General features: G+C 38.6%; 109 protein-coding genes, 2 pseudogenes, 2 riboswitches and 1 other annotated feature (1 of these 114 running past the window's edge). Of the genes and pseudogenes, 20 read left to right on the plus strand and 91 right to left on the minus strand.

Going from position 1 to position 115,343, the window contains the following annotated elements; genetic code table 11:
• Positions 1 to 674: 674 nt before the first annotated feature.
• The 7 genes from abc-f to CWS20_RS15980 form a co-directional block, all read right to left on the minus strand.
• A complete protein-coding gene (gene abc-f, locus CWS20_RS15955) occupies positions 675 to 2,549 on the minus strand; it encodes a ribosomal protection-like ABC-F family protein (RefSeq protein WP_066195187.1) in 1,875 nt (624 codons plus the stop codon).
• Between the two features lie 196 nt (positions 2,550 to 2,745).
• Entirely contained in the window at positions 2,746 to 2,880 is a 135-nt protein-coding gene (locus CWS20_RS29025) for an RAxF-45 family protein (protein WP_276328315.1), read from the minus strand.
• A 116-nt stretch (positions 2,881 to 2,996) separates the two neighbouring features.
• Positions 2,997 to 3,629 (minus strand): response regulator transcription factor, encoded by a 633-nt coding sequence (locus CWS20_RS15960; RefSeq protein WP_066195185.1) that lies wholly within the window; start codon positions 3,627 to 3,629, stop codon positions 2,997 to 2,999.
• Between the two features lie 28 nt (positions 3,630 to 3,657).
• Positions 3,658 to 4,677 carry a sensor histidine kinase gene (locus CWS20_RS15965; protein ID WP_066195184.1) on the minus strand — a complete coding sequence of 340 codons (1,020 nt, stop codon included), beginning with the start codon at positions 4,675 to 4,677 and terminating at the stop codon, positions 3,658 to 3,660.
• Positions 4,674 to 5,408 (minus strand): cell wall-active antibiotics response protein LiaF, encoded by a 735-nt coding sequence (gene liaF / locus CWS20_RS15970; protein WP_066195181.1) that lies wholly within the window; start codon positions 5,406 to 5,408, stop codon positions 4,674 to 4,676. The genes CWS20_RS15965 and liaF overlap by 4 nt, the downstream gene beginning before the upstream one ends.
• A 124-nt stretch (positions 5,409 to 5,532) precedes the next feature.
• Positions 5,533 to 6,177, minus strand: coding sequence for a PspA/IM30 family protein (locus tag CWS20_RS15975; protein ID WP_066195179.1), 645 nt, complete (start codon positions 6,175 to 6,177; stop codon positions 5,533 to 5,535).
• Positions 6,178 to 6,195: 18 nt separating this feature from the next.
• Positions 6,196 to 6,540: a lmo0954 family membrane protein gene (locus CWS20_RS15980; protein ID WP_066195176.1), complete on the minus strand. Its 345-nt coding sequence runs from the start codon at positions 6,538 to 6,540 to the stop codon at positions 6,196 to 6,198.
• A 167-nt stretch (positions 6,541 to 6,707) separates the two neighbouring features.
• Between CWS20_RS15980 and CWS20_RS15985 the strand changes: the two genes are divergently transcribed.
• Positions 6,708 to 7,640: a VanW family protein gene (locus tag CWS20_RS15985; RefSeq protein WP_241504207.1), complete on the plus strand. Its 933-nt coding sequence runs from the start codon at positions 6,708 to 6,710 to the stop codon at positions 7,638 to 7,640.
• A gap of 24 nt (positions 7,641 to 7,664) precedes the next feature.
• Here the strand turns inward: CWS20_RS15985 and rraA are convergent, their stop codons facing one another.
• Positions 7,665 to 8,147: a ribonuclease E activity regulator RraA gene (rraA, locus tag CWS20_RS15990; protein WP_066195172.1), complete on the minus strand. Its 483-nt coding sequence runs from the start codon at positions 8,145 to 8,147 to the stop codon at positions 7,665 to 7,667.
• Positions 8,148 to 8,281: 134 nt separating this feature from the next.
• Between rraA and CWS20_RS28075 the strand changes: the two genes are divergently transcribed.
• The gene (locus CWS20_RS28075) at positions 8,282 to 8,431 is read left to right on the plus strand and encodes a hypothetical protein (RefSeq protein WP_157090521.1); all 150 of its coding nucleotides are present in this window, start codon (positions 8,282 to 8,284) and stop codon (positions 8,429 to 8,431) included.
• Positions 8,432 to 8,548: 117 nt separating this feature from the next.
• Here CWS20_RS28075 and CWS20_RS15995 read toward each other — a convergent pair whose 3' ends face one another.
• A complete protein-coding gene (locus tag CWS20_RS15995; protein ID WP_066195171.1) occupies positions 8,549 to 9,682 on the minus strand; it encodes a trans-sulfuration enzyme family protein in 1,134 nt (377 codons plus the stop codon).
• 189 nt (positions 9,683 to 9,871) lie between these two features.
• On the opposite strand from CWS20_RS15995, the gene CWS20_RS16000 reads away from it, so the two are divergent.
• On the plus strand, positions 9,872 to 11,395 hold the full coding sequence (locus tag CWS20_RS16000) for an FAD-dependent oxidoreductase (protein ID WP_066195169.1): 1,524 nt from the start codon (positions 9,872 to 9,874) through the stop codon (positions 11,393 to 11,395).
• Positions 11,396 to 11,442: 47 nt separating this feature from the next.
• Here the strand turns inward: CWS20_RS16000 and CWS20_RS16005 are convergent, their stop codons facing one another.
• Entirely contained in the window at positions 11,443 to 12,588 is a 1,146-nt protein-coding gene (locus CWS20_RS16005; protein WP_066195166.1) for a DEAD/DEAH box helicase, read from the minus strand.
• Positions 12,589 to 12,712: 124 nt separating this feature from the next.
• Positions 12,713 to 14,179 carry an alanine/glycine:cation symporter family protein gene (locus tag CWS20_RS16010; protein ID WP_066195163.1) on the minus strand — a complete coding sequence of 489 codons (1,467 nt, stop codon included), beginning with the start codon at positions 14,177 to 14,179 and terminating at the stop codon, positions 12,713 to 12,715.
• Positions 14,180 to 14,419: 240 nt separating this feature from the next.
• Between CWS20_RS16010 and CWS20_RS16015 the strand changes: the two genes are divergently transcribed.
• On the plus strand, positions 14,420 to 15,634 hold the full coding sequence (locus CWS20_RS16015) for an MFS transporter (RefSeq protein ID WP_066195161.1): 1,215 nt from the start codon (positions 14,420 to 14,422) through the stop codon (positions 15,632 to 15,634).
• A 44-nt stretch (positions 15,635 to 15,678) separates the two neighbouring features.
• On the opposite strand, the gene CWS20_RS16020 is transcribed toward CWS20_RS16015, so the two are convergent.
• Positions 15,679 to 16,947, minus strand: coding sequence for a S8 family peptidase (locus tag CWS20_RS16020; protein WP_066195158.1), 1,269 nt, complete (start codon positions 16,945 to 16,947; stop codon positions 15,679 to 15,681).
• 307 nt (positions 16,948 to 17,254) lie between these two features.
• Here CWS20_RS16020 and CWS20_RS16025 point away from each other — a divergent pair, with 307 nt between their 5' ends.
• Positions 17,255 to 17,794: a GNAT family N-acetyltransferase gene (locus CWS20_RS16025; RefSeq protein ID WP_083957316.1), complete on the plus strand. Its 540-nt coding sequence runs from the start codon at positions 17,255 to 17,257 to the stop codon at positions 17,792 to 17,794.
• A gap of 417 nt (positions 17,795 to 18,211) precedes the next feature.
• On the opposite strand, the gene CWS20_RS16035 is transcribed toward CWS20_RS16025, so the two are convergent.
• The 3 genes from CWS20_RS16035 to CWS20_RS16045 all read right to left on the minus strand — a co-directional run bounded on the left by CWS20_RS16035 (position 18,212) and on the right by CWS20_RS16045 (position 20,685).
• Positions 18,212 to 19,201 (minus strand): zinc-binding dehydrogenase, encoded by a 990-nt coding sequence (locus tag CWS20_RS16035; protein ID WP_066195152.1) that lies wholly within the window; start codon positions 19,199 to 19,201, stop codon positions 18,212 to 18,214.
• Positions 19,202 to 19,335: 134 nt separating this feature from the next.
• A complete protein-coding gene (gene map, locus CWS20_RS16040; RefSeq protein WP_066195150.1) occupies positions 19,336 to 20,079 on the minus strand; it encodes a type I methionyl aminopeptidase in 744 nt (247 codons plus the stop codon).
• 129 nt (positions 20,080 to 20,208) lie between these two features.
• Complete coding sequence (locus tag CWS20_RS16045) at positions 20,209 to 20,685, minus strand: GNAT family N-acetyltransferase (RefSeq protein WP_241198810.1); 477 nt, start codon at positions 20,683 to 20,685, stop codon at positions 20,209 to 20,211.
• 25 nt (positions 20,686 to 20,710) lie between these two features.
• Here CWS20_RS16045 and CWS20_RS16050 point away from each other — a divergent pair.
• A pseudogene (locus CWS20_RS16050) lies at positions 20,711 to 21,085 on the plus strand (DMT family transporter); the annotation flags it as partial.
• A gap of 63 nt (positions 21,086 to 21,148) precedes the next feature.
• On the opposite strand, the gene CWS20_RS16055 reads toward CWS20_RS16050, so the two are convergent.
• Positions 21,149 to 21,349, minus strand: a complete 201-nt coding sequence (locus CWS20_RS16055; RefSeq protein WP_066195147.1) for a cold-shock protein — start codon at positions 21,347 to 21,349, stop codon at positions 21,149 to 21,151.
• Positions 21,350 to 21,666: 317 nt separating this feature from the next.
• Between CWS20_RS16055 and CWS20_RS16060 the strand changes: the two genes are divergently transcribed.
• The 3 genes from CWS20_RS16060 (at position 21,667) to CWS20_RS16070 (ending at position 25,763) form a co-directional block, all read left to right on the plus strand.
• A complete protein-coding gene (locus CWS20_RS16060) occupies positions 21,667 to 23,415 on the plus strand; it encodes a sensor histidine kinase (RefSeq protein WP_066195145.1) in 1,749 nt (582 codons plus the stop codon).
• Entirely contained in the window at positions 23,408 to 24,139 is a 732-nt protein-coding gene (locus tag CWS20_RS16065) for a LytR/AlgR family response regulator transcription factor (protein WP_066195142.1), read from the plus strand. Before CWS20_RS16060 ends, CWS20_RS16065 begins: the two co-directional genes overlap by 8 nt.
• Positions 24,140 to 24,308: 169 nt before the next feature.
• A complete protein-coding gene (locus CWS20_RS16070) occupies positions 24,309 to 25,763 on the plus strand; it encodes a carbon starvation CstA family protein (RefSeq protein WP_066195140.1) in 1,455 nt (484 codons plus the stop codon).
• A gap of 147 nt (positions 25,764 to 25,910) precedes the next feature.
• Here CWS20_RS16070 and CWS20_RS16075 read toward each other — a convergent pair whose 3' ends face one another.
• Positions 25,911 to 26,522: an exonuclease domain-containing protein gene (locus CWS20_RS16075; protein ID WP_241198809.1), complete on the minus strand. Its 612-nt coding sequence runs from the start codon at positions 26,520 to 26,522 to the stop codon at positions 25,911 to 25,913.
• Between the two features lie 71 nt (positions 26,523 to 26,593).
• Between CWS20_RS16075 and CWS20_RS16080 the strand changes: the two genes are divergently transcribed.
• Complete coding sequence (locus CWS20_RS16080; RefSeq protein ID WP_066195134.1) at positions 26,594 to 27,316, plus strand: DUF3784 domain-containing protein; 723 nt, start codon at positions 26,594 to 26,596, stop codon at positions 27,314 to 27,316.
• Positions 27,317 to 27,362: 46 nt separating this feature from the next.
• Here the strand turns inward: CWS20_RS16080 and CWS20_RS16085 are convergent, their stop codons facing one another.
• From CWS20_RS16085 to CWS20_RS16140, 12 genes are all read right to left on the minus strand, one after another.
• Entirely contained in the window at positions 27,363 to 28,652 is a 1,290-nt protein-coding gene (locus tag CWS20_RS16085; protein ID WP_066195131.1) for an MFS transporter, read from the minus strand.
• Positions 28,652 to 29,131 carry an ArsR/SmtB family transcription factor gene (locus CWS20_RS16090; protein WP_241198808.1) on the minus strand — a complete coding sequence of 160 codons (480 nt, stop codon included), beginning with the start codon at positions 29,129 to 29,131 and terminating at the stop codon, positions 28,652 to 28,654. The genes CWS20_RS16085 and CWS20_RS16090 overlap by 1 nt, the downstream gene beginning before the upstream one ends.
• Positions 29,132 to 29,586: 455 nt before the next feature.
• Positions 29,587 to 31,665 carry a catalase gene (locus tag CWS20_RS16095; protein WP_411814271.1) on the minus strand — a complete coding sequence of 693 codons (2,079 nt, stop codon included), beginning with the start codon at positions 31,663 to 31,665 and terminating at the stop codon, positions 29,587 to 29,589.
• Between the two features lie 334 nt (positions 31,666 to 31,999).
• On the minus strand, positions 32,000 to 33,145 hold the full coding sequence (locus CWS20_RS16100) for an ABC transporter permease (RefSeq protein WP_066195125.1): 1,146 nt from the start codon (positions 33,143 to 33,145) through the stop codon (positions 32,000 to 32,002).
• The gene (locus CWS20_RS16105; RefSeq protein WP_083957314.1) at positions 33,145 to 34,251 is read right to left on the minus strand and encodes an ABC transporter permease; all 1,107 of its coding nucleotides are present in this window, start codon (positions 34,249 to 34,251) and stop codon (positions 33,145 to 33,147) included. The genes CWS20_RS16100 and CWS20_RS16105 overlap by 1 nt, the downstream gene beginning before the upstream one ends.
• 22 nt (positions 34,252 to 34,273) lie before the next feature.
• On the minus strand, positions 34,274 to 35,209 hold the full coding sequence (locus CWS20_RS16110) for an ABC transporter ATP-binding protein (RefSeq protein WP_066195121.1): 936 nt from the start codon (positions 35,207 to 35,209) through the stop codon (positions 34,274 to 34,276).
• Between the two features lie 106 nt (positions 35,210 to 35,315).
• Positions 35,316 to 36,413, minus strand: a complete 1,098-nt coding sequence (locus tag CWS20_RS16115; protein ID WP_066195118.1) for a sensor histidine kinase — start codon at positions 36,411 to 36,413, stop codon at positions 35,316 to 35,318.
• A gap of 1 nt (position 36,414) precedes the next feature.
• Entirely contained in the window at positions 36,415 to 37,053 is a 639-nt protein-coding gene (locus CWS20_RS16120; protein WP_066195113.1) for a response regulator transcription factor, read from the minus strand.
• 18 nt (positions 37,054 to 37,071) lie between these two features.
• Entirely contained in the window at positions 37,072 to 37,884 is an 813-nt protein-coding gene (locus tag CWS20_RS16125) for a GNAT family N-acetyltransferase (protein WP_066195110.1), read from the minus strand.
• Between the two features lie 109 nt (positions 37,885 to 37,993).
• Positions 37,994 to 38,917 carry a hypothetical protein gene (locus CWS20_RS16130; RefSeq protein ID WP_066195108.1) on the minus strand — a complete coding sequence of 308 codons (924 nt, stop codon included), beginning with the start codon at positions 38,915 to 38,917 and terminating at the stop codon, positions 37,994 to 37,996.
• Positions 38,898 to 39,434, minus strand: coding sequence for an RNA polymerase sigma factor (locus CWS20_RS16135; protein ID WP_241198807.1), 537 nt, complete (start codon positions 39,432 to 39,434; stop codon positions 38,898 to 38,900). The genes CWS20_RS16130 and CWS20_RS16135 overlap by 20 nt, the downstream gene beginning before the upstream one ends.
• A gap of 99 nt (positions 39,435 to 39,533) precedes the next feature.
• Complete coding sequence (locus CWS20_RS16140; protein ID WP_066195107.1) at positions 39,534 to 40,010, minus strand: hypothetical protein; 477 nt, start codon at positions 40,008 to 40,010, stop codon at positions 39,534 to 39,536.
• A 276-nt stretch (positions 40,011 to 40,286) separates the two neighbouring features.
• On the opposite strand from CWS20_RS16140, the gene CWS20_RS16145 reads away from it, so the two are divergent.
• Positions 40,287 to 41,540, plus strand: coding sequence for a sensor histidine kinase (locus CWS20_RS16145; RefSeq protein WP_066195105.1), 1,254 nt, complete (start codon positions 40,287 to 40,289; stop codon positions 41,538 to 41,540).
• A gap of 546 nt (positions 41,541 to 42,086) precedes the next feature.
• Here the strand turns inward: CWS20_RS16145 and CWS20_RS16155 are convergent.
• The 9 genes from CWS20_RS16155 to CWS20_RS16200 all read right to left on the minus strand — a co-directional run bounded on the left by CWS20_RS16155 (position 42,087) and on the right by CWS20_RS16200 (position 52,036).
• Complete coding sequence (locus CWS20_RS16155) at positions 42,087 to 42,560, minus strand: DUF4188 domain-containing protein (protein ID WP_066195102.1); 474 nt, start codon at positions 42,558 to 42,560, stop codon at positions 42,087 to 42,089.
• Between the two features lie 85 nt (positions 42,561 to 42,645).
• Positions 42,646 to 43,215 carry a TetR/AcrR family transcriptional regulator gene (locus CWS20_RS16160; protein WP_066195099.1) on the minus strand — a complete coding sequence of 190 codons (570 nt, stop codon included), beginning with the start codon at positions 43,213 to 43,215 and terminating at the stop codon, positions 42,646 to 42,648.
• A 76-nt stretch (positions 43,216 to 43,291) separates the two neighbouring features.
• Positions 43,292 to 44,026 carry a DUF3888 domain-containing protein gene (locus CWS20_RS16165; protein ID WP_066195096.1) on the minus strand — a complete coding sequence of 245 codons (735 nt, stop codon included), beginning with the start codon at positions 44,024 to 44,026 and terminating at the stop codon, positions 43,292 to 43,294.
• 410 nt (positions 44,027 to 44,436) lie between these two features.
• A complete protein-coding gene (lhgO, locus tag CWS20_RS16175; protein WP_066195085.1) occupies positions 44,437 to 45,624 on the minus strand; it encodes an L-2-hydroxyglutarate oxidase in 1,188 nt (395 codons plus the stop codon).
• Positions 45,625 to 45,640: 16 nt separating this feature from the next.
• Positions 45,641 to 46,900: a (Fe-S)-binding protein gene (locus CWS20_RS16180; RefSeq protein WP_066195077.1), complete on the minus strand. Its 1,260-nt coding sequence runs from the start codon at positions 46,898 to 46,900 to the stop codon at positions 45,641 to 45,643.
• Complete coding sequence (locus CWS20_RS16185) at positions 46,893 to 48,308, minus strand: FAD-binding oxidoreductase (RefSeq protein WP_066195072.1); 1,416 nt, start codon at positions 48,306 to 48,308, stop codon at positions 46,893 to 46,895. The genes CWS20_RS16180 and CWS20_RS16185 overlap by 8 nt, the downstream gene beginning before the upstream one ends.
• Positions 48,309 to 48,329: 21 nt before the next feature.
• On the minus strand, positions 48,330 to 49,025 hold the full coding sequence (locus tag CWS20_RS16190) for a FadR/GntR family transcriptional regulator (protein ID WP_066195070.1): 696 nt from the start codon (positions 49,023 to 49,025) through the stop codon (positions 48,330 to 48,332).
• Positions 49,026 to 49,030: 5 nt separating this feature from the next.
• Positions 49,031 to 51,007 (minus strand): TRAP transporter permease, encoded by a 1,977-nt coding sequence (locus CWS20_RS16195; RefSeq protein WP_066195066.1) that lies wholly within the window; start codon positions 51,005 to 51,007, stop codon positions 49,031 to 49,033.
• 12 nt (positions 51,008 to 51,019) lie between these two features.
• Positions 51,020 to 52,036, minus strand: coding sequence for a TAXI family TRAP transporter solute-binding subunit (locus tag CWS20_RS16200; RefSeq protein ID WP_066195063.1), 1,017 nt, complete (start codon positions 52,034 to 52,036; stop codon positions 51,020 to 51,022).
• A gap of 257 nt (positions 52,037 to 52,293) precedes the next feature.
• Between CWS20_RS16200 and CWS20_RS16205 the strand changes: the two genes are divergently transcribed.
• Entirely contained in the window at positions 52,294 to 53,970 is a 1,677-nt protein-coding gene (locus CWS20_RS16205; RefSeq protein WP_066195059.1) for an MraY family glycosyltransferase, read from the plus strand.
• 89 nt (positions 53,971 to 54,059) lie between these two features.
• Here CWS20_RS16205 and CWS20_RS16210 read toward each other — a convergent pair whose 3' ends face one another.
• The 4 genes from CWS20_RS16210 to CWS20_RS16225 form a co-directional block, all read right to left on the minus strand.
• Positions 54,060 to 55,247 carry a class I SAM-dependent rRNA methyltransferase gene (locus CWS20_RS16210; protein WP_101226350.1) on the minus strand — a complete coding sequence of 396 codons (1,188 nt, stop codon included), beginning with the start codon at positions 55,245 to 55,247 and terminating at the stop codon, positions 54,060 to 54,062.
• Between the two features lie 141 nt (positions 55,248 to 55,388).
• Entirely contained in the window at positions 55,389 to 56,666 is a 1,278-nt protein-coding gene (dctP, locus tag CWS20_RS16215) for a C4-dicarboxylate transporter DctP (RefSeq protein ID WP_162299516.1), read from the minus strand.
• Between the two features lie 232 nt (positions 56,667 to 56,898).
• The gene (locus CWS20_RS16220) at positions 56,899 to 57,579 is read right to left on the minus strand and encodes a response regulator (protein WP_066195049.1); all 681 of its coding nucleotides are present in this window, start codon (positions 57,577 to 57,579) and stop codon (positions 56,899 to 56,901) included.
• A complete protein-coding gene (locus CWS20_RS16225; protein WP_157090520.1) occupies positions 57,579 to 59,180 on the minus strand; it encodes an ATP-binding protein in 1,602 nt (533 codons plus the stop codon). Before CWS20_RS16225 ends, CWS20_RS16220 begins: the two co-directional genes overlap by 1 nt.
• A gap of 80 nt (positions 59,181 to 59,260) precedes the next feature.
• Between CWS20_RS16225 and CWS20_RS16230 the strand changes: the two genes are divergently transcribed.
• Positions 59,261 to 60,328 carry a DctP family TRAP transporter solute-binding subunit gene (locus CWS20_RS16230; protein ID WP_066195041.1) on the plus strand — a complete coding sequence of 356 codons (1,068 nt, stop codon included), beginning with the start codon at positions 59,261 to 59,263 and terminating at the stop codon, positions 60,326 to 60,328.
• A 38-nt stretch (positions 60,329 to 60,366) separates the two neighbouring features.
• On the opposite strand, the gene scpC is transcribed toward CWS20_RS16230, so the two are convergent.
• The 16 genes from scpC to CWS20_RS16310 form a co-directional block, all read right to left on the minus strand.
• The gene (scpC, locus tag CWS20_RS16235; RefSeq protein ID WP_066195038.1) at positions 60,367 to 61,881 is read right to left on the minus strand and encodes a succinyl-CoA:acetate CoA-transferase ScpC; all 1,515 of its coding nucleotides are present in this window, start codon (positions 61,879 to 61,881) and stop codon (positions 60,367 to 60,369) included.
• A 184-nt stretch (positions 61,882 to 62,065) separates the two neighbouring features.
• Positions 62,066 to 62,710 carry a LytTR family DNA-binding domain-containing protein gene (locus tag CWS20_RS16240; protein WP_066195035.1) on the minus strand — a complete coding sequence of 215 codons (645 nt, stop codon included), beginning with the start codon at positions 62,708 to 62,710 and terminating at the stop codon, positions 62,066 to 62,068.
• Between the two features lie 74 nt (positions 62,711 to 62,784).
• Entirely contained in the window at positions 62,785 to 64,164 is a 1,380-nt protein-coding gene (locus tag CWS20_RS16245; protein ID WP_101226348.1) for an LLM class flavin-dependent oxidoreductase, read from the minus strand.
• A gap of 109 nt (positions 64,165 to 64,273) precedes the next feature.
• A riboswitch (SAM riboswitch) is annotated at positions 64,274 to 64,376 on the minus strand.
• 89 nt (positions 64,377 to 64,465) lie between these two features.
• Positions 64,466 to 65,776 (minus strand): uracil/xanthine transporter, encoded by a 1,311-nt coding sequence (locus tag CWS20_RS16250; protein ID WP_066195029.1) that lies wholly within the window; start codon positions 65,774 to 65,776, stop codon positions 64,466 to 64,468.
• A 437-nt stretch (positions 65,777 to 66,213) separates the two neighbouring features.
• Complete coding sequence (locus CWS20_RS16255) at positions 66,214 to 67,023, minus strand: MetQ/NlpA family ABC transporter substrate-binding protein (protein ID WP_066195026.1); 810 nt, start codon at positions 67,021 to 67,023, stop codon at positions 66,214 to 66,216.
• 28 nt (positions 67,024 to 67,051) lie between these two features.
• Positions 67,052 to 68,263 (minus strand): acyl-CoA dehydrogenase family protein, encoded by a 1,212-nt coding sequence (locus CWS20_RS16260; protein WP_066195024.1) that lies wholly within the window; start codon positions 68,261 to 68,263, stop codon positions 67,052 to 67,054.
• Positions 68,260 to 70,230 (minus strand): AMP-binding protein, encoded by a 1,971-nt coding sequence (locus CWS20_RS16265; protein ID WP_083957313.1) that lies wholly within the window; start codon positions 70,228 to 70,230, stop codon positions 68,260 to 68,262. Before CWS20_RS16265 ends, CWS20_RS16260 begins: the two co-directional genes overlap by 4 nt.
• 5 nt (positions 70,231 to 70,235) lie before the next feature.
• A complete protein-coding gene (locus CWS20_RS16270) occupies positions 70,236 to 71,396 on the minus strand; it encodes an acetyl-CoA C-acyltransferase (RefSeq protein ID WP_066195020.1) in 1,161 nt (386 codons plus the stop codon).
• A gap of 13 nt (positions 71,397 to 71,409) precedes the next feature.
• The gene (locus CWS20_RS16275) at positions 71,410 to 72,075 is read right to left on the minus strand and encodes a methionine ABC transporter permease (protein WP_066195017.1); all 666 of its coding nucleotides are present in this window, start codon (positions 72,073 to 72,075) and stop codon (positions 71,410 to 71,412) included.
• Positions 72,065 to 73,078, minus strand: coding sequence for a methionine ABC transporter ATP-binding protein (locus CWS20_RS16280; protein WP_066195014.1), 1,014 nt, complete (start codon positions 73,076 to 73,078; stop codon positions 72,065 to 72,067). The genes CWS20_RS16275 and CWS20_RS16280 overlap by 11 nt, the downstream gene beginning before the upstream one ends.
• A gap of 241 nt (positions 73,079 to 73,319) precedes the next feature.
• A riboswitch (SAM riboswitch) is annotated at positions 73,320 to 73,425 on the minus strand.
• A gap of 171 nt (positions 73,426 to 73,596) precedes the next feature.
• Positions 73,597 to 74,463 (minus strand): peptidylprolyl isomerase, encoded by an 867-nt coding sequence (locus CWS20_RS16285; RefSeq protein WP_180321512.1) that lies wholly within the window; start codon positions 74,461 to 74,463, stop codon positions 73,597 to 73,599.
• Positions 74,464 to 74,471: 8 nt separating this feature from the next.
• Positions 74,472 to 75,686 (minus strand): S1C family serine protease, encoded by a 1,215-nt coding sequence (locus tag CWS20_RS16290; RefSeq protein ID WP_326134777.1) that lies wholly within the window; start codon positions 75,684 to 75,686, stop codon positions 74,472 to 74,474.
• A gap of 145 nt (positions 75,687 to 75,831) precedes the next feature.
• The gene (locus CWS20_RS16295; RefSeq protein WP_066195010.1) at positions 75,832 to 76,125 is read right to left on the minus strand and encodes a spore coat protein; all 294 of its coding nucleotides are present in this window, start codon (positions 76,123 to 76,125) and stop codon (positions 75,832 to 75,834) included.
• A 15-nt stretch (positions 76,126 to 76,140) separates the two neighbouring features.
• The gene (locus CWS20_RS16300) at positions 76,141 to 76,344 is read right to left on the minus strand and encodes a hypothetical protein (RefSeq protein ID WP_066195007.1); all 204 of its coding nucleotides are present in this window, start codon (positions 76,342 to 76,344) and stop codon (positions 76,141 to 76,143) included.
• A 325-nt stretch (positions 76,345 to 76,669) separates the two neighbouring features.
• Positions 76,670 to 78,091, minus strand: a complete 1,422-nt coding sequence (locus CWS20_RS16305) for a HAMP domain-containing sensor histidine kinase (RefSeq protein ID WP_241504208.1) — start codon at positions 78,089 to 78,091, stop codon at positions 76,670 to 76,672.
• The gene (locus CWS20_RS16310) at positions 78,075 to 78,755 is read right to left on the minus strand and encodes a response regulator transcription factor (RefSeq protein ID WP_066195005.1); all 681 of its coding nucleotides are present in this window, start codon (positions 78,753 to 78,755) and stop codon (positions 78,075 to 78,077) included. The genes CWS20_RS16305 and CWS20_RS16310 overlap by 17 nt, the downstream gene beginning before the upstream one ends.
• Before the next feature lie 179 nt (positions 78,756 to 78,934).
• Here CWS20_RS16310 and CWS20_RS16315 point away from each other — a divergent pair, with 179 nt between their 5' ends.
• Positions 78,935 to 79,864, plus strand: coding sequence for an aldo/keto reductase (locus CWS20_RS16315; RefSeq protein WP_066195002.1), 930 nt, complete (start codon positions 78,935 to 78,937; stop codon positions 79,862 to 79,864).
• 55 nt (positions 79,865 to 79,919) lie between these two features.
• Here the strand turns inward: CWS20_RS16315 and CWS20_RS16320 are convergent, their stop codons facing one another.
• The 7 genes from CWS20_RS16320 to CWS20_RS16350 form a co-directional block, all read right to left on the minus strand.
• Entirely contained in the window at positions 79,920 to 80,291 is a 372-nt protein-coding gene (locus CWS20_RS16320) for a hypothetical protein (RefSeq protein WP_066194999.1), read from the minus strand.
• Between the two features lie 124 nt (positions 80,292 to 80,415).
• Positions 80,416 to 80,601 (minus strand): hypothetical protein, encoded by a 186-nt coding sequence (locus CWS20_RS16325; RefSeq protein ID WP_066194997.1) that lies wholly within the window; start codon positions 80,599 to 80,601, stop codon positions 80,416 to 80,418.
• Positions 80,602 to 80,646: 45 nt separating this feature from the next.
• Entirely contained in the window at positions 80,647 to 81,813 is a 1,167-nt protein-coding gene (locus CWS20_RS16330) for a TraB/GumN family protein (RefSeq protein ID WP_066194995.1), read from the minus strand.
• Between the two features lie 218 nt (positions 81,814 to 82,031).
• Positions 82,032 to 83,009 (minus strand): ring-cleaving dioxygenase, encoded by a 978-nt coding sequence (locus CWS20_RS16335; protein WP_066194992.1) that lies wholly within the window; start codon positions 83,007 to 83,009, stop codon positions 82,032 to 82,034.
• A 207-nt stretch (positions 83,010 to 83,216) separates the two neighbouring features.
• Entirely contained in the window at positions 83,217 to 83,549 is a 333-nt protein-coding gene (locus CWS20_RS29330; protein WP_083957312.1) for a nuclease-related domain-containing protein, read from the minus strand.
• Positions 83,550 to 83,730: 181 nt separating this feature from the next.
• Positions 83,731 to 84,123 (minus strand): DUF4181 domain-containing protein, encoded by a 393-nt coding sequence (locus CWS20_RS16345; RefSeq protein WP_083957311.1) that lies wholly within the window; start codon positions 84,121 to 84,123, stop codon positions 83,731 to 83,733.
• 8 nt (positions 84,124 to 84,131) lie between these two features.
• The gene (locus tag CWS20_RS16350; RefSeq protein WP_066194983.1) at positions 84,132 to 84,722 is read right to left on the minus strand and encodes a lysophospholipid acyltransferase family protein; all 591 of its coding nucleotides are present in this window, start codon (positions 84,720 to 84,722) and stop codon (positions 84,132 to 84,134) included.
• Between the two features lie 119 nt (positions 84,723 to 84,841).
• Here CWS20_RS16350 and CWS20_RS16355 point away from each other — a divergent pair, with 119 nt between their 5' ends.
• The gene (locus tag CWS20_RS16355; RefSeq protein ID WP_066194981.1) at positions 84,842 to 86,065 is read left to right on the plus strand and encodes an MFS transporter; all 1,224 of its coding nucleotides are present in this window, start codon (positions 84,842 to 84,844) and stop codon (positions 86,063 to 86,065) included.
• A 298-nt stretch (positions 86,066 to 86,363) separates the two neighbouring features.
• Here the strand turns inward: CWS20_RS16355 and CWS20_RS27760 are convergent.
• Both CWS20_RS27760 and CWS20_RS16360 read right to left on the minus strand, forming a co-directional pair.
• Positions 86,364 to 86,498: pseudogene (locus CWS20_RS27760) on the minus strand (transposase); the annotation flags it as partial.
• Between the two features lie 61 nt (positions 86,499 to 86,559).
• Positions 86,560 to 87,465 carry an AraC family transcriptional regulator gene (locus CWS20_RS16360; RefSeq protein ID WP_066194978.1) on the minus strand — a complete coding sequence of 302 codons (906 nt, stop codon included), beginning with the start codon at positions 87,463 to 87,465 and terminating at the stop codon, positions 86,560 to 86,562.
• A 336-nt stretch (positions 87,466 to 87,801) separates the two neighbouring features.
• On the opposite strand from CWS20_RS16360, the gene CWS20_RS16365 reads away from it, so the two are divergent.
• On the plus strand, positions 87,802 to 88,089 hold the full coding sequence (locus CWS20_RS16365; protein ID WP_066194975.1) for an AbrB/MazE/SpoVT family DNA-binding domain-containing protein: 288 nt from the start codon (positions 87,802 to 87,804) through the stop codon (positions 88,087 to 88,089).
• 28 nt (positions 88,090 to 88,117) lie between these two features.
• On the opposite strand, the gene CWS20_RS16370 is transcribed toward CWS20_RS16365, so the two are convergent.
• The 6 genes from CWS20_RS16370 to hutG all read right to left on the minus strand — a co-directional run bounded on the left by CWS20_RS16370 (position 88,118) and on the right by hutG (position 94,977).
• Complete coding sequence (locus CWS20_RS16370) at positions 88,118 to 88,570, minus strand: NUDIX hydrolase (RefSeq protein ID WP_066194972.1); 453 nt, start codon at positions 88,568 to 88,570, stop codon at positions 88,118 to 88,120.
• A 70-nt stretch (positions 88,571 to 88,640) separates the two neighbouring features.
• Positions 88,641 to 89,789, minus strand: a complete 1,149-nt coding sequence (locus tag CWS20_RS16375; protein WP_066194969.1) for a Ger(x)C family spore germination protein — start codon at positions 89,787 to 89,789, stop codon at positions 88,641 to 88,643.
• Complete coding sequence (locus tag CWS20_RS16380) at positions 89,786 to 91,285, minus strand: spore germination protein (protein ID WP_066194966.1); 1,500 nt, start codon at positions 91,283 to 91,285, stop codon at positions 89,786 to 89,788. The genes CWS20_RS16375 and CWS20_RS16380 overlap by 4 nt, the downstream gene beginning before the upstream one ends.
• The gene (locus tag CWS20_RS16385) at positions 91,257 to 92,360 is read right to left on the minus strand and encodes an endospore germination permease (RefSeq protein WP_158237012.1); all 1,104 of its coding nucleotides are present in this window, start codon (positions 92,358 to 92,360) and stop codon (positions 91,257 to 91,259) included. Before CWS20_RS16385 ends, CWS20_RS16380 begins: the two co-directional genes overlap by 29 nt.
• Positions 92,361 to 92,799: 439 nt before the next feature.
• Complete coding sequence (gene gltS / locus CWS20_RS16390; protein ID WP_066194954.1) at positions 92,800 to 94,002, minus strand: sodium/glutamate symporter; 1,203 nt, start codon at positions 94,000 to 94,002, stop codon at positions 92,800 to 92,802.
• 21 nt (positions 94,003 to 94,023) lie between these two features.
• Positions 94,024 to 94,977 carry a formimidoylglutamase gene (gene hutG / locus CWS20_RS16395; protein WP_066194950.1) on the minus strand — a complete coding sequence of 318 codons (954 nt, stop codon included), beginning with the start codon at positions 94,975 to 94,977 and terminating at the stop codon, positions 94,024 to 94,026.
• 120 nt (positions 94,978 to 95,097) lie between these two features.
• Between hutG and CWS20_RS16400 the strand changes: the two genes are divergently transcribed.
• Positions 95,098 to 96,003: a LysR family transcriptional regulator gene (locus CWS20_RS16400; protein ID WP_066194948.1), complete on the plus strand. Its 906-nt coding sequence runs from the start codon at positions 95,098 to 95,100 to the stop codon at positions 96,001 to 96,003.
• Between the two features lie 13 nt (positions 96,004 to 96,016).
• On the opposite strand, the gene CWS20_RS16405 is transcribed toward CWS20_RS16400, so the two are convergent.
• The 14 genes from CWS20_RS16405 to CWS20_RS16470 all read right to left on the minus strand — a co-directional run bounded on the left by CWS20_RS16405 (position 96,017) and on the right by CWS20_RS16470 (position 107,189).
• Positions 96,017 to 96,817, minus strand: coding sequence for an alpha/beta hydrolase (locus CWS20_RS16405; RefSeq protein WP_066194946.1), 801 nt, complete (start codon positions 96,815 to 96,817; stop codon positions 96,017 to 96,019).
• A 19-nt stretch (positions 96,818 to 96,836) separates the two neighbouring features.
• A complete protein-coding gene (locus tag CWS20_RS16410) occupies positions 96,837 to 97,655 on the minus strand; it encodes an ABC transporter ATP-binding protein (RefSeq protein WP_066194943.1) in 819 nt (272 codons plus the stop codon).
• 10 nt (positions 97,656 to 97,665) lie between these two features.
• Positions 97,666 to 98,685 (minus strand): FecCD family ABC transporter permease, encoded by a 1,020-nt coding sequence (locus CWS20_RS16415; protein WP_066194940.1) that lies wholly within the window; start codon positions 98,683 to 98,685, stop codon positions 97,666 to 97,668.
• Positions 98,678 to 99,685, minus strand: a complete 1,008-nt coding sequence (locus CWS20_RS16420; protein WP_066194937.1) for a FecCD family ABC transporter permease — start codon at positions 99,683 to 99,685, stop codon at positions 98,678 to 98,680. Before CWS20_RS16420 ends, CWS20_RS16415 begins: the two co-directional genes overlap by 8 nt.
• 20 nt (positions 99,686 to 99,705) lie before the next feature.
• On the minus strand, positions 99,706 to 100,689 hold the full coding sequence (locus tag CWS20_RS16425; RefSeq protein ID WP_066194934.1) for an iron-hydroxamate ABC transporter substrate-binding protein: 984 nt from the start codon (positions 100,687 to 100,689) through the stop codon (positions 99,706 to 99,708).
• A gap of 171 nt (positions 100,690 to 100,860) precedes the next feature.
• Positions 100,861 to 101,646, minus strand: a complete 786-nt coding sequence (locus tag CWS20_RS16430; protein ID WP_066194929.1) for a class I SAM-dependent methyltransferase — start codon at positions 101,644 to 101,646, stop codon at positions 100,861 to 100,863.
• An 84-nt stretch (positions 101,647 to 101,730) separates the two neighbouring features.
• Positions 101,731 to 102,438, minus strand: coding sequence for a class I SAM-dependent methyltransferase (locus CWS20_RS16435; protein WP_066194926.1), 708 nt, complete (start codon positions 102,436 to 102,438; stop codon positions 101,731 to 101,733).
• A 134-nt stretch (positions 102,439 to 102,572) separates the two neighbouring features.
• Positions 102,573 to 103,214, minus strand: a complete 642-nt coding sequence (locus tag CWS20_RS16440) for a FusB/FusC family EF-G-binding protein (RefSeq protein WP_066194924.1) — start codon at positions 103,212 to 103,214, stop codon at positions 102,573 to 102,575.
• A 106-nt stretch (positions 103,215 to 103,320) separates the two neighbouring features.
• The gene (locus tag CWS20_RS16445; RefSeq protein ID WP_066194921.1) at positions 103,321 to 103,584 is read right to left on the minus strand and encodes a CD3324 family protein; all 264 of its coding nucleotides are present in this window, start codon (positions 103,582 to 103,584) and stop codon (positions 103,321 to 103,323) included.
• Positions 103,585 to 103,898: 314 nt separating this feature from the next.
• Positions 103,899 to 104,618, minus strand: coding sequence for a YebC/PmpR family DNA-binding transcriptional regulator (locus tag CWS20_RS16450; protein ID WP_066194918.1), 720 nt, complete (start codon positions 104,616 to 104,618; stop codon positions 103,899 to 103,901).
• Between the two features lie 109 nt (positions 104,619 to 104,727).
• Positions 104,728 to 105,072 carry a DUF3147 family protein gene (locus CWS20_RS16455; protein WP_066194916.1) on the minus strand — a complete coding sequence of 115 codons (345 nt, stop codon included), beginning with the start codon at positions 105,070 to 105,072 and terminating at the stop codon, positions 104,728 to 104,730.
• Positions 105,069 to 105,479, minus strand: coding sequence for a MarR family winged helix-turn-helix transcriptional regulator (locus CWS20_RS16460; protein ID WP_066194913.1), 411 nt, complete (start codon positions 105,477 to 105,479; stop codon positions 105,069 to 105,071). Before CWS20_RS16460 ends, CWS20_RS16455 begins: the two co-directional genes overlap by 4 nt.
• Positions 105,480 to 105,593: 114 nt before the next feature.
• Positions 105,594 to 106,067: a DinB family protein gene (locus tag CWS20_RS16465; RefSeq protein WP_066194911.1), complete on the minus strand. Its 474-nt coding sequence runs from the start codon at positions 106,065 to 106,067 to the stop codon at positions 105,594 to 105,596.
• Between the two features lie 27 nt (positions 106,068 to 106,094).
• Positions 106,095 to 107,189, minus strand: a complete 1,095-nt coding sequence (locus CWS20_RS16470) for a citrate synthase/methylcitrate synthase (RefSeq protein WP_066194909.1) — start codon at positions 107,187 to 107,189, stop codon at positions 106,095 to 106,097.
• A 116-nt stretch (positions 107,190 to 107,305) separates the two neighbouring features.
• On the opposite strand from CWS20_RS16470, the gene CWS20_RS16475 reads away from it, so the two are divergent.
• The 3 genes from CWS20_RS16475 to CWS20_RS16485 all read left to right on the plus strand — a co-directional run bounded on the left by CWS20_RS16475 (position 107,306) and on the right by CWS20_RS16485 (position 110,670).
• Positions 107,306 to 108,181: a LysR family transcriptional regulator gene (locus tag CWS20_RS16475; protein WP_066194908.1), complete on the plus strand. Its 876-nt coding sequence runs from the start codon at positions 107,306 to 107,308 to the stop codon at positions 108,179 to 108,181.
• A gap of 155 nt (positions 108,182 to 108,336) precedes the next feature.
• Positions 108,337 to 109,797 (plus strand): benzaldehyde dehydrogenase, encoded by a 1,461-nt coding sequence (gene yfmT, locus CWS20_RS16480; protein WP_066194906.1) that lies wholly within the window; start codon positions 108,337 to 108,339, stop codon positions 109,795 to 109,797.
• Positions 109,798 to 109,818: 21 nt separating this feature from the next.
• A complete protein-coding gene (locus CWS20_RS16485) occupies positions 109,819 to 110,670 on the plus strand; it encodes a methyl-accepting chemotaxis protein (RefSeq protein WP_066194904.1) in 852 nt (283 codons plus the stop codon).
• An 89-nt stretch (positions 110,671 to 110,759) separates the two neighbouring features.
• Here the strand turns inward: CWS20_RS16485 and aspS are convergent, their stop codons facing one another.
• The 4 genes from aspS to nhaC form a co-directional block, all read right to left on the minus strand.
• The gene (gene aspS / locus CWS20_RS16490) at positions 110,760 to 112,073 is read right to left on the minus strand and encodes an aspartate--tRNA(Asn) ligase (RefSeq protein WP_066194902.1); all 1,314 of its coding nucleotides are present in this window, start codon (positions 112,071 to 112,073) and stop codon (positions 110,760 to 110,762) included.
• Between the two features lie 158 nt (positions 112,074 to 112,231).
• Positions 112,232 to 112,464: a binding site (T-box leader), on the minus strand.
• Between the two features lie 59 nt (positions 112,465 to 112,523).
• On the minus strand, positions 112,524 to 113,213 hold the full coding sequence (locus CWS20_RS16495; RefSeq protein WP_066194900.1) for a benzoate transporter: 690 nt from the start codon (positions 113,211 to 113,213) through the stop codon (positions 112,524 to 112,526).
• 11 nt (positions 113,214 to 113,224) lie between these two features.
• Positions 113,225 to 114,334: a mandelate racemase/muconate lactonizing enzyme family protein gene (locus tag CWS20_RS16500; RefSeq protein WP_066194898.1), complete on the minus strand. Its 1,110-nt coding sequence runs from the start codon at positions 114,332 to 114,334 to the stop codon at positions 113,225 to 113,227.
• Positions 114,335 to 114,398: 64 nt separating this feature from the next.
• A protein-coding gene (gene nhaC, locus CWS20_RS16505) for a Na+/H+ antiporter NhaC (protein WP_066194896.1) crosses the window boundary here: on the minus strand, positions 114,399 to 115,343 show its 3' portion. It continues 486 nt past the right edge of the window; 945 of the gene's 1,431 nt are visible here — the last part of the coding sequence; its start codon lies beyond the right edge, outside the window; it ends in the stop codon at positions 114,399 to 114,401.

Raw genomic sequence — 115,343 nt, forward strand, 5'->3', positions numbered from 1 at the left:
TTCACCTGAAGAGGATGAGAATATGTGCACTCCGGTGAATAATTGGGCTTTTTTCACCTGAAGAGGATGAAAACATGAGCGCTCCGGTGAATAATTGGGCTTTATTCACCGGAAGAGGATGAAAACATGAGCACTCAGGTGAATAATTGGGCTTTATTCACCGGAAGAGGATGAGAATATGTGCACTCCGGTGAATAATTGGGTTTTATTCACCTGAAGAGGATGTAAATATGAGCACTCAGGTAAATAATTGGACTTTATTCACCTGAAGAGGATGAAAACATGAGCACTCCGGTGAATAATTGGGCTTTTTTCACCTGAAGAGGATGAGAATATGTGCACTCCGGTGAATAAATTTGCTTTGGCAGATATAAATGTTAAGCTTTTTAGCTCACCTGCTCAAAAGTGGTATTCCTCCAAATAAGAAAAAAGCTATTAACCCTTTAGGTTAATAGCTTCAGCCTGTAGAGAAACTGATTACAAAAATAAAAATGAATGGTTTGGAATTTTCCAAGGCTTTCCGCAGGGCGAGAGTCGAGCCGCATCAGCGCTAGCGCCTTTAGTTTCTCGACTATCTCGCTACTCTCCTGCAGTAGTCAAGCGGACACCTCTTCTTATTTTCACTTTCGCAGGCACACTTGAGCTATTCCCCTTTAGGATAGTAGCTCCTTTCATCATAAGAGCGATTCCCATTTTTCATATAGTTTATGCCTCTGTTGTTCTAGTTCTTCTTTTTCATTATAAAGGTGCTGAAGCTTATTTAATTCTTTCACTTTTCCAAGTTCTTCATTCATTTTATTTAGCTGGTTCTCAATTTCAACAATTTCATTTTCAATTTTCCCCGAATCATCTGTACGAGGAATGGTTTTCTCCTGTTTTTTTTCAATTTCAATAGTTGGAGGCTGTTGTTTTTTCTGCTTTCTCTCTATTAGTTTTTTGCGCGCCCATTCAAAATCTCCATCAAAAAAGTGTACTTTTCCGTCGTCAATGATATATACCTTGTTGAATAAAAGTTTAATAAAATACCGATCATGGGAGACTGCCAGTATCGTTCCTTCATAATTTTTCAATGTGTCTTCAAGCACCTCCCTTGATTCAATATCTAAGTGATTGGTTGGTTCGTCTAATATGAGAAAGTTAATATCCTCATGCATAAGCTGAGCAAGCCTGAGCCTCATTCTTTCTCCTCCGCTTAAGCTTTTCACCTTTCTGAAAACGGCATGGCCGTAGAATAGAAATTTTGCCAATATATGCCTTGCCTCTCCTTCTGTTACTGAGACATTTTCCCGAAAGGCTTCAATCACTGTTAAGTGTTCGTTGGCTATGTTGGAAAATACATGCTGTGATAAATACCCTACCTTCCGATTGCTACCTACCTTTACCTCTCCTGAATCAGGTACTAATTCCTCTAGTATGATTTTTAGCAGTGTTGATTTTCCCGTTCCGTTATCTCCTACTATCACTGTACGTTCTTGATACCGGATATGCATATTAACGGAATTAAATAGCTCAATATTGTTAAACGATTTGGATACATCTGTTAGAATGACGGCATCTTTTCCGCTCCGTTCTGTAGTTTCAAGCGTCATGTTCATTTTCTTATGGTGAATTGGCCGATCAAGCTTTTCCATCCTTTCAAGTGCTTTTTCCATACTGGCAGCCCTTTTATGAAGGCCTGCATTTGGCGGGTTTGCCTGGTTTGCCCATTCTTTCAGCCTTTTAATCGTTTCTTTCATTTTTTTAATTTTCTTCTGCTGCTCCTCATATTGCTGGAACTCCCTTAACAACCTCTCTTCTTTTTCTTTCACAAACCCTGTGTAGTTCGTATTGTAATTTGTCAGTTCTCCATCCTCTAAATTTATTATGCGATTGACTGTTTCATCTAGAAAATAACGATCATGAGAAATGATAACAACTGCACCAGCATATTCGTGCAAGTATTTTGATAGCCAATCAACAGCTGACATATCTAAATGATTGGTTGGTTCATCTAAAAGAAGCAAATCGGGTGTTTTTAATAATTGCTGTCCAAGGCAAACCTTTGTTTTCTCTCCGCCGCTTAAGGACTCGAACGCTTTATCCAATAGATGTGAAATATTAAGGCCGTTTGCAACCCTATCTATATTTGCATCCATCTCATATCCACCTTCAATCGAGAACACTTCTTGAAGCTCGCCATATTCTTTTAGGTGCTGTTCAAAGGTATTACCCACTGTTTCATCACTTATAGCAAGTTCGCAAAGCTTCATTCTATTTTCGATTTCGATTAAGTGAGAAAATGCTTCTTTCAGTACATCGTTAGCACTCCTCCCATTAGGGTAATAAGGAATTTGGGCAAGGTATCCGATTTCACATCCTTTTTTCCAATGAATGGCTCCTGTATCAGGTGTTTCTTGCTTCGCTAACAGCCTAAATAGAGTTGTTTTTCCACTTCCATTTCTTCCGACCAGACCTACTCTTGCTTTTTCATGTATTTCGAATTGAATATCTTCAAATATTAAATTTCCGCCGTACATTTTTGCTAATTGCTGACCACTGCATATAATCATTATGATTTCCCTCCAAATAATTCACTTCAATTTAAGTTAAACTTTCCTATTCGCAAAAAAAAGACCATAGGAAAAAGTATTCTCCCATGGTCCTAAAAAATGGTGCATCATTTTTTTGAAAAATAAAAAGAAGAGCAATAGAGCCCTCCTTTTACCGTCCGTTAACTGTCATAAATTTAGGTATAAAGAGATGTTCTTACTGTTTTGTTTTTGCTATTAAATTGCTAAAAAAGGGCATACTTATCCCGTTAAAAGCAAAAACAGCAAAAATTGCACGGAAAATCGTTAAATGTTCAATCCATTTCCCACGCATCAAAACAGCTTCATTCATCTCATTTACACCTCCTGACATTAATAAGTTATGTATAGTTTAATCTTTTTGATTAAATATTGCAAATATATTTACAAGCCAGCAAAAAAAGAGCCCTTATTCCAAAGCTCTTTTTTTCATTTAACTAATGAATTTTTAAAAGCGTATATGACTGCCTGTGTACGATCCTGAACTTCGAGTTTACTCAATATATTACTGACATGTGTTTTAACCGTTTTTAAAGCGATAAACAACTCATCAGCAATTTCTTGGTTCGTCTTTCCTTGTGTCATTAAAAGGAGTATTTCCATTTCTCGTCCAGTTAAATCTTCATGACGCGGATGTACTTGTTTTTGCCTCATTTTCACCATCATTTTCCCAGTAACCTCAGGCTCGAGGACAGATTGGCCATGATACGTATTACGCACCGCATCCGCAATTTCACTTGCCTTTGAAGTTTTTAACATATAGCTTGTCGCACCAGCCTCAAGCGCAGGATATACCTTTTCATCGTCCAAAAAGCTTGTCACAATAATAATTTTAGCTTCTGGCCATTTTTCGATTATGTTTCTTGTCGCTTCAATTCCATCCATTTCCTTCATAACTAAATCCATTAATATTATATCCGGGCGTAATTCAAGCGCCATATCTATCGCTGTACGTCCGTTGTCCGCTTCCCCAATGACCTCAATATCAGTCTGTGCAGATAAATAGGAAGACACACCGATTCTTACCATTTCATGATCATCAACAAATAATACTTTAATCATCCCTTTACCTCCTATCTGCATCTTTTATCTATATTAAAGGTATCTTCACTTCAAGCCGTGTACCGTTATTAGCTAAGCTGATTATTTTTAAAGAGCCGCCTATTTCCATTGCTCGTTCGTACATGTTTTGCAGTCCATAGGAGCCTGCTTTTGCTTCCTCTACATCAAAACCGATTCCGTCATCAACCACTCTAAGGATCGCATATCCATCACGTTCGATTAACAAGACTTCAAGGGAATTTGCTTTTGCATGGCGCAATGTATTAGATACAGATTCCTGCAGTATCCGGAACAAATGGTCCTCGACACCCTTATCTAATGGAAAATCTTCCACCTTCCACTTAATATCCATTGTCACCTTCTGCAATAATTCTACTAACAGCTCTTCAATTCCTTCTGTTAATGTTTTTCCTTTCAAAGCAACAGGACGCAAATGTAAAAGGAGTGCGCGCATTTCTAATTGGGATTGGTGTATCATACTTTCGACAAGTTTCAACTTTTTAGTGTAACCATCTTCATACTTCTCTGTTCTTTCCATTATAGCTGACATGAGCATGGATGCAGCAAATAGCTGCTGGCTGACAGAATCATGTAGCTCTCTGGCAAGCCGGTTCCTTTCCTGAAAAATAATCTCTTGCATGCGATTATCAAACTCCTCCGCTTTTTCATTAGCAAGTTTTTGTGATAGCTTCGCCTGTTCTGCAATTTGTTTCTGAATTTTTTTTGCTCTTTCTGAAAGTATCCTTGCATCACTGCCGATCTCATCTTCATCAATTTGCAATTGTCTGCCTTCCTCTATTTCATGCAGCCAACCATCGACCTGCTTTAATTGCTTTTGCCAGCTGTAACCTGAAAAAATGCCAAACAATATCCCGATTGCAATGCTTACACTAGGGACAAATAATATAAACGGTATATCCATTACTTTTGTTTTCCACAGATCAGCTAAGCTCACTGGAAATAAAAGTGAAAAGGATAAAATAAAGCATAGTAGAAGGAGTAGAGACATACCCGCTCCAATTAATACTTGGCGTTGTATTGTTTTCATACTCGCTTCACCTCAAGATCACCTACAACTAAGGAAGACAATATTTTAATTCTTTGTGTTGCTTGCTCAAATCCGGCTGTTTGTATTTGATAATTTTTATTAAATGTGCGCTTTTCATTCATTTCAAAAACCTGAGTGGAACCAGCAATGACCGAATGATTGACACTTACATCCACATCATAAGGCACAAGAACTTGAATATTGCCAATAAAATTCCTTAAAACAATCACCGTTTCTCCTTTAGGCAAAACCGTATAGCTCAAATCTATGACAGTATCGCCCAAGCCGCACTGTATATTGATATCTTTCCATTCATAAACTGATTCTGGTGTCTTTTGATGACCAAAAAACACATTTGATAACAGCGGTTGCTTTTTAATCACTGTTTCTTTGCTTAAGTTTACAGATGGCTCTTTAATTAGTGGCTTCACATACTTTGGATTCTTTTTAGATTGCGAAAATTGAATGATAAAATGTACAAGAATGGCTAATAGAAGAAACTTAAATGTCATCATACTCAAAATATTAATAATCAGAAAAATAATACCAAGCCAAAATAAAATCTTCCCGCTCATTTTTGGCATCCATTTTCTGCCGAAATAAATCATCCCAGCTGGTACGAGAAGAGAAAATATAAGCCCATGATTAAAGAAGACAAACTCTAAAAACAACAGACCTAAGCCTATTATTACAATCCAACCCATATAATCTTCTTTAAATTTTTCAAACATGGTACTCCCCTCCTCTAATAGATGTAGTTAGATGGAAAATTTCGTCCATTCATATTCAATACATTAATAGCTATAAAAGGCGCAGGTTCTTTCTACGCCTTTTTAGCATACCATGTTTTTATTCTTAATTTGAAACTGAGTCATCTTTTTTTAAAGATTTTTCAAGTTGGGCAACTTTTGCATCAATATTGCTGCGATAATATGCGTTCTCTACTTTTTTCTCCAAGTTGTCAATATAAGTTTCGATTTCTTGAAACTTAGAATAAGATTGATATGAATATTCTTCATTATGAAGAACTTTGCTCATTTGTGTTTGAGCACGAGTCACATTTTCACGACCCATTAATTCCATTCTACGAATTTGCATGTCCTTTAGCTTATGCTTCATTTCTTCGTATTTTCTTTCTAGCTCTGTCAATTGTTTCTCAGCCTCAAAAACAATTGTTTGCAGCTTGCCTGATCTTTCTTCATACTGTGCATACTCTGCAAGTGCAAATTCATGAAGCTCTGTATCACCGGCTTCTGCTGCGATCTCTGCCTGACGTTTACGCTTGCTTGCTAATTCCACCGCTTGTTTATGCTCAAGACGAAATTCCTCTGTCAATTTATATTGGCGCTCAATTAATTTGCGCACCTTCTCAGTTTCTTGTTCGCTTTCACGCAAATATTGATTCAGCATCGCGATTGGATTCTTTTTTTCTTTTCTATCTAAAGCATCATTGATATCTGCTGCAATTGTATTTTTTAATCGTGTTAAAATGTTTGTCATGTAAAATCTCTCCTCATATTAATTTTTTGTAATATCAGACCATTGCTTTTCAAAGTTAGCAAATGGATCTTGTTTTTCATCGATAATGTTTGATTTTGATTTATTCCAATTTTTATAGACCAGATAAAGAACATACGCAGCTGCAACAGCGATAATGGCCGGTATATTTCCGATGGAGATGATGAGCAGAACCGCTCCAACAATTCCCCAGGCTGCCTTCTCCCATCCACCTGACTTAATAAACTGTTTAAATACTAAGTAAAGAATTGCCACACTGATTGCCAACGCAAGCAATGAACCTAAGTTAGCTAAAATAATGATGGCTGCAATTCCTCCTGCTAATATCAATCCAAATTTTTTCATTTCGTCTTCCTCCTTTCTTACACTTATCTTACCTTTTACAAAAAAAACTCATAACGAGCTTGAGCTTGATTTTACTCTAGGACTTGAGGCTGACGGACTGTCCGCCCCAATCTTTATACATGAAAACAAATAAGGATGTTCATAATAATTGCGGGAGGTGTATACTTTTGAACGCTGGATGGCTTGTTGGACTTTTTCTTATTCTCCCTACGGTAAACGGCGGCGATGATAGCCTAGTGATCGAGAAGGAGAAAAATAATATTGCACAAATGAACAGACAGGAATATGCAATACCCTTTTCTGGTGTGCCCTTTGTTGATACAGATAAACTACAACTGTTTATGGAGAAGTTAGATGAAGAGACTTATGTCCCTCCCATTGATGCTTATATCGAGCGCTCGGGCAGAATCGTACCGGCACAAATGGGGAGCAGACTTCACCGTAAAGTACTAGCAGAACAATTCTATGCTTATTTTTATGAAAAAGGCTCATCAAACATCGAGTTGCCGATGTTATCAGTTCCGCCCCGAGTGGACGAAAATTTATTAAGCCAAATAAATGTAAAGACAATTGGCCAGTATGTTACCTACTTTAATAACAGAAATAATAACCGCTCTCATAATATTTCCCTTGCTGCTGAAGCAATCAATAATTATGTTGTTTTTCCCGGGGAAACGTTCTCTTTTAATAAAGTCGTGGGCAAACGAACGAAACATCGGGGATATATGCGGGCACCGGTGATTGTACGCGGAGAAATGTCTGAAGATATCGGAGGAGGAATCTGCCAGGTATCCTCTACACTCTTTAATGCTGTTGATCGTGCAGGATTAAAAATTGGTGAAAGATACTCTCACAGCAAGCGGGTTCCATATGTGCCAAAAGGCCGTGATGCAACGGTCAGCTGGTATGGACCAGACTTTACCTTTATCAATTATTATGACTTTCCCATTCTGATTCGGGCTAACGTATACGGTGGACAGATGGTTGTTGTCATACGCTCTTCCGATGAAATTAATTTTGAGCCTCGAACGATTCCTAAAGCATCTAAAATGCTGCCGCAGGAAATGACCGTTCAGGGAGAACAAGAAAACGGCTGGTAGGATTCCAGCCGTTTTTATTAAGGACTATTTGATTAAGTTTCTTTCTGCTACAATTACACCATCTTCATCAGCATAGACATATTCACCAGATGACCAATCAATACCGCCGAATGTAACAACCCTACCTCTTTCACCTTTCCCGATTTTGCTGCTTTTTAGCGGACAGCTGCCAATTGCTAATATACCTGTATCCATATTGGCAAGCTCTGATGTATCCCTTACACAGCCGTAAATAATTACGCCGGCTAACCCACGATCCTGTGCAATTTTTCCTAATCTGTCGCCCATAAGCGCACACCTTCTAGATCCACCGCCATCGACAACCAGTACATTTCCAGCCGGAATAGATTCCAATGCTTCTAAAACAAGTACATTATCCTCAAATACTTTAACAGTTGAAATCGGTCCAGAAAACTGCCGTCTGCCGCCATACGATTTAAAAGCCTCCTGACAAATCTTCAACTCGCTACTGTACTCATCACATAAATCTGCCGTCTTAAATGACATATCCATACCTCCTTTAAGAGACATATTCGGCATGCTTTGCAATCTTTCCTTTTCAAATGTCAAGAAAATGATTGATGCTGCATATAAGTTAAGTAAGTATATACTTTTGTGTCAGATGAAAGGGGAGGTTTCAATTGGCTATGCTATGGATTACGACTATAGGCTTTTTACTAGTTATTGGATTAGCAGCAGTTATTTTTATTTTTGCGGTAAAATCTAGCCTGCACTCTCAAGACGCGATAGACGTAGATGAAATGAATGATGAGGAAAGCTTACGCTCATAAAAAATCCGTGCCAGCTTATTTTTCCATTGAGCTGGCACGGATTTTTTAAAAAGTTTATTGGAAACGCGAGCCCTCTTATTGTTGGAGGTATTACCTCACTTTCAATAGTCAAAACATTTACCTAGCTTGTTCAATTGCATGTACAAGCTGTGCAATTATATCGTCTGCATGCTCAATGCCTACGGAAATTCTGATTACATGATTTGTAATACCGAGTTCAGCACATTTTTCTGCAGGTAAGGCTCGGTGGGAAGTCGTAAGCGGATGTGAGACAGAGGTTTCCACTCCAGCAAGGGTAGGAACAATCTTAACCCATCCTAGAGATTGAAAAAATGAGCTGACATTTACTTTTTCCGCTAAAGTGATTGTCACCATTGCTCCGTAGCCTTCTTCACCGTGTGAGAATGGATAATATACCTTCTCTACAGCACCGTGGTTGTGCAGTGCTTCTGCTACTTTTTTAGCATTAAGTGATTGTGCTTTCATTCTTAAAGCTAAAGTTTTCGCCCCTCTTGCTGTTAGCCACGCTTCAAATGGGCTTAAATTTGCTCCTAAATTCACCACTTTCGCAGACGCCTTTGCCATCAGGGCTACCTCACCAACAATGACACCAGCAGTCACATCGCTATGGCCGCCGATATACTTAGTAGCGCTATGGACAACCATATCAATGCCCAATGTGTAGGGCTTGCAATGATACGGAGTAGCAAATGTATTGTCAACAAGCGTTTTTAGGTTGTATTTTTTCGCAAGACTGACGACTTGCTCCAAATCCTCCACCCTTAAAAGCGGGTTGGTAATTGATTCAGTATACAGAAGCTTTGTGTTTTCTTGAATAGCCTGTTCTACTTTCTCTATATCGTTAAAAGGAACAACCGTTACCTGGATGCCAAGCTCTGATAGCTCTTCAGAAATGAGATGAAAACTGCCTCCATATAAATCATCTGTTGCTACAATATGATCGCCGCTTTTTGCGACAGCAAGGACACCTACCATGATTGCTGCCAGACCTGATGAGGCAACAACGCCTGCCGGTGCTTCCTCAAGGCGAGAAACAATTTGACCTAGTTCATCCGTATTTGGATTCCCAGTTCGTGTGTATAAGTATTGGCCATTTCCGTTATAAAAACCTTCAAGCTCCTCTAAATTACTAAAAGTAAACGCGGATGTTTGATAAATTGGTGTAGCCTTGCTCTTAATTTTTCTCTCATCTTTATGCTTGCTATGTAATAAAGCTGTTTCGAATTTCATCTCTGGCTATCCCCTTTTAAAGAAATAAAGGGCTGAAAAATTTCAGCTCCTTACTTAGTTTTGAAAAATTCATAAATTCTGTGACTTCATTATAGCTCCGTAACTTTTTTACGTCAATTGGCGAAAGTTGTATACATTTTTTTCAATAAGGAAAAGTTATCCTTAGAAGCACTTTGAGGAGGTTAGAAAATGGAAGCATCAAATATGAATATGCCGCAATACCCGGAATCGTATTGGCTAAATGAAAAAGGAAACGGATTCGGACAATTAACGGAAGATACACAAACCGATATCGTGATCGTTGGTGGGGGAATTACTGGAATTACAGCAGCCTATCTTCTCGTAAAAGAAGGTTTCAAAGTCATATTGCTTGAGACAGGAAAAGTAATGGATGGTACAACTGGACATACAACTGCAAAGGTTACGGCGCAGCATGGACTAATTTATGATGAATTAATCACAAATCTAGGCATTGAAAAAGCAAGGCTTTATTACGAAGCACAGGATGATGCTATTAAATTCATTCAGAACCTTGCTAAAAACAACCATTGTGATATAAGCCAGGAGGATTCTTTCATTTATGCCACAACGGATGAATATAGTGAGAAACTGACAAATGAATATGATGCCTACCAGAAACTCGGCATTACCGGCAGCCTAGTAGATGGAATTCCATTTGACATTCCTACTACTGGTGTCCTCTCCATGAATAATCAGGCACAATTTCATCCAGTAAAATACCTAAATGGTTTGCTAAAGGACTTTACTAATCAAGGCGGCACTGTCTATGAAAATACAACAGCAATCGATGTAGAGGAGGGAACAGAGCCTGTTGTTATCACCAAAAAAGGGCAGCGCATTACTTGTAAATATGTTATTTCAGCTAGCCATTTTCCATTTATTGATATGAGAGGCTTCTATTTTGCCAGGCTCCTGCCCGAGCGCTCCTATGTACTTGGCATGAAAGTTTCAAAAGAATATCCAGGCGGCATGTATTACAGTGCAGATGACCCAAAAAGATCCTTAAGGTATACACCATATAACGGAGAGAAACTCATTTTAGTCAGTGGTGAAGGTCATAAAACAGGAAAAGGTATAGATACTTTAAAGCATTACAAAGCACTTGAAGATTTTGCAGCAAACGTATTGGGCATTTCTGAGTATCCTTACCGCTGGTCAGCACAAGATTTAACGACTTTAGATAAAGTGCCCTATATCGGGCCCATCACATCAAACCAAAATAATATCTTCGTCGCAACTGGCTTTAGAAAATGGGGAATGACGAATGGAACTACAGCCGCCCTTTTATTGAAAGATTTAATTTTGGAAAAAAGCAACCCGTATCAACAATTATTTTCACCGTCCCGTTTCAATCCGACGCCTAGTATAAAGAATTTCATATCATATAATACGGATGTTGCCGGACAGTTAATAAAAGGAAAGCTTGAATATGTGCCAATGCACCCTGAAGACTTAAAAAATGATGAAGGCGCAGTTGTAAAAGTGAATGGAAAACGAAGAGGAGCTTACCGGGATAAGGATGGACAGCTGCATATAGTCGACACGACATGTACACACCTAGGCTGTGAGACCGCGTGGAATCATGGCGATCGAACGTGGGATTGTCCTTGTCACGGCTCCAGGTTTTCATATAATGGTAAAGTCCTTGAAGGCCCTGCTGAGAAACCTTTGAAAAAGATTGAGGAACAATAAAAAAAGGAAGCTGCTCAATAGCAGCTTCCTTTTTTAATGAATTGATTTTAACGGCGTGGCTGCGGGTCGATTATTTGGCCGCCACGCATAATTTTTAATCCTGGCTGTATGCCCAGTTCTTTTGTAAAGCGCTTTAAATCTCTTTCTTCATTATTTGTCACTAATGAAATTACCGTACCGCTTGCACCAAAACGGCCGGTTCTTCCTGAGCGGTGAACATATTGATTTACATCTCTAGGAAAATCAAAGTGAATCACATGCGTAATCCCTTTTATGTCCAACCCTCTCGCAGCAACATCTGTTGAAAGCAGCAGGTTCGTTTGATTCGATCGAAAATTTTTCATGCTTGTTTGTCGATCAAGCTTATTCAACTCACCGTGAAGAGCACTTGCCTGGATACCATTAAAATGCAATTTTTCATTGATAATCGTTAAATTAGGGATGTCCTTTACAAAAACAAGGCCTTTTAAGCCATCCATTCTGGACAGCTTCTCAAGAAGCTTGATTTTATCCCTCATCTCAGCTACAAAGTAGATATGATTCACATCAGCTGCCTCAATGGTTTCATCTTTCTTTACTTTTATTATTGCTGGGTCTTTCATTAAATCTTTTGCAACTTTTTCAACATGAGCTGGCATTGTCGCTGAGAATAAAACTACTTGTCTTTCGCTTAAAGTTGCTTTCACAATATTTTTTACTGTTTCTTCATGTTCTCTGACGAGTAGCTGATCACCTTCATCAAGCACAACCGTTTTAACTTCATGCATTTTCAATTTCTTTTGCTTAATTAATTCAAGCATTCTTCCAGGTGTGCCAATCGCTATATGTGGATGCTTCTTCAACTTCTCCAGCTGTCTTTTTACATTTGCGCCGCCAATAAAAGAAGCTGCTCTAATGCCGCTGCTCGCCCCCCATTGTTGCACCTCTTGTAATATTTGCATGACAAGCTCCTGGGAAGAAGCTAATATGACTGTTTGAACTGCTTTTTTTTCCACATCTATTTTTGCTAGCACGGGCAATAAGTAGGCAAGCGTTTTTCCCGTACCTGTTGGAGATTCTGCGATGAGATCCTTACCTTCCATCACTGCCGGGATTGTCTTCTCTTGAATAGTCGTGGGCTTCTGAAAGCCTGACTGATTCCATGCTTCCTGGATAAAGGAATTTAAGTTCTTAATTAAATCGTTTTCTGTCATTTTGTACTCCTTTAGGTTCATATAACTTATAAACTATATTATACCTAAATCCTTCATGTAAATGTACTAATGCATATAATTAAAAAGGTGCCTTGCTATATCCGCAAGGCACCTTTCTCTCATCTTATGAAACCTTTTCCTTCTCAGGCTCTTCCTTGTATCCATTTTCCCAATAATCCGCATTTTTAATTCCGAGCTCTGTAGAATTAAATACCGGATCGAGCCCCTGTTTCTTTTGTGCTTCGTAATCCTTTAGCGCTATGATTGCCTTTTTGCTTAACAAGAGAATCGCAATCAGATTCAGCCAGACCATAATTCCGAGCCCAACATCTCCGAATGCCCAGGCAAGATCGGCAGTCCTTAATGCTCCATAGAAAGTCGAGACAAGCAGCACAATCTTTAATATAAACATCGCTGGTTTTCTAAACCTTTCATTCACTAGATAAGCGACATTCGTTTCTGACATATAATAATAAGCCATTATCGTCGTAAAGCAGAAAAAGAATAAAGATACAGCGACAAACCCAGCACCAAACCCAGGCAATACCGTTTCAACAGCAGACTGTGTATAGCCTGCCCCTGCTTCAACTCCTGGAATATTTTCCACAACTGGTGTAGTTCCATCTGCTTCATAAGTATTGAATGCACCTGTAAATAAAATCATAAATGCTGTGGCGGTACATACAAATAATGTATCGATATAGATAGAAAAAGATTGAACAAGACCTTGTTTAACAGGATGCGAAACCTCTGCAGCTGCAGCAGCATGTGCTCCAGTTCCTTGTCCAGCCTCATTTGAATAAACGCCGCGTTTTACTCCCCAAGCGATTGCACTTCCAATTAATCCGCCAAAGACTGAATCAGCAGCAAAGGCGCTTTTAAAAATAAGTGCTATGACACTTGGAATTTCCGTAAAATTCATTACAATAATAAACAGAGAGACGAGTATATACGCAGCAGCCATAAAAGGAACAATAAATTGGGCAACTTTCGCAATCCTTTTGACACCGCCAAATATAATCAGCGCTAATAATACAATGACAATACCTCCAGTTAATGATGGAGCAATGCCAAACGCATTTTCAGCACTTACAGATATGGAGTTTGATTGAATACCAGGCATTAATATAGCGAGAGCCAGGATGGCTGCAAAAGCAAATAGCACAGCAAACCATTTAATGCCTAATCCTTTTTCAATATAGAAGGCAGGTCCCCCGCGATAAACACCATCCTTCTTCACTTTATAAATTTGTGCCAATGTCGACTCAACAAAAGCAGTGCCTGCACCTAAAAAGGCCATGAACCACATCCAAAAGACTGCACCTGGTCCACCCATAGCTATCGCAGTTGCTACACCAGCAATGTTTCCTGTACCGATTCGTCCTGACAAGGCGATAGATAAAGCCTGAAAGGACGAAACACCTGCTTCAGATGATTTGCCTTTAAACATGAGTGTCCACATATCTTTAATATGCCGAACCTGCAGAAATCTCGTAATAATAGAAAAGAAAAGACCAATTGCTAAAATAATATAAATAACTGGGTTACTCCATAAAACGCTACTATTAAGCCAATCTACAAAAGCCTCCATATAACATCTCCTTTATCTGATTTTTCTATATATTAGGAATTATAGATTATTTTTATGTATAAAACAATTACTTTTTAACGAACTGTTATATAAAAGTTTCTGGAAAACAGTTCATTAAGCCCAGAATGTGATTCTGTAAGTCCGTTCAATAAGAGTGTCTTTCCTTGTAATTTTCGAAAGTTCGGTTATTATATATTTAGGGAAACGAAATTTGTTGACCGGAAAGAAGTGTTATATACTATGAATCAACAAGTGAATAGAAATATCAGAGTTATGTGGTTTGCCAATTTCTTTGTCTCTGCGAGCATGACAATGGTACTTCCTTTTATCTCCTTATATATAGATACCTTCGGAGAGTTCTCAACCTCTTATGTTCAGAAATGGTCCGGCTGGATTTTCGCAATTACCTTTGTTGCTGCCTTTATCGTCTCACCAATTTGGGGAAGAATTGGAGATTTATATGGCAGAAAAAGAGTCCTGATTATTTCAGCTACAGGAATGGGATTGTGCATCTTTCTCATGGGGTTTGCCACCAGTGTATGGCATTTATTTTTCCTTCGCTTATTCATGGGCGTATTTACAGGGTTCATTCCCCTGTCTCAAGCTTTTATTGCTACCCAAACTCCAAAAAGCATTGCCGGCAGAGTGCTTGGCACCTTGCAAACAGGAAGCATCACCGGGTCTTTATTAGGTCCATTAATTGGCGGAGTTCTAGCTGATATGATTGGTTTTTCCTCTACGTTTAGCTGGACATCAATTGCCATCTTCTTATCTGCTTTTCTTGTTTTATTCACAAAAGAATACAAGATTACGGAAAGGGTGAAAACCGGAAAAGAAAGATATTCGAGCAAAGAAGTGATTCAGCATATTTTTGCAAATCCAGTCTTGCTTACCATTCTGCTGCTTTCTGCCCTTATTCAAATTGCTCACTTCAGCATTCAGCCAATATTGTCGCTCTATGTGAGTGAAATTCACGGACCTGAAAATCTTGCATTCTTTGCAGGCATTGCCTTTTCGGCAGCTGGCGCCGGCAACCTGCTCATGTCTAAACGATGGGGGAGGCTTGGAGATGACCATGGACATGCAAAAATATTAATTATCCTCTTATTTTTAGCAGGCATCGTTTATTTCCCTGGAGGCTTTGTCACTGAAATGTGGCAGCTGGTGATCATCCGCTTTGCGCTTGGTGTAACGATTGGCGGAATAATCCCTGTAAGAATTGCTTATATTCGTCAGGAGGCGCCGATTGCAATGCAAGGCGAAGTGCTGGGCTATAATACAAGTTTGCGCTTTTTGGGTAATGTAATTGGTCCAGTGATGGGAGGAATCATTGCAGGTTATTTCGGATTTACTGCCGTATTCGTCATTACAAGCCTATTGCTCATTTTAAGTGGAGCAATTCTCCTTGTTACAGTAAATCGCAATCCTAAATATGTGAAAAGCTCCTCCTCATAACTAAACAATCCGCTTACCATAATCGGCAAGCGGATTGTTTTTTTTTATTTTACTCTTGGATAGCCGAACCCTGATGCATAATCGTCACCTGTTCCGGCTCCGATACCACCTTTAATATCATATACTTTAGCGCGGTTTTGCAATTCAGTGCGCAGTTGGCTATGACTTAATGAAGAATTCGAAGACCAGATTTTAGCTGCTAATCCGGCCACATGTGGAGTTGCCATTGACGTACCGCTGATTGTATTATAACCGCCATTGTACCATGTTGACTCTACGCTTGCACCTGGTGCTGAAACTTCGACATCACGCTCTTGAATTCTAAAATCTCCAGCTGTTGCCGGATTTCCTCTTGAAGAGAAATTTGCTACTCGATAAGTACCATTTTGCTGAACATTCTCCAGCGCTGCTACTGCCACTGCATTTACAAGGGCAGCAGGATAGCCGATTGTATTGCTTCCTGATCCGCTATTGCCAGCCGCTGCAACAATTAAGACACCTTTTCCATATGCATAATCTACTGCACTAGCAATCAATGAATCTTTACCAGATGAGCCGAGCGACATATTAATTACCACTTTGGAACCTGTACGAGATGCTTCATCGGCTACATGTCTGATAGCCGCTGCAATATCATCAGAGTATCCGCTGCCGTTATCACCTAATACTTTATAAGCCCATAGTTTTGCTTGCGGAGCCACTCCATAAACGCCTTGTCCATCACTGCCCCCATGTGCCAATACAGTCCCGGCAACATGTGTACCATGCCCTTGGCGATCCGTACATGAACCATTTACTAAAGGATTAGATTGTGTAAAATCCTTACATTGCTCAGAAGAACCGGCTAAATCTATATGGCCCGTATGAACCCCTGTATCTAAGACAGCTACCTTGATTCCGCTGCCTCCAGTTGTTTTTGTAATTGATTGATCATTATAAATTGATTTTATGCCCCAAGGAGTTTGTGTACTTGGCGTCGCCGTCACTTCCGCTTTTGTACTTTTTGCATCTGTTGTAGCAGTCTCTACTGTAATTTCATTTACCTTTTGAATTTGAATGTCTTTGTTGCTTTGAAGAGTTTGGAGCTGTTTGGCATCAACATCTGTTGTAAATCCCTCTTTGCCAAAATCCCAACGGACATCGTATTTTGATTGGAAAGTACTTATGGATGTTGTTGGTGCTTTGATTAGCACACGATATGAATCTTGTTCCTTTGCCTCAACTTTATCTTTTGCAAGTGCTCCTGTTGAAAATACGGATAATCCCATCGTGATACTTAATAGTGTTGCTGCAAATGCTCTTCTTTTCTTCATTCCATTTCTCCTCTCAAATTGTAATCTTTTTCTTACTCCAACATTATATTTTAAAAATTCAGACAGTAACAATATGTTAAATTCTTTATTTTCCATTTGTAAAAATAGGTAAAAATTTCATAAATATAAAAATGTAACAGGTCTAAAGACATTTTTGTTAAAATAATCCTATCCTTTATATTCCAATTAAACTATATATATGTTAATTCCCCTATATATTACTCGGAATTAAAAGTAATAATAGGTCTGCGGAATTGCTTAATAGTGTAAAATTACAATTGAATTTTGATTGAAAGGGGTTACATTTATGATGTTATTTCAGAATAATCAACTAACTGTACGAAAATTAATGTTAAATGACAATTTATTACTTTCAAAATGGCTGTCAAACCCAGCCGTACTGGAGTTTTACGATGGACGTGACAATCCATCTGATTTAGAGAGAGTTAACCGCAAATTCTTTAATCGAAACGATGGTGTAAATGGCTGCATAATAGAATATGAGAAAAAGAGCATCGGCTTTATACAGTACTATCGAATAGATAAAGAAGAAAGACTCCTCTACGGATATGAGCATTCAAATGATTTAATTTATGGAATCGATCAATTTATTGGAGACACTCGATATTGGGGAAAAGGTATTGGCACGCTGCTTGTTTCATCCATGGTAAATTTTTTAATCGCAGATAAACAAGCGGACCGAGTCGTCTTGGATCCGCAGGCTTCAAATATACGAGCACTCCGCTGCTATGAAAAATGCGGGTTTAAAAAAGTGAAGCTGCTTGAGAAGCATGAGCTGCACGAAGGGGAGCATCGCGATTGCTGGGTGATGGAATACAGCAGATAATTTGAAATTGAGGTTGACTTAGGGCGAACCTTTCATACTGATGGTTTTGGTTTACAGTGTTAAATTAGTTTTAGAATGTGGGACTGTGTTTCGAAAATTCCATTTGTTTTTGCTTCCAATTTAGAAGACCGGGACTCTTTTTCAGTGTTCTCACTTGATTTTGGTTTCAGTTTGAAGAACTGAGACCCTTTTTCTGTGTTCACACTTGATTTTGGTTCCAGTTTGGAGAACTGAGACCCTTTTTCTGTGTTCACACTTGATTTTGGTTCTAGTTTGGAGAACTGAGACCATTTTTCAGTGTTCTCACTTGATTTTAGTTCCAGTTTGAATATCTTTGACCGGGTTACACCTCTTTTTAAAATTGAATGATTAATAAAAAGAAACCCAAGCATGGACAGCCTTGGGTTTCCTTGTGGTTTAGTTAATGCGAAATGCAATTTTTCCTAACTGCTCTGCCTTTTCTAATCTTTCGAAAGCTTCTTTATATTGATCCAAAGTATATGTTTCATCCATTACTGGTTTAATTTTATGTTTTTTAACAAGTGCAATCATTTCGTTATACTCCTCGGCACTGCCCATTGTGCTGCCGAGAATATTATGCTGACCATAAAAGAAATTACGCAGGTTAATTTTTACTTCATCGCCTGTAGACGATCCAAATATAACAAGTGTTCCACCAGGACGAAGCGTTTCCAACGATTGATTAAAGGTTGCGGCGCCAACTGATTCAATAACTAAATCTATTTTTCCTCCGATTGCTTCCCGCCAATTTCCGTTGCTGTCCAGCGCCTGCTTCGCTCCTAATTGTAAAGCTTTCTCCCGCTTTTCTTTAGAACGTGAGCTTACATACACTTCTGCCCCAGCGGCAAGTGCAAATTGCAGTAAGAAAGTTGCTACTCCCCCACCAACACCTGGAATAAACACTTTCATTCCTTCCTGCACTTTCCCTCTTGTGAACAATGCACGATAGGCCGTCAATCCAGCTAACGACAGGACACCTGCCTCTTCCCATGATAAAAACTCAGGCTTGCTGACAGCATTTTTTGCTGGAATGACAATGGATTCCGCAAATGTACCGTTGTACGGAAAACCGACAATTTCAAAGCCTGCTGGAGGGGCATCAGAAATTTCATTCCAGCCAAGGCCAGGGTTAATCATTACTTCATCTCCGACTTTATGGCCTGATACGTCTTCTCCGATTTCTTCAATGATGCCCGCTCCATCAGAACCAATAATTAATGCTGGTTCTTCGGGTTTATGGCGATGCAGGACAAATAGATCCCTATGATTCATTCCTGCAGCTTTCAACTTGACTCTTACTTCGTCACTTTTCACTTGTATCGGTGTGACTTCACCATATGAAGTGCCTGACAATCCTGCCTCGCCTTTATGTATAATCGCTTTCATGCTTCCCATCCCCTTTCCAATCTTACTTCTATCATAAAGGTAAATGGGCATAAAGTTAAATAAGAAAGCCATTTCAGTTTATAAAGATATATATATTTCGATAAAAAAGAACAGGTTTTCACCTGTTCCTTAGTTTATTGTGTAATAATCATTGGGCCTTGTTTAGTAACGATTATTGTATGTTCGCATTGAGCAACAAAGCTTTTGTTAGGCGTAATAAATGTCCAGCCGTCGCTTTGTTCACGAACCTCTTCATCTCCGGTAGAGATAAACGGTTCGAAGGCAATGACCATTCCTTCTTTTAGAAGCTGATTATCCCATGAATCAAAGTAATTCAGAATATGATCCGGCTTTTCGTGCAAAGAGCGGCCAATACCATGTCCAGTCAAGTTCATGATTACATTGTAACCATGATTGCGCGCTGTTTGATGAACCGTTTTTCCGATTCTGTTTAATTTGGCACCAGGCTTAATTTTTTTAATTCCTTCATCAAAAGCTTTTTTCGCTGTCTCACATAAATCAATCAGCTTTTCGTCTTTTCCACCAACAACGAAGGAGAGGCCTGTATCAGCGAAATAGCCATTTTTAGAACCTGACACGTCAATATTAACAAGATCACCCTCATTGATGACCCGTGCTCCTGGAATTCCATGGGCGACTTCTTCATTCACACTGATACATGTATAGCCTGGGAAGTCATACTCTCCCTTAGGACCAGATAATGCGCCATGCTCTTCAAAGAGCTTGCCTGCTATTTCATCTAGTTCTTTCGTTGTCACGCCTGGTTTTGTACTTGCTATCATTTCGTCACGAATCAACGCGACAATTTTGCCGATTTCCTTTAAACCGGCTAATTCTTCTTCTGTTTTTACTATCATAATTATTCCTACCTTTTTTTGATGTCTTCTTTTATTATAGTCTATTTTACATGAACATAGTAAGGCGGTGCTCAAGGTTCATAATTATAAGTCTTTTTCTAAAAGATGGCGAACCTTAACTAACTGACATCATATCCCTTTTACCAAGATAATCTCATCTATAATCGGTATGCCGTTTTCGGCAACATAAGGAATCGTTGGCTTCAGCTTTCTAGCCTTTTCTACTGCATGAGGAATAATCCTTGCTAATCTGTAGCCCCTTTTTTGATAAAAAGAAAGAGCGTATACATTATCATTTGTTGTGACTAGCTTTATGCTGCTACAGCCCTCAGCCTTTGCTTTCTCCTCTACTTTTACCATCAGCTTACTACCTATCCCTTTTCCTTCCACAACACTATCCAAAGAAATGATTTCACATTCTCCATCAGTTACGCAATAGGTAATTAATCCAATGATCTCTTGCCCTTTCATCACGCAAAAACCAGGCAGTTGATCACAATCGAACACTCCGCTCGAAATAACCATTTGCGGACATCCCCAATGCTTTGTAAAAAAATCATTTACTGCCTTTTTATCAATTGTTGACAAAGATAGGATATTCATCATCGATCCTTCCCCCTTGAAAAAGACTTGGGCGTTAGTCATCGCGGCACCATTTTTTATTATTCCTGTTTATTTGAACTTTTCTAATGAAATGCTTCATGCACCGATAGAGGCTTGGGCTAGCTTTATTTACTTAGCTGTAGTTAGCCAATTTTTAGCATATGTTGCATGGTATAACGGACTTGCAAAGGGAGGAATTTCAAGGGTCAGTCAGATTCAATATTTACAGCCATTTTTAATGATACTTTTTGCCGCATTATTTTTGAACGAATCAATCACAATTTTCACAATGGCAACAGCTGTGATTGTCGTATTTTCCGTTGTAATCGGTAAGAATACTGTCGTAGCTAATCAATCAGCTTCTGATTCGTCAAATAAACTATTTAATTCAGACTCAATGTAGTTGCTCATTTTGTATCTACAAAAAAAACAGGCTCTCTAAGAGAGCCTGTCCGCACATTGTTAATTATAGTTTAACAACGTTAGATGCTTGAGGTCCGCGTTGGCCTTCTTCAACATCAAAAGATACATCTTGACCTTCGTCAAGCGTTTTGAATCCTTCGCTTTGAATAGCTGAGAAATGAACGAATACATCTTGTCCTTCTGAAGTTTCGATGAATCCAAAACCTTTTTCTGCGTTAAACCATTTTACTTTTCCTTGTGCCATTATAATAGCCTCCTCGTGTATCCTTACACAATGTATTACTATTCTTGTCCAACATATTCAGGCGATCGTTTCAAAACGTATCTTTCCTTTCATTACGAACAAAAATAATCTCTTATATAATAACAGAAAGTGGAAAAATAAGCAAATGGGCAGAATGTTACTTTTTAAAAAATTCAAAATTTTTATATTATGGTCCTTTTTCCTTATATACTTATATCAAATTGATTTTATTTATAAGTGATAAGTTATAATGAGTGTAATACTAAACCTATTTCAGTGCAGATGAATTAAGGCATTCTATTAAAGGAGAACCTGTTATGTTTGAACTTTTAATTACAATGCTTGAGCGCCTTGGAATCATAGTTATGATTGCCTTTATTCTTACAAGATTTCAATTTTTTCGAGATATGATTTATCAAGAAAGAGTCAATAAACAGCAGCAATATAAAGCCATTTTGTTTTTTGGATTTTTTGGAATTATAGGAACATATTCTGGACTTTCATTAAACGCTGATACACAGCAGTTTAACCGCTGGGCATCCGATTTAGCTTTTGAAGAGGCCATTGCTAACTCAAGAGTAATCGGCATTGTGCTTGCTGGATTATTTGGTGGGTATAAAGTCGGGATTGGAGCAGGGCTGATTGCCGGCATCCACCGTTTTACTTTAGGAGGATTCACAGCTATAGCATGTGGCTTTGCAACGATTATATCTGGTGTATTGGCAGGTTATTTTCATAAAAAAGGGAGTCCAGTAAGGCTTTCTACTGCATTTTTAATCGGTTCTTCTGCAGAAGCCCTTCAAATGTTTATTATCATCCTCACTGCAAAACCGATGGAAAAAGCAGTTTCCCTTGTAGAAATTATCGGGGTGCCTATGATTCTTGCCAACGGCCTTGGTTCAGCATTATTTCTATTAATTATAAAGAATGTTGTAAATGAAGAAAAAAAAGAAGGAGCACTACAAACGCAAAAAGCACTAAGAATTGCTGATCAAACCTTAGTTTTCTTAAGAAATGGGATAAATTCCAGCTCAGCATCTGAAGTATGTAAAATATTGCATAAAGAAATTAAAGCAAAAGCTGTCGCCATAACAAATACTACGGAAATTCTAGCTCATGTCGGTATGGGTAACGACCATCATAAGCCAACACATCCGATACAAACTCAAATTACGAAAGATGTAATCAAAAATGGAAGGCTCGTAGTTGCAAATGACCAAACGATTCTTTGCAGTGTAGCGAATTGCCCTCTTGGCGCAGCAGTTATAGCCCCTTTAAAACAGCGCGATGCCATCATTGGGACGTTAAAAGTATACTTTCGTTCTGAAAAAGAAATAACCAACCTTGAAGTCGAAATGATATCGGGATTAAGCGTTCTATTAAGCAATCAATTGGAGATTGCAGAGGCGGAAAAATCATATCAACTGGCTAAAGAAGCAGAAATCAAAGTATTACAGGCGCAAATAAGCCCTCATTTTTTATTTAATACACTTAATACTGTAGTCTCTTTAATAAGAGTAAATCCAAATAAAGCACGAAAATTGTTAATTACTTTATCAAAGTTTCTAAGGCAAAATCTCTCATCAACTACAGTAAATATGACCTCTTTAGAACAGGAACTAATCCATACTAAAGCGTATTTAGTAATTGAGGAAACACGCTTTTCCGATAAATTAAAAGTTATTTACGATATTGATAAAAGAGCGCTGGCTTATAAAATTCCGCCTTTAACACTGCAGCCTATTGTAGAAAACACAGTTAAACATGCCTTTAAGGATATGGAGCACAATTGCATAATTAACGTTTCCATTTGTATTAAAAAAGGTTCTGCTCATATATCAGTCTCCGATAATGGAAGCGGCATGAATGAGGAGAGAATCAATCAAATCGGAAACGAGCAGATTGATTCAGAATATGGAACAGGACTAGCCCTGTATAATGTAAACAGAAGATTGGTTATGAACTTTGGGGATGAATCGAAATTAAAAATTACAAGTTCATTAAATAAAGGTACAGAAATAAATTTTGCAATACCTTTGCCTAAGGAGGAGAATACTCGTGGATAAAAAAATAAAAATATTAATCGTAGATGACGAACCATATAGCAGAGATGAATTAAAACATTTATTAAAATCATACTCCTGCCTTGACGTGATAGATGAAGCAGAATCTGGTGAATCCGGTATCTTAAAAGCACTTCAATATCAGCCAGATGTTGTCTTTTTAGATGTTGAAATGCCGAAAATGAACGGGATGCAAGCGGCCAAAAGTTTAACAGAATTAAAAAAGCCGCCAATCATTGTATTTGCTACTGCCTATCCTCAGTTTGCTGCTGAAGCCTTTCGGTACGAAGCAATGGATTATTTATTAAAGCCGTATGATGAAGATCAACTCGTACAAACAATTGAACGTATCGTTAAAAAGCTTTCAAATCCCGCTGGCTCTAAGGTTAAAAAAGTGGAAGGCAAACTGGCAATCGAGGAAAAGGGAGAAATACTTTATATTGAGCCAAAAGATATAATTTATGTCTATAAAGATGAAAAAATTTCAAAAATAAAATCCACTCACAAAAGCTATGAAACAAAAACATCACTAAAAGATTTGGAAAATCGATTGCTCACCTTTTCTTTTTGCCGTATTCATAAAAGCTACTTAGTGAATTTAAATTATATAAATCGGCTTACCCCTTGGTTTAATGGTGCCTTTCAGTTAGAGTTGGATGGCTGTGAAGAGAAACTATCAGTGAGCAGAAATTATATAAAAGATTTGCGGTCCCGTATTGAAATATAAATGTTAACTTGGGAATAATCAGACTTTTAAAATAAAATCTTGCATGTTAATCGAGTTTTTCTACTTTTTAGAATACGATTCCTGCATGTTGTTCATAAAATGGTCATATTTATCTACTTCTCTTTTATAATGAATGTAAACGTATACATTTGAAAGCGAGGGACTTATATTGATTACATTTATTTCATGTATTGTGCTGCTAGTCATTGGCTACTTCACATATGGAAAGTATGTTGAGAAAGTATTTGGTGTAAATGAAGCACGAGCAACTCCAGCATTTACTCATAAAGATGGCGTTGATTATTTGCCAATGAGTACACCTAAAAACTCATTGATCCAGCTATTGAATATTGCTGGTACAGGTCCTATTTTCGGTCCAATTATGGGAGCTTTATACGGCCCAGTCGCATTTGTATGGATTGTAATCGGCTGTATTTTTGCCGGGGCTGTACATGATTATTTAACCGGGATGATTTCGATTAGAAACCGTGGTGCTCACCTGCCTGAACTTGCTAGCAAATTTTTAGGAAAAGTAATGAAACATGTTGTAAATGCTTTTGCTATATTACTTCTTTTACTAGTAGGGACTGTATTCGTATCGACTCCAGCAAGCTTGTTACACTTACTTATGGATGGGAAGGTAGCATTAAGCTTACTAATTGGATTTATTTTCCTATATTATATTTTAGCAACGCTTTTACCAGTTGATAAAATTATCGGACGCTTATATCCTTATTTTGGTGCATTATTAGTTGTGAGTGCACTTGGGGTCGGAATCGGCTTATTAGTTACTGGTGCACCAATTCCTGAGCTGTCATTTACGAACTTCCATCCTGACAATGCACCAATTTTGCCTTTATTATTCTTTACGATTTCTTGTGGTGCATTAAGTGGTTTTCATGCAACTCAAACGCCAATTATTTCTAGGACGACACAAAAAGAGAAACAAGGTCGTAAAATTTTCTATGGGATGATGATTGCAGAAGGGATTATTGCAATGATTTGGGCAGCAGCTGCAATGAGCCTATTTAATGGATATGGCGGATTAAATGAAATGCTTGCTGCTGGCGGTCCGGGCGCAATAGTTAGTGAAGTTTCTACTACACTGCTTGGTGCAATTGGAGGGACATTGGCTGTGCTTGGCGTAGTTGTGCTTCCCATTACTTCCGGTGATACAGCATTTAGAAGTGCTCGAATGATTATTGCAGATTATATTAAATTCCCGCAAGTTAAATTTTCAAGTCGGTTATGGATTGCCATGCCATTATTTGCTATCTCGATGGTTCTTACTCAAATAGATTTTAATATTCTATGGAGATACTTTAACTGGGCCAACCAGTCAACAGCTGTTATTGCGTTATTTGTAGGTGCCATGTATCTCTATGTAGCAAAGAAAAATTACTTTATTGCACTTGTGCCTGGAAGCTTTATGCTCGTTATGGTTATTACCTATATCCTTAATGCCCAAATCGGATTTGGCTTGTCAATGTCAACTTCGTGGATTGGCGGGGTAATTGGAGCAATCGCTCTAATTACAATCTTCTTTGTTGCAGCTCGAAAAGCGAGGGCGAATCAAATTCCGCTTGAAGAGGATATCTCCGGTTGGAATAATCATGTTGCTTAAAATAATGTAAGCAACAACAATAAAAAGTACTCGCCTCGGCGTGTACTTTTTATTTTCTTAATATAGAGATTTTTTTAATATCTAATCTAGAAGCAGCTTTTTTACGAAAATAGACTCAGTTATTTAGCTATAGCAAGCTCCTTCATATTAACCATACCTTCTTTTAACTACAGGCTGATATTTTTTCATCGGTCCTTTTGTCAGTACATCTTTCATATACAGATCGCCGTTAGGACTATTCTTTTTCATCAGTTCCATTAAATATGTAATATCATCCATAGCTCTATGTGTTTGATGATTGCTGATATTGTGCGATTGCAGTAACGTTAATAGCTTACTATTTGGGAAACCATAGTTTTTCCACGGAATGCCTCTCATTGTACAATACCACTTAAGATCATTAATGTCTTCCGGATATAAGCGGTAGAGAAAACTGCGGTCAAAAGATGCATTATGAGCAAACACAGCATCGGCATGGAAGAAAAATTTCTTTATTAGCCTTTCATCAAAGCTTTTCCCAGCGACGGCATCAAATGGGATTCCATGTACTTTGTATGCTTGATTATAATTTTTTTTTGCCGACATCGACAATGGCTCCCTTAGAAAGGAACCTTCTTCTTTAATATCCAAAATCTCACCAGTATTTTCATGAAAAGAGAACAGCTTCATTGCTAATTCAATTACTTCATCTGAATCAGGACCTAAACCTGTTGTTTCTACGTCGAGTACGAGTCCAAGTTTCTCACTTTTTTGCACCATAATCCTCCTCTTCTCTTTTTTTTAAGCATATAATAGAATAAAGAGAATTTCCAGCAGAGAGGAGTGATAATATGGCGGCAGTTATTGTCATTCAACTAGTTATTGCTATACTTTTCATTATTTTGGGCTGGGTCATCCGTTTCAAAGGTATTTACGGTTTAATTTCTGGATTTAACACCCGGTCTGAAGCGGAACAGCAGGAATTAATTGAAAAAGGTTATCCTCAGAAGACAGGCAGTTTAATATTCTTCACCGGCATCGGGATGATATTGCTTTTCCCGATTACGTTTTCTTCGTTTGCATATGCAAATGAAGTGATTTTCGGTTTTATGCTGATCTTTCTATTAGGCGGTATGATTTATCTCTCTAAATTTGAGATTCAACGGAAAAAGAAACGCAGTTATATCATCAGCTTATCACTTTTCATAATAATTGTCGGCGGCATCGCTGCTATTACTGCCTTTAGTTACCAAGGTTATACTTTAAAAACGACAAATAACGGATTTGAAATCACCGGAATGTACGGTGAAGAATGGGATTATGCCAATGTAGTAAATGTTGAGCTAATGGATTCTTTGCCGGATGTTACATGGAGACAAAACGGTGTAGGACTGCCAACATTGTCGAAAGGATATTTTAAAGTTGAGGGATATGGCAGCAGCCTCCTATTTATCCAGCATCAATCTCCTCCTTACCTTTATATCGAGACAGATGAACGGCCGATTTTTATTAATGATAAAGACCCTTCTGTAACTAAGAAATGGTATGAAGAGATAAACGATAAAGTTCAATAATAAACGGGAGGCAAAGGCTGTTTTTATCAGCCTTTGTCTCCTTTTTTTACGTTTGTGTATTCTCTGCCAAATTTACCGGTACAGCTTTGCTTTCAAGTTCGTTCATATGAATGAAAATCGTCTTTTTCCAGAGATGATAAGCAATCAGAAGGACTATACCGAATCCGCAAGCCGTCATGAGCAGCCATACTGGGAATTTTTCGAGCAAAGCACCAAAAAGGATATAGCCTAGCGGTACCATAGCCGTCGCTCCCATCTCGATTAGTGCTGTCACTCTGCCTCGATATACATCCGGTGTGCTTTTTTGCAATAAAACCATGACTGGCATGTTAATCAGCATTATAAACGCTGATAAGGCAAACACCATTACCATTAAGTACGGAAATATTGCTGCATTCGTTACGCCAAGAAACATTGGCAAATCAGGCAGACCGATCATTACTAATATAATAGGCAAAACAATCAATCCTGTTGTAATGGCCCGGTCCTTTCTTTTTATTTCTGCTCGGGCTGACAGTACGACTGCCATAATCAACATTCCTACTGAAAAGGTTCCTTCTATTATACCAAGCTGATAAGCTTCCATTCCTCTGATTTGCAGCACGAGATACGGAAGGGCAACTGGAAAGATGGCAAACCAGAAGTTTAACAAGACTGAAATAAGAATCAAATTGAAGATAAATGGCTGATTCTTTACATATACAAAGCCTGACTTAATATCTTGAAGCACACTTGTTGAATCAGCTTCTGCCCGCTGCTCTGCGTAGAGATGGTATTGTATGAGCACGCTTGCAATTCCTGAAACGACAAAAGTAATCGTGTTAATTAACATAAATGTAGTGATAGGAACTAAAGCAAATAGAACTCCACCAAGAACGGGGCCTAAAATTGTTGAAAGTGAAGCTGCTGCTTGGTTTAAGGAAAACGCTTTTTGAAGATAGTCTGGACCAACCATATTATGAATGGCGGATGTCACGGCTGCGGAGTAAAATGTGTTGAGGATACTTAGTACGGCTGCTGCTAAATATAAAACCCAAATAGCTGAAAATACAAAATTAAAAAGGATAAACGTAATGACAAGCCAGGCTGCACAGGCAAAATCAGTAGTTATAATGATTTTCTTCCGGTCCAGCCTATCGGCAATTGTTCCAGCTAATGGGGAAAGAATGATTCTTGGGAGTGTACTTAATACAAGCGTGATGGCGAAGTTAAGACTGGAGCCAGTCTCTGCAAGAATGTAGAGACCGATGGCAAAGCCGAATACGGATGATCCAAGAACTGCCGTGAATTTCCCAATCATGAATAATATTAAATTCCTTTTGACTGCTGTTTCCATTAATGGTTCTCCTCTTTTCCTTCTTTCATTTTTTTAAAGGTCGCATCCAACTGATAAGACGTGCGATCAAGCGCTTCTTTCACAGTCCTTTTTATATATTTGTAAAAAAGCTGTTCCAATTCCACAATAAACGCTTCTTTTTCAGCCTCAGTTAAAGAGATATTGACGACTCTTCGTTCTTCCTCTTCATGATTAAGTTTTTCGCTATTTTCATGATGGTAAAAATGCGTTGCCTTTGATTGATAATATTTTTCGATAATGCCGCGATTTTCTTTCGTTTCAACCAATTCCAATATTCCGTGATGATAGAGCTGCTGGATATGATAATGTATACTGCCTGCTGATTTCCCCATCTCATCCGCCACTTGCTTTGCCGTTCTCGGCTGCTCTGCTAATAAAAAGATGATTCTTGACCTAAGTGGGCTAGAAATCACCTTTTGCTGCTCTAAATTGATCTCCATAGACCTTTTCTCAAACATCCATCCACCTCCTCCTAACACCATCAACCAATCCAATTTTATTATACGTTCTAATTATTTAGAACACAATAATATTTTAGATTATTAAAAATATTTATAATCAATGTACCTGTCACCCACAAATTTCGACAATTGTTTATAGATTAAAATGAGCTTAGTTTTGACATTAGTTTCTATAAGGTATTTATTAGTTAGGGAAGAGGCTGCTGTAAGCTATGTGATCCACATCATTGTATATGTTTTTTAAAAAATTATTATAACTTTGGATAACCTTAATATTAGGTGTTTTTGTTTTTTTCGATTTGAAGTTTGGTTGTTGTTGTTTGGGGTTTAGGAATGTGGATGGATTGGTTTGCATAGAAAAAGCAGTTCACAAAAAGGAGGCGTGACCAGCCAGCCTTTTTTTGTGAACTGCTGCTTTTTATTGAAATCTAATTACAATTGAAATGCCTTGATTATACCGCGCGTGACCAGTGACGGTGAGCTGTTATCGCTTGGATAAATTCCTGGCTGAAGGCTGTTAAGTCATTTACATTTTGCGTAGCCACTAAGCCTTTTTCAAAATAAACTTTGCCTTCAATGTCCATCGGAATTTCATTTATGTTTGCTTCTCGCAACACTTGAATTCCCTCATTCCCAGCACCAATTGCTTTAAAATGATTATATGCGTGGGCAACAAATGCGATGCTGTCGAAGCTCGCTTTTAGCTTTTCTGCGCTCTGCTTTCCGCCTGGTACGTACACCGCATCATACAGAACAGAATCTGCGGTCAAAAAGGTCTTATCCACCTCGATTTCTTTGCCATCTTCACTTGTCTTTATTCCGAGAGCAGAGCTGATGACTTCAGGCACTATGCCTGCATTCTCCAGCTTTTCCATAGCTGACTTTGCATCCACATATGAAAAACCGTCTTCTAGTAATACAGCAACTTTTCTTGTCTTAGGCGACTTCACCGTATTCTCCTGGCTTAACGCAGGCGATGACTTCATACAAGAAGATTCCACATTTTCAACTGGAATATCCACGCCAATTCCTTTTGCAATTTCTGCGGCCAATCCAGCATCAACATGATTAAACATGTCTACAACTTGCTGCTGCACATCCTTGCTTTTTACCTTTCCAAGCTCAAACCGGAACGCTCCAATAATATGTTCTTTCTCCGACTCGGTCATGCTATTCCAAAAGAGCTTCGCCTGGCTGAAGTGATCTTCAAAGCTTTCACTCCGTGCACGAACTTTACGCCCCTCAATCTTTTCCTGATAATGAACATAGCCGCCCTCTTCCTCTGAAGCTGGCCTCGGATCATTGTTTAGCAGTGAATTTTTATGATAGGATACTTGACCAGTATTAATTGTCATTCGATGATAGCCGTCATTTTGATGATTATGGAACGGACATACCGGGCGATTGATTGGGATTTCATGAAAATTCGGTCCGCCCAGGCGAATCAATTGAGTATCAGTATAAGAGAAAAGCCTTCCTTGTAAAAGCGGATCATTAGAAAAATCAATCCCAGGCACGACATGACCTGGATGAAAAGCAACCTGCTCGCTTTCAGCAAATACGTTATCCTGATTGCGATTCAATGTCATCTTTCCTATGATTTTGACAGGGACATCTTCTTCCGGCCATATTTTTGTAGCATCAAGTATATCAAAATCGAACTTAAATTCATCTTCTTCATCTATCATTTGAACGCCGAGCTCATATTCCGGATAGTTCCCCATCTCGATTGACTCCCATAAATCCCTGCGATGATAGTCTGGATCCTTGCCTGCAATCGTAAGCGCCTCATCCAAAACAAGTGAATGCACACCGAGAACTGGCTTCCAATGAAATTTTACAAATCTCGCTTTGCCTTGATCATTCACAAATCGAAATGTATGAACGCCAAACCCTTCCATCATTCGATAGCTGCGGGGAATGCCTCTATCTGACATCGTCCACATAACCATATGGGCAGTCTCCTGATTATTCGCGACAAAATCCCAAAACGTATCATGTGCAGTTGAAGCTTGTGGCATTTCATTATGCGGTTCAGGCTTAAAGGAATGAACCAAGTCAGGGAATTTAATCGCATCTTGAATAAAGAACACTGGAATATTGTTGCCGACAAGATCATAATTACCTTCTTCTGTATAGAACTTTGTAGCAAAACCTCTCGCATCCCTCACCGTGTCAGCCGATCCTTTCGAACCTGCCACTGTCGAGAATCGTACAAACACAGGTGTCTTCACATCAGGATCCTGCAGAAATTTCGCTTTTGTGTATTCTTTCATTGATTCATAGACTTCAAAATAGCCGTGAGCGCCATTTCCTCTTGCATGTACAATTCTCTCAGGAATACGCTCATGATCAAAATGAGTCATCTTTTCACGAAAGTGGAAGTCTTCCATTAAAGTAGGACCGCGTTCCCCCGCTTTTAAAGAGTGTTCATCCTCTGAAATCTTCAAGCCTTGATTCGTTGTCATTTTCTTGCCTCTATTATCAACACGATAGTCTTCCAGCTGCTTATTCTTACTATTTTCATTTATTGTTTGTTGTTGTTCTTTCTTATTCAAAAGTAAAATCCCCTTCCATTTAAATCTTTATGGAGCTTCTTCCCTCTATGAAAGGAGATAAACTTTTTAATTGCTTAATAGTTCTTTTAGCATAAAGTGAAACTTCCATCAGTAGTGGTTTTTCTTTATCACCCTCTGATAGGTTTTAGGTTCCACAGGATGCGGTTCACTAAAAACGTTGCCATAGGACGTGGCGTATTTTTGTCTGAGTTCTAATAATCGGTCTTTAATGGGTAGTTATCTCAACCTCAGCTTCTACGTCTAAACTTTGAGGTCTTGGGCCGTTAATCTGTGATAAAAATCACACCTATCTAAATACAGTGACATCTGATTTTCTGCTGAACTGGTAAATGGCAAGTAAGACAAAAGTTAATCCGAAAGCTAACAGTACAAGTATATTCATATAAAGACTTGAAAAAGCTGCCCCACCCTGAAGCTGTGCGATCGTTTCAAGCACCCATGTTTGCGGTAGGAAATTCGCTATTTTTTGAATCACTTCAGGCATTACTTCAAGCGGAAAAAAACAGCCTGATAGCATACATGTCGGTGTTACAATCACATTTTGAATGGCAGACGCCGCTGCCGAGCTTTTTGCAAATGCCACAATGCAAAGCGAAATGCCCACAGTTACGACAGCGAAAAGCGACATTACGAAAAACATCTCCATAAAAGACAGCCTTAAATCAATTTTGAATAGTGTTTTCATTAATATAATTGTGATAATAATTTGAAAAACCATAACTAAAACATTAACAAAAGCATTTGATAGCACATATTCCTTCGCTGATATCGGTGCAACCATCAGCCTGAAATATGTCCTTTTTTCCTTCTCTTTCAAAATAAGAGCAGCTAGATTGCCTGCAGTGAAAAACATAATAATAATTAAAAACCCCATTGTTCTGACCGTCATTATATTATTTTTTGATGTATCCTCAACTGTATGTGCTGAAATCCCATAGGATTCTTGCTGGTATTGATTATACGCGGTTTTAAAAGCCACATGATCAGCTTGCACTCGCTTTGAAATAGCGAGAACATTCCCTAAATATTGATACAAATATGATTCTATAAATGTTGTAACTTCTGCCCCCTTAATCGAAATTAGTTGAATATGGCTCGGATTTCCCTTTTCAATGCTATTAGTGAATCCTTTTTCTAAATAAATGACGGATTCTACCGAACCAGAGGTGAGCGCTTCTTGCATTTCTGATTGAGTGATTTCTTCTACTTTTATATTTTTCATCCCTGTGAAAAATTTCACCGTATCATTTGCAATATAGTCTTGGTCCTCATTGACCACACCGATTCGGATCTCGCCTTCCTCCCAATGCCCATAGGCTGTGACCGCAATCATGATGCAAATAACCGGTCCGAGAAGAAAGATAAGTGCGTTTTTCTTATCCTTGAACACGACTTTGAATGCATTTCTCATCATCCAGATGATATTCTTCATTATAGGCCCTCCTGTCTATGAAGATGCCATACAGCAATAAAAAAGCAAGCGGCAGCAATAACAATATTTATGAGAATGACTGGATAGCCGGCTGCGACGTTTTGTGCAAAAATAATTTCCCGTAATGCTTCGTTAGACCAGGTTAAAGGAGAAAATGAAGCAAAGAAGCTAAAAAGACTTCCTGATGAGGTATCAATAGGAAAATATACCCCGCCTAGAAAACAGGCGATTTGAACAAAGAAGATAGAAATGGACGCTGTAGCTTCTGGCGTCTTAGCAACGAAACTAATGGCTATTCCTAAACAAATTGCAAAAAGAATCAATGAAAAGAGGATCATTAGTACCATCCAAAGATGCTCTCCCCACTCAGCGCCAAAAACATATTTACTAAAAAAGATTAATACAAGGATAAAAAATGCATTCATTGTAAATGAACCGGCCATTTTTCCGATAAGGACTTCACCCTTTGTTATTGGTGCAGCAATAAGTCTAACACTTGTCTTCAACGTCTTTTCACCACGAAATAATTGATAACTTGCATATAGGCTAAAAAAGCTAAGCATGACGGCCATTGAAACAGCGTAATAATCCATTGAATCCGGCTGCTCTTTTCCATTTAAAGAAGAGGTTAAAATAAAGTCATTAGGGATTTCCTCAGCTATCACCGGATTGATTTTCTGCTGAAGAAGGCTATATTGATTGGCAAACCCCGCCATCAGCCCTTGAATAACACCTGATTCAATTGTATTTATGTCACTTCCATATACATCAACACCTTCGTTTCCCAGCACTATAAATGCTGCTACTTCGTTTTCCTTCACCGCTGTTATTCCTTTGTCTGCATTATTTTCCTCTGCAAATTGGAAGCCATGGTTTAATGCTTCGCTTGTAAATGCTTTGAAATAAACTGCCAACTCTTTATTTCCTTCATTTTTATATAAGATTTTCATTTCATTATCAATCGTAACGCCATCTGTGAAAGCATTTGTTAAAGCTGTTCCTAGGATGGTCATTAAAATAATGGGAAAGGCAAGGAAGAAGATAAATGTTTGTGAATCACGGAAGTTGCTTTTCATTTCTTTTATAAAAATCCTAAAGATATTCAATCTCTAATTCCCCTCCCATTGTTTAATCTCTTAACTTTCTGCCTGTTAAAGTTAAAAATACAGTTTCCAAATTTGGCGCATTCTCCTTTAATGAACGAATTTCTACTTTCTTTTTCATAAAATGGAGAATGATTTCATTTAAATTATTCACCTCTGCATCAGAATAAATTTGAATGACATTCCCCTCTGTTTGCACACTTCTTACACCATTTAGTTCATTTACTTCCTTTAAATCAAAATCAGCTGCATCCTTCACTTCAACCTGAATATCCTTCGCGTCTGTTATAAGAGAGATAAGCTGTTCCTTACTACCTTCAGCAATTACTTTGCCATGGTCAATAATAGCGATTCTTGAGCATATGGCTTCTACTTCCTCCATATAGTGGCTCGTATAAATAATTGTGCAGCCATTAGAATTCAGCTTTTTGACTGATTCCAAAATATGCTTTCTTGACTGCGGATCAATGCCAACTGTCGGCTCATCCATAATGATTAGCTTTGGCTGATGAGCAATCGCACAAGCGATATTCAATCTCCGCTTCATCCCCCCTGAAAAGCTTTTAGGATAGCTCTTCTGTTTATCACCCAAGCCAACAAAATCCAAAGCTTCAATAGCATTTTTATTCAACTCATTCCCACGAAGCCCATACAGGCCAGCAAAAAATTTCACATTTTCTAATGCAGTCAAATCTTCGTAGATCGCAATATCTTGTGGAACTAGCCCAATATTTTTCTTTACATATTTACTATTTCGCTTTAAATCTTTGCCTAACAGCTTAATTTCACCTTTTGATATTTTAAGCAAACCGGCAATCATATTAATGGTCGTGCTCTTTCCTGCTCCATTCGCTCCAAGGAAGCCAAAGATTTCGCCTTCCATTATCGCAAGCGATACACCGTCGACAGCAATAAATTGGCCAAACTTTTTCGTTAACTGATTTATTTCCAGTACATTCATGCACTCATCTCCTAAATGATATTGATGACTCATCTTCATTGTATGAAAATGAAAAAAACTCCTGCAGTGCAGAAGTTCATGAAATGAGCATGAGAAAACTCATATTTTATATAATTGGTAATAATAATGTTACCGAAAACCCGTCTTGCCCATCAATGATAACTTTTCCGTTCACAGTTGCAGCTCTTTCTTCCATACCTGAGATGCCTAGTCCTTTCGTAAACTTTTTTGATCCACTGCCATTATCTTTGACAACAACTTTAATTAACTTATTTAATACAGCAATATCTACATGAATTTTCGTTGCTCCGCTGTACTTTAATGCATTTGTTAATGACTCTTTCACATTTTCTATAATGATTTTCCATTGAATCGGTGAGATGAGGTCAATGCTACCTTTATATAAGAAATGAGTGGTTACTCCCTGTTTAACAACAAAGTCATCAATCATTAACTTTAAACGCTGAACGCCAATTTGCTCAGTTTTCGGTTTTAAGTTTTTTAAAGTAAAACGGATGCTGTCGATTCCATCACTAGATATATGTATCGCATTTTGCAGCAGTTCCTTTGCTTTCGTTTGATCCTTATCAACTAGCCGTTTGGCGGCCTCCATTTGGATAAGTGCTCCTGCCATATTATGTCCTATTTGATCGTGAATTTCCTGGGAGATGCGATTCCGTTCCTCAAGCTTAATTGTATACTCGAGCTGTTTATTGAATTCAGCATTTTCAAGAAGCGATTTTGTTAAACGATCGTTAGTTTCTCTCATCTCATCCTCCTTCTCTACCCATGCAGCTTCTTTCTTTAAGTATTGATCAATCAATGCAATTTGCACCATACTGATAACGGAAATGAAGCCATATAACAGCTGCAACTCTCTTTCTATAAAAATAAGAGGGGCTATCGCTGACAGCAATAAAGGAAAATAGCGCTCAGTCCATTTAATGATCCATTCACACAGGTTCAATGGCAGCAATAGGATAAAGATTTGCTCTATAAATAAATGGCCGATAATGATAAGCATGATTGTCATCATGCTCATTATATGAATCACTGGCCGCTTCTGGAATAGATAGATTGTTAAGTTGCAGCTAATATACAAGAGAAAGAATAACAAACTCTCTGACCGTAATTGACTATCAAACAGCCAAATGATAATAAATCCGAGAATCACAGCCTTGAATACAATTAACCATTTTTCCATATTATTCTTCTTTACCCGTTAAATAATAGATAGCTATGTTTGTGCGATGCTTCAAATTTGCTTTCGATAAAATTGTACTTATATAATTGGCGACAGTGCCTTCAGAAATAAAGATTTGCTTTGATATTTCCCGATTAGATAATCCTTTTGCTACAAGCTCCATAATACTAATTTCCCGTTCAGTAAATAGTTCCCGGTCTATTTTATATGGAGCTTTCTTCTTTAATAAATTTAGTTTGATTTTATCAAGTACTGCATTTTGCATCACATTCTGCCCTTTATGGACCATCCTGATCGCATCACGTATTTGTTCGGGATCATTATTTTTTAAAAGATAGCCTTTTGCCCCGTTTTGAATGGCCTCCAAAATATATTCATCGTCATCAAATGTTGTTAAAATAAGCGGTTTGGCAGAAGTTCTTTCAGTCATTAGCTTTGTCGCTTCCACACCATTCATGACTGGCATGCGAACATCTAAAAGAGCGACATCAACTTGATTAGACTCGCAAAACTCCACTGCTTCTTTGCCATTATGAAAGATTCCCATTACTATAAATTCATTATATGAATTTAAAATAATTTTCATCCCTTCCCTTATAAAGCTATTATCATCGACAATAATCACATTGATTTTTTCCATAGCAATGCTTCCCCTTCCCTACATGAGCGGCTTCCAGATTGCGATTGTATAAGCGATTGTTAATCCCGCTTTTTCCATGTTTCTATGACTGGTACTGTTAAAGCTAGCCTGGCTAAAGATCATGTTTGAATGACGATTGGAAGCAGCGTGAATACGTTTTTTGATAAGCGCCTGATGGACACCTTTTCCCCTATGTTCAGGTATGACTGCGGCAGCATTAAGAGAAGCTGTATGACCATTTACATAAAGTACACCTAACCCAGCTGGCTCATTTTGATAGAATGCAAGGTAAAACGTCCAATCAGCATGATCATATAAAATCGCATTGTTTTCGGCTATTCCTTTCATTGTGAATTCCGGTAGGTTAAATCCCTTTATGTAAAGCTTAGAAAACAGCTGAAATTCATCTCCTTTTATTTCTCGAATGACAATATTACCTTCCTGCTTCGGTGATTCGCAACGTTCTGCTTTTTTGTAAAAGGATGTATGAAAGCCGCTTTGATATAAACCTTCCTTTGCCATTGCAAACAATAGCTGATTGGAAGCGCCAACTGGTAATATATCAAATTGAACAGGAATGTTTCTCGCCTCATAGTACCGAAGAATTTCCTTGAGCTTATCAGCATCAAAGTCTGACATGCCAGTTACTTTATTAAATGAGGGCCCTGGTATATTTTTCACTGTAAAAGCGGTTGCTTGGCCGAATTCCTTTATTTCCACTCCCATTGGATTCCCAGGTATCGATTGAATCGCTGACAGACGTGATCTAAGCGCTTGTGTTTCTGTCTGCCCGGCAATATGAGCGATCATCTCGTTTACTGCTGACGTCATTTTTCTTCAACTCCCCTAAACTCGATAAACAATAATTCAATATGTATCCTCGTATTTCCTTTCCTGTTTTTACAAATGATAAAAACCCGGCTGAACACAGCCAGGTACATTATTCATCTTGATTTTTATAAACAGAATGATAAATGAGACGATCATCTTCCCAACGTACAGTTATCGTCTGAATGCCCGTATGATTTTCGAATGTATTTTCCTTCCCCGCTCCTTGCACCCTACGCCAACCAGATTCCTCAATTTTCTCCAAATAAAGAGCAAATTTCTCTGCTGATGGATTTCTCCAAACATAAACCTTGTCATCATAATCAACCGTTACTGGCATAAGATCAATTGGAAATGGAAATGAATCGTAACCGTGTGTCACATAAAGAGGTTCATCATGGATGTACGGTTCCGTTCCTCTTATTTTGAGTGTTGCGATCAAATAAAATATATCTGCATATTCAAGCTTTGGATAATCGATGCTAAAATGATACCATTTACCGTTTGATGGGATGAAAAAGTGATAGCGAAGAGCTGTATCTTCCATTTTGACATGCTCAATATACATTTCTGTTTTATATGGAAAATTCTCCAATTCATTATCTACAAACATTGAATGAGTTTGTATAATTTCTTGTTTTTCACCTTCATTTACCTCATTAATTTCCCCGACAGGAACTTTCTCACCCACTTCGTAAATAGCAAGCCTGTCATTCTCTTTCTCAACATAGACATTGTCTAATCCCCAGCCAAATTGATCGCTGCTGAGCGGAAGGCTCTCCACCTGTATAATCGGTTCCTCTCTGTTTTCTCCAACTGTGTTTCCATTGAGGTTCAATAGCAATAGGGTGCCGCCAATGAGAATAAATAATGAGGCAGCGAAAGGAAGCAGCCACTGAAATCTATTTTTCCTTACTGGCGTATTGCTATCGCTTCTTATACTTTTCCATATACGCCGACGTACCGAATCCTTCCCTTCCTCAGGCGGAACAAAGGACCTCAGTTTTTCCCACTCACTATCTTGTAATTTGCTCAATTTGTCCGCCCCCTTTCATCCCGCTTGCTTTTTTTAGTGCCACGGTTGCACGCGATAGCGTTTTTCTTACCTTTGACTCAGACCAATTTAGGATAGCAGCGATTTCTTTAGTAGAACACTCTTCAATATTTTTCAAAATTACAACCATGCGGTAATTTGGTTTAAGCTTGCTAATCTCTGTTAGAATCTGTCTCACTTCATCTCTATTTTGAACAGTTTGTTCAACATTTTCGGAAGAGGGGATATCTGCAAAAACGTTTGTGAGCGAGAAAATACTTCTGCGCTTTCTTTTTCTGATTTCATCTAGCACAATATGCTTTGCAATACTGAACAGCCATGTTTTTACATTTGACTGATGTTTAAAGCCTGCCATCGCACTATAGGCACGCACAAATGTATCATGGACAAAATCTTCGCAAACTTGCTGATCCCCAATCATATAGAGAATAAAACGATAAATGTCCTCATAGTACATGTCGTACCATTCCATTAGAATTTGCTGATTATCCTTTCCCAAACGCCATCCTCACCTGCCTTACACTGAATTTACTTATTAGTCGATTTAAAACTAGAGTTGTGACATTTTTTATTACCGCAGACAAAAAAAATTGGATGATTATCGATCCAATCTTTTCCTTTCATATCGCAATGATTCCTGTTTTAGCCTTTCAGATTTTTCAACTATGCTGTATTCATTTGTCTTAATTAAGGTAATAGCATTTTCTTCAGAAAAACGAGCTAGTTCTGCAAATATCGTTGATGGGGTAAATAATAATAGTGGAACATTTCTGCCTTTATGCGTACAGATTATCGCTTTTTTCTCCTTCCATCCCGTACGGGTAAATCTGATTTCCCGTATATCTTCCGGATGAAGGATTCTTTTATACAAGCTAAACTTATAAAACCTAATTTTATAGCTGAATGTTGATTGCGTTACCTTCACCTCGAAGTTAGTAAAAAAGGAAACAGCCATGAATATTCCGATGATAAGAAAATAAGGAGAGTGCTTTGTTGCTAAGGAATATAATATTCCAATGGTAAACGTACTGATTATATAAAGAAGAGCTGGTGGCTGAACTTGTTTATATTCCATATATCATCATCCTCCGCTTAATAGTTATTCAGATCAGATGCATTGTCATTATACACCAAATATCGACTAAATTTTAAATTTTTTTACAATTCCGGCGCTTTCTTTTGACTAGTAAAACCTCCCCATGACTACTCTATCTTTAAACAATTGACTAATCACGTTAAGATAGAAATATAAGCATAAATTGACAAATTTCTAAATTTTATAAACTTTTTCATTGTCAGTGCTCTAAAAACAATATAAAATTTTCGTATACGCGAAAAAGGATGTGAAAAAATGGAAATAACATCTCATTTTTTCCTTAATCTATCACTATTAACAATCATTCTATTTATTTCACTCGTATGGATTGAAAAAAACGTTAAATTCAATTATTCAAAAACTGCTGCTTTTTTTTGCTTGTCAGTAATGATTTGGATTTGTTTCCTTTTCTCTTATGAACCTGAACCAGGCATATTATTGGATTTAAGAATTATTCCTGTTGTTCTCGGCGGACTTTATGTTGGAGTTGGGCCTCTTCTGGCAGTTTTCGTAATTTTGTTAAGATTTTTTTATGGGGTAAATGCTGGTTTTGTTTTTACTGTTATTGAATACATCTTGCTTTCTGTTATTTTTTGGTACTTATATCCAAAGTTTTGGGCGATGTCGGCACATAAACGCATTTCTTTTTCAGTTGTCTTAACGATTGGCATAAGCCTAATTACCCTTATTTTTTTTGAACTCTCGTCTGCAGGTGTCAACCAATTTGATATTTGGTTTGCCTTGTTCGTCATTCCCCCATTAGGTGTTGGAATGGCGGTTTATATTATTGAATTTGTTATAAAAACCATTGATATGCAGCAAAAGTTAATCATAACTGAAAAACTGGAAGCTGTGGAACAGATGGGTGCAGCTATTTCACATGAGATACGGAATCCACTTACAGCCGCAAGCGGATTTGTACAGCTATTAAAAGAGCAAGCGCTGCCAGCTCAAAAAAGGATAGAATACTTGGAAATTGTGCAAAGTGAATTAGAGTCTGCAGAAAGAGTGATTCAAAATTACTTAACATTTTCCAAACCCTCTCTTGACAGCATCGAGGAAATAGCAGTCAAAAGAGAATTAACCCATGTAATTAGCATTTTAAAACCAATTGCTAACCAAAATTCAGTTGAATTCATAACAAACTTTGCAATTTTAGGCATCATTGAAGGTGATAAACAAAAATTTCAGCAATGCTTTTTGAATGTCATTAAAAATGCGATTGAATCGATGCCAAGAGGTGGACAGCTGTACATAAACTCGATTTATACGAATTCACAAATAATTATAGAAATAAAAGATACCGGCTCAGGCATGACTGACGATCAAATAAAAAGACTTGGAGAGCCATATTATTCCACGAAAGGAGCTAAAGGGACCGGGTTAGGAATGATGGTTGTATTCAGTATCGCCCGAGCCATGAAAGGAACAATAAAAGTAAAGAGTAAAGTTGGTGAAGGAACTACGTTTACTTTTATTTTTCCAAATGTATATCCTTCCTCTTCATAGAAAAGATCTGTGCATATACTATTGCACAGGTCTTTTTCAATTATGAATTGGCTATTTATGATGAGGCATTATCGGTGTGGTATTTTCTCATTGTGGAGCAAGCAAATGCTCTTCAATTATATTTAACCCATTTTGATTATTCACATAATCGATCATATGATTCTTCAAATTAGGAAACAGAGTAATATGCTAAAATTTTGCAAAGATATCCATTCCACATTGTTTTGATTCTCATCGGTATTATCCGGCAGCTTCTTTTCTTTTACATGCGAACATTAAGCCGATAGAGTGAGTCTTCCCTTGTCCGTATGCAAGCAGATACGGAACAAACTAATAAACAAATATAAGTCGCCCAACTTCTACACCAACAGATGTCTCTTCCTTTGCTTACCGTTTGACAGTGTCCCGGTTCAACCCCACCTCTTAGAGAAAGATAATGCAAGCCTCTTTTATCTTCAAATCCTACTAGCAAGCTTGCATCATTTTCCTTTATGATGGCACCAGCTCCTGCCTCTCATATGATTCGTCAACTATTCTCCTCCCTCTTTAAACTTTTTTCAATCTCTTCCTTGCTGTTTGATTTTCCTTCGTAATTAATATTTGTTCGAAGGCTTTTCCTAGTCCATATTTTGGCATGTTACTATATAATGCTTCACATTGCCCTTTCTTTATTTGATAGCTTTCGTGAAAAATTCCCACTGTACCATCAGAGCCAATTTTTTGAGAGAAGTTTTTCCATGCTTCTGCATGTCTCTCTCCTCTTGCATATGCTTCCAAATCATCGAAGCTGCGCCAATATTGAGTGAGTGTAATTATCCGCCATCCTAAAGAATATTCAGAATGCAAAAAACCCCATTCAGGATTTTGATAAAGCTCTTTTATCATTGGCCCCATCGCCTGTGCAACTGGAAGCCACTTCGTAACTGCAGTAAGCTTATTAATGCGCATTCCAATAATAAAAACGACAAAATCGTCCTTCACTTCGGCAGTATATCTACCTGGATAAATCGTAGTCTTCATTTCCATTCTCCTTTTTGGCTCCATCGCCTTCGTTGTTTTATTAACCAATGGTCAATTATTTTCGAAAATAAAGATTGGCCCATATTTATGCCAACCCTTTTATGATAAATAAAGCATGTGCTTCAGCATATTCCTTTACTTCATTGTATTCCTTCACATATCCGCAATGATGTGACACAAATCCATGTAAAGCAACAAACGCCGAATAAATTAATGACGGTTCTGTATTTTGATTTTTTAATTGCAATATGGCGTATTCGAATTGATAGTAGCTTTTCGTTGCCGCTTCATGCGCCAGACTATCTACTTCAGCATTTTTCATCATAAACATAAATTCATATTGTTTTTGATGATTTAAGCCGAATTTCATGAAGCAAATCAAAATATCTAGAAGCTTTTGATGGTTTTCTTTCGTTGAATTTATAATTTCTTTTAATAGCTGATTTAAATGTTCAAAATCCTTCTCAACCACTGCATAAAATAACTCAATTTTATTTTTAAAATGATAATAAAGTGCACCATGGCTGCAGCCAAGCTGACTAGCAACACCACGCATCGTCACTTTTTCAAATCCCTTCGCGATAAATTGATGCCTCGCTGCATTTACAATTTCCTCTTTAGTAAGTACTTCGGACGATGGTTTTCGCGGTGACATAACGTTTTACTCTCCTCTATTGACCATTGGTTAATAAAAAGTATATCAGAAGGTGAATTCATTTTCAAAATATTTTTTACATATACCATAATAAATTTTGTTCCATTACCTTTCCTTGCTTGCTCTCCGTTGACTCCACCTTCCATTGGCCCGCTTGATTATTTACTTTGTATACGATATTCGTGCCATCCTTCTTTTTAAAAAGAATATAACCATGCTTGCCTTTTATATAGGTTACAGGGTTAATAACATTTTTATATGGAGGTGTAACATCAGGAGTTAATTCTTTTGTGATAATCTCAGCTACTATATTTGCAAGGCTTTCATTTTCCGGATTTTTTTCCGCGAAATAATGAAGTTGTTTACTATTATATTTATTGTATGATCTTAACTTAAGGCGAAATGATTTTTGTATATCTGATAATGCTTTTTTGTAGAATTTATGAACCTCTTTTTCCTCTTTATCTCCTTTATGCTTAAATGAGAGTGATTTTATCTGAAGAGGATTCACATCAAGCTTAATTGTTTCCTTACCGTAAGGGGGATTATGCGCTGCTTCAAAGGTTTGAACCTCAACAGTGACGATAAAATGATAGCCGCCTTGCTCAATCCTTTTTATTTTTTTGATTGTGCTGTCATATAGCCCATATTGTTTACTATATCCATAGTAATCAGCTACAGCGAGGGATATAGCTGGGTCGATTGCTGTCAATAAAGTATCTGAAAGGAGCTTTTCATCTATCACGCCTTTTGCCTTAACTGGTTGTATAAAGAGAAAACTAATAATCAAAACAATTATTAACTTTTTCATTTGCTGCTCTCCTTTCCGATATATTGTTAAATTAGTCTCCCCAGAAGGAAATGAAAATAAATGGGATTAGTTAATATGAAAAAAATACCATTTATATTACTGGCTAATTGGGGTCAAAGTATTGGAATTCATTTCTTTATAATTTTTAAAGTGATATTTTGGTCCATGCGTGAGCGGATAAAACTTATAGCCACTATAAATGACAATGAGAATAAGGGGGGCCTTGTAGATGATTTAAAACTAGTGTTAAAGTCCATATCGAAATGAGGAAATAAAATAGAAGAGATTTATTGGAGGAAATTTCGATAGCTAACCTTCTTTATAAACAATAAATACTTATCTACCACCTTAACCTTTCCCGGGAAATTTTGTCGAACATTGGAGAAATTTGGAGGTGACAGGCACCTCCGTTATTTTTGGTCCATTTGGGTGACGATTTGTTTGCCGATTTCTATGGATGCGGTGGCTGCTGGTGATGGTGCATTTAGGACATGGATGGATCGTTTGCTTGGGAGGATGTAGAAATCATCAACGAGGGATCCATCGTCTTTTAATGCTTGGGCTCTTACGCCTGCTGGACCGGGAATTAAGTCATCGGCTTGAATTTCAGGCATGAGCTTTTGTACGTTTTTTAAAAAGAGCTTTTTAGAGGCAGATCGAATCATTTCATCCATGCCTTCCTTCATATACTGGCTGGCCAGCTTCCAAAAGCCTTTATAGCCTAGTACTTCCACTAAATCCGGCAAATGAATATCTGTCTTCCTGTAGCCCTCCCGCTTAAAGCCAAGCACCGCGTTTGGACCAACATCAACTGCGCCGCCAATCATTCTTGTAAAGTGAACGCCAAGGAATGGGAAATTCGGATTTGGCACTGGATAAATAAGATTTTTAACCAATCCTCTCTTTTCTTCCTTTAGTTGATAATACTCTCCTCTAAAGGGAATAATCTTCATATCTGTTAATAAATTTGCCCTCTTAGCCACTCGGTCAGAATGGAGACCGCCACAATTAATATAAAAAGCGCATTTGATATCACCTTTATTTGTCGAAATGACAGCCTCTCCTTCAGTTTCTGTGACAGAAAGCACTTCGTGATTAAATAGAAGCTCTCCACCTTTTTCAATAATGATTTCTGCCATTTTTTCCGAAACTTGCTTATAGTTAACAATCCCTGCCATTGGCACATGAATCGCTTGTTTTCCATTTACATATGGCTCAATTTCCAAAAGCTCTGATTTATCGATCAACCGGATATCCAGACCATTATCGATACCTCTTTTATATAAGTTATCAAGCAGAGGCAGCTCCTCATCCTCACTGGCAACAATCACCTTCCCGCAAATATCTACTTCAAGCCCGTATTCTTCACAAAAGGATCTCATCGTCTGGCTTCCTTTTTTCGCTAACCTTGCTTTCTCACTGCCCGGTTTATAATAGATTCCTGAATGGATGACACCGCTATTATGACCGGTTTGATGAGCAGCCACATGACTTTCTTTTTCAATAATCGCTAACTTTATTTGAGGGTGCTGGATTAGCAGTTCCATACCAACAGACAATCCAACAATTCCTCCACCAATGATTATATAATCGTACATCCTGTATCCTCCATTTCTACTCAATCCCGCAAGCTTCAGCAAGCACTTCAATTATATGAGCCACCCTAACTTTAGACGCTAGCCCTTCCCTCTTTACACCAAGGCACATTTGTAAATGGCAGCCTGGATTGGAAGTCACAATCATCTCAGGTACAACTTTTTTAACATTCTCCATTTTTTCATCAAGAATCTCCATTGATTCATCATAATGAAAGATATTATATGTACCTGCTGAACCACAGCACATATCCCCTGCCGGCAAAGGAACATAATTAATTTTTGGAATAGACTGCAATAAATGAATCGGGTCTGTTGTTACTTTTTGAACATTAGTTAAATGACAAGAAGGCTGATAAGTAACTCTTCTATTAAGTTCCTTCTTGAATTGGAGATTAAGCTTACTTAAGATCACACTTACATCTTTATTTTTATCAGTAAATCTCTTTGCTCTTTCAGACCACTCTGAATCATTCTTTAAGAGCACATCGTACTCAACCAGCATCGCTCCGCAACCGCCGATGCTGTTAACTATATAATCAAAGTTTCCTTTTTCAAAAGCAGCGATATTTTTTTTTGCGAGCTTTCTGGTTGTCTCTGTATCACCATCATGATTCTGCAGCGCACCACAGCATGTTTGTTCCTTAATGACTGTTACTTCACAGCCTGCATATTGTAAAAGCTTGATACTTAAATCATTGATTTTTGCAAAAAACACATCCATAATGCAGCCGGTAAAAAAAGCTATACTTGCTTTTTTCTCGCCATTCGGGCTAAGAACAGATGCTCTTAATTTTTTGTCCGGCTTTTCAATTTTTGGCGTGATTTCTTCAAATGCCTGAAGTTGTTCCGGCAAGACTTTAAGTAATTTCATCTTCCTTGCCAATTTATCCACGCCCATACTTTGATAAATTCTAAGCGATGCAGTCATTGCCCCTAATATTGTTTTATTTGGCAATCCCTTTTGCATTGCAAGCCTGCTAGCTAGTGGACTGGTCTCCTGCTCTGCCTTCACTTCTTTAAACGATTCCAAAATTTTTCCGTATTGAACATTTGTTGGACAGGCTGTTTCACACGCCCTGCATCCTAAACATAAATCCATTGATTCTTCTATCTCATTTATAGATATTTTACCTTCGGAAGCCATTTGTACTAGATTTATGCGGCCCCTGGGGGAATGGCTTTCCTTTCCCATCGTTGAATAGGTTGGACAAGCAGGTAGACAATAGCCGCATTGCACACAATCAAAAGTTTCCTTATATGCAAGTTTACTAGTCATCAACTAGCACTAACCTTTGGTCTTTTGAATCTGGGAAGATTTTTCCCGGATTCATAATATTCAGCGGGTCCCATGCAGTCTTCATTCTTTTCATCATCTCTAACCCAGCTCCCCCCAACTCCATCTCCATGAAAGGTGTTTTCATCGTTCCAATTCCATGTTCACCTGAAAGGGTACCCCCAAGCTCTATTGCTGTAGAGAAGATTTCTGTAACCGCTTGTTCGACCCTTTTCATCTCAGCTTTGTCCCGCTTATCGGCAATAATATTTGGATGTAGATTTCCGTCTCCTGCGTGGCCAAAAACGACCAAATCAATATCATATTTTGTTTTTATTTCCTTTAGGCGCTTGAACATTTCCGGGATTTTACTTCTTGGAATGGTGGCATCCTCTGAAATTTTTGTTGGCTTTTTTCTTACTATAGCTGGTGAAACAAGCTTTCTTGCTTTCCAAAGCTTCGCAGCAGATTCACTATCTGTAGCTATTTTTACTTCTCTTGCACCGACATCAAGACAGACCTTTTCTACCTGATGACATTCATCCTGAATGGCAAGCGGATGACCATCTAACTCTATTAAGATGATTGCATCCACATCTGTCGGCAGCCCGATAGGTTCATAGTCTTCAACTGCTTCAATAGAAAACTGGTCCATGATTTCCATTTTTGATGGCAAAATACCGGAAGTTAAGACAGAGGATATCGCTCTACCCGCATCAACAATATCATCAAAAATAACCATCATCGTTTGCGTAGCCTGCGGCCTTGGTATTAACTGCAAAATTGCTTCAGTAATAATTCCCAATGTCCCTTCAGACCCAACAATTAACTTAGTTAAGTCATACCCGGTTACATTTTTTATTGTTCGGCCACCTGTTCGAATAATATCACCTTGTGGTGTGACAATTTCCAGCCCAAGGACATAATCTTTTGTTACACCGTACTTTAACCCTCTTGGCCCACCTGCGTTTTCTGCAAGGTTCCCACCAATTGTAGAAACATGTGCACTGCTGGGATCGGGAGGATACATCAGCCCGAATTCACGGGCGGCTCTATCGATTTCTGCCGTTATTACCCCAGGAGAAACGATTGCAACCGTATCATCACGATCGATGGTCAATTTTTGATTCCATAGTGAAAAATCTAACACAATACCTCCATAGACAGGTAAAGGGCCACCGCTTAAGCTCGTCCCCCTTCCTCTAGGATAGATCGGAACCTTCCACCTATTTGCTGTTTTAACAATTCCTGATACCTCTTCTGTAGACAAGGGCTGTAAAACAAGATCAGGGAGATATGAACCAAATGATCCATCATATGCGTACGAAACTAAATCCGCTTTCTCAGTCAAAATCCTCTTTTCCGACTTTATCATGCTTTTGATCTGATTAAGCATTTCCTCGGTCACCATGATGGCACCTTCCTTCAGTATTTACTTGGTATTTCTTAATTTTTTGCTTACATTCTGTAAATGTATATTCATATGCATTCTCGCTTTTTCTACATCCTGCATTTCTATCGCTACATATATATTTTCATGTTCCAAATAAACACTCTCACGCTTTCGTTGCAACCCGATATTTTTTTGCAGGGAAAAATCAACTGCTTTGCGATACAAATCTGCAATATTATCCATTACACCAATCATGAAGCTATTTTTTGTAGCTGAAATCATATGCTTATGAAAGTCAACATCGGCCTGCACACCTACCTCTTTTGGATCGGTTAGGGTTTGTTCCAGCCCTTTCAATGCTGCCTTCATCTTTTCTAGATCGGATTCATCTCGGCGCTTAGCAGCAAGGGCAGCTGCTTGTGTTTCCATAATGATTCTCATCTCTAATAATTCAAACACTTCTTCTAAAGGAATATATTTCAATGTTAAACGATCCATCATATCAACAAGGTGAAGCTCCTTGACATAGCTTCTGCCTCCTTGCCGGGATTCAATAATGCCACTTGCAGACAGGACGCTTAAAGCCTCGCGAACAGGCGCTCGACTTACTCCGAACATTTTGGCCAACTCATTCTCCGAAGGTAGTGGTTTATTAGGTGGAAACTCTTGACTCTTAATCATTTCATTTAATTGATCCAACACCTGTGCCGAGATTTTCTTCCGCTCTATTTTCATACTATTTATGCCCCTTTTACATTAATTTCTGCACCTCTATTTTTACGAGTTCTTATATGATGAACAAGGTAGACTGATAAACATATAACTAATCCCGAAATGTCAGTTATCAATCCTGGCTTTATTAAAAGAAGTGCCCCCGCAAAAAATAAAACTCGCTCTGCAATCCATAACTTTGCATTTAAGAAATTACCTAAAGCAACAGCCAAAGCATAGACGCCTAAAGTACTTGTTAATATTACAAGTATAACAGAAATGGCAGATATTTCTTCTCCATCCGGTGTCTGCATTAGTAAAATTGGATTGTAAGCAATCATAAAAGGGATAATGAAACCCGCTAACGACAGCCTTAATGCTTCCCAGGAAGTTTTCATTGCATTTGCCCCTGCAATGCCAGCTGCTGTATACGACGCTAAAGCTACAGGAGGTGTGATGTTGGATAAAGCACCAAACCAAAAAACAAAGAAATGAGCAGCCAATGGATTAACCCCTGCTTCCACTAATGCTGGTGCAGCCGTCACGGCAACAACTATATAAAGAGCTGTAGAAGGCAATCCCATACTTAATACGATACAAGTCAACATGACCACAATTAATATGAGCCAAAGCTGGCCGCCAGTTAGATCAACAATATTAAATGCAAGCGTTGAACCGATACCAGTCATTGTCACAACACAAATAATGATACCAATCGCAGCACAGGCAATCCCTACTTGAATGGTTCCTTTACCGCCATCCACAAAAGCTTCAATTACTTTTCTAAGTGTAATCCTCGTCGATTTATCCTTTGTTAACCAACTCGCTACAATCACAGATCCAATCCCGGCAAATCCTGCAAATAATGCTGTTTTCCCCATTAACAATGTGCCTATGACAACAAGAATAGGGATGATTAACACACCGCGTTCTTTTAGAACTTGTAGTACATCTGGAATATTCTCCTTGCTTATTCCTTTTAAGCCTTGCTTTTTTGCCTCGATATCAATGGCAAATATTAATGCTATATAATAAAGAAAACTTGGAATGATGGCTGCGATGATGACCGTGGTATATGAAATACCGAGAAAACCTGCCATAATGAAAGCGGCCGCTCCCATGATTGGCGGCATAATCATTCCACCTGTCGAGGCTGCTGCCTCTACTGCTCCTGCAAATTTAGGTTTTAAGCCGATTGATTTCATTAATGGAATCGTAAACGCGCCTGTAGTAGCTACATTGGCAACCGCGCTGCCGCTTAATGAACCAGTAAGCGCACTTGAAAGGACAGCTACTTGCGCTGGGCCGCCGCGTTTTCGGCCAGCTATAGCTAATGCCAAATCATTAAATAACTGAGTCGCACCACTAGCTGATAAAAAAGCTCCAAATAAAATAAACATAACAATAAACGTTGATGCAGTTGACAATGTTAAACCTAGAATACCTTCAGTTGTCATATATAGACGATAAAGCAATCGTTCTAAAGAAAAGCCTGCATGACCAAATATCCAAGGAAACGCTGTCCCAAATAAAGCATAAATAACAGCAGCTCCGCAAAGAATCGGAATAAATAATCCTACAGCACGCCTTGCTGCTTCAAACAACACAACAATTGTAATGGCTGCAAAAATATAATCCATCATAATTGGCTGTGAACCGCGATCAACGTGAATAACTGTATAGTTTAAAAACAAATAACCGATTCCCAAGATAGATAATATGACAAAAATATAATCAACGACTGTAAATCGTTCTTGTTTTGATGATTTCGTAGCTGGATACAACAAAAATGTTAAAACGAGTAAGAAACCAAGAAAGATGAGATTCCGATAGATTTCTTGAATATTAGATAGACCATTTGAATAAACGGAAAATACTGACAACAAAACAGCTATTAAAGCAACGACTTTCATATATGGTCCTGTTAGCGACCTCATTCCCCCGCCTGCCTCTTTATCCAGGTTTGTTGGCGGTGTTGTAACAGCATCCCCTTTTACGTTTGACATGACATCCCCTCCTTATTTCGCCTCCGGTGGAATTAATTCTTCAGGAATACTTAATCCCGCTTCTTTAAAATATCTATACGCTCCTGCATGTAGAGGTACCGAAACACCATCCAATGCAGTATCGAGCTTCATTTCTTTTGCTGAATTATGTACTTCGTACATCTCATCTAAATTTTCATAAAGAGTCTTAGTTAAAATATATATCGTTTCTTCATCAATATCTTTTGTTGTTGATAAAAGATTAGGCTGGGCAATGGTTAAAATATCTTCATCTACCCTCGGATAAGTACCACCAGGTATAACAAAACGATACCAGCTATTAGAAACTTGATTAATGGCTTCTAATTGTTCATCTGTCACTTCTAAAATGCTTGCTTTTACATTACTTGCATACATATCTGTAATTGCAGAAATTGGTATTCCAGCAGGTAAAGATCCGCCATCAAGCCTGCCATCCCTCATTGCAGAAACGGTATCGTTATAGCCTAAATACTCTGGACTGATGTCATTTTTAGATAAGTTTAATCCATCCATCATGACAATCGTCGACTGCTCTGTACCGCTTGCTTGCGGTCCAACAGAAAATCTGCTTCCGGCGATATCTGATATATCTCCTGTTTCTATTTTGTTATCCATTAGTACAAAGTGCTCAACATTTGGCCATAGCATTGATACGGTTCGAAGATCTTTATATGGCTTGCCGGCAAATGTATCATCGCCAGCATAAGCCTGTGATGATATTAACCCTTGAAGTATGGCCAAATGTGCCTCCCCATCGCGCAATAGTTCAATATTTTCTATTGATCCTGCAGATGATTGCCCGCTTGCCTGAATATTTTCAGCTTTTAAATGATAACTCCAAATATTGGCCATCCCTACGCCGATAGGATAATATGTACCCCCAGTTGAAGCAGTGGCAACGGAAAGAAACTTTTTATCTTTATTTTCAGCTGCGGTTGTTACGCCAAGCACTGTTAATAAAACCAATGTTACTAAAGATAAAATAATCCTCCATTTTTTATTAATCATTAGCCTCCCATCCTCTCTTTCAATATGTAAGCGTTTCAACAAAGTTGTATTACAAGTATACAAGATTTGCACAAAATTTCAATAAATAATTCTAATAATTATTTATTTTTTATAAATTCGTATTGTTTTCAATCGTTTTATTAAACTGTTATCTGCAATCAGTCTCATTTTTTTGTTGATTGTTGAAACTATCGCTCATTGTAATCGTATAGTAAGGAGACACTTATAGATGCAACATTAGAAAGGGGTATATATATATGGGAAACATCCTATTATTTTCCGTAATTGTTGGCTTAGCTGCAGCATTAATTCTTATTCCATTTTCGAAAACAAAGCCGACAAAAGAAAAAAAGCCATTTAAATCCGGTATTTTCATCAGTATTATTCTTTTATTAGTAATTGGAATATTTCTGTTTTACTACTTAACCAATTTAGATAGAAGTTTAACCTCCATATGGATATTAGCTGTTGCCGTTACTGGAGTTGGCGCATTTATCGCTTCAGGTAAAGAAAGAATGGTTAAAGCTGTATTATTTCTAGGAAGCCTTGCCGCTGCAATTTTCTTCCTAACCGCATTCCTTTTCAATGCGGATGATAAGTATGAAACGGCAAAAATGACTGTAAAAACTGAAATTGAAACATTTGACGAAAAAGAAACACCGGCAAGTGTACCGCCGGAATTTGCAAGAAATAAAATGAAGAAAGCATTCGGCCAAGTGCCAAACACAAGCTACTATGAATTGGGAAATCTTCAAATTCAAAAAGTAAACAATGATTATGTTTATATCGCTCCTGTGGAGTTTTCTGGTTTTTTCAAATGGTTTAAAGGGAAAGAAACTCCAGGTTATTTTACAGTGAGCGCAACAGATTCCAACGCAAATCCTAAATTCATGCAGACTGAAATGGTTTATACACCTTCCTCTTATTTTAACAAGGAAATCGAACGCCATATAAGAATGCAATATCCTCAGCATATTTTCTACGGAGAGGTTCAGCTCGAAATCGATGATGAAGGAAAGCCATATTATATTCGCACATACGGTGACTTCATCACTGCCCGTAATGGCTTTGATATTAAAGGAATTGTCGTTGTCGACCCACAAAATGGGGACACTTCTTCCTATTCACTGAAGGATGTACCTGCATTTATTGATGGTGCCGTTTCACCTGAGGCTGTTAGCCTGCATAACAGTTATTTTGGAAAGTATATTCAAGGTTTTTGGAATAGCGTTTTCGGGAAATCAGAAGTAAAGCTTCCATCTGATGAAGGTACTGAAGCAAATGTCAGCCCTATCTTTGACGAAAATGGGGCTATGTACTACTTTACTGATTTCACCAGCCCTAAAGAAGGCGTTGATTCAATGCTCGGTTATTCTTTAACCAATTCAAGAACAGGGGAAGCAACATACTATACAGGAAACCTCGAGGAATCCTACATGGACTCTCAAGGTGCACTGCAAATTATCGAAAAGAAATTTATCGAAAAGAAATGGAAAGGACAAATGCCGATTATTTACAACTTCTACGGTGAGGCTAGCTGGCTGACTCCAGTGCTAGATGCCAACGGATTCCTGCAAAACTATTTCATTGTTTCTGCAGCCAACCCTGAAATATCAGTTGATGGAAATACACCAAATGAAGCATTAAAAAAATATAAAACCGCCCTTCAGCGTGGAGGCGGCAGTGTCAACGGAAGTTCAAATGCCGAAGAAAAACAGGCTGGAGGAAAAGTAGTCCGCGTTTATAAAGAAAAGTCGGGAGAAATAACGACCGTATCGTTTTTACTGAGTGACGGAAAAAACTTTGTTGTATCAACTGAAAACAATCCGCTATCCATTTATCTTGAAGAAGATGATGAGGTAGATGTAAATTACTTGGATACTGGTGAAATGTTCTTGCCGGTTAAGGAGTTAGTCATTAAAGGATTAGAGTAATATATAATCTGTACAGCTTTTTTGATATATGCATTATGAAATGATACTAAAAAAGAAGCCATCCGGATATTGGATGGCCTCTTTAAATACTATGCTTTTTTTATAAATACAACCTTTAAATAGTCGCCTTCAGGATACTCTTTTATTGTTTTGAAATCCTCTGGTAAACTGAATTCCTCGACAATTTTATACTGATCACCTGTTTGTTCAAATGCCTTTTTTATAAAGCCTTTAAATTTTTTCATATTAAAGGTGCTGCAGTTTGAAGAGGCAACGATGATGCCGCCTTTTTCCGTTATTGTGATTGCTTCTTCGAGAAGTGCAGTATAATCCTTAGCTGCGCTAAAAGTATGTTTTTTTGAACGGGCAAAGCTTGGAGGATCTAAAATAACCATATCAAACTTCAATTGTTTGCGAACAGCATATTTAAAATAATTAAATACGTCCTCGACAATAATATCCTGAGGCTCATGATCGATTCCATTCACACTGAACATTTCAATCGTTTTGCTTTTACTGCGATTAGCGAGATCAACACTTGTGGTTTTAATAGCTCCGCCTAAAGCTGCCGCTGCAGAGAATGCACCTGTATAGGAAAATGTATTAAGCACCGTTCTGCCTGCGGCATATTTGTCACGAATGGTTTTACGCACATGCCTCTGATCTAAAAATACACCAACCATTGCGCCTTCATTCAAATAGACAGGATAGTGAATTCCATTTTCCTTCACAATGATAGGAAACTGGGCGCGCTCACCTGTTACAAAATCATCATCCTCTATATACGTCCCTTTTGAGGCAAAACGTTTCTTTTCGTATATGCCCCTTACGTCTACTATCTTGAGCAGCGCTTGCACTATCATGTCTTTATAGCGATAAATGCCTTCACTATACCAGCTGATGCAATAAAATCCATCATAATAGTCAATGGTCATGCCGCCAACACCATCACCCTCGCCATTAAAGAGGCGGAACGCTGTCGTATCTTCTGCGGCAAATAGGTTTTTTCTTTGCTCTGCCGCATTACTTATTTTATTCTCAAATAAGCTTTGGTCAATCTCGACTTGTGGATTTTTCGTTAATATCCAACCCCGGCCTTTATTTTGCACACCATAATAGCCTCTTCCTAAAAACTGATTTCTTTCATCGACTAATTCAAGCACTGTTCCCTCTTCCATTGCTGGCAGCTTATGAACAGAGTCTGATGAAATCAAAGGATAGCCGGATTTATATTTATTGATAAAAGAAGATTTCACTTTTAATCGCAACTTTTTCACCCTACTTCGTAATTTCAATGATTATCCTATCGTATCATAATGAAGGCAAAGTTCATAGACAAGGCCAGATATCGAGGAATTTGTCCCACTGTTTTCTCCTTTGCAGAAAAATCCCCCGCCAAAAGTGACGAGGGATTTGTATTAACTTGCCTGATTCATTTCCTTAGAAATGGATTTCATATTGGCAATTGCATGCTTATTCTTTTCTTCATCGAATTCGTTTTCACTCTTTGCTACTGCTATTGTTGCAATCCCATTCCCAATTAGGTTCGTGATTGCTCTTCCTTCACTCATGAAACGGTCAACTCCAAGTAGAAGCGCCAAACCTTCCAGCGGGATGACTTGAATGGCTGCCAGCGTAGAAGCAAGAACGATAAATCCACTGCCGGTTACACCAGCTGCACCTTTGGAAGTGAGCATTAATATAAGAATGATCGTAATTTGCTGGCCGATAGATAAATCGACACCAAATACTTGCGCCAAGAAAACAACTGACATGGATAAATAGATGGATGTACCGTCTAAATTAAATGAATATCCAGTAGGAATAACTAATCCAACCACAGATTTTGATGCACCAAAGCGCTCCATTTTATCCATCATTCTTGGAAGCACAGATTCAGATGAACTAGTTCCTAATACAATTAATAGCTCATCTTTAATAAATTTCAAATAATTCCATAAGCTAAATCCATAGTATTTACAAATAAGATTTAAGACAACGAAAATAAATAAGAACATCGTTACATAAACAGAAATCATTAATTTTCCTAGCGGAACAAGAGAGCCGAGTCCAAAATGTCCGATCGTATAGGCCATTGCACCGAATGCCCCAATAGGAGCAGCTTTCATAACATAACCGATAATTTTGAAAAACACATGTGACAGCCTATCGAGGAAATCTGTAATGACTGCCCCTTTTTTGCCTAATGATGCCAAGGCTATACCAAACAAAATAGAGAAGAACAATACTTGCAAAATATCGCCTTTAGCAAAAGCATCCACCATATTCGAAGGAACAATATGAGTGATAAACTCAATCCAGTTCAGCTGTTCTCCAGCATTTTCTGTATATTGTGAGACATCGCCTTTTTCCAATTCATTAAAGTTCAGGCCAGCCCCCGGTTTAATAACATTCACAACAACAAGACCAATAACTAGAGCAAGTGTCGTAACTACTTCAAAATATATAAATGCCTTTCCGCCAACTTTACCAACCTTCTTCATATCGCCCATCTTAGCGATACCAAGAACGATGGTTAAGAAGATTATCGGCGCGATGACCATTTTAACTGCATTAATGAATGTATCACCTAGCGGTTTCATTTCTTTACCGATATCCGGCCAAATTAACCCGACAAGCACACCGATTGCAATCGCTGTTAATACTTGTACAGTTAAGTTTTTGAATATGCGCAAAAACCTCATCTATTTTCATCTCCTCTTCTGTTCTATCAGACTATTCTTTGTAATTAGAATGATAGCGTTTTCAGAGAGTATCGAGAAGTTTATGTTCATATCGTATATTTTGTTCATTTTGGTCTTAACATAAATTTAATTAATTTTATGAAAATTTTTAACGTTGTACCTGTATCAAGGCCATACTTTTTCAATATAAAAGCATAGCCCCCGGCAGGGTGCTATGCTTCTTTCAATTATTCAGAACGTACCGATTTACCGGTCGGCCTACTCCACCGTATTGAACATCAAGTTTAATGACACCTTTTTTCTCCAAATAATCTAAATATCTTCGGGCTGTCACTCTTGCAATCCCAATATCATGGGCAACCTCCCCTGCTGATAATGGTTCGATTTGGTTGTTCATATAGCTGATAACTTCCTTTAACGTAAATTCATTTAAGCCTTTTGGCAGGTCATTTTCTATTTTCTTCGCCTGTTCAGTGTATAATAATAAGTCAAGCTGCTCTTGTGACATCGTTCCTGCTTCCTTTAAGCTCTCGCGATATTGACGGAATTTCTCGAGTGCTTGTTCAATTCTGTCAAATTTGAACGGTTTAATGATATAGTCTAATGCTCCGTTTTGCAGCATCAGTTTAATTGTATCTTTATCTTTGGCAGCTGATACAACGATAACTTCTGCATTTATTTTTTGCTTTCTAAGTTCATGCATCGTCTTTATGCCATCTTTTTTTGGCATGAAAATATCAAGAATAATCAAATCCGGCTGTACACTTTTAGCTAGTTGGATTCCTTCATCGCCATTGCTGGCAACAGCAGCAATTTCAAAGCCTTTTACATTTGCAATAAAACCTTTATTTACTTCCTGTACCATCGGGTCATCTTCTATTAAAAGAACTTTTATTTTATCCATTATAATTCATCCTCCTCATTCATGGGGAAGGTGATGATAAATGATGTCCCTTCACCCGTTTGTGAGGAAACATTGATTTTCCCTTGTCCCTTTTCTACTATCTGATTTACTAAATAAAGACCATATCCTGTACCGTCCTGTTTGCCAGCGGTAAAGCCTTTATCATATATATTTGATAGATTTTCCTTACGTATTCCACAACCGTTGTCCTCCACTAAAATCGAGCAAACGTCATCCGTTTGTTCGATGCTAATGTCTATATGTTTATTCTCAATGTCATACTCCTCAAATGCGCCAAAAGCATTTTCAATTAAATTTCCTAGCAGCAGCACAAAATCATGGTGATCCAGACCCCTAGGAAAGCCATCTAAATTGCTATTATGGTCTACTGAAACATGTATGCCGAGTTCTTTTCCGCGGCGGATTTTGCTTAACAACAATCCAGCGACTGCATCATCCTTAATAATTTCATGTAAAAATAAAGCAATGCTCTCATGTTCCTCTGATGCTTCAAAGGCAAGCTGATACGCTTTTTCCGACTTCCCAAGCTGAATGAGGCCTGCGATTGTATGCAGTTTATTCATATGTTCATGGTTTTGTACCCGGAGCGCCTCAACAAAGCTTTTTACGCCTGTTAATTCCTCCGCCAGTTTCGCCACTTCCGTCCGGTCTTGGAAAATAGCAACCGCTCCAATCAAGACACCGTCTTTCTGTATAGGAATCCTTGTACTTAAAATAATCTTTCCGCTAACCATAATTTGTTCATTATAGACGGGCTGATTCCTTTCAACAATTTCTGGCAATCTTGTATCCTTTAAAACAGATCTGATTGGGCGTCCCGTAACCTCTCCGGTTACGTTAAATATCTTCTTTGCCTTTTCATTAAAAATCGTAATAAAGTCTTCATTATCAATAGCGATAACACCTTCATTGATGGAATGAAATGTCGCTGTACGCTCCTCAAACATTCGCTTAATTTCATGTGGTTCAAGATGAAACATTTGCTTTTTAATGTGGTTGGCAAGAATATATGAAGAAATTAAGCCGACGATTAAAATTAAAATAACAATAAATATAATTTCTCTAGAAAATCCAAGCATGATTTCTTTAAAGGCGGGTATCTTATTCCCTACCATAACTACACCAATTTGATTGAGCTGTTCATCCTTTAATATTGGAATAAACGCCCTAATAAAAGTCCCCGCTTCACCTTTTGCTTTTGAAAAATAAATATGTTCTGCAAAGGCAGGATCTTCATCACTTCCAAAAGACGGTTGGCCGAGCATATCTTTAACAGGATGTGAGTAGCGAATCCGATTCATATCCATAATGACAATATAATCTGTATTATTAATTAATCTTATTTCCTCCGCTAACGGACTAATGTTTTTCCATCCATCAGGCTCTTGAATGCCTGCCTTCACCTCAGCTAGTTCCGCTACTGTTCTAGCAGTACTCATTGAACGCAGCCTTAATTCTTTTTCCTCCTGCTGTTGTATATTGGCAATAACGATGATGCCGCAAATCAATAATGAGAAAATAACCACAACATAAGCGAGAATCGTAATTTTCCAACGAATGGGCATCTCCTTCATATGTATTTCTTCCCTTCTTAAGCTCAGCTTTACTGAACACCCGATTGTAAAGTATGATGGAATTAACTAGTATGAGGTGACATGGTATGAAAACCAAATATAGTATCATTCTATTAACAGTTATTATAGCAGGTGCCTTTCTCTTTAGCTTTAAGCAGTATTTTCAGCAGGAGGCGCTCCCCTATGACGATGACCAGGAAGGTTTAAATGAACAAATTGTCTTTACTTTTAGTCATGTTGTTGCTAAAAATACGCCGAAAGGTCTCGCAGCTGATAAATTTGCTGAACTTGTCTATGAAAAATCAGATGGAAATATTAAGATAGTTGTATTCCCAAATGGCAGTCTTTATTCAGATATAGAAGAAATCAGTGCTTTACAGGAAGGACATGTCGATATTATCGCTCCTTCCACGTCCAAGTTATGGATGATCTCACCTGCTTGGGGCGTGCTTGATCTTCCTTATATCTTTCCAAGCTATGAAGCAATTGAAGAAGGACTGGATGGCCCCATCGGTCAATCACTTCTAGATTCATTAAAAGGGAGCAACATGAGAGGCCTTGCCCATTGGTCAAATGGATTTAAGCAGTTTACAACCAATAAAGGGCCGATTATCTATCCGGAAGACGCCGCCCGCCAAACCTTTCGAATTATGCAAAGTGATGTATTGGCAGCACAATTTGACTATTTAGATGTCCATTCTGTCAAAGAATCCTTTAACTCCACCTATGATTTGCTTGATAGCGGAAAAGTGGACGGAGAAGAAAACACCATTTCTAATATATACTCTAAAAAATTTTATAACTTACAGACTCATTTGACAATCAGCAATCACGGTTATTTAGGATATGCTGTGATAATGAATGATAAAGTATGGAATGAGCAATCGGCAGAAACGAAGAGAATCTTAACAGAAGCGATGGAAGAAACGACAAGATGGAATCGAAAGCATGCGATTGAAATGAACGAAGAACAGTACGAACTTATTATAGATACGAACATACAAATACATGAACTTACTGATGTGGAAAAGCAAGCATGGATGGAAAAACTGGATCCAATCTATGACGACCTTGCACCGCAAATTGGCGAAAAGCTGATTTCAGACATTAAAGAGCTGAAACAGAGATATGAGCTTGAAAATACAGTTGATTAAAAAGAAAGCTCCGGGTTTGCAGCCCGGAGCTTTTACTTTTAATTGGATTCAACCATTTCTGATTGCATCATCGTGCCATTTTTCATGAAATTAATATGCCATGAAAATGCTTTCTCAAGATTATGAGGTGTCTGCCCCCCATTCGTTAAAGCATCATAATAATAATCACGAAGCTGGTCGCGATACATTGGGTGAGCGCAATTTTCAATAATTAACTCCACTCGTTCTCTTGGGGCAAGGCCTCTTAAATCAGCGTATCCCTGCTCAGTCACAATGACATCGACATCATGCTCAGTATGATCTACATGGGAAACAAATGGAACGATGCTCGATATCTTTCCATCCTTTGCAATTGACTTTGTTACAAAAATTGCGAGGCGGGCATTTCTGGCAAAGTCACCTGAACCGCCGATCCCATTCATCATTCTCGTTCCTTGAACATGAGTTGAATTCACATTTCCATAAATATCGAGCTCTAAAGCTGTGTTTATTGAGATTAACCCGAGACGGCGAATAAGCTCTGGATGATTGGAAATTTCCTGTGGCCGCATAATTAATTTATCCCGATATTGGTCAAAGTTTGCGAATACTTCTTTCATTTTTTCATCAGATAATGTGATCGAGCAGCAGGAAGCATATTTCACCTTACCCGCATCCATTAAATCAAAAACTGCGTCTTGCAGTACTTCTGAATATACCTCTAAATCATTAAATTCTGAATCAATCATTCCATGAAGGACTGCATTTGCAACAGAACCAATGCCAGATTGTAAAGGTGCTAATTTCTCTGTTAGCCTTCCTGCTTCAATTTCTTTACGCAAAAAGTTCGTTAAATGCTTCGCCATAATGACTGTTTCATCATCCGGCTTAACGATAGTCGATGGAGAATCTTCCTGATTAGTAAATACAATTGCCTTTATTTTCTCAGGATTTACTTTAATACCCATTGCACCAATGCGGTCGCTGACCTTAGTCAATGGAATCGGCTCTCTTTCCCCTTGCTTTCCAGGACTATACAGATCATGGAGTCCCTTAAGACCTTCTGCTTGAGACAGATTAATTTCAATAATAATCGCATCCGCACATTCGGCAAAAGATAGAGAATTTCCTATAGAAGTGGTTGGTATAATCATCCCATCTGCTTCAATCGAAACCGCTTCCAAAATCGCTATATCAACTGCCATCACATTTGAACGAATAAGTTCCGCAGTATGTGATAAATGCTGGTCAACAAAAAGAAAATCCCCTTGGTTAATCCCTTTTCTCATTGTTGGGTCTGCTTGGAAAGGCAATCTTTTATTAATAATTCCTGCTTCAGCAAATAATTTATCGACATCTGACCCTAGTGATGCCCCTGTATATACATTCACTCTAATGCTTTCCGTTTTCGCACGCTCAACCAACGCCACGGGAACCGCTTTCACATCGCCCGCACGCGTAAAACCGCTAAGACCTAATGTCATTCCATCCTTGATGATTTCTGCAGCCCCTTCTGCAGTTATCACCTTGTTCTGAAGTGTTTGAATTTTGATTCGATCAAATTTCTTATCCATATTCCCATCCCTCTTTCTTTAAAGAATACTTATTATAATTTTACTAAGAGGAAGTGAGAAAATTGTTTTTTTAGTATAATTAAAGCAAAATTCCGATAAAACAGCAAAATCCGCCGCTAAAGCAGCAGATTTTTTTATACTTTCAGAATATAATTGATTTCAGAATGGTATAACTTTAAGCGTATCAGAAACCTAGAAGTTTTCGAAAATAGCTCGAGTAAGATTGGCTTACTGGGATTTTTTCTCCATTTCTCATTGCGAGCAAAAAAGTAGAGTGAGAGTCTGGATATATCTCCTTTATTTGATTTACATTTACAATAAAGGAGCGATGACAGCGAATAAAGTTTTCTTTTGGCAGGATATACTCAAATTCCTGAAGCGAGTTTTTATGTGTGCCAAGTGCATTCTGTGAATGAACATGGGTTTTGCGATCTTTCGCTTCAAAGTAATAGACTTCACTAAAGGGAACGGGAACCCAGCCATCATTTGTCTTTAATGTAACGACTGATTTTCCTTCTGTCAATGTTGGAAAGATCGCCGTCACACATCCTTCAATCTTTCCGTTATTTAAAAAAGGAACGGCCATCCCATGGTAGGGCACGCCAAAAATATCCCGATTAATAAATTCAGATTCTTTTTGCTCAGATTGCAGCGCCTTATAAGCAATGGTACCTTTTTTGACAGGATCGCCTGGCGATATTTTCAGGTCCACCCGCTTACTCGGACGATAATATATATATTCTTTCGTATTGGAGACGGCGATGGAAACCTCATCAGAAAATAGCTCTCCAATCACATCTAATAGAGAAACAACCGTTATACTTTCCATCCAAAACACCCTTCGTCGTTCTTTCTCCTTTTATATTAACTCGTTTACGATTTTTTTGCTTGAATTGAATCCTTTCACTTAACTGAAAAAAGGTTTTTATAGATATGGCCATGATGTGATTCTTTTAAATATTTTTGCCCATGACCATAGATTTTTTCTCGATAAGTTCCTGCTTGATAATCATTTTGAATAAGGCCTCTAGCTTGTAAAATCGGAACTACGAGCTCAACAAAGTCTTTAAAGCTTCCTGGAGCAAGTGTGTAAGCAATATTAAATCCATCCACATCTGCTTCTTTTACCCATTTTTCCATCTCATCAGCTATTTTTTCCGGCGTTCCGACAACAACCGGCCCCCTGCCGCCAATGCCTGCAAAAGCTGCCAATTCACGAATGGTCCACTTTCGATTTGGATCAGCCTTTGTAAACAGCTCTAATGCGGATTGAATGCTATTGCTTTCAATATATTCAACTGTATCATCCGGGTTATATTTTGAAAAATCAACCCCAGTCCAGCCACCTAAGAGCGCCAGTGCGCCTTCATAGCTAATGTAGCTCTTTAACTCTTCATATTTCTGTTCAGCTTCCTCCGCTGTTTCGCCAACAATTGGCGTAAACACAGTAAATATTTTCAAATCTTCCGGCTCACGACCCTGCTCTTTTGCCTTTTTGCGCAAATCATCGACACCTTTTTTTACAAGCGTAGGACTTGGACCTGCGGTAAATACACATTCCGCATGCTTCGCAGCAAATGCTCTTCCTCTCGAGGAGGCGCCAGCTTGATAAAGAACGGGTGTCCGTTGTGGCGATGGTTCACAAAGATGAGCCCCGGGTACTTTAAAAAACTTGCCGTCATGATTTATATCATGAACTTTGCGGGGATCAGTAAAAATACGATTATTTTTATCACGAAGAACCGCATCCTCCTCCCAGCTTCCCTCCCAAAGTTTATAGCACACTTCTAAAAACTCATCAGCCACTTCATAGCGATCATCATGTTTTAATTGTTCACTTAAGCCAAAATTTTTAGCTGCGCTATCCAAATAAGAAGAAACAATATTCCAAGCTACCCTGCCATTCGTTAAATGATCAAGGGTGGAGAATCGTCTTGCCAGCATATACGGATGCTCATATGTTAATGAGTATGTTACCCCAAAACAAAGATGCTTTGTTGCCTGTGACATCGCTGAAATCAGCAATAGAGGATCATTGGCAGGAACTTGCACTGCCTGTTCCAACGCTGCATCACTATTACCTCTATGGATATCATATACACCTAGGACATCAGCAAGAAAAAGGCCGTCAAATTTCCCCTTTTCCAATAGTTTTGCTAACTCTACCCAATAATTCAATTCTTTATATCTGTCTGATTGATCTTCTGGATGACTCCATAATCCTGGTGACTGATGACCAACAGTATTCATGTCAAATGCATTTAAATAAATTCTTTTATTCAACCTGCTCTTCCCCCTAATATTGGAATGAAGAGTGAAAAAACAATAAAAAGTCCCTTCACTCAAAAAGAAGAGAGAAGGGACTTTCATTTATATCGTCCATTGTTCTCTCTTCTTATCTTTGGATTTGCATCCTCTGAATTTGGCACCGGGCAAAATATTTGCTGGTTGCCGAGGCTTCGCAGGGTCAGTCCCTCCACCTCTCTTGATAAGAAGATTAACGAAAATATTTGTATTGTTTAAAGATATTTTATCAGTATGAAAGTTTAAAAGTCAATGTTAATTAGTTAATTTTTCCTTATCTCTAACTTGCCTTCCCCCGCTTAACCGGCAGCTCTTCATATGCTGACCAATTGACGATTTTTTCTAAAATAATAGAAATGATGACTCCCATAATCAGGCCGTTTGAAACAAAAGGCTGCAGTAAAATCGGCAGTTCCGAAAATACAGCCGGGGATATATTCATAATACTTATCCCCATCAGTACTGGTGCGGCTAGCCTGAAAATCGTATTCGAGTTAAACTCCCTGCCATTCAGACTGCTAAAAGCAGTTCCAAATAACTGCATGTAAGCAATGAATAACACCGCATTTCCTACTGTTACAGGCATCATTGACAGGAAAGCGCCAAGCACTGGAATCAACCCTATTATAGTTAATAGTGCACCGCCAATAAAGAACGGTTTGCGGTCATAAATACGCGTGCTTTGTAAAAAGCCAATGGATGAGGTAAACGGTGTATATGGCACAAGACCAAATCCTGTACCAATAATCGAGAAAAAGGATGTTATAAGCATCGAGCTTCGAAAATCCTTTTTATTTGCCTTACGCTGAAGCAATTTTTCCGCTGAAGTAATCGAAGCGAATGTATTGCTCAGATTAAGCAAGACAGCAACGAAAGTCACGACTACTATCCCCATCTCTAAATTAGGCTGCCCTAATGGGAATAATGTAAATGGAGCCGATTGTGCCATTCCACCTGATTCATTGCCAAACAGCAACACATAGCCTGCCCATCCACCTAATAAGCCAATAAGAATGGAAAAGTTGCTAATCACTTGATTTCCTTTTACCTTTAGTACAGCAACTAATAAAGCTAAACATAAAGAATATAAGCTTACTTTCGCATCAATCGATCCATTTTCAGTTATCTTTAGCATTCCTTCAAAAAAGATAAATATCAATTGAAAAGTAAGCAAAAATAAATAAACCGACATGACCATCGGGTTAAAAATAGATTGCAAGATAGACAGTCCACCGAATACTGCAAGTAGTATCGTGACAACACAGGCTAAAAGAACCCCTGTTGCAATTCCTCCGCCAATTGTTTCAAGGCTCATTCCAAGAGCAGAAGCTGAGAGGCCTAAATTAAGGATGACACCCCACAGCAAGCCTGAATGTCCTTCCATAATCGGGAAACGATGTCCCTTCCATCCTTGCAAAACACAGGCAATTCCAGTAAAAATAAGCGACGCACGAATCATCATTGCCATTATATCTGCAGGAAGCTGAAAGGCATTTGCAATGGAAATCGGTATAACGACCGTATTCGCAAAAATAAAAAAGACCCATTGAACCGATGAAACCATCGTCAAAGATGAAAAAAACTTATTCATTGCTACACCACTTTCTAATAAGAAAAGCGCTGGGCGACATGCTTATCGTCATACAAACTTTGCTCTTACACCGGTAAGCGATAGCGTTACTCGAAGTCCCTTATCTGACGGAGAAGACCTGAGTTTGATAGGCGATTTGACTCTTGCGCTGCCCGCGTTTCTACCTTAAAAAATTTTGATAAAAGCTTAATATGTCCAATACCTAGTATAATCCTTTTTCCCATAGAAAAAAGCCCCAAAAGATGGAGGCACCCTTTTTAGCTATTTTTCTAAAATTAAATATACCTATTTTCCCCAAACTGCGGCCGTTTTCTCAACTGACTACCATTTTTAAATTTTCTCCCGTTTTCAGGCATCAGTATTCTTCCACCACTGACTACTTTATTGTGACGATGTCCGGCGATTGCGGTCGATTTGTCTTTTTTTCCGTTGACTGCTTACTTCATCCATTCAGGCCAAACATAGCCTTCATATTTTTCATCATCTTCATTAAGTTTTTTAAAAGACTCAGATTGATAGGCTTCAATAATATCTTTTACAAATTGTGCATCCTTATCCTCACCTCTAACAGTTACACCTATCATATAATGAGGAGGCGTTTTCTCTAGATACACGGCTTCGCTTAATTTTAACCCTGATGAGATGGCAAAGTTGCCATTGACGAAGGAATAATCAACATCACTCATGGCACGGGGCAGTTGTGCAGGCTCCAACGGCTTAATGGTTACTTTAATAATATATTCTTCAATATCTTTTTCAGAGGCTTTTGTCGGATCTACGCCTTCTTTTAATTTTATCCAGCCTAATTCCTCAAGCATCGCCAGAGCTCTTGCCTGGTTAACAGGATCATTGGAAGTTGCAACTGTATGCCCGTCCTCGACATCATCAATCGAACGATGTTTTTCAGAATAGATAGCAATTGGAGCTGTTGGCACTTTTACCGCTTCGTTAATGTCTAACCCTCTAGTTTCGGCAAAGTCCTTCATATACAAGCTGTTTTGAAATACGTTTGCATCAATATCTTTTTGGTCGAGTGAAAGATTTGGCTGGATATAGTCTGTGTATTCCACTACTTCTACCTCATAGCCCTTTTCTTCCAAAATCGGCTTAATCCCTTCAGATACTTGATCACTGTATGGACCCGCCGTTGCACCAATTTTAATCACTTTCTGCTCCTGGCTAGTGTTGGAACTAGAGCAGCCTGAAATCAACAATATAAGAATAATAGCTAGAAAAATACGTTTCAATGATAAACCCTCTTTTCTATAAAAATAATTATTGCGGATAAGCAGCTAAAGCATTTTTTGCTAAATTATAAATAACGACATCATCCATCGGCGGATTATGAAGCCCTGCTCTGACATCGCGATAATAGCGCTGCAATGGATTTTTCTGCTGCAGGCTTTGTGCGCCAACAATCCTCATTGCCCAGTCCACTACTTTGTTGGCACTATTGGAAACAATATGCTTTGTTGCTCCCAGCTCAGAACCGAGCTGATTTCGTTTTTGCGGCTCATTATCCCACCGGTCAGCAATGGAATACAGCATATGCCGGGCTTTCAATAGCTCCAATTCCATTTCACCAATTTTGCGCTGAACCTCTGGCACTTCACAAATAGGACCAGGCAAACTATTTGGCTTATATTCAGATGCAAATTTGACGGCATAATTGCGTGCAGCAATGGCTACTCCGATGAAGCAGGCTGCTGAATGCAGCAGCCAGGCATTCGGAATTTGATAAAAATCCCCGTTCTCTTTCTCTACAAGTCTTTCGCTATCGACTTCCACCTCAGTTAAAACGAGGTCATCACTTCTTGTTCCCCGCATGCCAAGCATATCCCAGTTCGGTTCAACAGCCACACCTTCAAGCTGATGATCCAGCCAAAAAATACCGATTTCATTCGTTTCTGGAATCGCCGCCGTGATTAGTGAATAATCTAAGCCAGGAGCCATTGATGCAAACGATTTTCTTCCATTAATTATCCATTTACCGCCTTTTTTCACCGCTGTCGTTGCCGGCTTCCCTCCCCGCGTCGGGCTGCCGGTAGCCGCCTCTGTTGCACACCGGTTAATTAGTTTCTTTTCTTGAATGACGGCATTGCAAAGCTGCTCAAACTGCTCTTCTTTCCATTTCCGTTTCAGGCGAAGATCATAGATGACACCTAAGTGCCAGCCGATGCATAATGCCGTTGAGGCATCGCCTTGAGCAATTCTTTCTTGAATAAGTAAATAATCATATAATTTTATTTCTTCGCCGCCATATTCTTTCGGCACGGTTAACGATAAGTAGCCCGCATCCTTTAATTCTTGGAAATTTTCAAAAGGAAATTGTGCTGTTTCATCAATTCCATGTGCTCTTTTACTAAAGTGATCAGCTAACTCAGCAGCCTTTTGAAATAATGCTGCCTGCCTATCTGTTTTGATAAAGGGCTTTGTCAGCTGTTCAGCTAGTATACTTTCTTTCGTTTGTGCCGTTGCTGCTGTCATTTCCTTTCCCCCTTTTCTGCAATTTCTGCTAAAGCTCCTTCATTTCTCAATGCAGATGTATCTCCGCGTGCTTCGCCAAGATAAGCTGCACGAATAACACGACGTGCAATCTTATTGCTTTGTGTGTAAGGCAGATCAGATACGATATAAACACCCTTTGGCTGCAAAGCCTTCCCTAGGCTTTTCCCGGCATGCAAGCGCAGTTCATCCTCTAATTTTTCTTCTGCACAATCCTCATGTAACACAGCAAATACAACAGGTACTTCCCCTTTCAATTCATGTGGTGTGCTTATCACTGCAGCTTCTTTTACCTTTGGATGTGAGGTTACAGCTGCTTCTATCTCGGATGGACCCACTCTTTTTCCGGCCACTTTAATCGTGTCGTCAGAGCGGCCAAGCACATACCAAAAGCCGTCTTCATCGACCGCCGCGAAATCACCGTGTGCCCATACACTCTCCCACCTTGACCAATACGATTGCAAATATCGGCCATCATCATGCCAAAATGATTTCGTCATCCCTAAAAACGGGGCATGCAAAGTTAAATCACCGACAGTACTTTTTACTTCGTTTCCGCTATCATCAACAATTGCTGCAGCCATCCCTGGTATCGGGCCATGAAAGCTGCATATTTTAATCGGTTTAATCGGATATGTGCCAAGTATTCCGCCCGAAACCTCGGTTCCACCAGAATAATTAATAATTGGACAGCGCCCCTTACCTACCTTTTCCAAAAACCATTCCCATGCATCCGGATTCCATGCTTCACCAGTTGATCCTAAAATTCTTAATGAAGGCAGTTCAGGAACTTCGCTTTCTTTTGCCATCAATGAGCGGATGAGTGTGGGAGAAATGCCGAAAATAGAGATTTGGTGCTTATTTATTAGCTCCCATAAACGGTCATTAGTAGGAAAATCAGCACTGCCATTGTATAGAATGATTTCTGCCCCATGAACAGCTGCTCCCAGTGTAAGCCATGGTCCCATCATCCAGCCAAAGTCCGAAAGCCAAAAGAATGTATCTGTATTTTTTACATCAAAACAAAAATATTGGTCAATAGCCGCTTTTATTGGAAAACCTGTATGTGTATGCACTGTTCCTTTAGGCTTTCCAGTTGTTCCCGAAGTGTACATAATCATGAATGGATCATCTGCTGCCAGAACCTCTGTTTTTACTGTCTTGTTTTTATACATACTTACTAAGTGATGATAGGAAATATCCCTGCTTTCTCTGTATTCAAAGCGAGACTGATTATGGTCTACGATTAGAACATTTTTTATTGCTGGAACAGCATCTGCAGCTTTGGACGCTTCTTTTATCATATTGATGAATTTGCCTCTGCGCATATAACCATCAGCGGTAATCAATAACTTCGCTTCCCCTTCATTCATCCTTAAAGCAACTGCATCCGCTCCATATCCTGAAAAGACCGGAATAATAATTGCACCAATTTTTGCACAGGCGAATAGCGAAATGGGCGCTTCAGGAATGGACGGCAAATAAATTCCGACACGGTCTCCCTTTTTAATTCCGATCGAGTACAAGGCCGAGGCTAGCTCGTTTACTTTTATATTAAAGTCTTGATATGTATATGAGTGCGTTTTTCCCACCTCATCTTCCCAAGTAAGTGCCTTATTATCACCCCTTCCATTTCTAATATGCTTTTCTATCGTGTAATGCAGTATATTGGTTTTCCCGCCTGAAAACCATTGTGGAAACGGATAACCTTTTTCAATATTCAATAAATTTACAAAAGGCTCCAGCCACTGAATATCTAGCTCCTGCAGGATTTTTTCATAAAACCACTGAGGCTCTTTTAATGATTTCTCATGAAGCTCCTCTATGTCTTTCAAATGGTGATTTCTTAAAAACGATTGAATATTTGCTTGCTGTATCAATTTCTCTTCTGGATACCAAACCTTATTTAAGCCACTAATCGATTGAAAAGCATCCATTGCAGATGACATGATTTTCACTCCCCTGATACTTCTATTATCACTGCTGTCCCTTGGCCTCCGCCCCCGCACAGAGTTGCAATGCCCTTGCCTCCACCTCTGCGCTTTAATTCATGAATTAATGTTAGTAATAACCGGAAGCCCGTGCCCCCAAGCGGATGACCGATGCTAATGGCTCCACCGTTCACATTGACCTTGCTATACGGAATATTAAGCGCTTCGCAGCTGGCGATGGCTACACTTGCAAAAGCTTCATTGATTTCAAATAAATCGATATCATCCAGTTGCAAACCTGTTTTCTGCAGCACCTTCTTTATTGCCAGTGCAGGCTTGTCATGAAGGGCTGTATCTGGCCCTGCAATATCCGCATAGCCAAGAATTTTCGCAAGTGGTTTTCTGCCAAGCTTAGCTGCAAGCTCCTCGCTCGCAATAATGCCTCCACTCGCTCCATCTGACATTTGCGAAGCATTTCCTGCTGTAATTGTGCCATTGTTTAGGAAAACTGGTTTTAACTTTGCCAGACCTTCAAGTGATGAGTTTGGTCTAATGCCTTCATCCTCTTTCACCACCCCATGTCTTGTTTCAACGGGAACGATTTCCGCTTGCAAATTCCCTTTTTCCGTTGCCTCAAATGCACGCTGCTGGGATAGCAATGCATATTCATCTTGTATTTCGCGGGAAATTTCCAGTTCTAGGTTTTTTTTATCCGTAAGAATCCCCATAGATTCATCTGATAAAGCACACCATAACCCATCATCCAATGTATCTTTAAATGTTTCTTTACCAATCGATATGTTCCTGCGGAGATTAGCAGCATGCGGCGCATTTGTCATGGAATCAAAACCGCCGACGATATAAATTTCTCCCTCATTGAGGGAAATTCTGCGCGCAGCATCTGCTACCGCTGCCAGACCAGCCAGGCAGACATTGTTTAAAGTAATCGCAGGAACAGTTAAACCCACCCCTGCATCCACTGCCACCTTTCGAGCTGGATTTTGCCCTTCTGCAGCTTGAATGACTTGAGCAAGAATGACTCCATCCGCAGCTTTTGCCTCCGGAACCCGTTCAAGCAGCTCTTTAACTACGATACTACCAAGCTGTTTTGCGGAAAGCTCACTGAGCTTTCCTTTAAATTTTCCATAAGGGGTTCTTACACCCTCCAGAATCACAGCGCCCATTCCTTATTCCCCCTTATCGTTTATCTACGACTCTCGAAATTTTATCTCCGCCAATTTGAATAATTTGTACAAGCACAACTAAGACGATGACTGTCGTAATCATAATTGTATTATCATAGCGGTAATATCCAAAACGGATCGCTAAATCTCCAATTCCGCCGCCGCCAATGATTCCTGCCATTGCAGAGTAGCCAATTAAACTGATTGTTGTAATTGTCAAGCCTTGAACTATACCCGGTTTTGCTTCAGGAACAAGGATATCTTTTATAATCATCCATGGAGAGGCACCTACTGCAACAGCAGATTCAATCACGCCTTTATCGATTTCCCGAAGTGAAGTCTCTACTAATCTTGCAAAAAACGGTATCGCTGCAACAGATAATGAAACAGATGCTGCTGTAGGTCCAATCGTTGAACCTGCAATTAGCTTCGTTAAAGGCAAAAGTGCAACAAGCAAGATAATATATGGAATCGAACGGACTAAATTCACAAGCCAGCCAGTAACATGATTGACTACCTTATTTCTTAAAAACAATCCTTCGTCAGTAACAAATAACAGCACGCCAAGCGGCAATCCTATAATAATGGCTGAAACTAGCGCAACTGCAACCATATAAATCGTTTGTAAAACGGCAGTATTTAATTCAGGCAGCAATGCCTGCAACGACTCAAGCAACATGCTCAACCACCTCCAAGTTTTGTGTACGCTCTTCAATATAGGCGATGGCCCTTTCTACTTCTTTATCCTCGCCGGTTAGTTCCATAATAAAAATGCCTAAAGGGACATCCTGGATATATTCAATTTTTCCGTGTAATATATTGCCTTTCACATTAAATTGCTGAAACAGATCAGAAACAACTGATTCTTCAGCAATAGCACCTTTAAATTGAATCTTTATAATCGTCCCTTTTCTGTTTTCAATCAGCTGCTGCGGCAATTCAAATTGCAGTACGCTTGCGATAAAATCCTTTGTTAACGGCTGTATCGGATTGGCAAAAATATCATATACAAGACCTTCTTCAATAATTTTCCCATCCTGCATTACAGCTAAGCGATGACAGATTTCTTTTACAACTTCCATTTCATGTGTAATCAGCACAATCGTCAAACCAAGCTTTCGATTAATCGTCTTTAATAAATTGAGAATTGACTTTGTTGTACTTGGATCAAGCGCAGACGTCGCTTCATCACAAAGCAGCACTTTTGGATTATTTGCAAGGGCTCTAGCAATACCGACCCGCTGTTTTTGGCCACCGCTTAGCTGGGCAGGATATTGACTTGATTTATCTGATAATCCCACCAGCTCCAGCAATTCCTTTACTCTGACGTCAATCTCCTTTGGCGTCTTGCCAGCAGCCTTAAGCGCAAATGCAATATTTTCATAGACTGTTTTCGCACTGGCAAGATAGAAATGCTGAAAAATCATGCCTATTTTTTGCCTTGCTTTCCGGAGCGCTTTCTCATTTAAAGTTGTTAAATCAACGCCATCGATTTTCACTTCGCCGGAAGTTGGCTTTTCCAATAAATTCAGACAGCGAATAAGCGAGCTTTTCCCCGCTCCGCTGTAGCCAATAATACCGTAAATTTCCCCCTCTTTTATTTGTAAAGACACATCATTTACACCGATAACTTCCTTCGCTTTCGAAGAATAAATTTTCACTAAGCTATTTACCTCAATCATCAGCCCTTATCCTCCTCTTTCCCATCACATTCAGAATATCTAAACCTTTTCAATTATATTTGCACTGCTAGCATTGAATTGGTTTTTATCACACCAAATTTTATTATTGTTTGTTGCTATTTCATCAAAAGCTTGAATCATTTGTTTTGTCTGGATGCCATATTATTTTATAAACAGTCTAAATAAAAAACTAAAAAAGCCTCTTTCATTTTGAAAGAGGCTTACGGAATACCGTTATTAAACCTTATCTTTCAGAATGAAATCATTCTGCAGGAATTAGCACCGTTCCATAATAGGAGGTTGCCGGACTTCATAGGGCCTGATCCCTCAGTCTCTCTCGATAAGAATATATTTAATTAAATGCGTTTACTTAATATAGAAAAAATTTTAAAACTAAAATGTACGATTGTCAACAGTTTTTTAATTTTCAGATTTTTAGAGAGCGCTTACATACATGGGACTGCTCATAAATATTTTTGTGCAGGAAGAGAAATCTCCCCCTCTTTTATTTATCATTCTTATAAGAATGTTTTAATCTCATATTCCTCAAATTTTTCATTTAGCCAAACAGAATACTCAGATTCAAGCTTCGATTCTAATAAAATATCTTTTATTTCATCTTTCACTTCCTCAAGCTCGGCTTTCTTCGGTTCTTGTTTATCTGTCACTTTAATGATATGGTAGCCGTATTCGGTCTTTACTGGTTCACTAATATCGCCATTTTCCATACCGAAGGCTTTTTCTTCAAATTCTTTTACCATATCTCCCTTTGCAAAGAAGCCAAGCTCGCCGCCATTATCCTTTGTTGCCGTGTCAGTGGAATATTCTTTAGCAAGCTCTGCAAAATCTTCATCCTGTTCTATTTTTTTCACGACCTCTTTTGCAGTTTTTTCATCATCAACAAGAATATGGCTTGCTTCAACTTCTTCCTCTTTATCAAAACTGTCCTTATTTTCATCAAAATAGGTTTGTATCTCTTCGTCTGTAATCTCTATTTTTGGCTCCAATATTTTCTTTGAAGCTAAATACGTCATTATGTTTTTCTCGATAATAGAAACATCAACCCCGCTGTTTTTAAGGACTTCATTAAATGTGTCCTCACCGCCAAAAGTATCCATGTATGCTTCCATCTCTTCAGCAATTTCCTTATCACTTACTTTGATGTTTTCCTTTTTCATTTCCTGCCGTATAATTTCATCTGATATTAATGTATCTAACACTGTTGACCCATATTGAGAGGAAAGTGCGTCATCCAATTCACTTTTACTAATCTTCTCACCATTTACTGTTGCTGCCTTATTATCAAAAACCAATAAAAATGCGACTGCTATCGCAGCCGCTAGCATAACTCCTGTTGCTATTAATATCTTTTTATTTGTCATCATTTTCTCCCTTACCCTTCATTGCCTGCTAATGTGACTTCTATTTTTTTCATTTCTCCATCGCGGTAAAAACCAACTTCGACTTTGTCACCAATACTAAAGTCTTTATATAAGTATTTTCTCAAGTCATTTGCGCCTGTAATTTCTTTATCTCCAATTGAAACGAGAATATCCTCCGGCTGTAATCCGGCCTTAGCTGCCGAAGAGGACTCATCTACTTGAGAAATGATTGCACCGTTTGTCACAGACTCTGGCAGCTGCTGCTTGTAAAACTGAGGTACTTCTTGAAGGTCCATTAAACCGACACCTAAGTATGGACGAATGATTTTTCCATTTTCAAGCAGCTGATCTATGATGGTTTGAACTTCATTGATCGGAATAGCAAAGCCTAACCCTTCTACACCACTATTTGCGATTTTCAAACTATTAATACCTACTAAATCGCCATTTGCATTGATTAATGCTCCGCCGCTATTGCCCGGATTAATGGCTGCATCCGTTTGAATAACATCCAAATCCCATTCACCTGCTGATGTAGACACTTCTATGGAGCGATCCACTGCACTAACGATTCCTTGAGTGACTGTTCTTGATAAATCAAGTCCGAGCGGATTGCCGATTGCCATGACTTGATCACCTGCACGCAGCTTGGATGAGTCTCCGAAAGGCAATGCCTCGCCATCTATCTCACCAGATACTTTTAATACTGCGATATCAGTTAAAGAATCTGTACCAACAAGCTCCGCTTTTACTTTTTCACCGTTATGCAGTGATACCTCGATATTTGCAGCACCTTCAATTACATGATTATTTGTTACAATATATGCTTCATTTTTTGTCTTCTTAAAAATGACGCCAGAACCTGTCCCGCTCTCCACCTCCTGACCCGTTGACATTGATTGGCCAAATGGGTTGTTAGCCTGCTCATTTTGCATATTGACTATGCCGACAATCGCCTTAGACGCATTTTCAACAATGTCAGCAATCGAGCCATTTTCTGTTGAAACCGGCTGAACATCAAGGTTTGATTCTTGTTTACCAGCTTGCTCTTGCACAGAGGCAGAGGGATTGTCTTGAAATTGAGGAATATAGTTTACAGCACCTAAGGTCAGCATTGACCCCATTACGCCACCTGCTACTGTCATTGCCATCCCTTTAAACCATCGTCTTTTCGGGTTTTTTTTCTCTATGCGGCTTACATCATTTACTTGATCCATCTCATTCATTTAGAACCCTTCTTTCTTTAAAATCATTTCTTATGTATATCAATTTAATCGTTCAATGTGTCAGGAAGATGTCAAAATCAGAAATATTGCTGCGAACTTGAACTATGATTACCGAGATGACAGATGAAACCCCGAATAGCCTAATTTATTCGGGGTTTGAGGGATTTAAATTATTTTGCATAAACGCTTGCACTTTTGCTATTTCTGCCGGTGTGGCGATATCAGTCTGATACCAGCCTTTGTTTTGCATGATTTCAAAAAGAGCATATTGATTCTCAGTTGCTGTCTGAAAACAGTGCTGGTAAATTTCGCGCAATTCTCCATGGCTTGTTTCAAGCAAAGTATGACTAATTGACCGGCATCTTCCTTTTTCCAATTCCAAGCAGAGCTGAACCATTTCCCGTTCGGTCAATCCTCTACCTTTTATATTATTTGGCATAAACTTTCCTCCCTTTTAGTGGACTTTTCGCGATCGGTTAAAATAAGTTGATAATTCGGCAATTCTTAATTGATGCTGCTCAGCAAGCTGCTCAAGCTCTGCTTTAATATCCGAATCCTCACATAATGATGCACACCAATTAAATGTTTTAGCAGTAATTTCTTCCGCGCGTATTTCATCTTCAATGGAAGCCAGTTCCCTTGTTGTTAGTTGATACATCCATTTCACCCCCATATAAACTATTTTTATTATCGTATAGCCTTTGTATTTTTATTCCAAATATTAATTAAAAAAAATTGGAGAGACTCATTTCAAAATAAAAATGATGAGGCTTTGGGTTTTCCAAGGCTAACGGCTCACCTTTCGCGAGGCGAGCGTCCAGCTGCTTCCAACTAACTCATTACTCTGAGCAGGAATAAAGCGGACAGTTTCCAAATCAAACAAAACTCACTTATTATCACTTTTTCAACAATATAACTTGGTGTGCGCTCGCGTTTTACTTAGATAAACTTTCCTATTAACAAAAAGACCTAATCCATTTGGATTAGGTCTTTTTTGGAATAATCATTCTAAATGTTGTTCCAGTTATTGATGTTTCAACTAATTGAAGATCTCCACCCATTGACATTGCAATCATCTTGCTAAAAGGCAAGCCTAGACCAAGACCTCTCGTCCGGTATTTCTTTTCCTCCCCCCTGAAGAATCGTTCGAATATAAAAGGTTGCTCTTCAAATGGAATCCCTTTGCCTGTGTCAACAACATCAACCCATATTTCTGAAGTTTGCATAGATACATTGACTTTGATATCGCCTTTCCCTTCCATTGCTTGTGCCGCATTGTTCAGGAGATTAATAATAATTTGCTGCAGGCGAATTTGATCAATTCTTACAAATAGTTCTTTGGATAAAGTGTTAACTTGCAACTCGATGCCAGTGCCTTCCTGAGTGATGCTCCATTGATAACCAGTTTCTTTCAGCAGCTTATTGATTTCGCCCGTTTCGAGCTGAACAGGTATGTTATTCGTTGCAAAGGTGTTAAAGGCAAGCAAATCCTCCACCATTTTTTTCATTTTTGCTGTTTCCTTTAATGACATCTGAATAAATTCCTTCGCTTCCTCTCCTGTTACGACATCATCCCCAACAGCTTGCAATAAACCACTTATGGAAGTAACTGGCGTTTTTAGTTCATGAGTAACACCTGCCAGTAATTCTGTTCGTAGCGATTCTAATTTTTCAAGCCGGTTAGACATCTCTTTGAAAGAGTGAACAAGATCGTAAACTTCCTGTTCACGATATTCATCACGGAGCTCAATTTGATAGTCGCCCTCCTGTACTTTCTTCGCTGCAGCAGCGACATCCTGAATCGGGTTCGAAATTCTTCTTGATAAAAAATAGATAGCTGCCCAGCCAATTAAGGCAAGCCCGATAATCATAATAGCAAGCAAGCGGTATTCTTGTTTAACAGCAGTTAAATTATCCTTATATTCAATCATTACCACCCAGCCAAGCAATGCACCTTGCAATTCTATTGGCGATTTGACAACATACACATCATTCCCTTCCCTTTCAAGCTGAAGTTTTTGAACATTCTCTTCATTTGTTAAAAGGGATTGTGAAAATTGAATAAATCTATGACCCTGCGGACGATTGCTTGATAAGGTTGCTCCCCTTGTATCGACAATATATATAAATGGTTCGCTTTCAAGATTCATAAACCGGCCGCGATCATCCAAATACCCTGGTACATCACCTTTTGGAATCGGCTTTCCTTCACTGAAGTCAACAAAGCGATCAGCGATTTCCTCAGTCATCAGCTCCATAATGTTCAGCCGATTTTCCAATGTTGTATGGCGAATCCACATAACTGAAACGAAAGCAATAACAACTAATCCAATACATAATGTCATTAAATAGCGGGTGGTCCAATAACGGATTAAAGGCACCCGTTTTTTATTTTTTATAAACACTAAGCTGATACCCCAATCCCCGCAATGTTTTTATTTCCCCTTCTGACTCTGGCCAAGATTGAAGAGCCTTCCGCAGACGCTTAATCGCGAGATCAACAGCACGATCGCTTCCATCATATTCCCATCCCCATACATGTTCGATAAGCTGATCTCTCGTAAATGTTTGATTTGGATGCTCTGCCATAAAAATTAATAATGAAAGGTCTCTTGGTGTTAAATCTATATCGACTTGATTTAATGAGACCCGATGCGATTTGATATCTATATACAGTCCACCATATTTTTTAACTTTTTCTTGATTATTATCAGACCGGCGCAAAACTGCCTGTACTCTAGCGATAACCTCTTCTGCATTGAATGGCTTAGCAATATAGTCATCCGCTCCACCATTTAAACCAGAAAGACGATAATTTACATCACCAAGCGCAGTAAGCATAATAACAGGCGTATCGTTTTCCTCACGAATTTCTTTTAGTATATCCCATCCATTTTTCCCAGGGAGCATGACATCTAATATAACTAAAGAAGGGCTTAATTCATGAAACTTCTTCATCGCTTCTTCGCCATTAAATGCCTGAGCTGTATCGAAATTCGCCTTCTGTAAATACACCTTCAGAACCTGGCTAATTGGCAGTTCATCCTCGACAATTAAGATTGTTTTCATTTACATCGCCACCTCTGGAATCTATTTCACTCACTCATCATAAACTTTCTTCAGACTCCTTGTCTATGTTACGCGTTGAAGATGTCAAGAATATGTCAAGATGAGCGAAGCAAATTGTTTCTGTTTTTTCGGAAATATTTGTTATCATCATAATTAAACAAAGAAGGAGTGATAAGGCAATGACAAAAAAAGTTAAATTAGGCAAATCAGGACTTTTAGTTAACCCGATAGGACTTGGCACGAATGCCGTTGGAGGCCATAACATCTATCCTAATGTCGACGAAGCTGCTGGAAAAGCCCTTGTGCATGAAGCGTTGAATAATGGGATAAACCTTTTGGATACTGCCTATTTTTATGGACCTGAACGCTCTGAAGAATTAATTGGCGAGGTACTAAGAGAAAGAGGAAATCGCTCTGAGGCTATTATCGCAACAAAAGGTGCGCATAAATTCGTTGGTGAAAAAATTGAGCTTGATAACTCTCCTGCCTTTTTAAAAAAATCGGTTGAAGATAGTTTAAGAAGGCTTGATACAGATTACATAGACTTGTTTTATATTCACTTTCCTGATGAACATACACCGAAAGATGAAGCGGTAGGCGCACTGAAAAAACTAAAAGATGAAGGAAAAATCCTTTCCATTGGCGTCTCAAATTTTTCAATTGACCAATTGAAGGAAGCAAATAAAGATGGCTATATAGATGTTTACCAGGGAGAATACAACTTGCTGCAGCGCAGTGCTGAACAAGTGCTTCTTCCTTATACAAAGGAACACGGCATTTCGTTCGTACCATACTTCCCGCTCGCTTCAGGCCTGCTGACTGGAAAATATAATAAAAATACACAATTTGATGGTTCCCGTCCACATTCTCCTCATTTCAAAGAGGGTGTTTTCGAGGAAAATGTAATAAAAGTAGACAAAGTCCGTGCAATTGCAGAGGCTAAAGGAGTCGAAACAGCACATGTAGTTCTCGCTTGGTACTTGGCGCAAGACAGTATCGACGCTGTCATTCCCGGCGCAAAAAGAGCCGAGCAAGTACTTAATAACTTAAAAACGCTTCAAGTTGAATTAACTGCTAAAGACATTAAGGCCATTTCAGATATTTTCTAATTGTTATTATGGAAACCCCCGGTATAATTGGGACCGGGGGTTTCATTATATTGATTTATACCGGCTTTACATAAATTGCTTTTGTATAATTAGTTAATTTGCAATCAGATAAGTCCTTTTCATCAAGAATTTCTAAGTCAAGTGCGGATTTAATTTTCTTTTCATCAGGAGTTTTTTGAATGAGTTGATGCTGATTGAGTTCTTCTAATCTTTTTACAGTCTTTTCGCGATCATACTTATCAATCTTGCGAATTTGCCGCTGCAGTTTTAATCCATTTAATGCGATTTCACCTTTTTCATTTCTGCCTACTGATAAATCAAAGTAATCATTAAACACTTTTTTAAATTCCTCTAATGCATCATCCACTTCTTTTTTCTTGTTAACTAATTCAGCATACTTTACAATCATATCGCTCGTTATCTGCATTCATGATGTCCCCTCTTTCTACTATTGATAGTTCATTTTATTGACCAACCTCTCTATATATGCTAACAACTGTTAGAAATGCCCAATATAAAAAAGCCAGCCAAATGGCTGACTTTTGCATTCTCTACTCTTTCTTCTTATCCAGCATGAAGAATAACCACATGATTGTACCAGACAAAACACCTGCACCTGCTGAAATTAATGTACGATCCCTTACAGCAATCTCAGTTGCATAATCTTTATCCAGCATCCAAAACGCGATAACTGCGACGAATAAACCTACTGCAATAATAATTGGAGCTTTTTTCAAAACAATACTTCCCTTCAATCTAAAAAATCTTTACTTTATTATTACCTAAAAATGATCGATAAATAAACGAATAACGTCTGCCCCGCCTATAAAAGTTCCAATTGAACTTCCAATATTGGTTAAAACAATGATTAACAATATCCTTGTTACCTTATTATGCCAAAACCCTTTTAAGGTAAAAACATCTTCTGAAAGATTCTCAAAGTCACGAACACTCGGCCTGCGGAAATAAGCCTGTACGATTCCTGCAAACCAGCCTGCTGCTAACAATGGATTAAGCGAGGTAAACGGTGCCGACAATCCAGCAGCTAAAATGGCTAATGGATGACCAAAAGCCAGGGCTGCACCCAATGCAGCTAAGCCGCCGTTCCAAAGTGCCCAGCTAACTGTTTGCTGCATCCCTGCCGATGGATTAGAAAAAAATGTAAACGCAATAATACCTAAAATGATTATTGGTATCATCCAGCCAATGACTTTAGGCGCTTTCGATTTTGGCGGAAGCTCAGTCAGCTTCTTTAGATCATGCTCTTTATGAATCTCTTCTTTTATCCCCGGGATATGTGCTGCACCTAGAACCGCAACAATTTTTTCACCTGGCGCCTTTTTAATATTTTGTGCTAAATATTGATCGCGTTCATCTATTAAAGGGACCTTTAGCTGTGGAAAAACTTCAGTAAAATCATTTAAGATGGCATCAATTGAGTCCTGATTTTTCATTTTTTCAAGTTCTTCCTCTGTAATCGTTTCATTGCTAAATATTCCAGCAAACACTTGGGAAAGCAGCATTGTTTTCCCTTTAAACCCCAGATTTCTCCAAATTCGTGAAAAAGTAATTTGAATATTTCTATCCGCTAACACGAGCTTTGCACCTGTCTCTTTTGCTGATTCAATCCCTTGAATCATCTCTTGTCCAGCTTTAATATTAAATTGCTTTGCCATCCTATTTTGAAAAGAAGAAATAGCTAAGTTCATTAACAATAGCGTTGCTTTCTTTTCCTTTATCACTTTAAAGATGTCCATATCCTTCCATTTGTTTCCTTCAGTTATGGACTGATATCTGCCCTTATCCAGTTCTATACAAACAGAATCAGGCTGTTCTGCTTCAATAACTTCCTTTACTTGCTCTGCACTATTTTTTGAAACATGAGCAGTGCCGATTAATATGTATTCCTTTCCATTTAAATGGAGCCTCGTTATATTTTCCTCCGACATGCTTCTTATCTTCCCCTTTTCTTAGTCAATCTGCCAATGTTGTCAGAAATCGTTTGCCGTGCCACTGTATAGTACAATAGTAAACTAGAATGAAGAAAATGAAAATTGATTTCTCTTGCGAACATTATTTTTATTAGAAGTTTACGTCATTTCCCAGGTAACTAAATAAAAACAAAAAACCGATATGTCATTAGTTCGACATATCGGTTATCGTACCTCTATTCTTTTACAAAATCAATTGTGCTTCTAACAGTATCAATTGGACGCACCAGCTGTTCTATCTCTTCTCTTTTTGATTCAAAGAATGGCGGCAATGAGAGGGATTCTCCTAAAGTTTCATACGGTTCATCACCCATGAAGCCCGGTCCATCTGTAGCGAATTCAAACAGAATCTGCGGAGCCATTCGTGCATAAAGTGAGCCAAAGAAAAAGCGATCTACGAATCCTGAGGTTTGGAAACCAAAGCCATCCAATCTTTTGATCCATTCATCTATCACTGATTTATCTTCAACCCGAAATGCAGCATGATGAACTGTACCAAAGCCTTGATGTGCATTTGGAAGAACATTATTATGCTCGACGATTACTCTTGCCCCATTTCCCCCTTCTCCAACTTCAAACAAATAGAAAGAACCATCTTTATCTATTTCATTAAATTGCAGCACTTGTTTCATCATTTCTCTAAAATATTCGATATTGGCCACTCTGACAAAAATCGGCCCTAACCCAACAATCGCATGCTCTAGCGGTATCGGCCCTTTTTTCCAAGGTGTTCCCGCCGCAACACCTTCATCTTTTTCATCCGAGATTAATTGATAGTTTTGATCATCAAAATCAACAAATGGCAATACCTTTCTTCCAAACTGTTCTTTTATTCCCTCATGCTTTACTTCCATGCGGTCAAATCGCTTAACCCAATACTGCAATGACTCATCATTTGGCACCCGGAAAGACGTTTTGTAAATTTCATTTGTTCCATGAACACCCTTAGGAATATTCGGGAAATCAAAGAAAGTCATATCTGTACCGGGACTTCCTGTATCATCTGCAAAAAATAGATGATATGTTTGGATATCATCCTGATTGACTGTCTTTTTTACTAAGCGCATTCCTAATACGAAAGTAAAAAACTCATAATTTTTCTCCGCACTGCTTGTAATTGCTGTTACATGATGAATACCTTTTAATCCGTTCATTAAAAATCCCCCCCGAGTCGTAAATATTTATATTATTTCATTATTAATCAATAATATCAATTATCTCGAATTAAAATATCTTTAATTAAAAATAAATTTATCACGATAAATTCATTATGTCAAGGGGAGTTTTTTTAGGGGCCTCACAGAGATATTTCGCTTTTATTTTTACAATAGAGGATTCGATTTATAGTAATCATAAATCCATCACAGGAGGAACAACTCATTCTTTTTTTTGAAGTCCGGATGAACAAATATGAGGTAATAGTTAAGAGGGAGTTGAATATTGAGGTTTTTAAGAAAAGGAGCTAACAAAGATGCATTGCGCTTTAGCTGCAAAAGGGGATTACTCATTTCATTTCCTGAGGCACTTAGCCATCTTTCATCCTTATCGACATAGACATCACCTTCATCATTCTTCACTTCAAAAGCGATAATGGCTCCTTCAAATATACAGATGAAATCTACTTGGAAATATGCAGGATGATATTGATAAGAAAGATTATACAGGCCGATTACATCAGTTGATAAGCATTTCAGTCAACTATGCCAGTATTTCTCCCCTTCATTCCTTTAATAAGGTTATTATAATATTTCATTCATCTTGGGACAAAGACAACCTTTTATTAAGAGGCTGCCAAAAACATATTGGTAAGATATTTGAAACGTCAAGTAACCCACCCTCTTAATTTAAAAAGAAACACCAACATTCATGGCGTTTCTAAAGCTTCATCATTTGTACAGCTATTATGATGGCAACCGGCGTGATTGCTGCGTAAAAATAATCCAAATAATATTCCTTTGTATCTTTCCCATGCTTTTTTACCATGTGTCCACGATAAAAAAATAGGACTGAGAAAAATAATCCCATCCATAAATATAGTGGAATTGGCAAAAGGGATCTCTCATTCTCTGTAATACTGCTTAAAATAGCGCCGATAAAAAATAGGATAATAATAATGAGTTCAACATACTTTTGCCCAGTTGTCATTCGGTTCTGGTACTGTCTCTTTTTAGGTATTTGGTATTTTTTCTTTATCCATTTTTCCGCAAAGTAAATGATAATAGTTAAAACTACCAAAATGACTAAGAACTTTATCCAAATTATTATCACCCCCCTCCCTAATGTTTCGCCTCAAGTTCTCTCATTTCCTGCTCAAGCAAACGAACAGCCTCATTGATTTGTTCATTTTTATCCATCTTCTTGATGTCATCGAACATCATCGGCTTGCCGAACACTACTGATGACTTTGTTCCTTTAAAAAGATCAGATAATGTGGCTGGTCCTTGGAAGCTTGCTGGCAATAGTGGCGCATTCGCTTTGAGTGCGATTGTCACCGCACCTCTCTTAAGCGGAACATCTTCACTTGTTCGCGTACCGCTTGGAAAAATACCGACACATTTGTTTTCTTTCAATAATTTTATAGGGATTTTTAATGCACTCGGACCTGGATTTTCACGATTGACTGGAAAAGCTTTAACTGAACGGAAAAATCTATTCCCCCACTTTCCTGCAAATAATTCTTGCTTTGCCATATAGTGAACTGGAGTCGGATATAAGGCAATTGCCAGAATAATGACATCCACCCAGCCTTTATGAGAGCATGTGACAACAAATCTATGATTATATGGAATATTTTCCTTGCCTTCTATCTTTAAAAGCCGGAATAGTTTTATCCCACTGTATATGATTGTACTAAGCATTTTGTACATATGTCTTCCCCCATCCATTTTTATTATCTGGTATTAGTACCAACCTATAATTAATTATAGCAAATTTGGAAAAGAAGTGATGGGCTTTTCTTTTTACTATAGTTATAGGGGGGAATGAAATGCAGCAATTACAATTTAAAAGTCCTTATCATGTTTATATTTTTATTTGCTTTTTATCTCAGTTTTTCTTTACTCTAGTGTTTACTGTCAATTTGCTTTACCATGTCCAAACGGTTCAATTGTCGCCGATGCAGCTTGTATTAGTTGGTACGGTATTAGAACTCACCGTTTTTTTGTTTGAAATTCCTACTGGCGTTGTTTCAGATTTAAAGAGCAGAAAGCTATCAATTATTATTGGTTATTTTCTCATTGGATTTGGTTTTCTGATTGAAGGAGTGATTCCGGTATTTTCAGCAATCATACTTTCACAGGTTTTTTGGGGGATTGGCTATACATTCATAAGCGGGTCACAGCAGGCATGGATTGCGGATGAAATTGGCGAGAAAAAAGCAGCCGCTGCCATCTTAAAAGGCGCACGGGCTGGTAATCTCGGACAAATACTATCTATTCCAATTAGTATTCTTTTAGGCTTCTATTTAATTAATCTGCCCATAATTATTGGCGGCATAGCAATGATTCTGCTCTCATTCTTCTTAATCTTTTTCATAAAAGAGGAACGATTTAGTCCGATGAAAAAACAAGGAAGAGTGACAGCCATCGCTAGCATGAAAAACAACTTTAAACTAATCATCACCTCTGCGAAAATAAATGGAACGATTAGGCTGCTATTATTCATCGCCTTATTTTTTGGATTATACAGTGAAGGGTTTGACAGGCTTTGGCTCCCTCATATGTTGGAAGCCCCTCTATTGTTTGCTTTATCCAATCAGCAGTTAGTTTTATTTACAGGCGGCTTGCAGTTGACGATTATGTTATTTTCTTTTGCCGTGTTGTACTTTATAAATAAGTTCTCCATTCATTCACAGATGAGAAAAATTTATATCACCTTATACATTAGTGCAATCCTTATTTTTCTTTCTATTATTGGCTTTGCCTTTTCTACTGAACTCACTAGCTTGCTAATTTTTTATATGATCATTGTTGGTGTGAGACAAATCATGTATCCTCTAGAGGATATTTGGCTAAATCAGATCATTCCAGATTCATCAGCGCGCGCTACCTTCTTTTCCGTCAAAGGACAGGTCGATGCAATTGGACAAATTAGCGGTGGACCTATTGTCGGATGGATTGGCTCAAGCTTTGCCGTAAGGACGGCGCTTATCGCAAGTGCTGTTTTATTGGCTCCTGCATTATATTTCTATAAAAAATTATTAAGAGCATAAATAAACATTATCTGAGGTACGCGCCTTGCAGTTTGACGATACAAATTACTCCGAGGCAGTCTCAAAAGTGGCCTTGCACGAGATGTGATGAAGCATCTCGTGCTTTTTGCATAATTTAGACGAATATATCTCTTTGGAGTGACGGTGACTTCTTTGTTTCATGTGTTCGTCACTTTATTTGCTGTTTATAGTGACGTTCTCTTTCTTTCATTCATGCGTTCGTCACATTATTTGCCATTAAAAGTGACGAGCCCTTCCAACAATGGTTGAAGAGGCACAGAACGAAAGTCAGGAACTACATCATCGGCAGGTTTTCTATAAGGGCATTTGCGATATCCCGGCAGGAAAACCATTTTTGAGTACAGCCAAATAAGATAATCTTGGTCATCATTTTCGGATGATACGCAAGACGTCCGCCTCCTTGACAGGCTTCGAAGATGATATCATTTTTTTGCATTAGACAGAAAAAGAAGCCTGGACCTAAGTGGTTTATTTTATGACGTGGCAGCTCTCTTTTTTATCGGAAGATGAATTTCCATATAGATTTTTTCAAAATCCCAGTAATGGCAAAATTCGTCGTAATATTCAAAGTCGCTTACTTCTTCATTTACTTCATATGAGCTGGAAGGCAGCCATTCTTCAAGAATATAACGCCAAGTGCCTTTAATTGTTGAGACAAAATGGGACACTGCAACAGCAGGTGTTTTAAACACGGCATAATCTGCAGAAGGCATCCTATGGATCGTAAAACCTGCGGGAAGATTCGCGCTCCCGTCATAATCTACGGCAAAAAGATAAGTAAAGTGACCTTCCTCCCTTTGAATGTTCATACAGTATTCTCCATGCTTTTGCGGCTGAAAATATTTATAAAGATCGCGTTCAACTGTTCCATCTGTTAATCCGCGCATATCCCAAAATGCAGGTTCATCTCTCGTAAAGGACACATTATTTCTATTTGATTCAAAGGTTTGTCCGACAACAGTAAAAGCACTTCTTGCGACGATTTTTGGCTGCAGGACAATTCCGCCGACCTGCTTATTAAATAATGTTTGCAGATCAGGTTTCTGTGGCTTTCCGATCGGACAATGCATTTTATATAGCCTCGGTGAAGATCCAAAGCTATTTTTAAATGCTTTAGTGAAGCCGGCATGTGTATGGAAACCGTAATCAGTGCTAATATCAATAATTTTTTTTCCGCAAGCAAGGTCATATAAAGCATGCTGCAGCTTTCTCTTAATCACGTATTCTTTTGTTGAAAAGCCGGTATATTTTTTAAACAGCCGACTGAAATGAAAGGGAGAGTATCCAGCCAGCTTTGCCAGCTCCTCTGGATTCATGTCATTTTTTATATTTTTTTCAATAAAATCTATGACTTTTTGCAATGTTAGTAGCGGCTCCATTCTTTTCTCACAATCTCCTTTTATGACAAAAAGCGTTAAAACGGTAATATAATTGTAAAACGAAAATAAAGAGGAATTACCGTAAATTTGTGTAATTTTTAACTAACAATTATTTTTTTCATAAGGCTCTTTTCGTTTTGCATCATGAATATACTTCTCTCTTTACGCTGGGCAACGGTAAACCTCCTCAATCATTTACGTATCATAGGAGGCTCGCCACTGTCACATTTCCAGGTGAGTCTAGGTGTATTCGTGCTGCTTAGTTAATTGATAAGAAAACAGCCTTTTTAAAAATGGTAAAAATGTTGTATTTCAAATTTGATAGGAGGTAGGAAAATGAAAAGCACTGGAATTGTTAGGAAAGTAGATGAACTCGGGAGAATCGTTATCCCGAAAGAATTGCGAAACACACTCGAGATTTTTGAGAAAGATCCGCTAGAGATTTTTGTCGAAAATGACCGCATTATTTTGCAAAAATATAATGCAAACAAAGCCTGTCAAATTACTGGAGAAATACAAAACGATAACTTAATTCTTGCTGAAGGTAAAGTAATTTTAAGCCAAAAAGCAGCTGAAGCGCTCATTCAAGAGATTAAAGGAAAACAGCTTTCCCCTCAAATTTAGGTAAGAGCCTCCTTTTAAAAAGGAGGTCTTATTTTTGCAGACTTTCTATGTACGGTTCAATAAAACTTTTATATTCTTTCTTTAGCCCTTTTGGCAGATTCTTTAATGAAAAAAAGTTCATATCCATCGACTCTTTCTCATCAATCGTTATCGTTCCATCATAGTCTCTTGTCATATACACAACAGTCAGTGCATAAAATTCGTCACCGTTTTCAATGCGCACAAAAAATTCTTCGCCAGAAAAAACACCTAATAATGTTAACTCTCCTATGTTAAGACCTGTTTCCTCCTTAACTTCACGCCTTGCTGTTTCCTCCATGCTTTCCCCTAAATCCATTAATCCGCCCGGCAACCCCCATGTACCGTTTGGTCTCTGCTGCAGCAAAATATCGTTTTTTTCATTGATTATGCAAACAACCGCTCCAGGTAAAATCAGCGGTTTATGACCTACATATTTTCTAATTTCTTTATAGTATTCCAAATGTGCACTCACCTCTCCGATACAATGCTATTATTTTGATTTTAGCATGATAAGAGCAAACCTAAAACAATCATTTAAGATGTTTGAAGTCAAAGTCCCCTGTTTGCTGAATAGTTACCTCCACATCTATATTCCTAATTGAATCCTCATTAAGCACGAATTGCCCTTCAAAATGTTCACGCCATTTCTGTAGGTTTTTTCTATAAACTACTTCTTCAAGATTATAAATATCGGTATTTTTTTCTAATGCAGCTTCATACGTTTCCATTATTTCTTTTTTTACTTCCTTTTCGGCTTCATCTATTAATTCTGCCAAAGGAATGTTCGCTTCCATATCAGATACAGCCGCTTTTATTTTCACATTGACATCAAACATAATACTGCTTTTATATACTGGTTTAATTTTCACCTTTGGACGATTGATCATTAACACAATTTTGTTGTCATCATTTGCATTTACAGTCAGCGGTGCACGCCTAGTTGTATTGGACATCCACCTGAAGCCATTAAGCTGATCTTTCGCAAGCTCCCCTTTTAAATCCTGATTTTTCATTAAAAAGGCACCAGTTAACTTAGCCGTATCCTCTTTCGATTTTTCTTCTTTCCAGACTGCTTTAATAATTGAAAGCTTCGGTAATTTTATCGTCATTCCAGGCTCATGATATTCAGAAAAAAAACGCTGTATTCGAATAGGAGGCACTAATGAATGGAGCTCATATATATCCATTGGATTAAAGAGCGAAGTTTGAACAGATGATCCAAATAAATTAGTAACCATAAATATTTTTTCAATCGAATCACTTGTTCCATATAGCCAAGTCGTCTCCCTAATTTGCTGAAATCTTAGTAAAGTATCATTTACCTTACCTAAGCCTTCTTTTAAAGTGTTTTCAGAGAAAACAATCAAGCTAATATGTGCCCAATAAATCTGTTGATTGGCCTTTTCGTACAAGTTAATTATAGCCTCGCTTAATGTCTTTCCTGTTCCTGTTGCAACCCATACCGGCGTAGGTTCTGTCTGGCGATTCTCTGTTTTTGCCACACCTGCGAACGAAACCACTTGAGAATAGACGACAAAATGATCGTCCTTATAATCAATGCCCATAGCAGTAATATAGTGAATATCCTGAATATCCCTTGCATCCCAGCACCCGCCAAGGAAAAAAACTGTGCATGTAATAATTATAACGTTTCTAATCCATGTTAGAGGCGTTTTCATTTTGTTCGATCCTTTGTTTTTAATATAGATGACCGTTTCTTATCTAATACATATGGCTTCGAAAATAATCCCCCAATGAAATCTTTTATTGAGAAGGGAGATACTGGGGCTAAATAAGGTACACCCAATACTTGTATTCTTGATAAATATAAGACAACAGAAAACACTCCGAGGAAGAATCCAAATAAACCCAAGATAGATGAAAGAAAAAGGACAATTAGCCTGACAATACTGACAGAGGTGGCAAGTGATTGATTAATTAATACGTAAGCAGATACAGAGGTAATGCCGGCTACGACAAGCATTGTTGGGGATGTAAGTCCTCCTCTGATAGCTGCATCTCCGATAATAAGACCGCCAACAACTGTTAATGTTTGGCCGACAGCCTTAGGCAAGGTTACACCGGCTCCCTTAAAAACCTCAAAAAGCAGCAAGACAAAGAACGCTTCTAATTGCGGAGAGAGCGGCAGCCCCATCCTCGATACCGTAATCGTTGCTAAAAAAGGAAAAGGCAGCTGGTCTAAATGAAACGAAGTAATGGCAATAAAAAAGGCAGGCAAAAAGATGGCAACTAATAGTCCGACAAAACGAAACAGCATTTCAAAGTTAGTATAGTAATATGGGTTGTACCGGTCTTCAGCTGTTTTCAGAAGATATGTGAGATTGGCAGGCCCTATTAATGCTAAAGGCGAGCCATCTATTAGAATCGCAAAGCGGCCATTATCGATGCTCGCTACCACATAATCCGGACGGCCTGTATAATTGAACAGCGGAACTAATTTGTACTTTTTCCCGGCAAGGATTTGTTCCAAGTCAGATGTACTTATTATCATGTCCGTTTGGATTGAGTTAAGCTGTTTTTTCACCTCATGAATTATTTCTTCATTCGTAATATCACTTACATACAATAGACTTATTTTCGTTTTTCCCCTCCTGCCTATTTCAAATGATTCATTAACGAGCGAAGCTGTTTTATACCTCTTCCTGACCAGCGCAATGTTAATTGAAATATCTTCGGTAAATCCGTCACGAGGTCCTAAAAAAGAAATTTCAGATGTTGGTTCCTCAGGTGATCTTTGCGGGATATTTGGAAGAGGATACATAAATAAAAGCTGCTGTTCTTCAAATAATACGAGAACCATTCCAGAAAAAATTTCCTCTGCAATTTCCTCTGCAGTCGTTGTCTCTGGTGAAATAATGCTTAGTTGCAGCTCATCATTACCGTATTCTACGGTTTCTACCTCTTTTTTATTTATATTTGACACTAAAAGTTCCTTATGCTGAGCAATTGAACCATTTAGATTCCCGTCATCTACCATGACCTCAGAAAAAATCAGCAGGCAATCATATTCTTTATTTTTATGTTCATCATGAATTTTATGTTTTTTAATTTGAATATCAGCACTGTTTTTAAATAAATCCCTATAATATTCCGCTGTTAATTCGATTCCCTTTGAGGAAATCCCTTTATCTGGACTGCTCGATTGGCGCTTCATTTTTCTTCACTCTTCCTCTGAAAAAGATAATAATGGTGATAAAAAAAGTCACAAATAAAATGCCAATTACACTAATGCTAAAATAGTAATGATCTATCATTTGTTTCATGGCTGGACTATCTACTGGTATGCAAAGCAATAAGATCAACACAGCCGTCAGAATGATGAGTATGATATTATGCTTTTTTTTCGTTTTCGGGTGAAAAAGTTCAGCAAACATAAATAGTGACAAAGAAATGCGGACAAAAGCGCCTGAAAGCCATTGGTAAACAGAAAGAAAATCCAATCTATTTAAATACTTGCCAATCGTTAATAACCGCCACTGCGCATATGCAGGATTGCTTATATTTGAAGCCTGTTTCGGCCCGAATTCAGTAATTGCACCTATGATTGGTCCAAGGTTGATTAAAAGAATAAAAATTGACAACAAAAACAGCCTAAATAATTTTACCTCTGTTCTTATATGCTGCTGAATGATAGCAAAATAAAAAAATTCTACTAAGCCACCACCTAAAATAACGGCTCCAGCCATGACAGGTGTAATTCCATTCTCAAAAACAGGAAGCAAAAGCGAATAATCTTTATAATGCATATTTGAAAACATAATAAAAAATCCAAGAAGAACAACTAAAGGCAAAACAACCCCGCCTGCGATAGCAATCGTCTTAATGCCTGAAACTGCTGCATAAAGACAAAGGAGTATAAACGGAAAAAACAAAACAAACCGTGGGGTCTGAATCATATATGTGCTATTAACCCAAGAAAATGTCGTATATAAAGTAATGTAAAGATTCAATACAAGCAAAAAGGCTAAAATCAATTTCACTAACCAAGCTGCTGCTGGATGGCTATTGGTTTTCAGCCAGCTAATTAAGTGCTGCCGATTCGTTTTTTTGATAATCCAATATATTAACGGAACCCATAGGATGAAGAGAATTCCCACTCCAAGCAGGCTCACCCATGAATCACGACCAGCTGCAGTCAGTACCGAGGGCAGTACGATGACATGATTCATCAGCCCCATAGATAAAATCATCACAATTGTTGCCTGAGAAGCGGTAATGCTTCTTACCATTTTCATCCTCCTCTCATTAATGTTCTTAATATGAGTGAGGTTGCTGGTTTTTATTCTCATTTAAAGGAATCATTCACTTTTTATTTTGCGTGAAAAATAAATAACCGTCCTTCATAAACTCTTTAAGAATTCATGAAGGACGGTTTAATTACCTTATATTTTTAGTTTAAGCATAAAAAATAACCAAGGCAGCGACGAGCAGGCGAACTTTTTCATAAGCCCTATTAAGCTCTTCTTCAGCAAAAAATTATGTTTCACCACTCTTATAGAGTCCTGCCTAATATGAGATAAAGGTAGCTGCAAATGATCCTCCTAGTGATGCTTTTTACTTTACCCTGCTTAAACTCAGCCTTCAACATTAACATCGTTTTGACTTGTGTCAGTTCTTTGTTGAACCTTAAAATAAAAAAAGCGAGAAACAATTTCTCGCCTAAACTTTCTATTTTAAAAGGTTAATGCTTGTAATAATAATCGGCATTGCAAAGACATCAATTAAAAATGCTCCAACGATCGGGACTATTAAGAATGCTTTTGGCGATGCCCCATACTTGGCTGTAATCGCTGACATATTGGCCATTGCATTTGGCGTTGCCCCTAAACCGTGGCCAGTAAATCCGCCGACCATAACTGCTGCATCATAATCTTTGCCAAATAATCTAAACAGTACAAAGATACTTAGCAATACGATAAATACTACTTGAGCAAACACAATGACAAGCATTGGCAATGCAAGTTCTGCTACTTCCCATAATTTAATGCTCATTAACGCCATGGCTAGGAAAATTCCTAATGTGATATCACCAATAAAATTAACCGCCTTCATATCTACAATATTCGCATTCGCTTTATCCAATATATTCCTGACAATCACTGCAACGAACATGGCTCCGACATAGCTAGGTAAAACAAACCCTGTCAAATTAGAAAATCCGCTTCCTAAAAATGTCCCTGCTGTCATGCAGAATGTGATAATTAATATTTGTGTTAAAAAGTTATTAGATTGGAATGAGCTCTTACTTTCATCTGTTTCTTTTGCAGCTGCGATTTCATCATGCTGATTTGTATCTTTAGGCTTCAAATTATGTTTTGTTATTAAATATTTTACTGTGGGACCTCCAACAAGACCGCCGGCGATAAGTCCAAATGTTGCTGCAGCGAGTCCAACTGATAAAGCAGAATCAATCCCCAGTTCTTCAATCGTACCGCCAAACGCAGTTGCCGCTCCATGGCCGCCTTCCATGGAAACAGCTCCCATCATGACTCCTAGTAACGGCTCCAGTCCGAGTGCTGTTGCAAGTGATATACCGATGGCACTTTGAAATAATGCAAGCGCGCCACATGCTAGCCAATAAATCACTAACAGCTTTCCACCTAGCTTAACTAGCTGAAAGCTTGCCCCCAATCCTACAGTAGTAAAAAAAGTAAGCATAAATATACTTTGAAGCGACGTATCCAATTCCAGGTTTACTGCACCAGTCTGCCTTAAGATTAAAACGAGAATGGCAAAGAGCAGCCCTCCTACTACCGGGGCGGGGATACAAAACTTATTTAATAATCCCACCCGTTTAATAATGAATCCGCCTAATAACAGCAAAGCTACTGCAAGAAACAAAGTGGCTATTTGATCGAGCGAAATGTTCATTTAAATCCCCCTCAATTTTGATTATTCGTGGAAGTTAATAATAGCTTCGTTAATTAAATGTGCAGCCAGCAGTACTGTTTGACCGCTGTGATCAAGAGAAGGATTAACCTCAGACACATCAAATGATATCGTTTTTGGATGCGATACAACCTTCCTAATGATTTCCCTTACGACATCTGGAGCTAATCCAAACGGTGACGGCGCACTCACTCCCGGCGCATATGCTGAGCTAATGGAATCCATGCATAAGGTAAGGATTATCACATCATTCTTATCAATAAAATCGTCCATTTTCTCCAAAGAGTTTTCTAGTGACTTATTTGTCAGCTGTTCTTCTAGAATAAATTCGACGCTATGCCTTTTTGCTTCATCAAATAATGCCAGAGTATTCCCCTGCTTTTGAATCCCTGCGCAAAAATAAGAACTGTTTTTATCGTGATCTAATATTTGTTTAAACATTGTACCTGAAGTTGGTTCTTTGTCATAAGACCGCAAATCAAAATGAGCGTCAATATTTATCATTCCCAACTTGACATGTTCACCAATGGCAGATCGTACACCTAAATAATGTCCATAAAATGTTTCATGGCCTCCTCCAAGTATAATTGGATAGCCCTTGCCTTGAATAATTCCGCTGACAGCCTGACCTAATTCTGCCTGTGCTTCTTCCAACTTCCCATTATCGCAAACAACATCGCCGCAATCACATATAGAAGTACTTGCCGACAAGTGCCAAGGAAGCTTGGCCAAGGATTTTCTAATTTCATCCGGTGCTTTGCCCGCGCCAACTCTTCCCTTATTGCGTCTTACACCTTCATCACTCTTGAATCCAATGAAACGAATAGATTTTTCGCTCTTTTGGTTAGCTGAGCAAGGATCAGAAGTGTTAATTACTTGATGATATCTGAAGCTACGTTCATCCGTTTCTGAATCAACTCTTCCTGTCCAGAAATGCAAAGATGGTTGAATATACATAGTAGTCTCCCTTCATTAAAAATTCTGATTTAATATAAAAGAAGTATAAAATATAGTAATATATAATAACAAATACTAAAAATGTATATATTTATAGCTTAAAGCTATAGGGAGGAATTTATGGATATTAGACAGCTTGCTTATTTTGTTGCTATTGCTGAAGAAGAGAGTTTTTCCAAAGCCGCAAAATCACTGCATGTATCACAGCCATCATTAAGCAACGCCATAATGAAACTTGAAAAAGAAACTGAGCTCGTTCTTTTTGAAAGAAATACTAGAGGTCTTCATTTAACCGAAGCAGGAGAATTATTTTATAGAAGAGCAGTTAAATTACTACAGAATTTTGATCATATGAAAATTGAATTGGATGAGATGAAGACAGTAGGCAATGGAACCATCGCAATTGGGCTAATAGAATCTTCAAAATTCTGGCTGTTTAAAGTGATAAAGGAATTTAAGAAAATTTATCCTAATGTGCACTTTCAATTCAAGGAGGTGCTCGGCCATCAAAAAGTGATAGAAGCTTTAATAAATTGCAATGTTCATTTTACAATTACAAATCAGCCGATAAATAATGAAGAAATTAAGTTAATCCCCATTTACCATGAGCCGTTTATATTGGCGGTAAATAAACAGGACTTTTTAGCCGCCAGAGAAAATGTCTCGTTAAAAGAAATCAAGAACAGAGATCTTATTATTAGTACAACTGGTTTTCAAACACGGTCAGATATTTTAACTGCCTTTGAAAAAGAAAACATTCAGCCAAATATTTTCTTTGAAATTGAAAGGCTCGAGACTGCATGCAGAATCGTTGAAGAAGGCTTAGGAGTAACAATATTGCCGGAAAGCTATTTAAAATATGCCCACTCGCCAAATACTGTAGGTATTCCAATCGATTCACCATATCTGTCTAGAACTGTCTACTTAGCAACTTTAAAAGATAGAACGCTTACGCCTGCTGTTCACCATTTATTGTCCAATATCCACCTCTTTATTAATGAGAATGAGAATATAAATAAAGAGTGATGAAATCGATTCATCACTCTGCTTGCAAATATCTCATTCCTGTACTAAATATAGAAGGCACAATTGAAGCGTGATTTTCTCCTTGCCCTTCGACGAATAAGGTCTCCATACCTGCATCGGTTAAGAGATTACGCATTTCTTTAGCATCGTTCAATAAAAAAGGTTTTTCTTCTGTCCCAGCTGCCATGAATAGTTTTATATTTTGACGAACATCCTCCCTTTCAAACATAAGCTGTGTAACATGTTCGACAATCATCTTTTCATTCCACCAGATGGATGGACTGCAGGCAAAATACCTTTGAAATGCTGTCGGCTTTCTAAACAAAGTGTATAAGGTAAATAAACCGCCCAATGAATGTCCAAAAATCATTTGCTGATGTTTATTAAATGAATAGCATGCTTCAAGCTCAGGCTTTAATTCTTCTTCAATAAATGCGAGGAATTTATCAGCTCCGCCTGAGTCAGGCCACGGACTGCCGTCTGGTTTTATCGGCAGCGATAAAGAGTGAGATGGCGGTGTAAAATCATATACGCGGTTTGAGTGGAAAGAACGGTCCGCACCATACCCAATTCCTACTATGGCCATGTCTTTTATTCCCGTTTTGTCAGAACGGCGCGACTGCAGCTGAATCATTTCTCTAAACATCGTAAAATAGGCATCCCCGTCAAGAACATACAAGACAGGTACATCACTTAAATGTCGAGCATGCTTCGGAAGTGAAACAGTTATTTGATAAACCCGCTCATCCTTTGAAGTCATCGTCCATTGTTCTGCTTTTCCAAATATGAAATCTTTATGTAAGGTCACTTTCATCAACACCAGCCCTTTTTGGTTATTTCACTGCAAATTCTTGAACCTTCTCAGTGGAATGAGCACTCTCATAGCCTAAGCAAACCGGTACGCCGTTATAAGGGTCCACGATAATTCTCGCTTCTATATTAAAAACCTCTCTTAACACATCACGAGTCATAATTTCTTTTGGACTGCCTTTTTTCATAATTTCTCCCGACTTCATTGCGATGATATTATCTGAAAATCTTGCCGCATGATTTATATCATGCAGCACCATAACAACTGTACAAGCATGAACGCGGTTTAATTCCTCCACAATCTCTAAAACATCAAGCTGATGTGCCATATCTAAATAAGTCGTTGGTTCATCCAATAAGAGTATTTCCGTTTTTTGCGCCAATGCCATTGCAAGCCAAACTTTCTGCCTTTGACCACCCGATAGATGATCAATCTCTCTTCTGCGAAAATCGATTACACCTGTAATATTCATCGCCCATTCAATCGCTTCCTCATCCTCAGCTGTCAGTTTGCTTAAATTTTTCCGATGCGGATATCTGCCATAAGATATAAGCTCTTCTACCTTTAGCTGTGCAGGACCGCTTGGATTTTGAGAGAGCATAGCTAGTCTTTTAGCAATTTCCTTAGTAGGTAAAGTATTCATATCTTCTTCCTGCAAAAAAACCTTTCCATTTTTTTGCTTAATGATTCTACCTATTGTTTTGAGTAATGTAGACTTTCCGCAGCCATTGGGTCCAATGATTGTCGTGACCTTTCCTTCCTGTATATTTACATTCAGGTTGCTAAAAACGGTCAATTTCTCATAGCTTGTCTCCAGACTTTCTCCACGTAAAATATGCATCTGAATCCTCCTATGCTCTCGATTTCACTAATAAAAATAAAAAGTAAGGAACACCAAGTATCGAAATCACAATTCCAACAGGGAGTTCAGCCGGTGCAAAGACATTTTTTGCGATAAAATCAGAAACAACCACCAGCAGCATTCCAATCGCTCCGCACACAGGAAGTACATGACGGTGATTGATGCCAACAAGCTGCCTGGCAATATGCGGTGCCATCAAACCGATAAACCCAATACTACCTGAAACAGACACACAGGCGCTCACCAGCCCAATACTCGCTAATAGTAAAATCGATTTTTCTTTTTCTACAGCAATTCCTAAACTTTTCGTACTAATATCTTCTAATTGAAATAAATCAAGCAAATATGCCTTCTTATATATAATGGGAATTAAAATTAATAACCAAGGTAGCATTGATGCAATATAAATCCAGTTCGCATTATAGATGCTGCCCGACACCCAAACCGTTGCCATTTCAAAATCAGAGGCTTTCATCTTTAAAGAGATATACATTGAAAGCGCACCGAATCCTGAACCAATAGCGATTCCTGTTAAAATCAGCCTGCCGGTATCAAATGTTCCATTTTTCCATGAAAAAAAGAATATGAACAGCGATGCAATTAATCCGCCGATTAATCCGAAAATAGGCATGATCATTACGGATAGCCACCCTGAACCTTGGACCTGATCCTGGAAAAAGAACATAAAGATAACGATGGCAGCTCCAGCTCCAGCGTTAATGCCTAATATTCCTGAGTCAGCCAATCCATTTCTTGTTATCCCTTGGATGACTGCCCCGGCAATCCCCAAACCTAACCCTACAAGTGCCGCGATGACAATTCTCGGTAATCTAAAGTCAAAAATAACTAACTCAAAATCAGCATTTGTTTCAATCCGAAAAATCGTACGGAATACGTCTCTTATCGTTAATTCAAATACACCATATGTAAGGCTTATATACATGCTAATTAAAATAAGAACGGTTAAGACCAACATTGTAATAACCGTTTTTTTGCCTTCTTTATGCATGCCTTCCTCCTCCTCTCGTTCTTATCAAATAAAGGAAGAAAGGAACACCAATTAAAGAAGTGATCACGCCGATTGGTGTTTCGAATGGTGCATTCACAAAACGGCTAAGTATATCACATAAGGCAAGAAAGACGCCGCCGATGATTCCCGCACATGGAATAAGCACTTTATAATCTACACCAACTAGAAACCTAGTAATATGGGGAACTATCAAGCCAACAAATCCTATTTTCCCCACGAGGGCAACGGCCGTACCAGTCAAGCAAATGACGGATAACATAGAAAGCACCTTAACCATCCTTGTCCGCTGGCCTAAAGTCACTGACACCTCTTCACCTAATGATAATATCGTGATACCGTTCGCTACGATAATGGCAAGAATCAACCCAACTAAACCAAAGGGCAGCGCCATTAAAAATACATCAGGGTCCGCCTGGTGAAGCTTGGCATTGTACCAAAAGCTCACATTTTGCGACACTTGAAAATAGGAAGCAATCGCAGCAGACATACTGCTTAAGAACGTCCCAATTACCGTGCCGATAATTGCTAACCGAACAGGCGATAATCCGCCCTTAATTAATGAACCGAAACCATAGACAATCCCTGCGCCTATTGCAGAGCCAAGCATAGAAAATAGAATCATAGAAATGGACGGCAGCTCAGGCATAAATACCATACAGATAGTAATCACAAAAGCTGATCCATCTGTGACTCCCATAATCGAAGGGGATGCAAGATAGTTCCTTGTCATCCCCTGCATAATTGCACCGGATATCGCTAAAAATGCACCGACTAGCAATGCGCTTAACACTCTTGGCAGTCTCGAAGTCATAATGATGGCATGGTTCACGTCTTCTTCATTGTATGCAGTAAATGCCTCCCAAATAGTTGCCAATGTAATCCCTTTAGCCCCATAGGCAATTGAAAGGAAAATCACAGAGACAATGATGATTGGAGCGGTAAATAAGATGATTCGAGCCAAACCATTCGTTGTTTTCACGTTACTCAACACACTTTACATTAGTTTGCAAGAGACTCAGTCGCTGCCTCTAGAAATTTCGTCTTGCTCCAGGCAGTTCCGCCTTGAGCCAATGGGTCAACAGCATTTACGAAAACATGACCGTTTTTTACTGCATTCACACTTTTGAAAATCGCATTTTCTTGCAGCTCATCCAACGCTTTAGGCTTATCTGCATTTTCACTTTCTTCAAACTGTAAAAATACATAATCTGGATTCATCTCTGCGAACTGCTCTAGCGAAAGGGCTTCCTGTGCTTGAGCCGCCTCAACTTCTGCCGGCACCCCGATACCTAAATCTTCATAAAGAACTGGATTTAAATAGACATTACTCGGATATAAATACATGTTGCCTGCACGGACTCTAATAATTACTACCTTTTTATCATTCAATAAATCTCCAATTTCTTCCTTCGCAGCTGTAACATCATTTTCATATTTAGAAATAATATCTTCAGCATCATCTTGTTTTCCTGTCAATTCTGCCATTAAACGAAGATTATCCTGCCAGTCTGTAGAAATATGCGATACAGGCACCATTGTTGCCACTTTGTTCAGCTGCTCTGCCACTTCCGGTTTATATTTTGAAGTTCCAAGTATCACATCTGGTTTCATTTGCAGCATTGTTTCATAATTGGGTTGCGTTTTTTCACCTATGGATTCAGCACCAGCCAAATCTTCCGCCAAATAAGATGGCAGCTCTCCACCGATTGTCACTGCCCCTATAGGCTTTACTCCAAGGATAGCTGCATCCTCCATTGCTTCAAGGCTTGCTGCAACAATTTTTTCCGGATTGGCCGGTATCTCGTATTGTTCATTTAAGTATGTAATCGTTTGGTTTTCTGATTTTGCTTCGTCTGTTTTTGTCTCTGTTTGGGCAGACTTCTCCGCTTGTTTTGTATTTCCTGATGTTTCTTCTCCCCCACAACCTGCAAGACCTAAACTTAAAATTGCCGCAGCACTAAATCCGATCCATTTAAATTTCATTTTCTTTCTCCTTTTTATTAAAATTCATCACTTGAAGTGATAATGATAATCGTTATCATTTATAAATAATAGAGTATGTGGAGATAAATTACAATACATATTCTGAAAATAGTTCACCGGTCTTATATGATAATCAGCAGCCAAAAAAAGAAGCTAGGAAGAATTTCTCCCCTAGCTTCTTTTCTTTCGAGCAATCCATATCGTCCATCTATCCTCCTCTATAATCTCTCCTCTATGATGTACAAACTCTTTTTCAATATCATTTACTAATTGAAATAGTTCTTGATCATTAAGTTCGTGTAATATGGAGCGACCTTTTCTTTCCAATAAGTCTTTTTTAAGCTCATTAATATTTTGATATACCTTTCTTTGTTCCCAAAGTTTTATTTCTTCAATTTCTGCAAATCCAGTTGATCGCATTGTTTCTATTACTTGCTCGCTTGAATATCTGCGTGAGGTTTCAATGTTGATTAAAGCGGAGAATTTTTCAAAAAAATAGCCTCTAATATGTGTCTTGCTGCTTTTTTGAAGGCAGTCTTCTGGTGTTCGGTCTTGAATAATCGCAGTCCCATTTTCGTTTAATATTCTGTAAATCTCATTAAAGCATGTTTCTAATTTGGTAATATGGTGAATGACTGCTCTCTCTAAAACGATATCAAAGGTTGCATCGTCTAGTTTTGTATCTAAAGCATTCCCTAATAGAAATTTTATTTTTTCAACCTGCTGGCAGTTTTCTTTTGCAGCCTGAAGCTGCTGCCGCGAATAATCCACTGCCGTCACTGACTCCGCCCCCAGCATTGCCATCGCGAGCGTATAAATTCCTCCGCCGCAGCCGATATCTGCTACCGCTTTGCCTTTGAAATCCACCACCTTTTTTACTTCGTTCACCCATGATAATGAAGCCGTCCTCCCTATATAGGATGACTGATTTTCCTGACTATGGAAATCTATTGACATGCCAGAACACCTTCCTTTCAGGTTTATCATATCCTGAATGAAAAAATTAAAAAATACGATTAAAATTATGGTATACGATAGGTTTTATTTATTTTTCTGAAATAATGATGTTAATAGACCATTTACACCAAATAGAGTTGAATCTTCCGTTTCCTCTTTCATCTTTCGAATCTCAACTACCTCAAAATCCTTGAATATTGTCCGCAGTTTTTCATCCGTATAACCTAAACCGCCTTTTATGCTGCGTTCTCGGTATACCTCCCAATCTGACATTTCAACTCCACCGAGAGGGCCGCCAGCTTCGAAACAGGAAAGGGCAAAGTGTCCGCCCGGCTTCAGTGCATGATGAACAAGATTTAAATAGGTTATTTTCCGATGAGGGGCTATATGATGGAAGCAGCCTGAATCGTAAATAATATCGTATTTCCCCCTATCCACCACCAGCTCAAAAAGATTGCTTTGGATAAAGTTCACCGCCACCTTTTCCTGTTCTGCCCTTTCAGCCGCCCATTGCAGTGAGACTTCTGAAAGGTCGACTGCATCAACACTGCAACCATTTTTCGCAAAATAAACGGCATTCCTTCCTGGTCCGCAGCCGAGCTCAAGCACTTTCCCTGGTCTGATCCACTCTTGTTCAAAATAGGCTGCTAAATTTTCATCAGGTTTATTGACAAAGAACGGTATAGCCTTCTCACGATTTCTGTAAAACTCATTCCAAAAACCAGCAGGCTCACGGATGAACGAATCAAGCATCAGTAAAATATCGTCATAATTATTAATGGTTTCCTCCATCATTTCCTCTCCCCTATAAATAACTTTTCATTAGCGATTCGCTATCTGGCAAAAAAAGAAAAGCGATCCCCCCTGAAGAAGAATCGCTGCTAAATTCAAATCAATATCCACTTATATATTTCTCCGTTTTGATGTCATTTTCCTGTTACATGATAAATAAAATCATCAAGATGCTGTAAAGATGAAATATTTTCATTGCAAGCCTTTGCGTCCCTGCATATATAATTTCCCCTTTTAATATATGTACCAACCGCTGCTCCTTTCATTTCTATAATAAACATTCCAGCATCGGTGAATTTTTGGCAAAATACACATAAGCTCTTTTGATTTAAAGGTTCAAAGCTGCCGTTTAAACCGATTAATTTTTGCTTATAGGGAGCAATAATAAACTTGCGATTACTGCCCTTATCATCCCAAGCTAAATAGGTCATCTCATCGAAATCTGAAGCATCAGCATATGGGAATTTTAATTTTTTTGCCTTCGGAAAGAGCTTTTTTAACGATTGCTCCGTTAGTTTCTGAAACGGAATCACAAGCGGCTTGATTGCAGCTAAGAATTTTTCTGCACCTGCGGTATCCTTTATAGTAACAAGAGAGCCAATCAACTCTTTTTGTTCATCTCCTAATTCAGAAAATACACTGTAAGCCTTCTCTATTGTAAGTGATCTTACCGCTGCTAATACTGTCGCATCATTTACAGATGCGTGAGCATTTATAAGCTTTTGCGCCTGTTCTTTCAACATATTGTATTGGTCATTTCTTATAAAAGCCTCCACTACATTCACTCCTACACATCATTTTCCTTGTTATTATTTATATTAAAGCGAAAATAAAATAAAAAAAATGCCGACTTTGCTTGAGAAACAAAGTCGGCATATATCATCATTTCTTATATATAATTTTCTTTATCGTTTCAACTGACAAATAATAATCTGCTGCTAATTGATCAATCGTTGATCCAGTTTGAAATTGTGATTTGATGTTTGCGTTTCTCTCATCTAATCGTTTTCTGGCACCAGAATCGCTGCCCCATTTTTTCTGATTTTGCTCTTGTTTAGGAATATAGATCGTTTCGCCTTGAACATATTTTTGGATTTCTGTCAGTAATGATGCTGGCAACTTAGCCGTCGCATTTACATATTTCATCATGCTCGCTCCTTATTTTTAATATCAATAAGGGCAAAGCCTAGACAAGATATGGCGATTTACTCTATTCTACCTCATGCAAAGAATCGCCTTTCCATTATAGGCTTTGCATGAGACGCTGCAGTATCCGGCATGAACTGCGATACCATTACCATCACCTCCTACATACATTATATAGCGGTTTTCTCTTTTCAAGGTTACCATTTTACTCTAAATATATTTTACTTTTACATAAACTAAATTCTACATCTGACTACTGAATTTCCAGTATCTAAAGAAAAGATGCAGCGCTTAAAAAGCGTGCATCCATGATATTATTCTCCGAAATCTACATTATGATAAACACGCTGAACATCTTCTAAATCTTCTAGCGCATCGATTAATTTTTCAAATTGGGCAACTTGTTCTTCATCTAATTGTACTTCTGTTTGTGGAAGCATCGTTTGTTCAGCGATGGAGAATTCCTCTATCCCAGCACCCTTTAAGGCTTCTTGTACTACATGAAACTGGCCTGGCTCAGCATATACAATTACTGATTCATCCTCTTCCAGAATATCACGCACATCAATATCAGCTTCCATCAGAATTTCCAACACTTCATCAGCAGTTTTTCCTTCAATTCCAAATACAGCTGTTGCATCGAACATATAAGATACAGATCCGCTGACACCCATATTACCGCCATTTTTACCAAATGCAGCACGTACATTAGATGCTGTGCGATTAACGTTATTAGTAAGTGCATCAACAATCAGCATCGATCCGCCTGGACCGAATCCTTCGTAGCGGAGTTCATCATAGCTTTCGCCGGTGCTTCCCTTCGCTTTATCAATTGCACGATCAATAATATTTCTCGGAACATTATACGTTTTTGCACGTTCGAGAACAAATTTAAGCGCCTGGTTCAATTCCGGGTCAGGTTCTCCCTGTCTGGCAACAACGTAAATTTCAAGTGCAAACTTAGTATAGATACGACTATTATTTGCGTCCTTTGCCGCTTTCTTATCCTTAATATTATTCCATTTACGGCCCATATGTCCCACTCTCTTTCAACTTTTATATCTACTAGCATCTGTGGATGCCCTATTTATTCCATGTATATTATAACGCAATCTTTCAAGAGAAAAAAGCACAGACATCCATTTAATAAAGTTTGAATGATTTTACAATTACATCTTGGAGGAACATAAAGATTAGCCAACCAGCAATACCTAAGCTAATTGAAAAATACAAGTGCAAGGAATGCTTTAAGGCAAAATAGACTATGAATAATAACACAATTGTCCCTGGCAGCCCCCATAATACGCCCAACGCAAATTTGCTCAACACTGTAGCTGTTTCCCCCTGGACATATAGCCATATCATACTTAATAAGCTCACGAGCGGGAGCGCTGCAATGATTCCTCCATATGCAGGAAACCTGCGTGCAAGTTCAGTAACAGCTGCAATGACAAATGCAGAAGCGATTATTTTTCCAATCACATTCATCTTCTGGCACACTCGCTTAAAAGCTGTAATGATTGGAAAATATTTTCTGCATCCTCGATTGGGAGACTTTCTAAAATTTGTTTCAGCTTTACTTCGTCGAGGCTTGAGTTTCGATGAAGGACTTTCTCGCCTTCTTTTGTTAAGCGCAAATGCACCTTTCTTTCATCATGAGATGATCTTTCTTTAAGCACCCAGCCTTTCTCTATTAATCTTTTTATATGTTCAGAGGCTGTGTTGTGAGAGACTTCAAGGTTCTCTGCTACTTCACCTACACCTATGCTGTCCCGTTTCTCTATTAATTGCAAAATACGCACCGCTTGATGAGAGATTTTATCGTGATGATTGTAACGTAAATGAAAGTAAATATCTGTCCAATATTGGTTGAGCAAGACTGTATTATATTTCATATAAATCTCCTTTTTATGTCTTATAAAGAGATTATATCTTATAGTACGATATAAATTCAATATATTTTCTACCTAATAAAAACAGCTGCCTTATATGCCGGCAGCTGTTTTGCTTTAATTAATATGTTCGGTAAGTCCTCTTCTAATAAAATTGGCAGTGACCGGCTTTCTGTCAAGCTCCCTTGACCATACTGACAGCTGTCCGATATGGTGAATTTCATGTGCAATTACATGCCTCATGACTTCTCCCCATGTGAAGATTTCTCCTGCCTCTATATCATTGAAAACTTTATTTTCCATCGTACTATTCCATTGCTTTACAAAGGGTGCAACCTCTTCATGGTATTTAGTATCAAGTTGGCGGATTTTTTCTAGTGAATTGTACTTTTCAAATTCCTCCGGCGGACAGGAGTGTCCATGAATTTCTTTAAGCCATCTCCATTCAACATCTATTATATGAAATAATGTCTCTAGAATACTGCCGACTCCGCCTGTTCTTCTTGCTAATAATTCATCTTCTGAAAGGTCCTCGCACCATTTGTACCACTCATGTCTGACCATCCAATTATAATGGAAAAGCGCCTCCATTTGCATCACCCTTTTTTGAATATTCTATCATATATTCATATTGTACTGTCCAATATATGCTGATTGAGGTCGAAAAATGACATTGTTTTCAGCTTGCTCTAGTACATGAGCGGTCCATCCTACCATTCTGCTCGCCGTAAATGTTGGCGTAAATAACTGCTTATCCATCTCTATTGCTTTCATAATAGCAGCAGCATAAAATTCTACATTCGTATAAAGTGATCTGCCTGGCTTTAACTCTTCTAATAACTGTATGCCTATTTCCTCTACTTCAATCGAAAGATCAAGCCATTCATCACTGCCGGCAAATGCTATTAATTTTTCCTTTAGAGCAACTGAACGGGGATCGACTGTTTTATAGATTCGATGTCCAAAGCCCATCAGTTTTTCTCCCCGTGTTATTTTTTCTTTTAAAACTCTTTGTGTATTTCCATCCGCCTTTATTTCATCCAAAAGATGTATAACCTCTGCCGGAGCGCCTCCATGAAGCGGCCCTTTCATCGTGCCAATTGCAGATGTAATCGCAGAAATGATTTCTGACTCAGTGGACGCTGCTACCCTTGCTGCAAATGTGGAAGCATTCATCCCATGCTCCATCGTTAAAATCATATATGTTTCAAGCGCATTGACATGAGCCTCCGCCGGTTTTTTGCCTGTTAGCATATATAGATAATTCGCGACATGATTTAAATGTTTGTTAGGCTGCACGATATCAAGGTTTTCCATTAGCCTTTTTCGAAAGGCGATAATAAGCGGTGTAATGGAGGTAAGTCTTATTGCTTCGTCTATTGTCGGGGGCCATTGGTAGGATTGATTGCCTTCAGCTGAAATGATTGTTCGCAGCACACTCATCATATTCATATCTTTCGGGAGAAGTTTTAGTACTTCCATTTGATAGTCAGATAGTGTCCTATTGTGAACGAGCTGCTCCTTCAGCTTGGTTGCTTGTTCAGCTGTCGGCAGTTTTCCGTACCATAATAAGTAAGCGGTTTCTTCAAAATTATATTTGCTCGTTATCTCACTAATTTCATAGCCTCTATAAATTAATTTCCCTTTTTCTCCATCAACATGGGCGATAGCTGTTTCGGCTGCGATCACACCTTTTAATCCTCTTTGTAACATGTTTATCTTTCCCCTTTCTATATTTTCCTTTATTATATAGGAGAGAAATTATTTAAAAAATTAAATGTTTTTAAATAAATCAATTAATAATATTAATTGATTAGGAGGAGATTTCTATAGAATTTAGTTGGTTACATACATTTTTAACTGCTGCGAAGTATGGGAATTTCCGCAGAACGGCAGAGTTATTATATATCTCACAGCCTTCTGTTACTGTTCATATTCACAATCTTGAGAAGGAGCTTGGGGTCGAACTATTCACACGTGTTGGCAGACGAATCAGGCTGACAGAGGAAGGCCGGCGATATATTCCTCATGCAGAAGAACTGCTCGCAGTCTATCAAAAGGGGAAGGAGGATCTGCAATCGTTCAGTCAAGGATTTACCGCTTCGTTATCATTAGCGATTTCCCCTTTAATAGCAGATACGATTCTCCCATTCGTTTTAAAAAAATATATGAATAAACATCCGACTGTTGAAGTTTCAGTGAAAGTGTTGGAATCAGAGGAAATCGAAAAAGCTGTATTAAGCGAGGAAATTGACTTGGGCTTATCGTGTCTTGAAACAACTGACCGTGAGCTTCATTACCAGATATTATTTACAGATGAAGTTAAACTAATTGTTCCCCATGACGGAGCTGACGCAGAATCTGCACCTCCATTAGATGAGGAAGAAATTTTAACGAGCAACTATTTATTAACAGAGAACCATCCAGTTTATTGGGAGTCACTGACAAGAGAGGTTAAACATAAGTATCCGAACATAAAAATGATGAAAGTTTCCCAGATTCATATAACAAAACGATTTATAATTGAAGGCTTAGGTGTCTCTTTCCTGCCATTATCAACGGTTAGAAGAGAACTGCTCGAGGGCTGGCTGCTCGAAGTCTCCACCACCATCCCCCTCCCTAAAGCACACACCTATGCCATCATCAAACACAACCACTCCAAACAACAAGAATTCATGACATTCCTGCAAAACTACCGGATTTAAATTAATTAGTACCTGTCACCGCCAAATTTCGACAATTAGGTATATTTACCCATTAAATTTTACTTAAGTTAATATGAAGTTTGCTTGTTTTTAGTCGATAGATAGCTTGAGAGAATATGTTTATTTTTAATTTTTAAATATGGGAGGTTTTTGATTTGACTTTAAATTTTGAGGTTTTATGCAAACAGTTTATTGCTGGTGAGTGGAGAGATGGCCAAAGTAGCAATACGCTAAAGAATATCAATCCATATAATGAGGAAGTACTTGCCGAAGTTAATATTGCAACAACTGCTGATATAGACCTTGCTTATCAAGCTGCAGCAAAGGCAAAGCTTGAATGGGATAAAGTAAATGCTTATAAAAAGCGAGACATTCTTGAAAAAGCGGCACACTATATCGAAGCACATGAAGAAGAAATCACTGAACTTATTATGGACGAGCTAGGTGGAACGCGCCTTAAGGCTGCTTTTGAAATCGGCCTAGTTAAAAATATGGTTAAAGAAGCTGCTACTTTCCCGCTTCGCATGGAAGGGAAAATTCTGCCGTCAACTGAAGACAATAAAGAAAACCGCTTATATCGAATTCCAGCTGGCGTTGTCGGTGTAATCAGCCCATTTAACTTTCCTTTCTTCCTTTCAATGAAGTCTGTGGCACCAGCACTTGGAGCGGGGAATGGCGTCGTCTTAAAACCACATGAAGATTCACTAGTAACAGGCGGCACACTGATTGGAAAAATCTTCGAAGAAGCCGGAGTTCCTAAAGGCTTATTGAACGTCGTTTTAACGGATATTAAAGAAATTGGCGATACGTTTGTTGAACATTCAATTCCAAGAATCATTTCATTTACGGGTTCAACGAAGGTCGGCAGTCATATTGGTCAACTAGCTGTTAAAAACTTTAAAAAGCCACTTTTAGAGCTTGGAGGAAACAGCGCATTTATCGTTATGGAAGATGCCGATTTAGATTATGCAGTCAATGCTGCTACATTTAGCCGCTTTACACATCAAGGTCAAATTTGCATGTCAGCGAACCGCATATTAGTGCAAAAATCCATTTATAATGAATTTCTTGAAAAATATAAAGCAAAGGTTTCAACTTTGAAGGTTGGTGACCCTCGTGATCCAGAAACAATTATTGGACCTGTTATTAACCACCGTCAAGCTGAGACGCTTCGTACTTCGATTGAAAGTGGAATTAAGGATGGTGCGAATCCGGTATTAAAGGGCAATATCTCCGGAAGAATGGTTGAGCCAACAATTCTTGCTGATGTCACAACAGAAATGAGCGTTTCACAAGAAGAGCTATTCGGACCAGTTGTTTGTGTGATGCAGTTCGAGACAGAGGAAGAAGCCATTTCAATCGCAAACAATACTAAGTTTGGCTTAAGCGGCGCCATTCATACAGCTAATCTTGAACGCGGTGTTGAAATATCTAAAAAAATTCACACAGGCATGATTCACGTGAATGATGTGTCAATAAATGACGAACCAATTGTAGCATTTGGCGGAGAGAACCAATCCGGACTTGGCAGATTAAATGGTGATTGGAGCCTGGACGAATTCACAACAATGAAATGGATTTCTGTAAATTATGGTCAGAGAAACTTTCCATATTAAAAATTAAGGGGTGCAGAGTAAATGATTGATGCAGAGGAAAAAACACTGGATATCATGGAAGCCTTCATTAAAGTGGCTCCCTATTTGAATCGTTTAATTCAAGATGATATAACAATTGGTATTTATGATACTGAAAAATTAATTATCAATTATCCTGGGGAAACTTTCTCATTGAATGTGAATCCAGGGGACCCGCTCGCAGAAGGTGATATCATTACCGAAGCGATTCGTACAAATTCTGAAAAAGCAGCCATCGTACCGAAAGAATTATTTGGATTCCCGCTGATTGCTCGTGCTATTCCTTTGCATGATGATAACGGCAATGTCATTGGTGGAATCGGGCTGGGAACAAGCCTTGAAAAAGCGAACCAGCTCTTTGATGTAGCTGAAAGCTTATCAGCCGTTTCAGAGCAAACTGCTGCAACCATTGAGGAAATCAGCAAATCGGTTACAAGACTGGCTGATAAAGTAACCGAAATGACTGGACAAATGGATGCTGTCAGCACAAGTGCAGATCAAATCGGAAAAATCTCAAGTGTTGTCAAAAGTATTTCCGACCAAAGTAATTTACTTGGATTAAACGCAGCAATAGAAGCAGCTCGTGCAGGTGAATCAGGAAGAGGCTTCTCAGTTGTTGCGGAAGAAATCCGCAAGCTGGCAACTAACTCTAAAGACAATGTTTCCCAAATCGACGAAATCACCAAAACAATCTCTAGTCTGCTAACTGAATTGAACACTGCCTTCTCGGGCATTCACCAGCTAACAGAAACGCAAGCGGCGTCCATCCAAGAATTCTCGGCCACAATCCAAGAAATCAGCAGAAACGCCCAAAACCTAGCCGAAATGGCCGACTACACAACCAACACCAAATAAAAACCCGAAAGCTGTAGGTACCTGTCACCTACAGCTTTCGACATGTCCATGTCGGTACCTGTCACCTACAAAATTCGACATTGCCACGGTTATGGGGTGATTCTGTGGCGGTCTCTTGGGAAGGTGGAGGCGTAGCGGATGTTGGGGTGGTTTAGCAGCTTGGATGTGAGCCGCTCTAGTCCTATTGCCAGCCCGCCATGTGGTGGCATGCCATATTTGAAAGCTTCTGTATAGCTTTCGAAGTTTGCCGGATTCATTCCGCGAGATTGGATAGACGCGATTAATTGTGCGTAATCATGAATTCTAAGCCCGCCTGTTGTCACCTCAATGCCTTTAAATAAAAGGTCAAATGACGCTGTTTCGTCTGGATTGCATGCAGCAGGTAGAGCATACATCGGGCGAACATCTCTAGGATAACTTGTAAGGAACACAAAGGCCGAGCCTTGCTTTTCCATGAAATATTGACAAATGAGCCGCTCCCCTTCAGGATCTAAATCACCTGCTGGCGATGACTTTCCATATGTCTCCTCTAAAATTCGCTGTGCCTCCATAACAGTTATTCGCGGTATCTTTTCCACTTCCGGCACTTCAATATGATATTTATTCAACTCTAATTCAAATGCTGATTTCACCTTTCCGAACATGAAACTTAGCAGCGCTTCCTCTAAATCCATCAGTTCCTCTTCGGACTGAACAAATCCGATTTCCAAGTCCAATGAGATATACTCATTAAGATGCCGGGAAGTATTGTGCTCCTCAGCCCGATAAACTGGACCAACTTCAAATACCCGTTCATATCCTGCCCCGACCATCATCTGCTTATAAAATTGTGGAGATTGCGCCAAATATGCTTGCTGTTCAAAGTAATTTACTGCAAATACATTTGCTCCGCCTTCAGCCCCTGCAGCCACAATTTTCGGTGTGAAAATTTGTGTAAACCCATGCTTCACTAAGAAATCTCTAAACGCTCCTGCAAGAGTTGACTGTATTTTAAAAGTGAGCTGTTCCTTTTGATTTCTCAAGGACAGTACACGCTGGTCTAGCATCGTATCCAAGTTTACATTTAAGTTCTCTTTATTCACCTCAAATGGCAATGGATTCGCCGCTATGTTTATAACCTCCAGTGATACGACTACAAGTTCAACTCCAGACGGGCTTTTTTCAGCGGCTACTGCTTTTCCCTTTAAGGAAATAACAGATTCCAAGCTTAAAGATTTCTTCGCCCACTGCCCTTCCAAAACGCATTGAATGTATCCCGTCCGGTCGCGAACTTGCAGAAATGCAATTTTCCCTAAATGACGAATTCTTTGTACCCACCCTTTTATAATGATTTCCTGGTCAAGAAATTGACTGGCCTCGGAGCACATCACACGGGATGCGCTTTTTTGCTGATGATTTTCCATTGTATCCGCTCCTCTTTCGCTTTATGTTGTTGTTATCATCATCATCATCGTCATCCATATGTGATCACCTCCTTAAATCAGTTTTGCATCTAGTTACAGCTGATTACCATTGCCCCAGCCCTATTATCCATCAAAAAAACAAAAAAGCCCCATCCCTGTATAGGGACGAGGCTTCATTCTACTCGCGGTGCCACCCTGATTATCACAAAGGCAAGCCTTTGCAATCACTTCATTCCCGTTAACGGTGGGACCCGGCCGCTCCTAATGGATTACTCGTTCAGGCGGCACTCATTGGTGTCGTTCATTTGATCTTAGCCATAGCCCTTTCAGCAACAAGGCCGCTCTCTGTAGACTAGTGCTTCAAACTACTCTTCCAAATCAACATGCTGGAATATTAAGTAATAGAATAACGCGCATATTTCGTATTGTCAATGTTATTTTAAAAATATTTTAACTTTTCCTAAAATCAATTAAGCTGTTCTCACCATCGACAATCATTCCTACTCCACGCCAGCCTTCAGCCAATAAAGCCTGCTGAAGAGCAGTATTCTTCATCGACACTTGCTGTGATTTCTTCCACTCTACAGCTTCCTTGCGATGAATCTCCATCACAAATACATATCTTAAACGGCCGCCATACTTTTCTTTTAGCGCCGCAATCTCCATCCCTTGTGACAGCTTATCCTTTAAGCTTGGAAAATTAAAAGGCGCCACGGTACTGCACACATATTCGAAAGAGTGTTCATCCTTTTTGAGTTCGTCCATTAAAATGGCCGCAAGCTTTTGCTGAAGGTGATTTCCCCGATAATCAGGATGAACATTGGAGATTTCCTGGTAAATGACCTTTGATAAATCTTCTATCCCCACATCCAAGCCTAAATGCTCCTCATCTATCGTCGGTACAAGCAGCGCCCTGAAGGCAATGAGCTTTTCGCCAATCCATGCACCAATCAATAACCCTTTTCCCTTTAAAATATATTTAAACTCTTCTTCTAATAATGGCTGCAATACGCTTTTATTATCTAAAGCTGCAATCACCTCTTCTTGCAATGCCATAATGGCTTTTATATCTTTTTCCTGCAAATAAGTTACCACATAGGATGGCCCCTGTTTTAATACACCCTCATTTAAGATACTCATCTACTATTCTCCTAACTAATGCAATCTTTAAATACGGTCAGCTCCTCCAATGTAGATTCATCCACGACAATGCCCAATCCCGGTTGTCCATTTAGACGGATAAAAGGAATATCGTATTTCAAATCACCTACATCCTTCGAAAACTTCAACGGCCCTGTCAGCTCCACACTAGTAATATTCTTTTTTGAAAAAGCGACATGGAAACCTGCGGATGAAGCGATAGACGATTCAACCATCGACCCTACCTGGCATTCAATTCCTGCCAGCTCGGCTTGGTAGGCAAGCTTCACAGCCGGCTGGATGCCGCCGCATTTCATTAGCTTAATATTGACCCGGTCTGCAGCATTCTTGCTGATGATTTCCTTCATTTCGCGCTGTCCTTTTAAGCCTTCATCAATCATTAATGATAGATCTGTTTTGCTTCTAATAAAAGCCATGCCATCAATATCATCTGCCATGACAGGCTGCTCAAGCCAGTCAATATCAATGGATTGCAAAGCACGTATGCCCTTCAGCGCAGCTGCACTTGTTTTCCATCCTTGATTTACATCGACGCGAATGACAGCGTCATTTTTTACACTTTCATAAACAGCTTTAATTCGGTTAACATCCTCCATCACGTCTGTGCCGACTTTAATTTTAAAAGAAGTATAGCCCATTTGCACCCGTTCTGCTGCTTCTCTCGCCATTTTTTCCGGCTCGCCAATGCTTAGCACATGCGTAATTGGGAACTCATCATGATAACGGCCCCCAATTAATTGATAGATTGGCTGCCCCAGCTTTTTGCCTATTAAATCAAAACAGGCAATATCAATGGCTGCCTTTGCAGCTGGCACGCCATAGGCTACTTTATTCATCCTTTCATGAATTCGCTCAATTTGGAGCGGATTTTCTCCAATGATGCTAGGTCCTAATGTATTTTTCAAAAGATGAAAGGTGCTTTCCCAAGTTTCTCCTGTTACATGTTCATCAGGCACCGCTTCCCCATAACCGATGAAACCTTCATCAGTTTCTAGTTTCACAATAATTGATGGCATATCATTGTATGTATGATAACTAATAACAAACGGCTGTTTTAGAGGCAAACGAATTGCGTACAGTGACATAGATGTTATTTTCATTTTTTCCATCTCCTTATTTAAAAAGAATAAGAAAGTCTGCATAGGACAGACTTTCCAATCGCATTTATCCATTTAATGAAGCTTCTTCTTCCTCTTTGCGCATAGCAATGATTTCTTCATCTGTCAGCTTCACAACCGTAAAGCCAATTAATGCGTAAATAATAGAAATTATCGGTACGATAAAGTTTAAAATAGCATATGGAGCATACTCAAAGGCATGAACGCCTAATGTAGCAAGTATAAATACCCCACAAGTATTCCATGGAATAAAGACAGACGTTAACGTTCCGCCATCCTCCAGAGCCCTTGAAAGGTTTTTAGAATGCAAGCCTTTGTCCTTGTATGCCTTTGAAAACATCCTTGCCGGCACTACAATTGAAATATACTGCTCTGAGCAGGAAGCATTGGTTGCAAACGCTGACGCAACAGTGGTAATGATCAGACTCTTCGCTGACTTTGCCAGCTTCAAAATTTGATTTACTAGCGCTGAAAGCATGCCAGTATTTTCTAAAATTCCGCCAAATGTCATGGCAACTATAGTCATTGATACAGTGTACATCATCGAATCAAGCCCGCCGCCATTGAATAAGCCATCGACCATTTTATTTCCAGTATCTATAACGAATCCACTCTGCAAAGCTGTAACAGCTGCGGAAACTGATCCGCCTTGTACAAACACTTGGCAAGCAAAGCCGAGAATGACACCTGTGACTAATGCCGGAATAGCCGGTACCTTTAACGCTACCATAATGATGACGATTAATGGAACAATCAATAAAAATGGAGAAATAACAAATGAATCTTGTAATGTTAAAATCGTTTGTTGAATATCTGCAGAATTGGCTCCATCTTTCCCAAAGTCTTTCCCTAAATACCAGTAAACCGCAAGCGCAATCGCTAAACCAGGAATCGTAGTATAAAACATATGCTTAATATGATCGAACAAACTTGTTCCTGTCAGCCCTGCTGCTAAGTTTGTCGTGTCTGAAAGCGGTGACATTTTATCGCC

The sequence above is a fragment of the Cytobacillus horneckiae genome (assembly GCF_002835735.1).
Taxonomy (GTDB): domain Bacteria; phylum Bacillota; class Bacilli; order Bacillales; family Cytobacillaceae; genus Cytobacillus; species Cytobacillus horneckiae.

Bases quoted from the DNA above. Each gene is read 5' to 3' on its own strand.
- abc-f (WP_066195187.1), bottom strand. From the start codon at position 2,549: ATGATTATATGCAGTGGTCAGCAATTAGCAAAAATGTACGGCGGAAAT.
- CWS20_RS29025 (WP_276328315.1), bottom strand. From the start codon at position 2,880: ATGAATGAAGCTGTTTTGATGCGTGGGAAATGGATTGAACATTTAACG.
- CWS20_RS15960 (WP_066195185.1), bottom strand. From the start codon at position 3,629: ATGATTAAAGTATTATTTGTTGATGATCATGAAATGGTAAGAATCGGT.
- CWS20_RS15965 (WP_066195184.1), bottom strand. From the start codon at position 4,677: ATGAAAACAATACAACGCCAAGTATTAATTGGAGCGGGTATGTCTCTA.
- liaF (WP_066195181.1), bottom strand. From the start codon at position 5,408: ATGTTTGAAAAATTTAAAGAAGATTATATGGGTTGGATTGTAATAATA.
- CWS20_RS15975 (WP_066195179.1), bottom strand. From the start codon at position 6,177: ATGACAAACATTTTAACACGATTAAAAAATACAATTGCAGCAGATATC.
- CWS20_RS15980 (WP_066195176.1), bottom strand. From the start codon at position 6,540: ATGAAAAAATTTGGATTGATATTAGCAGGAGGAATTGCAGCCATCATT.
- rraA (WP_066195172.1), bottom strand. From the start codon at position 8,147: ATGTCATTTAAGACGGCAGATTTATGTGATGAGTACAGTAGCGAGTTG.
- CWS20_RS15995 (WP_066195171.1), bottom strand. From the start codon at position 9,682: ATGAAATTCGAAACAGCTTTATTACATAGCAAGCATAAAGATGAGAGA.
- CWS20_RS16000 (WP_066195169.1), top strand. From the start codon at position 9,872: ATGGAAGCATCAAATATGAATATGCCGCAATACCCGGAATCGTATTGG.
- CWS20_RS16005 (WP_066195166.1), bottom strand. From the start codon at position 12,588: ATGACAGAAAACGATTTAATTAAGAACTTAAATTCCTTTATCCAGGAA.
- CWS20_RS16010 (WP_066195163.1), bottom strand. From the start codon at position 14,179: ATGGAGGCTTTTGTAGATTGGCTTAATAGTAGCGTTTTATGGAGTAAC.
- CWS20_RS16015 (WP_066195161.1), top strand. From the start codon at position 14,420: ATGAATCAACAAGTGAATAGAAATATCAGAGTTATGTGGTTTGCCAAT.
- CWS20_RS16020 (WP_066195158.1), bottom strand. From the start codon at position 16,947: ATGAAGAAAAGAAGAGCATTTGCAGCAACACTATTAAGTATCACGATG.
- CWS20_RS16025 (WP_083957316.1), top strand. From the start codon at position 17,255: ATGATGTTATTTCAGAATAATCAACTAACTGTACGAAAATTAATGTTA.
- CWS20_RS16035 (WP_066195152.1), bottom strand. From the start codon at position 19,201: ATGAAAGCGATTATACATAAAGGCGAGGCAGGATTGTCAGGCACTTCA.
- map (WP_066195150.1), bottom strand. From the start codon at position 20,079: ATGATAGTAAAAACAGAAGAAGAATTAGCCGGTTTAAAGGAAATCGGC.
- CWS20_RS16045 (WP_241198810.1), bottom strand. From the start codon at position 20,685: ATGATGAATATCCTATCTTTGTCAACAATTGATAAAAAGGCAGTAAAT.
- CWS20_RS16055 (WP_066195147.1), bottom strand. From the start codon at position 21,349: ATGGCACAAGGAAAAGTAAAATGGTTTAACGCAGAAAAAGGTTTTGGA.
- CWS20_RS16060 (WP_066195145.1), top strand. From the start codon at position 21,667: ATGTTTGAACTTTTAATTACAATGCTTGAGCGCCTTGGAATCATAGTT.
- CWS20_RS16075 (WP_241198809.1), bottom strand. From the start codon at position 26,522: ATGGTGCAAAAAAGTGAGAAACTTGGACTCGTACTCGACGTAGAAACA.
- CWS20_RS16080 (WP_066195134.1), top strand. From the start codon at position 26,594: ATGGCGGCAGTTATTGTCATTCAACTAGTTATTGCTATACTTTTCATT.
- CWS20_RS16085 (WP_066195131.1), bottom strand. From the start codon at position 28,652: ATGGAAACAGCAGTCAAAAGGAATTTAATATTATTCATGATTGGGAAA.
- CWS20_RS16090 (WP_241198808.1), bottom strand. From the start codon at position 29,131: ATGTTTGAGAAAAGGTCTATGGAGATCAATTTAGAGCAGCAAAAGGTG.
- CWS20_RS16100 (WP_066195125.1), bottom strand. From the start codon at position 33,145: ATGAAGAATATCATCTGGATGATGAGAAATGCATTCAAAGTCGTGTTC.
- CWS20_RS16110 (WP_066195121.1), bottom strand. From the start codon at position 35,209: ATGAATGTACTGGAAATAAATCAGTTAACGAAAAAGTTTGGCCAATTT.
- CWS20_RS16115 (WP_066195118.1), bottom strand. From the start codon at position 36,413: ATGGAAAAATGGTTAATTGTATTCAAGGCTGTGATTCTCGGATTTATT.
- CWS20_RS16120 (WP_066195113.1), bottom strand. From the start codon at position 37,053: ATGGAAAAAATCAATGTGATTATTGTCGATGATAATAGCTTTATAAGG.
- CWS20_RS16125 (WP_066195110.1), bottom strand. From the start codon at position 37,884: ATGACGTCAGCAGTAAACGAGATGATCGCTCATATTGCCGGGCAGACA.
- CWS20_RS16140 (WP_066195107.1), bottom strand. From the start codon at position 40,010: ATGGAATATAAACAAGTTCAGCCACCAGCTCTTCTTTATATAATCAGT.
- CWS20_RS16145 (WP_066195105.1), top strand. From the start codon at position 40,287: ATGGAAATAACATCTCATTTTTTCCTTAATCTATCACTATTAACAATC.
- CWS20_RS16155 (WP_066195102.1), bottom strand. From the start codon at position 42,560: ATGAAGACTACGATTTATCCAGGTAGATATACTGCCGAAGTGAAGGAC.
- CWS20_RS16160 (WP_066195099.1), bottom strand. From the start codon at position 43,215: ATGTCACCGCGAAAACCATCGTCCGAAGTACTTACTAAAGAGGAAATT.
- CWS20_RS16165 (WP_066195096.1), bottom strand. From the start codon at position 44,026: ATGAAAAAGTTAATAATTGTTTTGATTATTAGTTTTCTCTTTATACAA.
- lhgO (WP_066195085.1), bottom strand. From the start codon at position 45,624: ATGTACGATTATATAATCATTGGTGGAGGAATTGTTGGATTGTCTGTT.
- CWS20_RS16180 (WP_066195077.1), bottom strand. From the start codon at position 46,900: ATGACTAGTAAACTTGCATATAAGGAAACTTTTGATTGTGTGCAATGC.
- CWS20_RS16185 (WP_066195072.1), bottom strand. From the start codon at position 48,308: ATGGTGACCGAGGAAATGCTTAATCAGATCAAAAGCATGATAAAGTCG.
- CWS20_RS16190 (WP_066195070.1), bottom strand. From the start codon at position 49,025: ATGAAAATAGAGCGGAAGAAAATCTCGGCACAGGTGTTGGATCAATTA.
- CWS20_RS16195 (WP_066195066.1), bottom strand. From the start codon at position 51,007: ATGTCAAACGTAAAAGGGGATGCTGTTACAACACCGCCAACAAACCTG.
- CWS20_RS16200 (WP_066195063.1), bottom strand. From the start codon at position 52,036: ATGATTAATAAAAAATGGAGGATTATTTTATCTTTAGTAACATTGGTT.
- CWS20_RS16205 (WP_066195059.1), top strand. From the start codon at position 52,294: ATGGGAAACATCCTATTATTTTCCGTAATTGTTGGCTTAGCTGCAGCA.
- CWS20_RS16220 (WP_066195049.1), bottom strand. From the start codon at position 57,579: ATGGATAAAATAAAAGTTCTTTTAATAGAAGATGACCCGATGGTACAG.
- CWS20_RS16230 (WP_066195041.1), top strand. From the start codon at position 59,261: ATGAAAACCAAATATAGTATCATTCTATTAACAGTTATTATAGCAGGT.
- scpC (WP_066195038.1), bottom strand. From the start codon at position 61,881: ATGGATAAGAAATTTGATCGAATCAAAATTCAAACACTTCAGAACAAG.
- CWS20_RS16240 (WP_066195035.1), bottom strand. From the start codon at position 62,710: ATGGAAAGTATAACGGTTGTTTCTCTATTAGATGTGATTGGAGAGCTA.
- CWS20_RS16250 (WP_066195029.1), bottom strand. From the start codon at position 65,776: ATGAATAAGTTTTTTTCATCTTTGACGATGGTTTCATCGGTTCAATGG.
- CWS20_RS16260 (WP_066195024.1), bottom strand. From the start codon at position 68,263: ATGACAGCAGCAACGGCACAAACGAAAGAAAGTATACTAGCTGAACAG.
- CWS20_RS16265 (WP_083957313.1), bottom strand. From the start codon at position 70,230: ATGTCATCTGCAATGGATGCTTTTCAATCGATTAGTGGCTTAAATAAG.
- CWS20_RS16270 (WP_066195020.1), bottom strand. From the start codon at position 71,396: ATGGGCGCTGTGATTCTGGAGGGTGTAAGAACCCCTTATGGAAAATTT.
- CWS20_RS16275 (WP_066195017.1), bottom strand. From the start codon at position 72,075: ATGTTGCTTGAGTCGTTGCAGGCATTGCTGCCTGAATTAAATACTGCC.
- CWS20_RS16280 (WP_066195014.1), bottom strand. From the start codon at position 73,078: ATGATTGAGGTAAATAGCTTAGTGAAAATTTATTCTTCGAAAGCGAAG.
- CWS20_RS16285 (WP_180321512.1), bottom strand. From the start codon at position 74,463: ATGATGACAAATAAAAAGATATTAATAGCAACAGGAGTTATGCTAGCG.
- CWS20_RS16290 (WP_326134777.1), bottom strand. From the start codon at position 75,686: ATGAATGAGATGGATCAAGTAAATGATGTAAGCCGCATAGAGAAAAAA.
- CWS20_RS16295 (WP_066195010.1), bottom strand. From the start codon at position 76,125: ATGCCAAATAATATAAAAGGTAGAGGATTGACCGAACGGGAAATGGTT.
- CWS20_RS16300 (WP_066195007.1), bottom strand. From the start codon at position 76,344: ATGTATCAACTAACAACAAGGGAACTGGCTTCCATTGAAGATGAAATA.
- CWS20_RS16310 (WP_066195005.1), bottom strand. From the start codon at position 78,755: ATGAAAACAATCTTAATTGTCGAGGATGAACTGCCAATTAGCCAGGTT.
- CWS20_RS16315 (WP_066195002.1), top strand. From the start codon at position 78,935: ATGACAAAAAAAGTTAAATTAGGCAAATCAGGACTTTTAGTTAACCCG.
- CWS20_RS16320 (WP_066194999.1), bottom strand. From the start codon at position 80,291: ATGCAGATAACGAGCGATATGATTGTAAAGTATGCTGAATTAGTTAAC.
- CWS20_RS16330 (WP_066194995.1), bottom strand. From the start codon at position 81,813: ATGTCGGAGGAAAATATAACGAGGCTCCATTTAAATGGAAAGGAATAC.
- CWS20_RS16335 (WP_066194992.1), bottom strand. From the start codon at position 83,009: ATGAACGGATTAAAAGGTATTCATCATGTAACAGCAATTACAAGCAGT.
- CWS20_RS16350 (WP_066194983.1), bottom strand. From the start codon at position 84,722: ATGTACAAAATGCTTAGTACAATCATATACAGTGGGATAAAACTATTC.
- CWS20_RS16355 (WP_066194981.1), top strand. From the start codon at position 84,842: ATGCAGCAATTACAATTTAAAAGTCCTTATCATGTTTATATTTTTATT.
- CWS20_RS16360 (WP_066194978.1), bottom strand. From the start codon at position 87,465: ATGGAGCCGCTACTAACATTGCAAAAAGTCATAGATTTTATTGAAAAA.
- CWS20_RS16365 (WP_066194975.1), top strand. From the start codon at position 87,802: ATGAAAAGCACTGGAATTGTTAGGAAAGTAGATGAACTCGGGAGAATC.
- CWS20_RS16375 (WP_066194969.1), bottom strand. From the start codon at position 89,789: ATGAAAACGCCTCTAACATGGATTAGAAACGTTATAATTATTACATGC.
- CWS20_RS16380 (WP_066194966.1), bottom strand. From the start codon at position 91,285: ATGAAGCGCCAATCGAGCAGTCCAGATAAAGGGATTTCCTCAAAGGGA.
- CWS20_RS16385 (WP_158237012.1), bottom strand. From the start codon at position 92,360: ATGGTAAGAAGCATTACCGCTTCTCAGGCAACAATTGTGATGATTTTA.
- gltS (WP_066194954.1), bottom strand. From the start codon at position 94,002: ATGAACATTTCGCTCGATCAAATAGCCACTTTGTTTCTTGCAGTAGCT.
- hutG (WP_066194950.1), bottom strand. From the start codon at position 94,977: ATGTATATTCAACCATCTTTGCATTTCTGGACAGGAAGAGTTGATTCA.
- CWS20_RS16400 (WP_066194948.1), top strand. From the start codon at position 95,098: ATGGATATTAGACAGCTTGCTTATTTTGTTGCTATTGCTGAAGAAGAG.
- CWS20_RS16405 (WP_066194946.1), bottom strand. From the start codon at position 96,817: ATGAAAGTGACCTTACATAAAGATTTCATATTTGGAAAAGCAGAACAA.
- CWS20_RS16410 (WP_066194943.1), bottom strand. From the start codon at position 97,655: ATGCATATTTTACGTGGAGAAAGTCTGGAGACAAGCTATGAGAAATTG.
- CWS20_RS16415 (WP_066194940.1), bottom strand. From the start codon at position 98,685: ATGCATAAAGAAGGCAAAAAAACGGTTATTACAATGTTGGTCTTAACC.
- CWS20_RS16425 (WP_066194934.1), bottom strand. From the start codon at position 100,689: ATGAAATTTAAATGGATCGGATTTAGTGCTGCGGCAATTTTAAGTTTA.
- CWS20_RS16430 (WP_066194929.1), bottom strand. From the start codon at position 101,646: ATGTCAATAGATTTCCATAGTCAGGAAAATCAGTCATCCTATATAGGG.
- CWS20_RS16435 (WP_066194926.1), bottom strand. From the start codon at position 102,438: ATGGAGGAAACCATTAATAATTATGACGATATTTTACTGATGCTTGAT.
- CWS20_RS16445 (WP_066194921.1), bottom strand. From the start codon at position 103,584: ATGAAATATGTAAATGCGACGGCTAAGTTGCCAGCATCATTACTGACA.
- CWS20_RS16450 (WP_066194918.1), bottom strand. From the start codon at position 104,618: ATGGGCCGTAAATGGAATAATATTAAGGATAAGAAAGCGGCAAAGGAC.
- CWS20_RS16455 (WP_066194916.1), bottom strand. From the start codon at position 105,072: ATGAATGTGATTGGAAAAATAATCGCTTCTGCATTTGTCATTGCAGCT.
- CWS20_RS16460 (WP_066194913.1), bottom strand. From the start codon at position 105,479: ATGAAATATAATACAGTCTTGCTCAACCAATATTGGACAGATATTTAC.
- CWS20_RS16465 (WP_066194911.1), bottom strand. From the start codon at position 106,067: ATGGAGGCGCTTTTCCATTATAATTGGATGGTCAGACATGAGTGGTAC.
- CWS20_RS16470 (WP_066194909.1), bottom strand. From the start codon at position 107,189: ATGTTACAAAGAGGATTAAAAGGTGTGATCGCAGCCGAAACAGCTATC.
- CWS20_RS16485 (WP_066194904.1), top strand. From the start codon at position 109,819: ATGATTGATGCAGAGGAAAAAACACTGGATATCATGGAAGCCTTCATT.
- aspS (WP_066194902.1), bottom strand. From the start codon at position 112,073: ATGGAAAATCATCAGCAAAAAAGCGCATCCCGTGTGATGTGCTCCGAG.
- CWS20_RS16495 (WP_066194900.1), bottom strand. From the start codon at position 113,213: ATGAGTATCTTAAATGAGGGTGTATTAAAACAGGGGCCATCCTATGTG.
- CWS20_RS16500 (WP_066194898.1), bottom strand. From the start codon at position 114,334: ATGAAAATAACATCTATGTCACTGTACGCAATTCGTTTGCCTCTAAAA.